General features: G+C 55.3%; 99 protein-coding genes (1 of these 99 running past the window's edge). 65 read left to right on the forward strand and 34 right to left on the reverse strand.

Annotated elements, in window-relative coordinates; translation table 11 throughout:
• From BT114_RS09925 to BT114_RS09950, 6 genes are all read right to left on the reverse strand, one after another.
• On the reverse strand, nucleotides 1–361 hold a 361-nt coding region (locus BT114_RS09925), incomplete at its 3' end, for an acetyl-coenzyme A synthetase N-terminal domain-containing protein (protein ID WP_281249032.1).
• Nucleotides 362–378: 17 nt separating this feature from the next.
• A complete protein-coding gene (locus BT114_RS09930) occupies nucleotides 379–2,223 on the reverse strand; it encodes a methyl-accepting chemotaxis protein (protein ID WP_072326317.1) in 1,845 nt (614 codons plus the stop codon).
• 118 nt (nucleotides 2,224–2,341) lie between these two features.
• On the reverse strand, nucleotides 2,342–3,115 hold the full coding sequence (locus tag BT114_RS09935; RefSeq protein WP_072326479.1) for a 3-hydroxybutyrate dehydrogenase: 774 nt from the start codon (nucleotides 3,113–3,115) through the stop codon (nucleotides 2,342–2,344).
• Nucleotides 3,116–3,150: 35 nt separating this feature from the next.
• Nucleotides 3,151–4,491, reverse strand: a complete 1,341-nt coding sequence (locus tag BT114_RS09940) for a TRAP transporter large permease (protein WP_072326318.1) — start codon at nucleotides 4,489–4,491, stop codon at nucleotides 3,151–3,153.
• Complete coding sequence (locus BT114_RS09945; protein WP_072326319.1) at nucleotides 4,481–5,092, reverse strand: TRAP transporter small permease subunit; 612 nt, start codon at nucleotides 5,090–5,092, stop codon at nucleotides 4,481–4,483. Before BT114_RS09945 ends, BT114_RS09940 begins: the two co-directional genes overlap by 11 nt.
• Nucleotides 5,092–6,144 carry a TRAP transporter substrate-binding protein gene (locus BT114_RS09950; protein ID WP_072326320.1) on the reverse strand — a complete coding sequence of 351 codons (1,053 nt, stop codon included), beginning with the start codon at nucleotides 6,142–6,144 and terminating at the stop codon, nucleotides 5,092–5,094. The genes BT114_RS09945 and BT114_RS09950 overlap by 1 nt, the downstream gene beginning before the upstream one ends.
• A gap of 496 nt (nucleotides 6,145–6,640) precedes the next feature.
• Here BT114_RS09950 and BT114_RS09955 point away from each other — a divergent pair, with 496 nt between their 5' ends.
• Complete coding sequence (locus BT114_RS09955; protein WP_072326321.1) at nucleotides 6,641–7,585, forward strand: chromate resistance protein ChrB domain-containing protein; 945 nt, start codon at nucleotides 6,641–6,643, stop codon at nucleotides 7,583–7,585.
• The gene (gene chrA, locus BT114_RS09960; RefSeq protein ID WP_072326322.1) at nucleotides 7,582–8,922 is read left to right on the forward strand and encodes a chromate efflux transporter; all 1,341 of its coding nucleotides are present in this window, start codon (nucleotides 7,582–7,584) and stop codon (nucleotides 8,920–8,922) included. Before BT114_RS09955 ends, chrA begins: the two co-directional genes overlap by 4 nt.
• A gap of 38 nt (nucleotides 8,923–8,960) precedes the next feature.
• Here chrA and BT114_RS09965 read toward each other — a convergent pair whose 3' ends face one another.
• The 3 genes from BT114_RS09965 to BT114_RS09975 all read right to left on the reverse strand — a co-directional run bounded on the left by BT114_RS09965 (nucleotide 8,961) and on the right by BT114_RS09975 (nucleotide 12,729).
• A complete protein-coding gene (locus BT114_RS09965; protein ID WP_072326323.1) occupies nucleotides 8,961–10,349 on the reverse strand; it encodes a sigma-54 interaction domain-containing protein in 1,389 nt (462 codons plus the stop codon).
• 63 nt (nucleotides 10,350–10,412) lie between these two features.
• Nucleotides 10,413–11,330 (reverse strand): LpxL/LpxP family Kdo(2)-lipid IV(A) lauroyl/palmitoleoyl acyltransferase, encoded by a 918-nt coding sequence (gene lpxL, locus BT114_RS09970; protein ID WP_072326324.1) that lies wholly within the window; start codon nucleotides 11,328–11,330, stop codon nucleotides 10,413–10,415.
• A 100-nt stretch (nucleotides 11,331–11,430) separates the two neighbouring features.
• Entirely contained in the window at nucleotides 11,431–12,729 is a 1,299-nt protein-coding gene (locus BT114_RS09975) for a TolC family outer membrane protein (RefSeq protein WP_072326325.1), read from the reverse strand.
• Between the two features lie 255 nt (nucleotides 12,730–12,984).
• Here BT114_RS09975 and BT114_RS09980 point away from each other — a divergent pair, with 255 nt between their 5' ends.
• The 3 genes from BT114_RS09980 (at nucleotide 12,985) to BT114_RS09990 (ending at nucleotide 19,202) form a co-directional block, all read left to right on the forward strand.
• A complete protein-coding gene (locus BT114_RS09980; RefSeq protein WP_177247078.1) occupies nucleotides 12,985–14,025 on the forward strand; it encodes an efflux RND transporter periplasmic adaptor subunit in 1,041 nt (346 codons plus the stop codon).
• Between the two features lie 11 nt (nucleotides 14,026–14,036).
• Nucleotides 14,037–17,099, forward strand: a complete 3,063-nt coding sequence (locus tag BT114_RS09985; protein ID WP_072326326.1) for an efflux RND transporter permease subunit — start codon at nucleotides 14,037–14,039, stop codon at nucleotides 17,097–17,099.
• A gap of 123 nt (nucleotides 17,100–17,222) precedes the next feature.
• Nucleotides 17,223–19,202 (forward strand): sensor domain-containing diguanylate cyclase, encoded by a 1,980-nt coding sequence (locus tag BT114_RS09990; protein WP_072326327.1) that lies wholly within the window; start codon nucleotides 17,223–17,225, stop codon nucleotides 19,200–19,202.
• Between the two features lie 6 nt (nucleotides 19,203–19,208).
• Here BT114_RS09990 and BT114_RS09995 read toward each other — a convergent pair whose 3' ends face one another.
• Nucleotides 19,209–19,982, reverse strand: a complete 774-nt coding sequence (locus BT114_RS09995; protein WP_072326328.1) for a FadR/GntR family transcriptional regulator — start codon at nucleotides 19,980–19,982, stop codon at nucleotides 19,209–19,211.
• A gap of 151 nt (nucleotides 19,983–20,133) precedes the next feature.
• Between BT114_RS09995 and BT114_RS10000 the strand changes: the two genes are divergently transcribed.
• Entirely contained in the window at nucleotides 20,134–20,679 is a 546-nt protein-coding gene (locus BT114_RS10000; protein WP_072326329.1) for a hypothetical protein, read from the forward strand.
• 31 nt (nucleotides 20,680–20,710) lie between these two features.
• Here the strand turns inward: BT114_RS10000 and BT114_RS10005 are convergent, their stop codons facing one another.
• The 3 genes from BT114_RS10005 to BT114_RS10015 are packed head-to-tail and all read right to left on the reverse strand — an operon-like array spanning nucleotide 20,711 to nucleotide 24,218.
• A complete protein-coding gene (locus BT114_RS10005; protein ID WP_072326330.1) occupies nucleotides 20,711–22,729 on the reverse strand; it encodes a TRAP transporter permease in 2,019 nt (672 codons plus the stop codon).
• Nucleotides 22,730–22,770: 41 nt separating this feature from the next.
• On the reverse strand, nucleotides 22,771–23,241 hold the full coding sequence (locus BT114_RS10010) for a DUF1850 domain-containing protein (RefSeq protein WP_072326331.1): 471 nt from the start codon (nucleotides 23,239–23,241) through the stop codon (nucleotides 22,771–22,773).
• 14 nt (nucleotides 23,242–23,255) lie between these two features.
• The gene (locus BT114_RS10015; protein WP_072326332.1) at nucleotides 23,256–24,218 is read right to left on the reverse strand and encodes a TAXI family TRAP transporter solute-binding subunit; all 963 of its coding nucleotides are present in this window, start codon (nucleotides 24,216–24,218) and stop codon (nucleotides 23,256–23,258) included.
• A gap of 243 nt (nucleotides 24,219–24,461) precedes the next feature.
• Between BT114_RS10015 and BT114_RS10020 the strand changes: the two genes are divergently transcribed.
• Nucleotides 24,462–25,640 (forward strand): acyl-CoA dehydrogenase, encoded by a 1,179-nt coding sequence (locus BT114_RS10020; RefSeq protein WP_072326333.1) that lies wholly within the window; start codon nucleotides 24,462–24,464, stop codon nucleotides 25,638–25,640.
• The gene (locus BT114_RS10025; RefSeq protein ID WP_177247079.1) at nucleotides 25,640–26,854 is read left to right on the forward strand and encodes a CaiB/BaiF CoA transferase family protein; all 1,215 of its coding nucleotides are present in this window, start codon (nucleotides 25,640–25,642) and stop codon (nucleotides 26,852–26,854) included. The genes BT114_RS10020 and BT114_RS10025 overlap by 1 nt, the downstream gene beginning before the upstream one ends.
• A gap of 11 nt (nucleotides 26,855–26,865) precedes the next feature.
• Here BT114_RS10025 and BT114_RS10030 read toward each other — a convergent pair whose 3' ends face one another.
• The 5 genes from BT114_RS10030 to pyp all read right to left on the reverse strand — a co-directional run bounded on the left by BT114_RS10030 (nucleotide 26,866) and on the right by pyp (nucleotide 33,720).
• Nucleotides 26,866–28,602, reverse strand: a complete 1,737-nt coding sequence (locus BT114_RS10030) for a putative bifunctional diguanylate cyclase/phosphodiesterase (RefSeq protein ID WP_072326335.1) — start codon at nucleotides 28,600–28,602, stop codon at nucleotides 26,866–26,868.
• 147 nt (nucleotides 28,603–28,749) lie between these two features.
• The gene (locus tag BT114_RS10035) at nucleotides 28,750–29,724 is read right to left on the reverse strand and encodes a polyprenyl synthetase family protein (protein WP_072326481.1); all 975 of its coding nucleotides are present in this window, start codon (nucleotides 29,722–29,724) and stop codon (nucleotides 28,750–28,752) included.
• 64 nt (nucleotides 29,725–29,788) lie between these two features.
• Nucleotides 29,789–32,038: a sensor domain-containing phosphodiesterase gene (locus tag BT114_RS10040; protein ID WP_177247080.1), complete on the reverse strand. Its 2,250-nt coding sequence runs from the start codon at nucleotides 32,036–32,038 to the stop codon at nucleotides 29,789–29,791.
• Nucleotides 32,039–32,045: 7 nt separating this feature from the next.
• Complete coding sequence (locus tag BT114_RS10045) at nucleotides 32,046–33,311, reverse strand: AMP-binding enzyme (RefSeq protein WP_072326337.1); 1,266 nt, start codon at nucleotides 33,309–33,311, stop codon at nucleotides 32,046–32,048.
• Nucleotides 33,312–33,342: 31 nt separating this feature from the next.
• The gene (pyp, locus tag BT114_RS10050; protein WP_072326338.1) at nucleotides 33,343–33,720 is read right to left on the reverse strand and encodes a photoactive yellow protein; all 378 of its coding nucleotides are present in this window, start codon (nucleotides 33,718–33,720) and stop codon (nucleotides 33,343–33,345) included.
• Between the two features lie 270 nt (nucleotides 33,721–33,990).
• On the opposite strand from pyp, the gene rplU reads away from it, so the two are divergent.
• The 30 genes from rplU (at nucleotide 33,991) to BT114_RS10205 (ending at nucleotide 61,241) form a co-directional block, all read left to right on the forward strand.
• Nucleotides 33,991–34,302, forward strand: coding sequence for a 50S ribosomal protein L21 (gene rplU / locus BT114_RS10055; RefSeq protein ID WP_072326339.1), 312 nt, complete (start codon nucleotides 33,991–33,993; stop codon nucleotides 34,300–34,302).
• A 29-nt stretch (nucleotides 34,303–34,331) separates the two neighbouring features.
• Nucleotides 34,332–34,589, forward strand: a complete 258-nt coding sequence (gene rpmA, locus BT114_RS10060; RefSeq protein WP_072326340.1) for a 50S ribosomal protein L27 — start codon at nucleotides 34,332–34,334, stop codon at nucleotides 34,587–34,589.
• A 118-nt stretch (nucleotides 34,590–34,707) separates the two neighbouring features.
• A complete protein-coding gene (gene cgtA / locus BT114_RS10065; protein ID WP_072326341.1) occupies nucleotides 34,708–35,910 on the forward strand; it encodes an Obg family GTPase CgtA in 1,203 nt (400 codons plus the stop codon).
• Between the two features lie 27 nt (nucleotides 35,911–35,937).
• The gene (gene proB / locus BT114_RS10070) at nucleotides 35,938–37,068 is read left to right on the forward strand and encodes a glutamate 5-kinase (protein ID WP_072326342.1); all 1,131 of its coding nucleotides are present in this window, start codon (nucleotides 35,938–35,940) and stop codon (nucleotides 37,066–37,068) included.
• Nucleotides 37,065–37,283 carry a VF530 family protein gene (locus tag BT114_RS10075; protein ID WP_143142816.1) on the forward strand — a complete coding sequence of 73 codons (219 nt, stop codon included), beginning with the start codon at nucleotides 37,065–37,067 and terminating at the stop codon, nucleotides 37,281–37,283. Before proB ends, BT114_RS10075 begins: the two co-directional genes overlap by 4 nt.
• A gap of 394 nt (nucleotides 37,284–37,677) precedes the next feature.
• Nucleotides 37,678–38,211 carry a hypothetical protein gene (locus tag BT114_RS10080; protein ID WP_072326344.1) on the forward strand — a complete coding sequence of 178 codons (534 nt, stop codon included), beginning with the start codon at nucleotides 37,678–37,680 and terminating at the stop codon, nucleotides 38,209–38,211.
• Nucleotides 38,212–38,242: 31 nt separating this feature from the next.
• Nucleotides 38,243–38,803: a hypothetical protein gene (locus BT114_RS10085; RefSeq protein ID WP_143142817.1), complete on the forward strand. Its 561-nt coding sequence runs from the start codon at nucleotides 38,243–38,245 to the stop codon at nucleotides 38,801–38,803.
• A 119-nt stretch (nucleotides 38,804–38,922) separates the two neighbouring features.
• The gene (locus tag BT114_RS10090; protein WP_072326346.1) at nucleotides 38,923–39,624 is read left to right on the forward strand and encodes an SLATT domain-containing protein; all 702 of its coding nucleotides are present in this window, start codon (nucleotides 38,923–38,925) and stop codon (nucleotides 39,622–39,624) included.
• Nucleotides 39,625–39,942: 318 nt separating this feature from the next.
• Complete coding sequence (locus BT114_RS10095) at nucleotides 39,943–40,482, forward strand: ABC-three component system protein (protein ID WP_072326347.1); 540 nt, start codon at nucleotides 39,943–39,945, stop codon at nucleotides 40,480–40,482.
• The gene (locus BT114_RS10100) at nucleotides 40,482–40,985 is read left to right on the forward strand and encodes an ABC-three component system middle component 5 (RefSeq protein WP_072326348.1); all 504 of its coding nucleotides are present in this window, start codon (nucleotides 40,482–40,484) and stop codon (nucleotides 40,983–40,985) included. Before BT114_RS10095 ends, BT114_RS10100 begins: the two co-directional genes overlap by 1 nt.
• Nucleotides 40,975–42,873, forward strand: coding sequence for a hypothetical protein (locus tag BT114_RS10105; protein WP_072326349.1), 1,899 nt, complete (start codon nucleotides 40,975–40,977; stop codon nucleotides 42,871–42,873). The genes BT114_RS10100 and BT114_RS10105 overlap by 11 nt, the downstream gene beginning before the upstream one ends.
• 370 nt (nucleotides 42,874–43,243) lie before the next feature.
• Entirely contained in the window at nucleotides 43,244–43,432 is a 189-nt protein-coding gene (locus tag BT114_RS10110; RefSeq protein WP_072326350.1) for a type II toxin-antitoxin system HicA family toxin, read from the forward strand.
• A 1-nt stretch (nucleotide 43,433) separates the two neighbouring features.
• On the forward strand, nucleotides 43,434–43,835 hold the full coding sequence (locus tag BT114_RS10115; RefSeq protein ID WP_072326351.1) for a type II toxin-antitoxin system HicB family antitoxin: 402 nt from the start codon (nucleotides 43,434–43,436) through the stop codon (nucleotides 43,833–43,835).
• A 195-nt stretch (nucleotides 43,836–44,030) separates the two neighbouring features.
• Nucleotides 44,031–46,346, forward strand: coding sequence for a methyl-accepting chemotaxis protein (locus BT114_RS10120; protein ID WP_072326352.1), 2,316 nt, complete (start codon nucleotides 44,031–44,033; stop codon nucleotides 46,344–46,346).
• Between the two features lie 180 nt (nucleotides 46,347–46,526).
• The gene (rpsT, locus tag BT114_RS10125) at nucleotides 46,527–46,796 is read left to right on the forward strand and encodes a 30S ribosomal protein S20 (RefSeq protein ID WP_072326353.1); all 270 of its coding nucleotides are present in this window, start codon (nucleotides 46,527–46,529) and stop codon (nucleotides 46,794–46,796) included.
• Between the two features lie 96 nt (nucleotides 46,797–46,892).
• Nucleotides 46,893–48,479, forward strand: coding sequence for a murein biosynthesis integral membrane protein MurJ (murJ, locus tag BT114_RS10130; protein ID WP_072326354.1), 1,587 nt, complete (start codon nucleotides 46,893–46,895; stop codon nucleotides 48,477–48,479).
• Nucleotides 48,480–48,664: 185 nt separating this feature from the next.
• Nucleotides 48,665–49,096 carry a hypothetical protein gene (locus BT114_RS10140; protein WP_072326356.1) on the forward strand — a complete coding sequence of 144 codons (432 nt, stop codon included), beginning with the start codon at nucleotides 48,665–48,667 and terminating at the stop codon, nucleotides 49,094–49,096.
• 10 nt (nucleotides 49,097–49,106) lie between these two features.
• Entirely contained in the window at nucleotides 49,107–49,856 is a 750-nt protein-coding gene (locus BT114_RS10145) for a prepilin-type N-terminal cleavage/methylation domain-containing protein (RefSeq protein WP_072326357.1), read from the forward strand.
• Nucleotides 49,843–50,373 (forward strand): hypothetical protein, encoded by a 531-nt coding sequence (locus tag BT114_RS10150; protein WP_072326358.1) that lies wholly within the window; start codon nucleotides 49,843–49,845, stop codon nucleotides 50,371–50,373. The genes BT114_RS10145 and BT114_RS10150 overlap by 14 nt, the downstream gene beginning before the upstream one ends.
• A complete protein-coding gene (locus BT114_RS10155; RefSeq protein ID WP_072326359.1) occupies nucleotides 50,370–50,867 on the forward strand; it encodes a prepilin-type N-terminal cleavage/methylation domain-containing protein in 498 nt (165 codons plus the stop codon). Before BT114_RS10150 ends, BT114_RS10155 begins: the two co-directional genes overlap by 4 nt.
• A gap of 82 nt (nucleotides 50,868–50,949) precedes the next feature.
• Complete coding sequence (ribF, locus tag BT114_RS10160) at nucleotides 50,950–51,951, forward strand: bifunctional riboflavin kinase/FAD synthetase (RefSeq protein ID WP_072326360.1); 1,002 nt, start codon at nucleotides 50,950–50,952, stop codon at nucleotides 51,949–51,951.
• Between the two features lie 34 nt (nucleotides 51,952–51,985).
• A complete protein-coding gene (gene ileS / locus BT114_RS10165) occupies nucleotides 51,986–54,838 on the forward strand; it encodes an isoleucine--tRNA ligase (RefSeq protein WP_072326361.1) in 2,853 nt (950 codons plus the stop codon).
• Nucleotides 54,816–55,358, forward strand: a complete 543-nt coding sequence (gene lspA / locus BT114_RS10170; protein WP_342715805.1) for a signal peptidase II — start codon at nucleotides 54,816–54,818, stop codon at nucleotides 55,356–55,358. The genes ileS and lspA overlap by 23 nt, the downstream gene beginning before the upstream one ends.
• 108 nt (nucleotides 55,359–55,466) lie before the next feature.
• On the forward strand, nucleotides 55,467–55,916 hold the full coding sequence (gene fkpB, locus BT114_RS10175; protein ID WP_072326363.1) for an FKBP-type peptidyl-prolyl cis-trans isomerase: 450 nt from the start codon (nucleotides 55,467–55,469) through the stop codon (nucleotides 55,914–55,916).
• A gap of 21 nt (nucleotides 55,917–55,937) precedes the next feature.
• Nucleotides 55,938–56,891: a 4-hydroxy-3-methylbut-2-enyl diphosphate reductase gene (gene ispH, locus BT114_RS10180; protein ID WP_072326364.1), complete on the forward strand. Its 954-nt coding sequence runs from the start codon at nucleotides 55,938–55,940 to the stop codon at nucleotides 56,889–56,891.
• Nucleotides 56,892–56,985: 94 nt separating this feature from the next.
• Nucleotides 56,986–57,612: a hypothetical protein gene (locus tag BT114_RS10185; protein ID WP_072326365.1), complete on the forward strand. Its 627-nt coding sequence runs from the start codon at nucleotides 56,986–56,988 to the stop codon at nucleotides 57,610–57,612.
• Between the two features lie 279 nt (nucleotides 57,613–57,891).
• Nucleotides 57,892–58,359 carry a DUF3305 domain-containing protein gene (locus tag BT114_RS10190; RefSeq protein WP_072326366.1) on the forward strand — a complete coding sequence of 156 codons (468 nt, stop codon included), beginning with the start codon at nucleotides 57,892–57,894 and terminating at the stop codon, nucleotides 58,357–58,359.
• Nucleotides 58,356–59,024, forward strand: a complete 669-nt coding sequence (locus tag BT114_RS15180; protein ID WP_072326367.1) for a DUF3306 domain-containing protein — start codon at nucleotides 58,356–58,358, stop codon at nucleotides 59,022–59,024. Before BT114_RS10190 ends, BT114_RS15180 begins: the two co-directional genes overlap by 4 nt.
• Entirely contained in the window at nucleotides 58,966–60,603 is a 1,638-nt protein-coding gene (locus BT114_RS10200; RefSeq protein WP_245770433.1) for a 4Fe-4S binding protein, read from the forward strand. Before BT114_RS15180 ends, BT114_RS10200 begins: the two co-directional genes overlap by 59 nt.
• Nucleotides 60,604–60,614: 11 nt before the next feature.
• Nucleotides 60,615–61,241, forward strand: a complete 627-nt coding sequence (locus BT114_RS10205) for a TorD/DmsD family molecular chaperone (protein WP_072326369.1) — start codon at nucleotides 60,615–60,617, stop codon at nucleotides 61,239–61,241.
• A gap of 155 nt (nucleotides 61,242–61,396) precedes the next feature.
• Here BT114_RS10205 and BT114_RS10210 read toward each other — a convergent pair whose 3' ends face one another.
• Entirely contained in the window at nucleotides 61,397–62,560 is a 1,164-nt protein-coding gene (locus BT114_RS10210) for an HD-GYP domain-containing protein (protein WP_072326370.1), read from the reverse strand.
• 65 nt (nucleotides 62,561–62,625) lie between these two features.
• On the opposite strand from BT114_RS10210, the gene BT114_RS14905 reads away from it, so the two are divergent.
• From BT114_RS14905 to BT114_RS10245, 8 genes are all read left to right on the forward strand, one after another.
• A complete protein-coding gene (locus BT114_RS14905) occupies nucleotides 62,626–62,832 on the forward strand; it encodes a hypothetical protein (protein ID WP_143142819.1) in 207 nt (68 codons plus the stop codon).
• A 3-nt stretch (nucleotides 62,833–62,835) separates the two neighbouring features.
• A complete protein-coding gene (locus BT114_RS10215) occupies nucleotides 62,836–63,048 on the forward strand; it encodes a hypothetical protein (protein WP_072326371.1) in 213 nt (70 codons plus the stop codon).
• A gap of 26 nt (nucleotides 63,049–63,074) precedes the next feature.
• A complete protein-coding gene (locus tag BT114_RS10220; RefSeq protein ID WP_072326372.1) occupies nucleotides 63,075–65,936 on the forward strand; it encodes a molybdopterin-dependent oxidoreductase in 2,862 nt (953 codons plus the stop codon).
• Nucleotides 65,937–65,953: 17 nt separating this feature from the next.
• Nucleotides 65,954–66,592: a formate dehydrogenase FDH3 subunit beta gene (fdh3B, locus tag BT114_RS10225; RefSeq protein ID WP_072326373.1), complete on the forward strand. Its 639-nt coding sequence runs from the start codon at nucleotides 65,954–65,956 to the stop codon at nucleotides 66,590–66,592.
• A gap of 2 nt (nucleotides 66,593–66,594) precedes the next feature.
• Entirely contained in the window at nucleotides 66,595–67,659 is a 1,065-nt protein-coding gene (locus BT114_RS10230; RefSeq protein ID WP_072326374.1) for a formate dehydrogenase subunit gamma, read from the forward strand.
• A gap of 139 nt (nucleotides 67,660–67,798) precedes the next feature.
• Nucleotides 67,799–68,122, forward strand: coding sequence for a DUF1244 domain-containing protein (locus BT114_RS10235; RefSeq protein WP_072326375.1), 324 nt, complete (start codon nucleotides 67,799–67,801; stop codon nucleotides 68,120–68,122).
• Nucleotides 68,122–68,643: a molybdenum cofactor biosynthesis protein B gene (gene moaB, locus BT114_RS10240; protein ID WP_072326376.1), complete on the forward strand. Its 522-nt coding sequence runs from the start codon at nucleotides 68,122–68,124 to the stop codon at nucleotides 68,641–68,643. The genes BT114_RS10235 and moaB overlap by 1 nt, the downstream gene beginning before the upstream one ends.
• A 21-nt stretch (nucleotides 68,644–68,664) precedes the next feature.
• Nucleotides 68,665–69,864: a molybdopterin molybdotransferase MoeA gene (locus BT114_RS10245; RefSeq protein WP_072326377.1), complete on the forward strand. Its 1,200-nt coding sequence runs from the start codon at nucleotides 68,665–68,667 to the stop codon at nucleotides 69,862–69,864.
• A 124-nt stretch (nucleotides 69,865–69,988) separates the two neighbouring features.
• Here BT114_RS10245 and BT114_RS10250 read toward each other — a convergent pair whose 3' ends face one another.
• The 3 genes from BT114_RS10250 to BT114_RS10260 all read right to left on the reverse strand — a co-directional run bounded on the left by BT114_RS10250 (nucleotide 69,989) and on the right by BT114_RS10260 (nucleotide 73,541).
• On the reverse strand, nucleotides 69,989–70,621 hold the full coding sequence (locus BT114_RS10250) for a metallophosphatase domain-containing protein (protein WP_072326378.1): 633 nt from the start codon (nucleotides 70,619–70,621) through the stop codon (nucleotides 69,989–69,991).
• A gap of 51 nt (nucleotides 70,622–70,672) precedes the next feature.
• A complete protein-coding gene (locus BT114_RS10255) occupies nucleotides 70,673–72,538 on the reverse strand; it encodes a methyl-accepting chemotaxis protein (protein WP_072326379.1) in 1,866 nt (621 codons plus the stop codon).
• Between the two features lie 118 nt (nucleotides 72,539–72,656).
• Complete coding sequence (locus BT114_RS10260) at nucleotides 72,657–73,541, reverse strand: LysR family transcriptional regulator ArgP (protein WP_072326380.1); 885 nt, start codon at nucleotides 73,539–73,541, stop codon at nucleotides 72,657–72,659.
• A gap of 113 nt (nucleotides 73,542–73,654) precedes the next feature.
• Between BT114_RS10260 and BT114_RS10265 the strand changes: the two genes are divergently transcribed.
• Nucleotides 73,655–74,263, forward strand: a complete 609-nt coding sequence (locus tag BT114_RS10265; protein ID WP_072326381.1) for a LysE/ArgO family amino acid transporter — start codon at nucleotides 73,655–73,657, stop codon at nucleotides 74,261–74,263.
• A gap of 2 nt (nucleotides 74,264–74,265) precedes the next feature.
• Here the strand turns inward: BT114_RS10265 and amt are convergent, their stop codons facing one another.
• Nucleotides 74,266–77,667, reverse strand: coding sequence for an ammonium transporter (gene amt, locus BT114_RS10270; RefSeq protein ID WP_072326382.1), 3,402 nt, complete (start codon nucleotides 77,665–77,667; stop codon nucleotides 74,266–74,268).
• 478 nt (nucleotides 77,668–78,145) lie between these two features.
• On the opposite strand from amt, the gene BT114_RS10275 reads away from it, so the two are divergent.
• The 3 genes from BT114_RS10275 to BT114_RS10285 all read left to right on the forward strand — a co-directional run bounded on the left by BT114_RS10275 (nucleotide 78,146) and on the right by BT114_RS10285 (nucleotide 82,641).
• On the forward strand, nucleotides 78,146–78,682 hold the full coding sequence (locus BT114_RS10275) for an ATP-binding protein (RefSeq protein ID WP_072326383.1): 537 nt from the start codon (nucleotides 78,146–78,148) through the stop codon (nucleotides 78,680–78,682).
• A 156-nt stretch (nucleotides 78,683–78,838) separates the two neighbouring features.
• Nucleotides 78,839–81,778, forward strand: a complete 2,940-nt coding sequence (gene rapA, locus BT114_RS10280; RefSeq protein ID WP_072326384.1) for an RNA polymerase-associated protein RapA — start codon at nucleotides 78,839–78,841, stop codon at nucleotides 81,776–81,778.
• Complete coding sequence (locus BT114_RS10285) at nucleotides 81,778–82,641, forward strand: phospholipase A (RefSeq protein WP_072326385.1); 864 nt, start codon at nucleotides 81,778–81,780, stop codon at nucleotides 82,639–82,641. The genes rapA and BT114_RS10285 overlap by 1 nt, the downstream gene beginning before the upstream one ends.
• Before the next feature lie 9 nt (nucleotides 82,642–82,650).
• Here the strand turns inward: BT114_RS10285 and BT114_RS10290 are convergent, their stop codons facing one another.
• Nucleotides 82,651–83,538 (reverse strand): TIGR01777 family oxidoreductase, encoded by an 888-nt coding sequence (locus BT114_RS10290; protein ID WP_072326386.1) that lies wholly within the window; start codon nucleotides 83,536–83,538, stop codon nucleotides 82,651–82,653.
• Nucleotides 83,539–83,647: 109 nt separating this feature from the next.
• Between BT114_RS10290 and BT114_RS10295 the strand changes: the two genes are divergently transcribed.
• The 3 genes from BT114_RS10295 (at nucleotide 83,648) to phrB (ending at nucleotide 86,926) form a co-directional block, all read left to right on the forward strand.
• Nucleotides 83,648–84,595, forward strand: a complete 948-nt coding sequence (locus BT114_RS10295) for an NAD(P)/FAD-dependent oxidoreductase (RefSeq protein ID WP_072326387.1) — start codon at nucleotides 83,648–83,650, stop codon at nucleotides 84,593–84,595.
• 82 nt (nucleotides 84,596–84,677) lie between these two features.
• Nucleotides 84,678–85,493, forward strand: a complete 816-nt coding sequence (locus BT114_RS10300) for a MerR family transcriptional regulator (protein WP_072326388.1) — start codon at nucleotides 84,678–84,680, stop codon at nucleotides 85,491–85,493.
• The gene (gene phrB / locus BT114_RS10305; RefSeq protein WP_072326389.1) at nucleotides 85,490–86,926 is read left to right on the forward strand and encodes a deoxyribodipyrimidine photo-lyase; all 1,437 of its coding nucleotides are present in this window, start codon (nucleotides 85,490–85,492) and stop codon (nucleotides 86,924–86,926) included. Before BT114_RS10300 ends, phrB begins: the two co-directional genes overlap by 4 nt.
• Here the strand turns inward: phrB and BT114_RS10310 are convergent.
• The 3 genes from BT114_RS10310 to metK all read right to left on the reverse strand — a co-directional run bounded on the left by BT114_RS10310 (nucleotide 86,923) and on the right by metK (nucleotide 90,827).
• Nucleotides 86,923–87,270 carry a zinc ribbon domain-containing protein YjdM gene (locus BT114_RS10310; RefSeq protein ID WP_072326390.1) on the reverse strand — a complete coding sequence of 116 codons (348 nt, stop codon included), beginning with the start codon at nucleotides 87,268–87,270 and terminating at the stop codon, nucleotides 86,923–86,925. The two genes, phrB and BT114_RS10310, sit on opposite strands and share 4 nt — an antisense overlap.
• A 90-nt stretch (nucleotides 87,271–87,360) precedes the next feature.
• Nucleotides 87,361–89,514, reverse strand: coding sequence for a hypothetical protein (locus BT114_RS10315; RefSeq protein WP_072326391.1), 2,154 nt, complete (start codon nucleotides 89,512–89,514; stop codon nucleotides 87,361–87,363).
• Between the two features lie 122 nt (nucleotides 89,515–89,636).
• Nucleotides 89,637–90,827, reverse strand: coding sequence for a methionine adenosyltransferase (gene metK, locus BT114_RS10320; protein WP_072326392.1), 1,191 nt, complete (start codon nucleotides 90,825–90,827; stop codon nucleotides 89,637–89,639).
• 267 nt (nucleotides 90,828–91,094) lie between these two features.
• Here metK and BT114_RS10325 point away from each other — a divergent pair, with 267 nt between their 5' ends.
• The 4 genes from BT114_RS10325 to tkt all read left to right on the forward strand — a co-directional run bounded on the left by BT114_RS10325 (nucleotide 91,095) and on the right by tkt (nucleotide 96,701).
• On the forward strand, nucleotides 91,095–92,078 hold the full coding sequence (locus tag BT114_RS10325; protein WP_072326393.1) for a TAXI family TRAP transporter solute-binding subunit: 984 nt from the start codon (nucleotides 91,095–91,097) through the stop codon (nucleotides 92,076–92,078).
• A gap of 61 nt (nucleotides 92,079–92,139) precedes the next feature.
• Nucleotides 92,140–92,571 (forward strand): DUF1850 domain-containing protein, encoded by a 432-nt coding sequence (locus BT114_RS10330; protein WP_177247082.1) that lies wholly within the window; start codon nucleotides 92,140–92,142, stop codon nucleotides 92,569–92,571.
• Nucleotides 92,540–94,549: a TRAP transporter permease gene (locus BT114_RS10335; protein ID WP_072326395.1), complete on the forward strand. Its 2,010-nt coding sequence runs from the start codon at nucleotides 92,540–92,542 to the stop codon at nucleotides 94,547–94,549. The genes BT114_RS10330 and BT114_RS10335 overlap by 32 nt, the downstream gene beginning before the upstream one ends.
• Nucleotides 94,550–94,694: 145 nt before the next feature.
• Nucleotides 94,695–96,701: a transketolase gene (tkt, locus tag BT114_RS10340; RefSeq protein WP_072326396.1), complete on the forward strand. Its 2,007-nt coding sequence runs from the start codon at nucleotides 94,695–94,697 to the stop codon at nucleotides 96,699–96,701.
• 96 nt (nucleotides 96,702–96,797) lie between these two features.
• On the opposite strand, the gene BT114_RS10345 is transcribed toward tkt, so the two are convergent.
• Genes BT114_RS10345 through BT114_RS10355 form a run of 3 tightly spaced genes read right to left on the reverse strand, consistent with a single transcriptional unit; the run spans nucleotide 96,798 to nucleotide 98,551 of the window.
• Nucleotides 96,798–97,106 (reverse strand): type II toxin-antitoxin system RelE/ParE family toxin, encoded by a 309-nt coding sequence (locus BT114_RS10345; protein WP_072326397.1) that lies wholly within the window; start codon nucleotides 97,104–97,106, stop codon nucleotides 96,798–96,800.
• Nucleotides 97,103–97,363: a YlcI/YnfO family protein gene (locus BT114_RS10350; RefSeq protein ID WP_072326482.1), complete on the reverse strand. Its 261-nt coding sequence runs from the start codon at nucleotides 97,361–97,363 to the stop codon at nucleotides 97,103–97,105. Before BT114_RS10350 ends, BT114_RS10345 begins: the two co-directional genes overlap by 4 nt.
• A gap of 39 nt (nucleotides 97,364–97,402) precedes the next feature.
• Nucleotides 97,403–98,551 (reverse strand): Fic family protein, encoded by a 1,149-nt coding sequence (locus tag BT114_RS10355; RefSeq protein WP_072326398.1) that lies wholly within the window; start codon nucleotides 98,549–98,551, stop codon nucleotides 97,403–97,405.
• A 155-nt stretch (nucleotides 98,552–98,706) separates the two neighbouring features.
• On the opposite strand from BT114_RS10355, the gene BT114_RS10360 reads away from it, so the two are divergent.
• From BT114_RS10360 to fba, 4 genes are all read left to right on the forward strand, one after another.
• Nucleotides 98,707–100,914, forward strand: a complete 2,208-nt coding sequence (locus BT114_RS10360; protein ID WP_072326399.1) for an OsmC domain/YcaO domain-containing protein — start codon at nucleotides 98,707–98,709, stop codon at nucleotides 100,912–100,914.
• Between the two features lie 79 nt (nucleotides 100,915–100,993).
• Nucleotides 100,994–102,022, forward strand: a complete 1,029-nt coding sequence (locus BT114_RS10365) for a type I glyceraldehyde-3-phosphate dehydrogenase (protein ID WP_072326400.1) — start codon at nucleotides 100,994–100,996, stop codon at nucleotides 102,020–102,022.
• 38 nt (nucleotides 102,023–102,060) lie between these two features.
• Nucleotides 102,061–103,224 (forward strand): phosphoglycerate kinase, encoded by a 1,164-nt coding sequence (locus BT114_RS10370; RefSeq protein WP_072326401.1) that lies wholly within the window; start codon nucleotides 102,061–102,063, stop codon nucleotides 103,222–103,224.
• Nucleotides 103,225–103,401: 177 nt separating this feature from the next.
• A complete protein-coding gene (fba, locus tag BT114_RS10375) occupies nucleotides 103,402–104,466 on the forward strand; it encodes a class II fructose-bisphosphate aldolase (RefSeq protein ID WP_072326402.1) in 1,065 nt (354 codons plus the stop codon).
• Between the two features lie 56 nt (nucleotides 104,467–104,522).
• Here fba and BT114_RS10380 read toward each other — a convergent pair whose 3' ends face one another.
• From BT114_RS10380 to BT114_RS10395, 4 genes are all read right to left on the reverse strand, one after another.
• The gene (locus BT114_RS10380) at nucleotides 104,523–106,073 is read right to left on the reverse strand and encodes a methyl-accepting chemotaxis protein (RefSeq protein WP_072326403.1); all 1,551 of its coding nucleotides are present in this window, start codon (nucleotides 106,071–106,073) and stop codon (nucleotides 104,523–104,525) included.
• Nucleotides 106,074–106,182: 109 nt separating this feature from the next.
• Nucleotides 106,183–106,611: a group II truncated hemoglobin gene (locus BT114_RS10385; protein WP_072326404.1), complete on the reverse strand. Its 429-nt coding sequence runs from the start codon at nucleotides 106,609–106,611 to the stop codon at nucleotides 106,183–106,185.
• Entirely contained in the window at nucleotides 106,589–108,346 is a 1,758-nt protein-coding gene (locus BT114_RS10390) for a putative bifunctional diguanylate cyclase/phosphodiesterase (protein WP_072326405.1), read from the reverse strand. The genes BT114_RS10385 and BT114_RS10390 overlap by 23 nt, the downstream gene beginning before the upstream one ends.
• A gap of 143 nt (nucleotides 108,347–108,489) precedes the next feature.
• A complete protein-coding gene (locus tag BT114_RS10395) occupies nucleotides 108,490–109,389 on the reverse strand; it encodes an acyltransferase (RefSeq protein ID WP_072326406.1) in 900 nt (299 codons plus the stop codon).
• Nucleotides 109,390–109,510: 121 nt separating this feature from the next.
• Between BT114_RS10395 and BT114_RS10400 the strand changes: the two genes are divergently transcribed.
• The 4 genes from BT114_RS10400 to BT114_RS10415 form a co-directional block, all read left to right on the forward strand.
• Entirely contained in the window at nucleotides 109,511–109,885 is a 375-nt protein-coding gene (locus BT114_RS10400; RefSeq protein WP_072326407.1) for a translation initiation factor Sui1, read from the forward strand.
• A 9-nt stretch (nucleotides 109,886–109,894) separates the two neighbouring features.
• The gene (locus tag BT114_RS10405; RefSeq protein WP_084662150.1) at nucleotides 109,895–112,195 is read left to right on the forward strand and encodes a sensor domain-containing protein; all 2,301 of its coding nucleotides are present in this window, start codon (nucleotides 109,895–109,897) and stop codon (nucleotides 112,193–112,195) included.
• A gap of 7 nt (nucleotides 112,196–112,202) precedes the next feature.
• Nucleotides 112,203–114,647: a mechanosensitive ion channel domain-containing protein gene (locus tag BT114_RS10410; protein ID WP_177247083.1), complete on the forward strand. Its 2,445-nt coding sequence runs from the start codon at nucleotides 112,203–112,205 to the stop codon at nucleotides 114,645–114,647.
• A gap of 70 nt (nucleotides 114,648–114,717) precedes the next feature.
• A protein-coding gene (locus tag BT114_RS10415) for an EAL domain-containing protein (protein ID WP_072326410.1) crosses the window boundary here: on the forward strand, nucleotides 114,718–115,343 show its 5' end (the start). Its footprint extends 2,158 nt past the window's final position; 626 of the gene's 2,784 nt are visible here — the first part of the coding sequence; its start codon is at nucleotides 114,718–114,720; its stop codon lies beyond the right edge, outside the window.

The following is a 115,343-nucleotide window of genomic DNA, read 5'->3' on the forward strand; positions in this document are numbered from 1 at the left end:
CAAAGGTCAGTGACACCCGCTGGCCATCTTCACGCAGGGAAACCACCGCAGTGCGATCATCCCGGAAACGCAGCAGGTTTTCCGCAAAGTTCAGCCGGGCTTCCGGAAACCAGCGGGCACCGGGCATCCGGTCAGCATTTTCCAGCACACGACTGCCCTGTTCAGCGGCCACCACTTCACCGAATTCCCACATCATTTCCCAGAATTCCTCCGGGTTGACTACACTCCACTGGTGCAGGTCTTCGTAGTGGCTCAGGGATTGCTGATAACGCTCATTCACCCGCTGCATGAAGGCACGCAGCGGGCTGGATTCGATGGCGGCGGCAGTGGGCTGCCAGAGGGGCTGGTGCTCGTGAATCATGATGCTCTCTCTCCTGTTCATATCTGAAAACGCTGCAGATCACGGGTCAGGTCATCTGCCTGACGATGCAGCTGACGGGTGGCATCCAGCAGGGTTTCCACCCGCGCCTGTTGCTGGCTGACCAGTCCGGCCACCTGGTCCATATCCGAAGTCATGCTGCTGGTGGTTTCAGCCACTTCCGCCACCGAGCTGCGCACCTGGTTCATTTTTTCTGAAGACGCACGGCTGGCCTGCTGGATACCCTGCACAGCCAGTAAAGCCTCGCGGCCCATGCTGCGCCCCAGCCTGACCTGTTCACGCGCAGCCTCAACCGAGTGAATGGTAGTGTCGGTATCACGCCGAATGCCATCTATGCGTCCACCGATGTCATGGGTGGCTTGAGCCGTCTGTTCTGCGAGGGTGCGAATTTCATCAGCGACCACCGCAAAACCTCGCCCCGCCTCACCCACTCTTGCTGCTTCTATCGCAGCGTTTAAAGCCAGCAGGTTGGTCTGTTCAGCAATGCCGTTGATCAACTCCAGCACACCACCGATCTGCTGTGAATGTTCACCCAGATGACTGACCCGCTCATCAATGTCCTGCATGCGTGCAGTGATGGCTTCCAGCGCTTCAATGGCCTGCTGAATCACCTGACCACCCTGATTGGCGGCCTGATCAGTCTGCCCGGCAGCCACCTCCACATCTGTGGCTGCCAGTGCCATCTGATCGGTGGTGGCACTGATTTCTTCCATCGCTGCCGCCAGCACATCACTGCGGCCATGCAACTGCCGACCTTCCTGTTGCAACCCACCGATCTGCTCTTCCATGGCCGTGGCCATCTGCAACAATTGCCGGTTGCTGGCTTGCAAACCACCCACCAGGCCGGTCAGGGATTCCACCGTCTGGTTGACACCCTGTGCCAGTTGATCAAATTCATCTCGCTGATTTCTGATGCTCAGGCGCTGACGCAGATCCCCTTCAGCCACTTGCTGCAGGAAACCCAGCAGCTCTTTTAAGCGCTGATGCAAACGCCGGTTCAGCAGCACCACCGTCAACACCAGCAACAGCGTCACCAGCAAACCACTGACCAGTATCATGCGTTGCTGATTGCCTGCCTGTTGCTCAGCACGCTGTTCAGCCTGCTGCAGTTGTTGTCCGGCGGCTTCACGCGCCTGCTGATGCAGTGCCACCAATAGCTGCTGACGTTGCTCCAGCAGGATGCCTGTCTGTTGCTCCAGATCCAGCCGCAGGCGAATCAGCCTGGCACTGGCATCCCGGTAAACCTGCAGGTGCTCGGCAAAATCCTCATGAAAACCGATCCGCTGCAGGTGTGCGTCAAAAGCATCCATGCCTTCCTGCCAGGCCTGAATGGTACGACTGCCAGGTGTGATGAAAAAGTCCTTCTCCAGATTGCGCACATCAGCAAAGCGTGACACCAGCGCCGCCAGACCGGTCAATTCATCCATCAGGGTTACAGCAGCAGCCCCCAGCTCTCCCTGAGCGCCTTCTGTCGCATTCAGGCCAAAGGCCAGCTGGGTTTTCAGTGTTTGCTGCAACTGCTGCAGGAAAACTTCACTCTGCTGCTGCAGGGCAGGATAACCACCCAACACCTGCTGCAACTGAACCGGCACGGCATCCAGCCCTTGCTGCAGGTCGGCCAGTGCTGACGGTTGCAGGTTTTCACGCTGCAGTTCCAGTTGCAGGATTTTCGCTTCCAGCGCCAGCATGTCCAATGCCCTTGAGGCAGTCTGCGCCACTTCGGAAAAAGCCCGCCCCTGCTGATGCAATCCGAACAGACCACCGGACACCAGCGTCAGCAAACCAGCCATCAACAGCACCAGTAACCCCCACAGGGCCTGGCGAAAAGAGATCTGTAACTTCATGGGTTCACCCCTGTTTTTTTGTTGTTTTCAGGCACAAGCGTCCCCCACCACCCATCGGGCTGAATCCAGCCCGTGGCAGCAATGAAGTCCTTTCAGGGAATATCAGATAAAAAAACGGTTACTGGGTGGTGTATCCACCATCAATCACCACCGCCTGGCCGGTGATGCCACGCCCGCGACCACTGGCCAGGAACAGGCAGTAGTCAGCCACTTCACGAGGCTCCAGCAGGCGCTTTTGCGGCACCAGCGGATAAATGACCTCTTCCAGCACCTTCTCCAGCGGCACTCCGCGTGTGCGCGCCAGATCATTCAACTGCCCCCGCACCATTTCAGTATCCACATAACCGGGGCAGAGGGCATTCACAGTGATGCCGTGAGCCGCACCTTCCAGTGCCGCCACCTTGGTCAGGCCAATGACACCGTGTTTGGCCGAGTTGTAACCGGCCTTGCCGGAAAAACCCACCAGTCCGTTAATGGAAGCCAGGTTGATGATGCGCCCACCCTGCTGACGCTTCATCACCGGGAATACCTGTTGAATGGTCAGGAAAGGGGCCACCAGCATGATATCCAGCAGCTTGCGAAAACGCTCGGACGGGAAATCCTCGATCGGTGCCACATGTTGCAACCCGGCATTATTGATCAGCACATCCAGGCCACCGAACCGATCCACCACTTCCTGCACCGCTGCCTTCAGACCGGCTTCATCCGTTACATCACAGGCCACACCAAGGCGATCCGGCCCGGCACCACCCAGTTGATCCAGCGCCTCTGCCAGGGCATCACGATCCAGATCCAGAATGGCAACCCGTGCGCCTTCTTCCAGAAAAGCCCTGGCAATCTCAAAGCCGATGCCCTTGGCGGCGCCGGTGATCAGTACACGTTTACCCGACATGACTTGTTCCTCTTTCAGCATCTCAGTTCGTCTCTTTACAGCAGTCCCGGCAGCCAGAGCACGATGGCCGGAAACAGGATGCACAGCAGCAGTCCAGTCAACTGCAACAGCACATAAGGAATGATGGATTTATAAATGGTGGTGATTTTCACCTGACCTTCAGTAATGCCTTTCAGATAAAACAAGGCGTAACCAAAGGGGGGTGTGAGAAAGCTGGTCTGCAGGTTGATGGCCATCAGGATGGCAAACCACACCAGTGTGGCCTGAGCACTCATGCCAAAATCCAGCAGGCCTATCACCGGCAACAACAAGGGCAGCACCACATAACTGATTTCAATCCACTCCAGGAAAAAGCCGAGGATGAAAATCATCAGCATGATCGCCAGCAGCAAGCCATAAGGCCCCAGCCCGGTGGCCGAAACCAGATCCATGATCAGGTAATCCCCGCCCAGACGTTTGAACACCAGGCTGAATGCAGTGGCCGCAATCACAATGAATACAATCATTGCCGTACTTTTGGCCGTGTCGTAACAAACATCCCGCAGGGTGATGTAATTCATCTTGCGGCCCACCACAGCCAGCAGGATGGCACCCAATGCACCAATGGCCGCCGCCTCGGTCGGTGTGGCAATACCGGCCATGATGGAACCCAGCACCGCCACCATCAGAAACACCGGTCCGACCAGGTCGCGCAACAGCGCCAGCGGCAAGGGCGTGGTGTCAGTTGAAACATCCTCTTTATCCGCCAGCGGCATCCAGTCAGGTTTCAGGTAACCGGTCACCAGCAGATAAAGGATGTACAGGCCACCCAGCATCAGACCGGGGATCAGTGCTGCCTTGAACAAGGCACCCACGGAAACCTGCATGATGGAACCCATCAGCACCAGCATGATGGAGGGAGGTATCAGAATGCCCAGGGTGCCGGAGGCTGCAATCACACCACAGGCCATTTCTTCCTTGTATTTCTGCTTCAGCATCACCGGCAGCGCCAGCATGCCCAGCATCACCACCGAAGCCCCCACTATGCCGGTGCTGGCGGCCATCACTATGCCCAGCAGTGCCACTGAAATGGCCAGACCACCGCGCACCCGCCCGAACAGGCGTTGCAGGGTCAGCAACAGGCGGCTGGCGACACCGGATTTCTCCAGCATCAGGCCCATGAACACAAACAGGGGAATGGCAATGTACAGCCAGTTTTCAATCACTCCGCCATAAATGCGCGAGCCGACCATACCCATAAAGGGCAGGGGAATGTCACCAATGAAGGCAAACAGAATGGCCAGGCCACCCAGTACAAAAGCCACCGGATAACCGGTGAAAATGCCCAGCAACAGGCACACCACCATCAGAATCGGCAGTGAATATTCAGCGAACATGAAAACTCTCCCGCGCAGCACGTTGAGGATCCAGCACTGCAGCCAGGCTTTGCAGCACCCGACCGAAGGCACCCAACGCCATGAACACCAGTGACACCGACAGGGCGCCTTTAATCAGGAAGCGATCGGTCAGACCACCAAAATTGGACTGCTCACCGGAGTTGTAGCTCATCATCACCTGGGGCCAGTAGAGGTAAGCCACCAGCAGGCAGAAGGGAATCAGCAACACCAGATGCCCGGTCAGATCCACCAGATGCCGCGTCCGCGGGGAGAAGCGGTGATACAGCAGATCCACCCGTACATGAGCGTTGGTGTGCAAGGCATAGGTGGATGCAAACAACACCAGCAGGCCGTAGAGATACCACTGCAACTCGGTGGCTGAATTGATGGTGAAGGCACGTCCGAACAGGAACACCCGCTCATTCCAGCGCAGCAGTTCATTCATGCCCAGTGCATTCATCACAACTGTAAGGAGGACAGCGGCAATGACCGCCAGTATCAGCCAGCTGGTCATGCGTCCGACCCAGATCCCGACCCCTATCAGGGGTCGGGAAGCCAGATCAAGTGCCGCCGCCACACGCAGGTGAACGGCGTCTTTCATTACGGCAGCTCCTGCAGTTCATACCACTCTTCAATCAGCTTGGCATGAGCAATCAACGACTCATAAGCCTCTTTGAAAGCAGGGTTCTGCGCCATTTCTTCAGCAACCACCTCCTGCCAGGCTGCTTCCAGTGCCTTCAGGGTTTCATCATTAAAACGACGAACCTCGATGCCACTTTTTGCCTGCATACGTGCCAGTGCCTTCATCTGCTGGGGCGGAGCTTCAGTCATCGACCAGGCCAGGGTGGAGCGACAGGCGGTTTCAAACTGTGCCTTCTGACGATCGCTGTAGCGATTCCAGACGTTCTTGTTGATGATCAACGAGAACCAGCTTGCAGACTGGTGCCAACCGGGGAAGTAGTAGTATTTGGTGATGTCATCAAAACCCATCACCTCATCCACCTGAGGAACCGAGAACTCGGCACCATCAATGCGGCCACGCTCCAGTGCCAGATAAATTTCGCCACCGGGGATCAACTGGGTAGACGCACCGAACTTGTTGAGTACACGAGCACCCAGGCCGGAAATGCGGAAGCGCAGGCCATCAAAGTCTTTGACCGAGTTGATTTCCTTGTTGTAGAAACCACCGGTTTCCTGCGGAGAAACAAAGCAGGGCAAGACCTTGATGTTGTACTGGTCATAAGCCTTCTGGATGTATTCAGTGCCGCCACCGGACCACATCCAGGACGCAAAGGCCTCCGGTGTCGGGCCAAAGGGCAGGGCACCGTAAAGGTTCAGCAGCGGAATGGTACCAGCCCAGTAACCCATCCAGTCCCAACCGGCATCCACCGCACCGGTGGATACTGCGTTAAACACCTCAAAAGGCGGCACCAGATCACCCGGCTCATAAACCCGGAAACTGATCTTGCCGTCAGAGGCAGTGTTGATTTCCTTTGCCATGTACTGGGCACCGGCACCCAGAAAGTTGTTGGTGGCAAAGACACTGGCCACGTCAATGCGGCGCGGACCATCAGCCATTGCAGAGGAAGAAATCGCCAGTGTGGCAGCGGTTGCCACGGCACCGATCGCCGTGACAAGGGGGTTCTTGATCATGGGTGCTACTCCTGATTTTTTATGTTTGTTCTTGAGAACACTCGACCGCCTCAAAGACGGGTAGCCATCCCTATACAAGACACATGCCAGCCTCAGGAAAACAGCTTTAAAAACAATGAAATAAATCAATAGCTGACGTTTACGTCAAGAGAAAGAGAGGTCAGATCAGTCAATATTTTCCGGATTTTCGGAATTTTTATGGCAAACCACCGCATTCAGCGGCTTTGCAGTCGTCCGGAAAAGCGGAATGATTCCGAAAATCCGGAAAACCTTCAAAATCAAAAACCAAACCCAGCATCAAAAAACAAACATAGTTTCTACCTCAATCATCCTGCGCAAAAACAAACTGACACACCAGGACTCAGGGCATCAAAACCAGTTTTCAGCACCCTGACCACTCAAATTCAAACGCTACCCAATCTTAAATTTTGTTTTACATATAACAAGAAGTAGAGGATCCTACAAAACCACCTGATATCAATCATGGAGCCAGTATTTGAGCTTTTTTGCACTGTTCATCAGCCTGCCCACCAAGGCTTCAACCGGCCGGATGCGCGTATGGCGTTCGGTCAAAGCACTGGGCTGCGCAACACTGCGTGACGGGGTATATCTGCTACCCGAGTCGGCAGACACTGCTGCAAAACTGAACGAAGTGGCCATGCAAGCGGTAGAGGCCGGAGGCAGTGGGGAGGTCTATCAACTCTCGGGCTGTGATGAAGCCCGGAATATCACACTCCGCACACTATTTGACCGCAGTGATGAGTACGCAAACATTGCGGTGGAAATCAAAGAACTGCATCAAAACCTGACCGCGCTTGATGTTACAACCACTACACGCAGACTTCAGTCACTGGTGCGCCGATTCGAACAAGTGGTGCACATCGACTTCTTCCCCGGCGAGGTGCAGCGGCAAACCCTGGGACTGCTTGACGATTTACGCGACACCATCACGCGGCGCATGCATCCCGACGAGCCGACCGCCAGGCTAGTGAATATTCCAGAGCTGGATCCTGCTGCCTATCAGGGTCGAATCTGGGCGACTCGAGCACGGCCATGGGTCGACCGACTTGCTTCAGCCTGGCTCATCAAACGATTCATCGATCAACATGCCCGGATTGTCTGGCTTCCGAATCCCGACCACTGCCGCAGTGGCTGGCTCGGCTTCGATTTTGATGGCGCCACTTTCAGCCACGCAGGAACCAAAGTCACTTTCGAAGTACTGATGACAAGTTTCAGGCTTGATTCTGACCCAGCATTGGTACGCCTGGGCGAGCTCGTGCATTACCTGGACGTGGGAGGACTTCCTGTCGCTGAAGCAGCTGGCATTGAAACTTTGCTGGCCGGCCTTCAAGCCTGCGAGCCCGATGATGACCAGCTGCTTGCTCGTGCGTGCGCAGTTTTTGACTGGCTACTCAAAAGTTATGAGGACAAAACAAGATGAACACCCCGTCACAGCAGCAGCCTGCTCATCCCTCATTCAGGGAAGCCCTTCTCTACTGGCTCAAGCTGGGGTTCATCAGTTTTGGCGGCCCCGCCGGACAAATCGCCATCATGCACCAGGAACTGGTGGAGAAACGCCGCTGGATTTCTGAACAACGTTTCCTGCATGCACTTAACTACTGCATGTTGCTACCCGGCCCGGAAGCACAACAGCTCGCCATTTATATTGGCTGGCTGCTGCATCGCACCTGGGGAGGGATTGTTGCCGGCGTGCTGTTTGTGCTGCCTTCACTGTTCATTCTTGCACTGCTGACCTGGATCTATCTGGCCTACGGTGACATTCCTCTGGTGCAGGGCATCTTCCTTGGCATCAAACCTGCGGTGGTCGCGGTGGTGATTTTTGCTGCCTGGCGCATCGGTTCACGAGCACTCAAAAACAAGGTGATGTGGATCATCGCCGCACTGGCTTTCATCGCCATTTTTGTTCTGGAGGTGCATTTTCCCTTTATTGTCATCGGTGCAGCACTGCTGGGTGCACTCGGTGGCAAGCTGATGCCGGAGCAGTTCCGCATCAGCGGTAACCATGGTGCAGCGGGAAAAGTCTACGGCCCGGCAGTCATTGATGACACCACACGCCTGCCTCACACTCGCCACAGCAACCTACATGTCGCCAAACTGATCTTGATCGGTCTGGCAATGTGGGTAGGTATGTTATGGCTACTGCCATCCGGCACACTGACCGATATGGGTCTGTTTTTCACCAAGGCTGCACTGGTCACCTTTGGTGGCGCTTATGCAGTGCTACCCTATGTCTATCAAGGTGGTGTGGATACTTTTGGTTGGCTCACCGGAACCCAGATGATTGATGGCCTTGCGCTGGGTGAAAGCACACCTGGACCACTGATCATGGTGGTTGCGTTTGTCGGTTTTGTCGGGGCATGGACGCTGCAGATTTTTGGTTCGGACAGCCTCTTTCTGGCAGGTTTTATCGGAGCTTCCGTGGCCACTTTTTTCACTTTTCTGCCATCCTTTCTGTTCATCCTGTGCGGCGCCCCACTGGTTGAATCAACCCACGGCAATCTGAAGTTCACCGCTCCACTTTCAGCAATCACTGCGGCGGTAGTGGGGGTGATTCTGAACCTTGCACTCTTCTTTGGCTGGCATGTGCTGTGGCCGAATGCCAGCGCCGAAGCCCCTTTCACCGGCGGTTTTGAGTGGTTTCAGGCAATTGTTGCAGCGGCGGCATTTCTGGCACTGTGGAAATACAAGCAGAACATTCTGTCTGTGCTGGGTGTGTGTGCCCTGCTTGGCCTCGGCTACACCTTTCTGGCGCTGTAAAAAGGCATGGTCCTGGCCGCTGAAAAAATCCGAGGATCTCAAAGGTCAATATTGAGCAAATGTTTTGCCAGCTTGTCGTACAGACTGGTTTTGCTGATGCCCAGTAACTTTGCAGCCAGCAGGCGATTGCCATCACAGGCCAGCAGTGCTTCTTCCAGAATCTGTTTTTCAGCTGCAGCCAGTCGCTCTTTCAAAGTGCCGCGATAAACCACCGGTTCCGGCACCTCCAACCCTTCCATCAGGGCTGCGGGCAATGCCTGCAAGGAAATCTTATGCCCCTGACTGAGATAAAAGGCGGACTCAATGGCATTTTCCATTTCCCGGACATTACCCGGCCAGGCGTACTCCAGCATCCGCGTCAGTGCCTGAGCCGTCAGTTTGGGGGCACGTCGACCGGTTCGATTCGCCAGGCGATTGAGGAAATGTTCTGCCAGTGCAGGAATGTCTTCACGCCGTTCCCGCAGCGGTGGCAGCTCCACGGAAACCACATTGATGCGGTAATACAGATCTTCTCGGAACTCCCCCAGCTCCACACGCTTTTCCAGCGGCTGGTGGGTGGCGGTGACAAGACGGACATCCACCTTCACCAGGCGGTTGGAACCCACGGCTTCCACTTCACGATCCTGCAACACTCGCAGCAGCTTGGCCTGCATGCTCAGCGGCATGTCACCGATTTCATCCAGAAACAGGGTGCCACCATCCGCCAGCTGAAACTTGCCCTGCTTGCCGCCTTTTTTTGCTCCGGTGAAGGCACCTTCTTCATAACCGAACAGCTCGGCTTCCAGCAGGTTTTCCGGAATGGCCGCACAGTTGATCTTGATGAAAGGCCCACGGGAGCGTTCAGACAACAGGTGCAGGGCATGGGCATAGAGCTCCTTGCCCGTACCGGACTCACCCCGGATCAGTACCGACGCATCACCGGCAGCCACCTTCTTGATCTTTTCGTTGACCTTCTGGATCTGCGGACTGCGACCAATCAGGTCATTAAGATGAAAGCGGGCACCAGTCTGCTCCTTGTCCAGTGCACGTCGATAAAAATCCAGCTCCGACACCAGCGCCTTGATCTGGGTGTTCATCTGACGCCATTCATGGGTATCGTGAAACAACACCGTACCAATGCCACCCACCACCTTGCCGCCCTGGCGAATCGGGTAGCGGTTGGCAATCATGTGACGGCCCCGCACTTCCTGCAGACGTGACAATTCAGGCTGACCGGTTTCCACCACTCGGTGCATCTGGGTGTTTTCAATCACCTCAATGACCGGTTGCCCATAAACCTCATCCCGCTTCAGGCCCAGGAAATGGGCATAAGGCTGGTTCAGGAACACAATGCGGGCCTGAGCATCCACCACCACCAGCCATTCATCCAGTGCATCCAGTGCCTGCACCAGATCCGGCGACACCAGTGCCTGATTATTGTTATTCATGCTTGCTCCACACAACCGCGGGATTTTTATCTGCCCGGATCAAATCCCACTGCTTCCGGGCATTTAATACAGCCCGGGGTCAGTTGAATCAGGGCGGGTCTTGAAACGCCGGTGCATCCACAAGTATTGTTCAGGATGGATACGAATCAACTGCTCAATCACCTGATTCACCTGAGTGGCATCAGCGACATCATCACCCGACGGAAAGTTTTCCAGAGGTGGCAGGTATTCCAGGGTATAGGTACGGTCATCCGGATTACGATGAATGCGCAGTGGTAATACCGGCGCACCAGTCATTCTGGCCATACGTGCGGTCATGGTGATACTGGCTGCCTGAACCCCAAAAAAAGGTGCAAACACACTCACCTTACGTCCGAAATCCTGATCCGGTGAATACCAGGCAGCGTGACCCTGGCGCACGCGGCGCACCAGTCCTTTTAAATCATGATGCGGAATCATCTGGTCAAAATGCCGCTGCCGACCTTTGAGGATAAAACGATCAAACACCGGGTTTTTGTGGGGCTTGTAAATGGCATCCACCTTGTAAAAAAGACCATGCAAAGCCCCGCCCAGATCCATCACCGAAAAATGGATCCCCAGAATGATGGCACCCTTGCCTTCCGCCAGTGCCTTGTCAAGGTGCTCACGCCCGGCAAAGGTAATGCGGTCTTTCAGGAAAGACACGTCACGCACCAGCCCGGTTGCAATTTCAACAACACCCAGACCGCCAGCTCGGAAGATATCGCGCACCAGTTGCTGCTGTTCCTGTGGCGACTGCTCCGGAAAACACAAACGCACATTCACTTCAGTAAAGTGACGCCGCTCACGGGCAAACCAGTATGCCAGTCGACCAAACAGGCGACCTGCAGCCATTTTCAAGGGCCAGGGCAACCAGGCGATTAAATGCAAACTTCCTATCATCAACCAGGTGGGCCAATAACGAGGGTGAAGATGATTTTTCGGATATTTCTTTTTTGCCATGAGACTCATCCGGATAATAACTGCCTGGCATTGTACCCGATTAACCCAATAAAAAACCCCGATGCAGGCACCGGGGTTCAGTGGTTACGAGGCTCTATGATTAGTTGGCAGCAGTAACCAGCCAGCGATTCAACTCACGCAGATCTGTTTCGCTGAGTGTTCCAGCCACACGCTTCAGACGCAACTGGTTGACCACATAATTGTAACGCGCAGCATCATGATCACGACGTGCCGCCCACAAGGTTCGCTCGGCGTTCAACACATCCACAATATTGCGAGTACCCACTTCATAACCCGTACGGGTTGCCTCCAGTGCACTTTCTGCTGAGCGGATAGCCTGGGCTCGCGCCTGAACCGTCAGCACATCCGTGTTCACCTGGGTAAACAGGCTACGGGTCTGCTGCAGCACCTGACGTCGCGCCAGTTCCTCGGAAGACCGGGCTTCATCCAGCGCCGCACTGCCTTCACGGATCTGGGCACTGGTGCGACCACCACCATAAATCTCCAGTGTGCCACGCACACCCACTAGTGTCTGGTTGTCACCACCAGCAGCATTCAATCGATCAGAATCCTTGGAGTACTCACCAAACAATGCCACTGTTGGCAGATGACGCGCCTGACGTGAACGCAGGTTCTGCTGAGAGGCCAGCAAACCGGCACGTGCAGCCTGCAGGGTCAGACTGGAATCCAGAGCCATACTCACCCAGGCATCCCGGTCATTGGGTACCGGTGCACTGACCGGTAACTCCGGATTCAGCAGATTGATCTGCTCATACCGCTGGCCGGTGATCTGTTCCAGATCTTCGTAACTGATCATCAATGCGCCCTCAGCACCAATGCGTGCTGCACGGGCACCATCATGAGCGGCACGAGCTTCCAGCACACCGGTGATGGAAATCAGTCCTACTTCATACTGTTCCTGGGCCTGATCCAACTGACGCTTGATGGCCTGCTCTTCAGCCTGAGATGAACGCAGGTTGTCTTCAGCACGCAACACATTGAAATAGGCTTCGGCAACGCGCAGCAACAGATTCTGTTCAGTATCACGGAAACGAGCCTCAGCGGCACTGAAACTCTGATTGGCTGCCTGACGACCAAACCAGGCCTCAGCATTAAACAGTGCCTGCTGGGCTGAAATGGTCAGATTGGTATTTTCCTGGGTATCTGTTGCACCATCCATATCCACCTGAGACCAGGTGCCGCTTGCTGTTACCTGAGGCAAAAGAAAAGAGTTAGCCTGACTGATCTGGGCCCGCGCCTGTTCCAGACGACTGCGCTCCACTGCCAGCTCGGCATCTTGTTGCACCGCATCCTGGTACACGTCCAGCAGGCTGGCGGCCTGCAACCCTGGAGACAACAGCAGTGCCAGCGCACTGGCCAGAAGTGTTTTACGGCACATAAACTCAAGATCCTCTGAAACAATGGAATGAGGCAAATTCACATTTAATCAGCTCGCGGCTTTTTTAACCAGCCAAGTCTGTTTAGAATGGGCAGTCTAACCGAATTGGACTGAAAGGTCTAAACCCTTTGGTGAGGTCCATCCAAAGCAGCGAGACACAGAACTCCCTTTGGGTCTTTCGGACTAAATTATACAAGAAAGAATATAAGACAAAACTGATATATGCAAACTTTTAAATACAGAGGCCCCAGCACCATGAAATCCTTGAGTCCTTACTGGCTGCTGGCAGCCTTGTTGCTCCTGTTACCCCTGACCGCACTGGCTCAACGCCCCGCCATGCCGGTTGAAGCTGTCAAGGTGGAACCCAGGCAATTGATAGTGGATACCCAATTGGTCGGCACCCTGCTGGCTGACGAGGCCACCCTGATCAGCAGTGAGCTGGCTGGTCGTCTGGCACAGGTGCACTTCACTGATGGCCAGCGCGTGCAGACCGGCACCCGACTGTTCAGCCTGGATGCATCCATTGAACGCGCCCAGCTTGAACGCGCCAAAGCAGCCGCTGAACTGGCCGAGGTGGAATACCAGCGAGCTGAAGACCTGCTGCGCCGCAATGCCGGTAGTGCCAACGTACGTGATGCCGCCCTGGCCACCCTGCGCATCAATCAGGCAGAAGTGAAGCTGGCCGAAGAGCGCCTGGCCAAAATGACACTGACAGCCCCCTTTCATGGTGTACTGGGTATTCGTCAGGTCAGCCCCGGTGATTACCTGACTCCCGGTCAGCCACTGGTGGCCTTGCTGGCCACTGACCCACTGCGGGTTGAATTTCGCATTCCCGAAGTACTGCTGCGTGATGTAAGCCAGGGTCAACAGGTTGAAATGACCTTTGATGCCCTGACCAATCAGCGCTTCAGCGGTGAAGTGATGACCGTCTCCCCACAGGTGGATGCCAGTGGTCGTAGCCTGCTGGTGCAAGCTCGTCTGGCCAATCCCGACAACCTGCTGCGTCCCGGCATGTTTGCCCGGGTTCGACTGATTCTGGATACCCGTGACAATGCCTTGCTGGTGCCGGAAGAAGCGCTGGTGCCGGAAGGCAGGAATCAGTACGTGTTTCGTATTGTTGACGGTGTAGCCGACAAGGTTCAGGTCACACCCGGTCACCGTTTGCGCGGTGAAGTGGAAATCACCTCCGGCATTCAGGCCGGTGATCGGGTGGTCACTGCCGGTCAATTGAAGCTGCGCCCCGGTAGCCCCGCACAAGCCATCAACCTGCCAGCGCCTGCCGCTGACAGCAACTGAGGGCTGGCAGCATGGTGTTATCCGATATTTCCATCAAGCGGCCGGTACTGGCCTGCGTGATGAGCCTGCTGATTGTTCTGGTCGGCCTGATCGCCTTTGATCGCCTGACGGTGCGGGAATACCCCAACATTGATGTCCCCACCGTCAGTGTCACCACCACCTATTCCGGTGCCAATGCCAGCATCATTGAATCCCAGGTCACCAACGTACTGGAGGATTCCCTGTCTGGCATCGAAGGCATCGACTACATGACGTCATCCAGCCGCGCCGGACGCAGCCAGATCACCATCAACTTCAACCTCAACCGGGATGCCGACGCTGCTGCCAGTGATGTCCGCGACCGGGTTGGCCGGGTGCGTGGTCGCCTGCCCAGCGACGTGGATGAACCGGTGATTGCCAAGGTTGAGGCCGATGCCCAGCCGATCATGTACCTGTCCTTCACCAGTGACCGCCATGAACCCATGGACATGACCGATCTGGCAGACCGACTGGTGAAAGACCGGTTGCAAACGCTGGATGGTGTGGCCGAAGTCCGCATTTTTGGTGAGCGGCGTTATTCCATGCGGGTGGCCCTGGATCGCACCCGCATGGCGGCTTATCACATCACACCGGCGGATGTGGAAAACGCCCTGCGCCAGCAGAACCTGGAAGTGCCGGCCGGCACGGTGGAAAGCAGCACCCGTGAGTTCACGGTACTGGCTGAAACCAGCCTGAACCAGCCGCATCAGTTTGAGCAGGTGATCCTGCGTCAGGATGATGGTTATCTGGTGCGTCTGGGTGATGTGGCACGAGTGTTTGTGGCACCACAGCTGGAGCGGGGCAGTGTTCGCTTCCGGGGTGAAACCGCAGTGGCACTGGGGGTAATCAAACAGGCGGTGGCCAATCCGCTGGATGTTTCCTCGGCGGTGCGTGCTGAAATTCCGGCCATTGAAAGCATCCTGCCGGAAGGCATGCGCATTCACATTTCCTATGATTCGTCGGTTTTCATCGACCGCTCCATCAAGGCCGTATTCCAGACCATCATTGAAGCTGTGCTGCTGGTGGTGCTGGTGATTTTCCTGTTCCTGCGTTCTTTCCGCGCCACGCTGATCCCGATGGTCACCATTCCGGTCTCACTGATCGGCGCAATGATCTTCATGTATGCCTTCGGCTTTTCCATCAACACCCTGACCCTGCTGGCACTGGTCATGGCCATCGGTCTGGTGGTGGATGATGCCATTGTGATGCTGGAGAACATCTATCGTCACGTGGAGGAGGGCATGCATCCGATTCAGGCCGCCTTCAAGGGGTCACGCGAGATTGCCTTTGCCATCATTGCCATGACCACCACGCTGGTGGCGGTGTTTGTGCCGCTGGCCTTCACCGAAGGGCGTACCGGCCAGCTGTTTGCCGAATTTGCCCTGGCGCTGGCCGGTGCCGTGGTGATCTCCGGATTTGTGGCCCTGACCCTGTCTCCGATGATGTGTTCGCGCCTGCTGAAACATGAAAACCATGGCAAGTTCTACTATTTCGGTGAGCGCCTGCTGGAAAAGCTGAACGCTGGTTACCGCAAGGTACTGCTGCTGTCCCTGAAAGTACGGCCGCTGATGCTGGCATTGGGGCTGGCTTGCCTGGGCGGCAGTATCTGGGCATTCAGCGCACTTAACGCTGAGCTGGCTCCCACTGAAGACCGCGGTGTACTGGTCGGTTTCGGGGTGGGACCGGAAGGCTCCACCACGGCCTTTCTGGATCGTTACAGCCGCCAGTTGGAGCAGGTTTTTGAAGGTGTGCCGGAGGTGGAGCGTTATTTTGTGATCACCGGTCTGTTCCCGACTGAAAGCAACATCATCTCTTTTGTCGGGTTTGAAGACTGGAATGACCGTCAGCGCTCTGCCCAGCAAATTGCTGCTGAGCTGCAACCCAAGATGTTTGCTGGCATCCCCGGCATCATGGCCTTCCCGGTACTGCCTGCATCCCTGGGCCAGAGCCCGATTGCCCGCCCGATCCAACTGGTGATTCAGAGCACTGGTGACTTTGAGGATCTGGACCGGCTGGCCAATGCGCTGCTGGGCAAAATCATGGCTGATGGCCGCCTGGTCAATCCGGATACCGACCTGAAGCTGAACAAACCCGAACTGCGACTGGATGTGGACCGCGACAAGGCTGCCAGCCTCGGCATCAGCCTCGATGTGATTGCCCGCAGTCTGGAAACTCTGCTGGGTGGACGCACCGTAACCCGTTATTCCATCGGCAGCCGTCAGTACGATGTGGTGGTGAAGGTGGAAGATGCCGACCGTGCCACCCCGCAGGATCTGGCCGCCATTCAGGTGCGCAGTCGTGATGGTGAAATGGTGCCGCTTTCCAACCTGATCACTGTTCGTGAAGAAGTGGCTCCGCGTGAACTGAAACACTTCAACAAACTGCGCTCCGTCACCCTGCAGGCCAACCTTGCGCCAGGTGTCAGTCAGGGTGAAGCCCTGACCTGGGTGCGCCAGCTGGCCGAAGACACGGCTGAAGAAATGGGCATCACCGGCATCCTGTTTGACTACGATGGCCAGGCGCGTGAGTTCATGAGCTCCGGCAACACCCTGGCGATCACCTTCCTGCTGTCGCTGGTGTTCATCTACCTGGTGCTGGCTGCCCAGTTCGAAAGCTTCCGGGCGCCACTGGTAATTCTGCTGACAGTACCGCTGGCCATGCTGGGTGCGCTGCTGACGCTGATGCTGATCGGCGGCACCCTGAATGCCTACAGTCAGATCGGCCTGATCGCCCTGATCGGCATCATCACCAAAAACGGCATCCTGATCACCGAGTTTGCAAACCAGCAACGTGAACAGGGGTTGGCCATGATGGATGCAGTGGTAGAAGCCTCGGTACTGCGCCTGCGACCGATCCTGATGACCTCACTGGCGATGATTCTGGGTTGTCTGCCGCTGGCACTGGCAACCGGGGCTGGAGCTGAAAGTCGTCAACAGATTGGCTGGGTGATCGTGGGTGGCATGACCGTTGGCACCCTGCTGACATTGTTTGTGGTGCCGACTGTTTACAGTTATGTGGTGCGCACCCTGCCGAGAAAGGTGGCAGCAGAGCACTGATTAAAAAGCGGTTAAGCGGGCAACACCGACTTTGGTTGGTGTCGCCCTTTCAAAGCTGCGACACTCCAGCAAAGGCATGCTAGCATCCACTGACAGGATCCCTTTACTAAGGAGTGGCAGCGGATGACGGAAAAGATAAATGACCAAAGCCTTTACACCGGTCATTTTGTCCAGTTTCTGGCTGCCGGCTTCCTGTCCGTGGTGGTGTTGGTTGCCGCTTTCTTCAACTGGCAAGCACTGCACAAAGACTTCACTTATCAACTGGAAACCCGCGCCGATGAACTCAAGGCCGGTGCTGATCTGGCTTTTGCCAGCCAGCGCCAGCAACTACAGGCACTGGCCAGTCTGGTGGTGCTGGATCCGGAACTACAGCGCAGCGTGTTACAAGCCTGGGAAACCTGGCAACAGGAAGGTGAAAACCCTGCCGGACCGCTGACGCTCAAGATGCGTCAACAGTTGCAACTGCAACTTGAACCTCTCTGGGGTGAGTTACAACACAGCCTGGGTGTGGATCAATTGCAACTGCATTTTCCCGACTCCAGACAGCGCTTGCACGCTTACCTGCGCATGCATGCGCCGGATGCCTTTGGTGATGAACTCACCGACATTCGTCCAATGATTGTTGCAGTACTCAACAGCGGCAAACCCACCAGCGGTTTCGAGATTGGACGCCATGCCACGGCTGTTCGCGGTGCTGCCAGCCTACCCCTTCCATCCAGTGGTTATGCCGTTCTGGAGCTGGGCACTGGCTTTACACAGCTGCTGCTGCAACTGGATGAGCGTTTTTCCAGTGGTTTTGCCCTTTTGTTACACCGGCAACAGCTTAGCCACTTGCAAGTGCCTAACCAACTGCCAGAAGCAGGCTGCGACCTCTTTATCAGCGCCAGCTCCCGTACCAACCTTCAACCCCTGCGATCCCTACTGCAGGATTGCAACGCCATCGAGGCTGGCTGGACACTAAAATCCATAGATGGTATCAACCAGCTACTGGTCAGCACCCGTTTTGAACACCCGTCTGCACCCGACCACTCCGCCCTGGGTTTCATCTGGCAGGATGTGGATCACCTATACCAGGCACTCAAAAAATCCCAGTGGCAATTATTAAAAATCACATTGTTTGTCTGGCTGCTGATACAGCTTTCATTATTGCTGATACTGCATATCGCCAGCCGCAGCTTGCGCCAGCGCCTGCTGCTGGCCAGAGATGCATTGAAAGACTCCCACACCCGCCTGACCGCATTAACTGAGCATTTTCAAGCGGCGGTACTGCTGGAAAGCAGCCAACGCAAAGTGTTGCAGGTCAACCGGCTCTTCTGCCAGGAGTTTTCACCCCACTGCACACCGGAACAGATCAACAACAAATCCACCCAGCTATTGTTGCAGCAGGTTGCCCAACACTTCTCTGATCCCGAGGCATTTCTTGACAAGGTGACTGGCTTGCAGCTGCAGCACCGGGAAGTGACCCATGAAGAATTCGCTCGCAAGGATGGCCGAACCCTGGAGCTGGATTATGTGCCCATTCATCAGGATGGGCAGTTTTTTGGCCACCTGTGGGTTTTCAGGGACGTTACCCTCTATAAGCAACAACAAGAGGCCTTAAGCCACCTGGCCCGTACGGACAGTCTCACCAACCTGCCCAATCGCCGCTATTTCATGGAGCGCCTGCACGAAGAGTTGCACCGCTGCCGCCGCCTGAAAGAACCCGCCAGCGTGATCATGTTTGATATTGATCACTTCAAACGGGTCAACGACACCTGGGGACATGCCGTCGGGGATGAAGTGCTGCAGGAGCTGGCGCAGCGCACCCAGGACAGCCTGCGCGTCACTGATCTGGCTGGTCGCCTGGGTGGAGAGGAGTTTGCCCTGCTGTTACCGGGCAGTGATGAACAGGGCGCACAAGTGTTTGCCGAACGCCTGCGACGCAGCATTGCTGACGAACCTTTCAACACTGCTGCAGGGCCACTCGGCATCACCATCAGCCTGGGCATCAGCCGACTGCTGCCCAGCGACCCCATTCCAGACGAACCCTTGCAGCGAGCCGATGTTGCGCTTTACCAAGCCAAGGCAGCAGGACGCAATTGTTTCCGGGTCGCTGAAGAATAGGGCTTGTCAGCCTTCCTTACTGGATAAAAAACTGCCGGACAACTGCCCTTCCAGCTCAACATTAAAGCGTTCCGCTGATGCCATGTGTTCAGCCATCAACTGACGTACTTTCGCTGCATCACCGGCACGAAAAGCCTTGATCAACTCACGGTGATAAAACAGGTTTTCACGTGAAAAATCCACCTGCTCAGGCAACTCCACCTTTTTATAAATCACCAGATCCTTGATCAGGTCATTCAGAAAGCGACCGATAAAAGCCAGCAAGGGATCAGGACAGCGCTCCGCCAGCACCGAATGAAAATCCAGTTCCGCAATACGCTGCGCCAGCCGCTGCTCCAGATCTGCCGGTGGCTGGGCACACTGCTCCGTCAGTTGCTCCAGTTGCTGCAAATCCGCCTCAGTCAGACGATCCACCACCAATGCCGCCAATTCCGGCTCCACCAGTTTGCGCAAACGATAAATATCCGGACCGGTCGGGTGCTGAAAGTGCAGGTAGTTGCGAAGCAGCTGAGAGGCCAGTGGATAGGGCACCTGAGCCAGCATGGCACCGCCACCCGGACCGGTGCGCAGGGTAATCAATCCCTGCACCTCGAGGGATTTCAGCGCTTCGCGCACAGTGCCTTTGGAGCACTGAAACAGCTCCATCAACTCCTTTTCATTGGGCAGGCGATCACCCGGCTGCATGTCGCGTACCACCACCCAGCGCTTGACCGACTCCACAATCTGGTCAGAACGTTTTATCTTGCGTGGAGATATCAACCCATAAAAAGGATTGCTCATGGACTGCCTCTAAGCTGAACATCAAAATTGAATGCAATTATAGGGATAAATCAGGGCACTGGCGACGACCAGCCCCATACATCTACTACTTTTTTAACCTTGCCTGAGTTTACAACTTACTTTAATTTTGACCCTTTACGGAGGACACCGAATGGATCGCCAATACATGACCCTGGGTTACTACTCGGGTTTCGACAAACTCTTCAAACCGACCTTTGAAGTGCTGGACTATCTGAAAACCCCCGTCTGGGGTGATACCAAGCAAGTCCGGGAACTGGCCAGAGAAAAAATCATCAATGATGAAAATGACCTGGAGGGTCTGACTCGTTACCTGATCGAGCAGAACATTCTGCACTCCACCGGTCAGTTGATTGAAGGCATCAAGCTGGATCGTGCCTTGCGTGAACGCACTCATATTGAGTTGCCACTGCGTGATGACGAAAAACGCTTTGGCACTGCCTGGACCACCATCCACAAACTGGATGCTGCCAAAGGCCGTTTACGGCGCAGTGTGAAACTGCCGATCGGCACGTTTGAAGAAGGCACCCCGGTGATGGATATTCTGAAAGCCCTGAAACCTGCCTTTCAGCAGTTCGACATCGATATGGCACTGACTGACGGTGTCAACAAGATGCTGCTGGTACGTCGCGAAACCCTGCTGGAAGCATCCACTGACAATGCTTCACCGGCAGCTTGAAGGCGTTCATCCCTGAACGCCTGATTTCGGATCAGGCAGCGCCAGGCTGCCGCTCCATTCGCTGTTGCAACAGGTTAATCACCACCAGCAACAGGATCACACCAGCACCCACTGCTTCCATCCAGAATACCGGATAAAAAATCACCACCGTTGCGGCCATTAACACGGCTCGCATCCAGGTCTTCACCCAGGTGAACAGATACCCTTCAATGGATGCTGCAAAACCCAGCAGGGCAATGGTCAGCACAGCCCCTTTCCAGATCAGCAGCTGCATCGGACCACCGGTGATCAGCTCCGGGTTGAACACAAAAAACAGCGGGATCAGGTACAGCCCCTTGGCAAATTTCCAGGACTGCACACTGGTTTCCATGGTTTTACTACCGGCAATGGCTGCTGCTGCAAAAGCCGCCAGCGCCACCGGCGGTGTCACATTGGAATCCTGCGAATACCAGAACACCAGCAGGTGAGCCACCAGCAACGGCACACCAAACTCCACGGTCAGTGCCGGACCGACCAATACAATCAGCACGATGTAGCTGGCCGTGACCGGCAGACCCAACCCCAGAATCAGACTGGCCAGCGCCACCAGCAACACCGCCAGCAACAGGTTGCCACCGGAGAAGGCAATCATCATGGAAGAGAACTTCAGGCCCAGGCCTGTCAGCCCCACCACCGCCACCACAATACCGGCCACACCGCAGGCAATACTCACCGCCACCGCATTGCGTGCACCCAGTTCCAGGCCCAGCACCAAACGGTGTGTTCCATCCAGGGTTGCCTGCCACAACTCATGCTGCAGCGCCTTGCTGCCACCCTGAGCACGGCCACGCTGCCAGGCACGCCAGAGGCCATTCATGCCGGCAATCACGATGATACCCACCACCGCATAAAAGCCGACCCGCATCGGGGAATAACCCATCACCAACAGGTACACCAGCATGATCAATGGCACCAGAAAGTACCAGCCGCGCGCCATCACATCTTTCAGTTGCGGCAACTCACTGGCAGCCAGCCCTTTCATGCCCTGTTTCACTGCAATGATGTGCACAAACAGGTAAACGGTCGCAAAATACAGCAGCGCCGGAAACACACTGACCTTGATGATCTCGATGTAAGGCACCCGTGTGTATTCGGCAATCAGGAAGGCCCCGGCACCCATCAAAGGCGGCATGATCTGGCCACCGGTACTGGCTGCTGCTTCAATGCCACCGGCCTGGGCCGGTTTGTAGCCCAGCTTTTTCATCAGCGGAATGGTGAAGGCACCACTGGTCACCACATTGGCAATCGAACTGCCGGAAATCGACCCCATGCTGGCAGAAGCAATGACCGCAGCCTTGGCCGGGCCACCCCGTTGCCGCCCGGTGGCGGAAAACGCCAGATCAATGAAAAACTTGCCGGCACCGGTGACTTCCAGCATTGCGCCAAACAGCACAAAAATGAATACAAAGGTGGCCGCCACCCCCAGAGGAATGCCAAAGATACCTTCCTGCCCCAGATACATCTGGGCCGCCACCCGGTCCAGGGTATAACCCCGGTGGTTCAGCACCCCCGGTAACCACTCACCCAGCCAGGGCAACTCACCTCGTGGTCCGGCAAAGGCATACAGGAGTGCAATGATGCCAATCACTGTCAGCCCCATGCCCACTGCACGACGACTGGCCTCCAGCAACACCAGGGTGGTCATCACACCGACCCAGATATCCTCACGGGTCCAGAAACCGGCACGGGCAAAAATTTCATCCAGGTTATAAACCAGATAAAAACCCGAATAGGCCGCCATCATAAACAGCAGCAGATCAATGCCCCACAAAAACCAGCCGCGCTGCACATTACGAAAGGGTGGAAAAATCAGGAAAGCCAGCATCATCACCGCTGCCAGGTGAATGCTGCGCTGGAAAAACAGACCCAGCGGATTGATGCCTGCCGTGTACAGCTGAAACAGTGACAGACCAATGGCCAGTAAGGCGGTCAGCCCAACCAGCAGTTTTGGACCACTGCGGTCCAGCTTGATCTCAAAAGCCGATGCATCCGGGGTAACTTGCTTGCTCATGAAAAGCCACTCTGTATTAAATCCTGCCAGTCCACCTGTTATTACAGACCTTCCCTGCCCACATGGATAATGACCCGCTGCCCGGCAAACTGCTCACTCAGACTCACTTCACGATCCCGGTGGAGCAGCCGATGATTCACCTGCATGGCCCCCACCCTTAACACCATGCGATTACCGGGTATCGGTTCATCGATGTTGCTGATCAGGTAACCGCCTGCACCATCACTCTGCAGTTCACCATAACCCTGACGATGCCCCAGCCCTGCAGCAAAGTCAGGCTGATGGCTGGATGCCAGTAACCACTGCCCCTCAATCAGCACAAAACAGTCGGTGACTGCAAAACCGGCCACCGAATGATTCCACACCAGGCACCAGGATTCGTTTTCCTGCAGGGGTAAAAAAAAGCCTGGGGGCTGTCCTTCCGGAGTCACTGACAAACGGTAGGCTGCTTGTCCTGCTGATAAAAAAGGCGACAGGCACAGGAAGATTACCAGTGCTGTCGCCCGTTTCATGCTCTCAACACCTGTCAGCGGCTCAGACGATCCGGAATGGTGGCACCGGTTTCACGGTAATAACGCAGCGCACCGGGATGCAGCGGAATCGGCGTGGATGTCAGGCTGAACTCCACCGTGGTGTCATTGGCAGCCGAGTGAATGGCACGCAGTTCATCGACCTTTTCAAACAGCATTTTGGTGATCTGATAAGCCAGCTCGTCCGGCATCGCAGCATTCACCGCCAGTACGTTGGGGATGCCCACCGTCTGCACCGGCTGATTCACACCTTCATACAGACCCGCACGCAGGGTGTAAGGCGCAAATACCGGCTCAACCTTCATGGCATTTTCAATTTCCTGGGGTGTCAGGCTGATGATGCGAATGTTGCGGCTGTTGGCCAGGCTCAGAATCGAGCTGGTGGGCGGACCAACGCTCCAGAAACCGGCGTCAATGTCACCGTCACGCAATGCATCAGCTGTTTCGTTGAAGTTCAGGCGCTGGGCACGGATGTCACGCAGTGTGATGCCATTGGACTCCAGCAGGGTACGGGCATTCACCTCGGTGCCACTGCCCGGCGCCCCCAGCGAAACACGCTTGCCTTTCAGGTCCTGCAGGGAAGTGATGCCCGAGTCAGCCAAGGTCACCAACTGCACGGCATTGGAATAAATCGAACCCAGTGCCCGTACATCACGCACCTGGCGACCCTGGAAGGCACCCTGGCCGTGATAGGCCTGATACACAGAGTCAGCCAGTGCGATGGCCAGATCAGAATCCTGACGATGGATCAGGCCCATGTTTTCCACCGATGCACCGGTGACTTCCGCTACCCCGGTGTAACCACGAATATGGCGACCGATCATTTCACCCAGGCCGCCACCAATCGGGTAATAAACACCGCCGGTGCCGCCTGTGGCGATGGATAGGGTTTGTTGTGCCTGCACCGCTGGAACAGCCAGCAGTAGTGACAGGGATAGTGCTGAGATCAATCGACGCATCGTCTTTCTCCAGTTGTTGTTATTGGTATCGCACTTGGTTGCAGCAAGAAGCTCCGAAAAAACACTAGAGCAAAAATCCTTCCATGACCAGTCTTTTGCACAAGACTTGTATTTCCTGACCCATCATACAACAGCAAACGGAAGCTTTTGCCAGCATCGGCTTGCTTTTTCATATTTATTATAATAAATCTATTGGCAAGCACTTCCGCTGTCAAACTTCTTTGCATTCGAGGACCAGATCCCATGACTCCATTTCAATGGCAAGACCCCTTCCTGCTGGAACAGCAACTGACTGAAGACGAGCGCCAGGTGCGTGATGCCGCTCAGGCCTATTGCCAGGACAAGCTGCAAAGCCGTGTACTCAAAGCCTTCCGGGAAGAGTCCTTTGATCGTGAGATCATGAATGAAATGGGTGAAATGGGCCTGCTGGGCTGCACCGTTGCTGAACAATACGGTGGTGCAGGCATGGGGCACGTGGCTTATGGCCTGATTGCCCGTGAAGTGGAGCGGGTGGATTCCGGTTACCGCTCAGCCATGAGTGTACAGTCCTCACTGGTGATGTATCCGATTGAAGCCTACGGCAGCGAAGCCCAGAAACAGAAATACCTGCCGAAACTGGCCAGCGGTGAAATGGTGGGCTGTTTTGGTCTGACGGAACCGGACCATGGTTCCGACCCGGGTGGAATGCTCACCCGTGCGAAAAAAGCTGACGGCGGTTACCTGCTGACCGGTCAGAAAATGTGGATCACCAACAGCCCGATTGCTGACATTGCGGTGGTCTGGGCCAAATCCGAAGCGCATGACGGCAAGATCATGGGCTTTATTGTGGAGCGTGGCACTGAAGGTTTCAGCACGCCCAAAATTGAAGGCAAGGTCTCCCTGCGCGCTTCCATCACCGGTGAAATTGTGCTGGACAATGCCTTTGTACCGGAAGCAAACCTGCTGCCCAATGTCTCTGGCTTAAAAGGCCCCTTCGGCTGCCTGAACAAGGCCCGTTATGGCATTGCCTGGGGTGTACTGGGAGCTGCCGAATTCTGCTGGCATGCCGCACGCCAGTACACCCTGGATCGTAAACAGTTTGGTCGCCCGCTGGCGGCCAACCAGCTGATCCAGCTGAAGCTGGCCAACATGCAGACAGAAATCACCCTCGGCCTGCAAGCGGCACTGCAAGTCGGCCGCCTGATGGACAGCGGCAACTGGGCACCGGAAATGGTGTCACTGATCAAGCGCAACAACTGCGGCAAATCGCTGGATATTGCCCGTCTGGCGCGCGACATGCACGGTGGTAACGGCATTTCTGATGAGTACGGTGTGATCCGCCACATGGTGAACCTGGAAACGGTTAACACCTATGAAGGTACCCACGATGTGCACGCACTGATCCTGGGTCGTGCCCAGACTGATCTGCAGGCCTTTTTCTGATGACGGCCAAACCCCTGCAAGGCATCCGGGTGCTGGATCTGTCCCGCATCCTGGCAGGTCCCTGGTGCACCCAGCAGCTGGCTGATCTGGGTGCCGAGGTGATCAAGATTGAAAAACCCGGCAGCGGCGATGACACCCGCAGTTGGGGCCCACCCTGGCTGGAAGGTTCACAGGAGGCCGCTTATTACCTGTCGGCCAATCGTGGCAAACAGTCGGTGGCCATCGACCTTGCCCAGCCTGAAGGCCAGAAGCTGATCCATCAACTGGTGCAGCAATGTGATGTACTGGTGGAAAACTTCAAGGTGGGTGGTCTGAAAAAATACGGACTGGACTACGCCAGTCTGAAGCAGAAAAAGCCCGATCTGATTTACTGCTCCATCACCGGTTTTGGTCAGGATGGCCCCTATGCGCACCGCGCCGGTTATGACTTCATGATCCAGGGCATGGGCGGCGTAATGAGTCTGACCGGCGTTCCCGATGGTGAGGCTGGTGCCGGTCCAATGAAAATCGGCGTGGCCTTTGCTGATATTTTCACTGGGCTGTATGCCAGCAACGCCATACTGGCAGCACTCTACCAGCGCCAGCAAACCAGTGTCGGTACTCACATTGATCTGTCTTTACTGGATGTTCAGGTCGGCGTGCTGGCCAATCAGGCGCTGAATTACCTGACCTCCGGTGACGTGCCGCAACGACTGGGCAATGCCCATCCCAACATAGTGCCCTATCAGGCGTTTGCCACGGCTGATGGGCATTTGATTCTGGCGGTGGGTAATGATGGTCAGTTCCAGCGCTTCTGTCAGGTTGCCGGCTGCCCGGAACTGGCTGCAGATGAACGTTTTGCCAGCAACCGCCAGCGGGTGGCAAACCGCAACACCCTGCTGCCACTGCTGGAACCCCTGCTGCAACAACGCAGCACCGATGACTGGCTGAAAGCACTGGAAGCAGTGGGTGTGCCCTGCGGACCGATCAATCGCCTGGACCAGGTGTTTGCTGACCCACAAGTACAACACCGGGGTTTGCAACTGACCCTGCCCCACCCTCAGGCCGGTGAAGTGAAACTGGTCAGCAACCCGGTACGTTTTGATGGCAAGGCGTTGAATGCAGAAACCGCACCGCCACTCTTGGGTGAACACACAACGGATGTCGCCAGTCGGCTGCTGGGCTTAACGGCAGAAGAGCAGGAAGTTCTGAAAAACCAGGGTGTGCTTGGCTGAGATACTGCTGCTTAATACAATCCCATGGGCAGTAAGTGGCGGCTGTAGCTTTTGGGAGCCAGTATCCAGTCTTCCAGTTGTGGTACCGGCATCGGGCGCGCCAGGTAAAAGCCCTGCACTTCCTCACAGCCCAGGCTGATCAGCAAATCCAGTTGATCGGCCTGCTCCACACCTTCTGCCGTGACTTCCAGGCCCATGCGATGCGCCATGTTGATCACCGCCTGCACAATGGCAGCATCAGCCACATCCGTGGCCAGCTCATCAATGAAACCCTTGTCGATTTTCAAGGTGTTCACCGGCAGGTGTTTCAGGTAACCCAGCGAGGAATAACCGGCACCGAAGTCGTCAATGGCAATACTGATGCCCATCTCGCGCAACCGATTCAACATCGTGACACTTTCACCCAGATCCTGAATCATCAGGCTTTCGGTCACTTCCAGCTCCAGCCAGGCAGGGTCCAGGCCGGAATGCTCCAGACACTTGGCCACCACCCGGCACAGGTCCGCCTGTTGAAACTGACGCGCCGAGAGGTTTACGGACACCTTGAAGGGCGGTAAACCAGCTTCCTGCCAATGACTGGCCTGCATACAGGCAGTGTGCAGCACCCATTCACCCACCGAAGTGATCAGCCCCATTTCTTCGAGCTGTGGAATGAACTCGGCCGGTGACACCCGCGTGCCATCGACTTTTTTCCAGCGCAGCAAGGCCTCTACACCCCGCACACTGCCATCCACCAGACTGATTCTTGGTTGGTATTCCAGGAAAAACTCCTTGTGCAGCAAAGCCTGCCGTAACTGGTTTTCCATCTGGAAGCGATTCACTGCATCGCGGGTCAGTTCATCGGTGAAATAACAATAATCCTGACCACCAGCCTGCTTGGCGCGGTGCAGCGCAATGTCGGCATTGTTCAGCAGTTGATCAACACTGTCACCATCATGCGGATAGAGGGTGATACCAATGCTGGCACTGATATAGGTATCCATCTCGCCCAGATCAAAAGGTCGTTCCAGCTCATGAATGATCTTGTGGGCGGTATAAGCCGCAGCGCGGGCATTACGCGTCTGGTGCAGCAAAATCAGGAATTCATCACCACTGGAGCGAGCGATGGTGGCATTTTTGGGCAACAGGTTTGCCAGGCGCTCGGCAGTTTGTTTCAGCAGCTCATCACCCAGCTTGTTACCCAGGCTTTCATTGATGCTTTTAAAGCGGTCCAGCCCCAGGCACAGGAGGGCAAAGCTGTCTTCCGCCACTCGGGCATCCCGCAAACGCTGTTCCAGCCGTTCAGTCAGCAGGGCACGATTGGGCAAGCCGGTGAGAACATCATAGTGGGTGAGATAACTAAGCTGATCCTGCTGATCCAGCTGGCGAGTAATGTCTTTGCCGATACTGACAAAATAGGCGATCTGTCCCTGTTCATTACGTACCGGTGTCAGGGTTTTTTCTTCGTAAAAAAGCTCACCATCACGCTTGGCATTAATCACCAGTTCCTGAGCACTCTGACCGCTGACCAGTTGTTGCCAGATACGGGTAAAAAAAGCCTTTTCATGTCGCCCGGAATTCAACAACGACGGCCGCTGACCCAGCACTTCTTCCCGACCGTAACCGGTGCAGGCTTCCCAGGCCGGGTTAACATAAATGATATATCCCTCTGTATTGGTAACCAGCACCAGATCTGCCGTCTGCTCCACAATGGAAGTGAAAAGACGGTAGCTGTCCTGAAGGTGCAGGTGATAGTCGGGGGCTTTCAAAAATGCGGCGCTCCGGTTTTCACGGCGTTTAAAACGAGGAGAGTGTCACGACTGTTGCGTATAGGAATTGATGTATATCAACTTTATGCATTCTCAGCAATGCAACTTCAGCAGCAGAAGCTCACCCAGCTCAGCGCCATCAGGCCTTCAGCTCTTACGACCTAATGCCAGATCAGTCAGCAGCACCAGGGTTTCCCGGTAGGGTGAGGGAGGCAGCAACTCCAGACATGCCTTGGCTTTTTCCGAGCAAAGACGTGCCTGCTCGCGGGTGTAATCCAGCGCACCGGTTTTGCGTACAATCGCCAGCACCTGATCCAGTTGCTCCAGCCCGCCCTTGCGAATCGCCTGACGAATCAACAAGGCTTCGTCTTCAGTGCCCTGCTGCATGGCATAAATCAATGGCAGTGTCGGCTTGCCTTCGGCCAGATCATCACCAACGTTTTTGCCCATGGTGGCAGCATCACCTTCATAGTCCAGCAGGTCATCAATCAGCTGGAATGCCAGCCCCAGTTGTGCGCCATATTCACGCAAGGCTTCCTGCTGTTCAGGGGTGGCTTCCGCCAGCACCGCGGCGGTCTGGGTGGCACCTTCAAACAGCTTGGCGGTTTTGGCGTAAATCACCTGACGATACTGCTGTTCAGTGATCTTCGGATTGCGCACATTGGTCAGCTGCATCACCTCACCTTCCGCCAACACACAGGTGACCTTGGCAAGGATTTCCATGATGCGCATGGAGCCCACCCGCACCATCATTTCAAAGGAGCGGGAATAAAGAAAATCGCCCACCAGCACACAGGACTGGTTACTCCACTGACTGTTGGCAGTGGGTTTGCCACGGCGCAGGCTGGATTCATCCACCACATCATCATGCAACAGCGTGGAGGTGTGCATGAATTCGATCAAGGCAGCCAGCAACAGGTGTTTGTCACCCTGATAACCCAGCGCCCGTGCACTCAGCAACACCAGCAAAGGCCGCAGGCGTTTGCCGCCGCTATCAATGATGTGATGGGCAATTTTTTCCACCAGCGGAACCTGGGAGCTGCATTCACGGATGATCAGTTGATTAACCGCTTCAAAGTCATCAGCAACAACAGCATGAAGGGCAGAAGGACTGGTGGACATGGCAAGTGGTTCCTGAAAGCGGGTTACAAGGGCAAGCCGCATCCTAGCAGCCAGCCGGGGGGTGTCAAGCCTGGCAAGGCTTGACAATGTGCTGGAAGAGCTCCGCCAGAGGCACCGGCTTACCCACGCCATAACCCTGGGCATGATTCACACCCAGCGTTTTTAAGCGGGCAATCAGGCTTTCACCCTCAACAAACTCGGCAATGGTTTGCAGGCCCAATGAACGAGCCACGGCACAAGTCCCCTGAACCATTGCCTGATCCACAGCACTTTGCTCCAGATTGCGAATAAAGGCGCCATCAATTTTTAAATAATCAAACTCAAAAGCCTTCAGGTATTCAAAGGTTGCCAGGCCTGTACCAAAGTCATCCAGCGCCACGCTGCAACCCAGTGCACGCAAATCATGAATCTGTCGTGCTGCACGCTGAGTGCTTTGGATGCGTTCACTTTCAGTCACTTCAAAACTGATTTTTTCAGCAGGCACACCAGTCGCTTCCAGCACTGAACGAATATAAGGCACCAGCTCCAGGTCTGACAGGGACGCACCGGACAGGTTAATGGCACACTTGCGTGTTTGCGCCAGCCAGCCGGGATGATCGGCCAGGGTCTGCAGCGTATGCTGAACCACCCAGCGATCAATGTCCTGCATGTAACCAAAACGTTCTGCTGCCGGCAGGAATTCCACAGGGGGCAACAACTGCCCATCCACCGACATCATGCGCAGCAGAATTTCATAAGACTGCCCCGAGGCCTTGCCGCTCAGATCCAGAATCGGCTGGGCAAAAAGCCTCAGGCGCTTGTCCGGCAAGGCTTGTTTCAAAGCTTCAAACCGCTGACTCAATTGCTGGCGTTCAGCCATCAATCCCTGACTGGTATCTGCCACCAGTATCCGGCGTGATCGCTGCCTGGCTTGCAGGGTGGCCTGATGACAAGCGGCCAGATAACCCGCCGGTGTTGTGATGCTGCCATCCAGGGGCACCGCACCCAGACTGACACGAATGCGGGTTGATTGCCCGGCACTGACAAACACCTGGTCATTCAGGCGCGCATAGAGTTGATCCAGCAAATCATGCACCGCCAGACGATCAGCCAGACTCAGCACCAGCAGATAACGCCCCGGCCCCAGACGGGCCTGCTGCATGTCCGGGCGACGCAACTCACGCAACTGACTGGCTAACTGACGTTCCAGTCCATGTGCGCCCTCAAAACCCATCTGATCCGCCAGCTCTTCAAAGTCCAGCAAATCCACATCCACCAGCCACAGCTGTTTTGGCAGATCCGGTGCCTTTTTTTGCAGCAGGCCACTCAGATGCCGGACCAGCTCACGCTCATTATCCAGCCCGGTCAGGTAATCTTCCCGTGCCTGACGGCGAAACAACTGCAATAGCTGACTGCGCTCGGTATTCACCGCAGCAATCAACTGCGCCATGATCACCATACCCGCCACCTGGGTCAGCATTCGCACCAGACCCTGGAAGTCTTCAATCTGGGTCACACCGCCCCAGCCGCGCAGGGCAAAGGCCACAAACAGCGCCACAAACACCGGCAAGGCCAGCACCAGGGTTTCCGAGCGCGCCACCATCACCAGCCAGCACAGGAGCGGAAAAAAGGTATAAGCCAGCGCGGTGGCATAAAGCCGCTGCCCCTGACTTTCCAGCAGCAGGGTTAAACCAGCCGCCAGCAGTGAAAACACCAGCCACAACAGCAAACGGGGCTGCCGCAGGTCGGCCAGCAGACGCGAAACATAACGATGACGACTGCTCATCAACAGCAGCGCCAGCGGCGTGAACAGGATCACCCCCAGCGCCTCGAAACCCCAGTAGAGCAACCAGATGTCATGCAGGGCAAAAAGGTTATCCGGGTGGGTCAGCCAATAGCCCAGCGCACCGAACAGAGACACCAGACCACTGCCCACCAGTGCGCCACGCAGGTAAAGATTCAGTACAAAACGCAGTGTCAGGCCACGACTGCGCAGCGGTGTGCCCAACTGGATCAATCGCGCAGCAAACACTGAACCCAGCAACATGCCCGTACAAAACAGCAGTGCAAACAGCCAGGGCGCCTGCTGCAGGAACAACGACCAGATCAGCAGCGCCGGTGCAGCCGCCAGTAAGGAACGCCAGCCATACACCAGCAAGGCACCCAGCAGAATGCCCGCCGGCGGCCAGATCACCGACAGGGTCTGCTCGGGCAGGGTAAAAAAGCGTGAGGACTCGGCACTGACCAACAGCAACAACGCCAGGGTCAGCAACACCCACAGACTGGCATGACGCCGGGGCCGCAAACGGACTCTGGACACCAGTCGAAGCATCATCCCTGAATCAGGCATAGCGTTCTCTGTTCTGAGGTTGAATGGGCCAGTCTGCCGCCTTGCCATAAGCACCCGCCGGCAACACATCACCAAAGGAAAAATGCCGTGGGCGCTCGACTGCTGCCAGGTGCTGTTCGCACCGCTGCTGCAGCAATTCACTTAATTCGTCCAGAGGCTGCAAAGGGTTCTCGGGAACAATAAATGCCTTCAGGCGCTGGCCTTCTGCCGGTGTCATCAACCGAACCCTGGCACTGGCAACTTCCGGCAAGCTTTCCAGCCACTGTTCAATCTGCCGGGGAAACACATTGATGCCTCCCACCTGCACGGCATGATCCTTACGCCCGATCGGGCAAAAATGCCGCTCATCAAACCATTGCAGATGATCCGGCAAACACACTGCCGGTGCGTTTTGCATGGAAGCATCCAGCAGCGAAGCCGGATGATGAGCATCACGTTGCCAGCGCGGCAACAGGGTAAAAGGTTGCTGGTGGTGCAAGCGGTAACCAACGCCTGCCGTTTCCGTGGCACCGTAAATTTCAGTGATGTTGCCCAACTGCTGCGCCAGCAAAGCCTCCAGCACCGCAGGATCAGCAGGACCAGTGGAAGTCAGCCCCATCACTCCGGCCGGGAACACCTTGCCACTGCGACTGATCTGAGCCCAGATAAAAGGATGGCCCACCAGCAGATCACCCGGCTGCAATTGCCTTTGCATCACCAGCTGCAAGGCCTGATGCCCCCGCACCACCGGTAGTTGATGGATATCCGGCAGCAACAAGGTAAACAGAAAGCCATAGATGTGGTGACAGGGCACCAGTGCAATCACACGCCGCACCGGTTGCTGCAACACATCCGTGAACACCGCATGAAAATGACCGACTTCATTTAACAGCGTCAGCCAGCGATGATCACACTGACTGGGAATGCCACTGCTGCCAGAAGTCTGGAAAGTCAGGTCACGGCTGCCCCGGGCACGAGACAGACGGATCAACTCAACCCACTCACCCAGGCTATCCTTGCGTAACAGATAATCTTCCACGCCGGTTTCGCGTAACTGGAAAAAATCAGTCACCCGGGTTGCCAAGGCCAGGCGCTCCAGTGAATCAGCACCCAGCGAAAGCGCAGCGGCGGACTGGCTGCGGCTGATACAAGTGGCATGATTCCACTGCTCGGCATGAACTTCATGCGCAGGCAAGCAACGCAGATGACCCAGCTCATCGGCCAGCAACGAACGCAAGACGTCCAGCAAGGCAGCAGCAGAAAGCTCTATCCGACTCATCAATCACTCCACTTGTTCAGCACTTGATCGGTCACAGGCGTTTTACAAACACCCAGTAGCTGTCACCGGTCAGGGCTTTTTTCATGTGCACCTTCACCTTGGTGGGCTGCATCTGATAGTCAAAAACATACTCAAACATCACGTTCAGGTTGCCCGCTTTCACACCTTGATCAAAGCGCCCCTTGAATTCAGGGCGATTGGTGCAGGGCGCCACATCACGAAAAAAGCTTTTGCCGATCACATCCTGCGGCTTGCGCCCGGTGATATCACCCTCGGCTGCGTTGTATTGCAGAATCTTGCCTGCACCATCCAACTGAATGGCACCAAAGGCCAGGTCATCCAGCTGCTTATCTGACATTTTTGCCAGCAGGTTTTCGATGTTGTCTGAACCAAACGTCATGACTTCCATAACTCACCTCTACGCTGTGATTAACATTTGCCACATTCACATCATTGAACACCGAAAACGTCTTGTCAAATATTTGTATAGGTTTTTGTACAAAAACAAATCCTCATCTCGCTGCCGCGCGGCACTTGATTCTGTATAGGTTATCCCATAGAATCACGCGTCCTTTCGTCTGGATGGCTCCCTGCACGAGGGTTACCGGAGCGTTTCCCTTCATACCAGGTTCAAGCAGCCCTTCTATCAACCAGACGAAATTGCTCAGTGGAGATCAACATGTACGCAGTAATCAAAACCGGCGGTAAGCAGTACCGTGTTCAGGAAGGCCAAACCCTGAAACTGGAAAAACTGGAAGTAGCCACTGGCGAACCCGTTGAATTCAACGAAGTTCTGCTGGTATCCGATGGCGAGAACATCAAAGTTGGCGCTCCGGTTGTAGCCGGTGCCAAAGTGACTGCCGAAGTGGTGGATCACGGTCGTGGCGACAAGATCCGCATCATCAAGTTCCGTCGTCGCAAGCATCACATGAAGCGTCAGGGCCACCGTCAGTGGTACACTGAAGTCAAGATCACCGGTATTGCCGGTTAATTGTTCACCTGAATTCGAGGTAAAGAGTCATGGCACACAAGAAAGCCGGTGGTAGTACACGTAACGGTCGCGATTCCGAAAGCAAACGCCTTGGCGTCAAGCTGTTTGGCGGTCAGGCTGTACAGGGTGGCAACATCATCATCCGTCAGCGCGGCACCAAGTTCCACGCCGGCACCAACGTTGGCATGGGCAAGGATCACACCCTGTTCGCCAAAGCCGAAGGCGTAGTCAAGTTTGAAGTGAAAGGCCCCAAGAACCGTCGCTACGTCAGCGTCGTTCCTGCCTGATCTTCACCCTGCAAGATCCGGCCTGAAGCGGAGCCCCGGCTCCGCTCAGTGCAACAAGGCTCCGCCCTCCCGGTGGAGCCTTTTTACATGGGAGCCTCTGAAACGGAGGTAACACCAGATGCAATTTGTAGATGAAGCAAGAATTGTTGTAGTGGCTGGCAAAGGCGGCAACGGCTGCATGAGTTTTCGCCGCGAAAAGTACGTGCCCAAAGGCGGCCCGGACGGTGGTGACGGCGGCCATGGCGGCAGCGTTTACCTGATCGGTGATGACAGCCTCAACACCCTGATCGACTTCCGCTTTCAGAAACGCTACCAGGCCCAGAGCGGTGAGCCGGGGCGCGGCAGCCAGTGTTCCGGCAAGGCCGGTGACGACCTGTATGTCAAAGTACCGGTGGGCACCTCCATCGTGGATGAAGACACCCTGGAAATCATCGGTGACATCACCGCCGTTGGACAAACCCTGCTGGTTGCCCAGGGCGGCCAGCGCGGTCTTGGCAACATCCACTTCAAATCCTCCACCAACCGTGCGCCCCGCCAGACCACCAAGGGCACACCCGGTGAAGAACGCAATCTGCATCTGGAACTCAAGGTGATGGCCGACGTCGGCCTGCTGGGTCTGCCCAATGCCGGCAAATCCACCCTGATCCGTGCCGTTTCCGCAGCCAAACCCAAGGTTGCCAACTATCCCTTCACCACCCTGGTACCCAACCTGGGCGTGGTCAAGGTGGGCACCCACCAGCATTTTGTCATGGCCGATATTCCCGGCCTGATCGAAGGCGCCTCCGAAGGCAGTGGCCTGGGCTTTAAATTCCTGCGCCACCTGACCCGCTGCCGCCTGCTGCTGCATGTGGTGGATGTCGCCCCGATGGATGAAAGTGATCCGGTTGAATCGGTACGCATCATTGCCCGCGAACTGCAGACCTACAGCCAGACCCTGTCCGAGCGTCCACGCTGGCTGGTGCTGAACAAGCTGGACCTGCTGCCGGATGAAGAAGCCGAAGCCGCCTGTCAGGCCATCCTGCAGGAACTGGACTGGCAAGGCCCGGTATTCCGCATTTCTGCCATCAGCGGCAAGGGCACCGAGCGTTTGAGCCAGGCCATCATGCAATGGCTGCTGGAACGTCGTGCCGAAGAAGCCGCCAACCCGGATGCCGCCGAAGCAGAACAACAGATGCGTGAACGCATGGAAGCTGAAGCCGTGGCCCGTGTTGAAGCCTGGCTGAACCGTCGCCACAAGCGCAAACCCGGCGAAGTGGAAGACGAGGATGATGATGATTTTGACGACGACGATTATGACGTCGAAGTGGAATATGTCCGCTGATTTTTGACTCGCATTCAGGAATGCACCATGCCGCTGACCAGTGAACGCCAACACCTGACCCAAAGCCGCCGCATTGTCGTGAAAATCGGCAGCGCCCTGCTCACCAACGACGGCCAGGGGCTGGACGTTAATGCCATCAATGGCTGGGTGGAGCAGATGGTGGCCTTGAAGCGTGAAGGCCGCGAACTGCTGCTGGTCACCTCCGGCTCCGTGGCCGAAGGCATGGTCAGGCTGGGCTGGAAACAGCGCCCGAAAAGCATTCATGAACTGCAGGCCGCGGCTGCAGTCGGCCAGATGGGCCTGATTCAGACCTGGGAAAGCGCCTTTAAACAACACGGCATCAAAAGCGCCCAGATCCTGCTGACCCACGATGACCTGTCCAACCGCAAACGCTACCTGAACGCCCGCAGCGCCCTGCGCACACTGGTCGATCTGGATGTGGTGCCGATCATCAATGAAAACGACACCGTGGTCACTGATGAAATCCGCTTTGGTGACAACGACACCCTCGGCGCTCTGGTGGCCAACCTGCTGGAAGCCGACACCCTGATCCTGCTCACCGACCAGCCCGGTCTGTTTGATGCCGACCCCCGCAAGAAGGCTGATGCCCGCCTGATTCCACAGGGCCGCGCTGAAGACCCGGAGTTGCTGGCTGTCGCCGGTGATGGCGGCGCACTGGGACGCGGCGGCATGTTCACCAAGGTACGTGCTGCACGACTGGCTGCCCGCTCCGGTGCTCGCACCGTCATTCTCGGTGGCCGCACCGAGCAGGCGCTCAGCCGACTGTTTGCCGGTGAAACCCTCGGCACCCTGCTGCTGCCGGAAGATGAACCCATCACCGCCCGCAAACGCTGGCTGGCCGGCCACCTGCAGGAACGCGGTGTACTGGTGCTGGATGCCGGTGCCGTGAAAGCCCTGCAACAAGGCGGCAGAAGCCTGCTGCCGGTTGGCGTCAAAGAAGTGCGCGGCAAATTCCTGCGTGGTGAACTGGTGGTCTGCGTTGATGAAAGTGAACGCACCCTTGCCAAGGGGCTGGTCAACTACTCCGCTGAAGAAGCCCGCCTGCTGGCCGGACAACCCAGCAACCAGATTGAAAAAATCCTCGGCTACATCGAAACCCCCGAACTCATCCACCGCGACAACCTGGTGGTAGTCTGATGCATCACCAGCCCAACAACCCCCTGCACGGCATCACGCTGGAGCAACTGCTGACCGAACTGCAACAGCAACTGGGGTGGGAAGGGCTGGCCGCCGAAATCAACATCAACTGCTTCAAAAGCGACCCCTCCATCAAATCCAGCCTCAAATTCCTGCGCCGCACCCCCTGGGCCAGAGAACAGGTAGAACAACTCTACATTCGCCTCAAACACTGACAACTGCTGCAAACCTACTGACAAACCAGCGATAGCCAACCGGCTGCAGCCTTCTGCTGCCAGAAAATCAGGTGTTGCCATTAAAAGGCATGTTTGATAAAAGGGAATCAGAAAGGACACACCCACACGCAGGATGCGAAACAGAACACCTCACATCCAGCACTGAACGTCCTTGAAAAGCCTAGCATCGCTCAGAAGTTTTTGTGTGCCTGCTTTGCATCGAAAACAAAAAAATTAAGACGCAAAAATAGATAGATAGATAGATAGATAGATAGGGCGATACAAGCAGAAAAACAGGCGCGTGTCTAAGAATTGATTCGAGCATGCGTGGCTGCACCCGCGAACTGCAAAGTGTGCAAGCTTAAGAAAAACCCCAGCAGCGAGGCCAGAGCTGGTGAGTGATCCAGTAGCAATCATTTCCGCTATCGCAGCAATTCTTAGCGCTATTGGCGGAGGTATAGCTTGTATTGCTGCCTTTCGCTCAGCGAAGCATGCAAAAGATACTTTTGATGCCGGTGAGCTATCTGAAAAGAGATTGCTGCTGCGCCAACTGTCTATCACAGCTCATGAAGTGGCTGTCGAAGTCGATCGCATAAAGTGGGTTGCTCAGGGTTTGCATATCTCTTACAAGACGTTGTTCACCTTTGCAGGGCAGTTCAATAGCTCGAGGCAACAGATGTATGAACGAGATATAGACGCCAAAATGCGAGAAGCTGATAACCTTCTTGAGAAGGCAAAGCCATTTACAAATTTTCAGGATTCGCTACTGAATGGTCCGTTAGAGGAAATCGCATCGCGAGAGGTGAAAATTGCGCAAGCCTTACTGAGGGCGAGGATCATAAGAGAGAAATTGGAGGGAGAACAGCGTTCAGTGGAAGTTCAGAACCAAGCTAATCAAGAGCGCACACCAAGTAGTCGTGGCAAGTAACCGCATAACAAGCCGATCCTGAGAGAGCCCAGTGGAAACTTTAGGAATAGTACTTTCGAGCGCTTTCATCGCAACTATACTTTCATCAGCAGTAACGGTTTATGTCTCTCGCTTGGGGTACAAGGATGCGTACTACGAGAAGCTCATTGATAAGCGCCTGCTGGCACACGACGAAATTGGTGCCCTGATTTCGGTGTTGAAAACGTCCATTCAAGACCCGCAGAGCACGGATCGCCGGACCTATCACCAGATTTTCGCACTTGGATATGACAACTTTTGCAAAGTCAGCGCCATGTTCGGCTCCGATACTCACTCCCAGTGGGTTACTAATCGAACAAGGGAAGCTCTACTGAAAATAAATCGTGAGTTCTTTCGCTGTAGCCTTTTGTACGACCAATTTAACGAAGACCTGGTCAAGGTCGGGAAGACTGAGTATAAGGAAATTGCGAGGCTCCGCGACGAACTTGAAGAATCGCTTTTGGCAGAGTTGCCAGAGCTGCACCTGATTGACAAGTTCCTCGCCGGGAAGGTTGTTGAGAAAGAGATTAGTGAGATTGATCTGATGAAGAGGCCATCTGGTGACGAGGCATAACAATCTATTCCTGGGCGACCAAGGGCCCAGTCACGGCATTTGCAGGAGCAACCGCCACCCCAATTCACTTTGATGCCAGAAAAAAGGCATTAGTTACTTAAGATTATGAGGGAAAGCTCTTGAGTGAACACCGAAATTTCTTTAACTGGCTATTTTCTTTAGGTTTTTTGGAAAGGGAAGAAAAGAATGCTATTCAAAAGCTAAAAATGAGTATGAGGGCGACTGCAAAATGTCGTTACTATGCGGCTTCACGCCTTCAAAGGCAGGGTAGATTTTCATTCTTTACTACCACAGTTTTGTCTTTAGGGCTAATTTTTATTCCATTGATGCAGAACTCGGGTGTTACACTTGCATACAACTCGAGTGTGTTAGGCATGATGCAAATATTCTTAGCAGTATCTGTATTAGTTTATTCTGTTGTTATTGCAACGGCCCGTTATGATGTTAGGGCTGAAAAGTTAACAGAATGTGGTGACAAACTAAAGGAACTTATTAGGGCTATTGACAGGGAGGCTGAGAGAGAAGATTCAATTTCTGATTCAGAGTTGAAGGTTTACCAAGATAGATACTCTGATATCACTACCGATACAGAAAATCATATATTTTCTGATTACAAGTTTGCAATGTTGGAGATGAGTAGAGACTATAGGATTACTGGTCTTAAGAGGCTTCAGATATGGGTAGTGGCAATGGTTCAGTCTTATATTCCACTGGCATTACCTGCTTTGTTATTGATTATTGAGACTGCCTTTATAACCGATATGGTCGGTGCAACACAAGTATTTACGGAATATCTAAACGGTGATCAAGTAAATCGCTAAAAACTTCTGAACACAGAAAAATCTCTCGCTTCACTCATAATCTTACGGCGAAAAACATTATAAGCAAGGGTTAATAATCAGCAGCACTGTCGAAAAAATAAAAAACCGAAATTAGCTGACTTTAAAATTAAACCACCAAACTCAAAAGGCAATGAAATGGATAACTTAATCATAACCGGCTTAATGGCCGTGGCAATTCTGGCCATATTAGGGCTTGGAATTAAAGTTATAATCAACTTCAAATCTGGAAGCAAAAGCAACTTTAAAAATGTACAAGCTGGCGGCGACATCGTGGGTCGAGACAAGGTTCAAAAGTAGATGATTAGTTGGCTCAGAAATATTACAGCGGGCGGAGATGTTATTGGAAGGGACAAGATAATAAATATCTTACCAGTTCCCACACAGATGGATCTATTGTCTCAAAAATATGTTGAAGAAAAAACAAATCAAGAAGTTACTTATTTAATTATTGATGAGCTAAATCACTATAATAATAAAAAGTACGATATTCGAGATCTGGCTGAAAAGCTTGAAGATGCTGGATTCGGTTATTTAATTGAAGTCGGAGAGGAACTAAAGGAAGAAGTTAGTAAGTTAATTATCCGCAATCAGCATTACAAGTCCGCCCAGAAGATCATTACTTACTTACTGGCCGAAGTTGAGTCGATTTTTAACGCAAATATTAAGAGCAAGCTACTTGGTGTACGGGAAGAAGCTGTAGTGAGGCTCCTTTTCAGAACACACCTTGAGAAAGAAATTCAAGCTCACCTAGGTGATAATGTTTTGGAGATTTTTAATCGTCAAATCAATGGAATGGTTTATTTCCTTACAGGTAATTGCCACTTGGAGTGGAAGTGATGCTTTTATACAACAAAGCCTTGGATGCAAACCACACACTGCTGCGCATGACAGCATTACTAATTTCTTGGAAGGAGAAAAGTTTAGACGGTGATGCATTGCGATTGTTTGACTTCTTAATCGCAAACCCTGCACATATTCAAAAACTGTCTGTGCCAAGAGATGAGCTTACCGATAAAAATGAGTTTAAAAATTACAAAAACCGATATCAGAACTTTGATCCAAAAAGCCTTTTCAATGCGATGAAAGAGATACATTGTCTTGCTATTGAACGTTTTGTTGACCTTGGAGTTTTACAAATAGATAAAAATTCTTCGGAATACAATGTATTTATTGAAAATATTCCAGAGGGACTAAAGAGCTTAGCTGAATCAAAAGAAAACAGCATATCTAGCCAGACAATTGATTTCATCGTAGATAATTTAGCATCAATTTCAGTTACAGGCTCCAATGGTTTGAAAAAAATAACAAGTTTAATGGATTACAAACACGATGTTAATTAAACCCACCTTGAAGATCGAGAGGCTTCACGTAAAAAGAGGCTCTATAATTGCTTTTGACGAACCTTTTCATAATGGTGTTAATGTATTATGCGGGAAGAATGGTTCAGGAAAAACCTCTGTTATTCAACTTTTAATGTATGGACTAGGCTATGAAGTACCAAACTGGAAAGAGGAAGCGGGCCTTTGTGACAATATCTATGTGGAGTTAAAAGTCAATGGAAGCCCCGTTACCATTAGACGTAAAAACAATGGCTCAGATAAACAATCAATGGATTTTTGTTTTTCGGAAATGGATGCAGCATTAGCCTCCCCTCACAAAAATTGGTTTAATTATCCGTATGCAATAGGAAGCAAACCTAGTTTTTCTCAACAATTATTTGATATGCTTGGCTTACCCGAAGCAAAAGCAGACGCAAACAATAACAATGTAACCTTGCATCAAATATATCGACTCATTTATTCGGATCAATCAAACACATCCAGCGCCATATTTAACAACGAACCATTCGATTCTGCATTTAAAAGGGAGTCTGTAGGAAAATACCTATTAGGATTATATGACAATGAGCTTTATGACGCAAAGATAAAACTTGCAGAAGAAGATAAAAAACTACAAAAGATAATTGCAAAACTTCAGGCAATTTATTCGGTTCTTGGAAAAACTTCTTTTGCTGAAGACATCGGAACCATTGAAGAACAGAAGAAAAATATACTAAACAAAATAGCCTCTATCAATATTGCAATTATAGAGGCTAAAGAGGAGTCTTTGATTTCATACAGTTCCGATAAAAAAGAAACAGAATCCTCAGCAAAAGATAGCGTAGCAATCCGCAACAAACTGCTGGAAGTAGAAACCGAAATTCAACAATTGAATTACAACATACTGGATTCTGAAGAATTCGTATCTGAACTTATTGACAAACAGAGTGCATTAAGGGACTCAATTAAAGTTGGAAGCTTGATCGATGGTTTCGAATTTTCATCGTGCCCAAGTTGTCATAAGCCACTCAAAGAAAAAGTCAAGGATCGCTGTGGCTTGTGTGGCGAACCGAGAGAATCAATAGGCAGTTCGAATGGCCTCCTAAGAATGAAGAATGAAATAGAAATCCAGCTTCGTGAGTCTGAAAAGTTATTGGAGAAGAAAAAGCAGAAACTAACGGAGCTAACAACTAAGCGAAAGGAACTAAGAACCTCATTCAGAAAACAAGTCAGCAAAGTTACTGCAACTATGAGCTCTGTTGACGCCAGTAAAGAAAAGCAGATTTTTGATCTTTACCGACAAACAGGTGAGCTTGAAGAGAAACTTCAAACATTAGATAAGATTGCTGAGCTTCATCAGTCTTTACTCGAATTGCGAGATGAAAGATACGTTGTTCAGTCTGAAGTTAACCGGCTTAATGACAAAATCGAATTGATTGGAAAACAAAGATTACATCGTGAACCTGAAGTTCAGGCGCTTATATCAAAGAGGCTGTGTGAGTTGCTTCGAAAAGATAATGGTTCAGAAAAAGAATTCAAAAATGCAGAGTATGCAGAGTTTGATTTTGCTGCCAACAGTGTGTCAGTGAACGGAAAAACAGCCTTCTCAGAAAGTGGAATAGTCTTGTTAAATAACGCGTTTCATGTCGCTCTATTGATGGCCTCACTTGAAAAAAATTATGTACGTCTCCCCAGATTATTGGTTCTCGATGGCATTGAAAATGGCGGAATGGAAGATGACCGCTCGAAGAACTTTCAAAAAGTCGTAGTCGAGGCTCTATCCAGTTACGAAGTAGATTATCAATTGGTCTTTGCGACAAAAAACATTGATGAAAGCTTAAAATCAAAGGATTATATGATTGGTGAGGAATACAGTGAGCCTAACAAAAGCTTAAAATCTTTCAGTTAATTTTTCTATATATGACTGTAGAGGAAAATGAACTTATAACACCTATGAGCCTTCTGGCTGTCAATAGAACGTAGGGGGTTTTTATTGGCCGCGTCAGCGGCCAACATCAAGACCCTGAGCCAGTGATCCTACTTCATCTGTCATCGTTGGCTGTTGGTGGGTTACAGCAAACACCTATTGAGGCTCTCTTAACGTGGTGGTTCACCACTGCCAGACCAGGTTGCTCCTTACAGGTTTTCACTGGGTCATTACATTTCCGCCATTGCCGCGGCAGCCCCCGGTAATCCCCCCCCTTTACTTTGCCCCTCTTTAGTTGCACATCCCGCGCGCCCGCCTTTGCATGGCACCTCTGATGTGTATAATGTGTACAATGAACAGTAAAGACATCATCAAAAAACTGAAAGCAGAAGGCTGGGTGCTTCACCATGTGAAAGGTGATCATCATCAGTTCAAGCACCCTGCTCGCACGACCAAGGTTACTGTTCCTCATCCTGAAAAAGACCTGCCAATAGGGACTGTGCGCAGCATCTATCGCCAAGCGGGCTGGGAGTGGAAATAGCATGAAATACCCCATTGTGATTCACAAAGACAACGACACTGACTTTGGTGTGACTGTCCCTGATGTGCCAGGCTGCTTTTCGGCAGGCACTACATTAGAAGAAACCATTGAAATGGCTCACGAGGCCATCGAGTGCCATTTGGAAGGAATGCTGATGGATGGCGAAGCAATTCCGCTTCCTTCTGCAATCGAAACACACCATCAGAACCAGGATTATGCCGGGGGCATCTGGGCTTTGGTTGATATCGATCTTTCAAAGCTTTCGGTGAAGTCCAGGCGTGTGAACATCACCATTCCTGAGCGCCTGTTAAACGCGGTTGATCATTATGCCAAAAAGCATGGTGAGTCACGCTCTGGTTTGTTAGCCCAGGCAGTGACTGAGTACATGGCAACCCATCGGTAAAACAGACCTCCATAACGCTCCTTTTAAGCATCCCTCATATCCAGGGTGACCGACAGGTCACCCTGCTTTGCGACGCACCCGCACAAAGCAGCTTAGAATGCTGCTATACACCTGCATGACAGGTGACTTACAAAAACAACAAAACGGGTCGGTTTTTATGCCTGAAACAGGGCCGATCCAGGGGAAATGCCAGTCATGAACATCAAAAGCAAATTGATTCTGCTGTCCTGTGCCATGGCACTCTTGCCCTTGTTGGTGGCCATCAGCATTTTTGGCACCATGGCCACCAACATTGCCGGTGGTGCTCTGGAAAACGCCGCCCGCAATAATCTGGTGTCGCTGCGCGATGCTCAGAAAAGCCGCTTGGAAGACTACTTCGGGCAGATGGGTGAGCAGTTGCTGACCATGGCGGACAACCCCACCACCATTAACGCCCTGAAGGTATTCAACACCTTTTACAATCCGGTGGTGACCGGTGCGGATGTGAATGCCCTGCGTGAAGCGGTGAGCCACTACTATCAACAGCAGTTGCCGGGGCGCTGGCAGCCACTGAACCCCGGTCGTTCATTAAACACCGACAGCCTGCTGGAAGCACTGGATAACCCCGGCATTGTGCTGCAGCATCACTACCTGACCAACAACCCCAGCCCGGATGCCCGCCAGAAGATGGATGTGGCGGATGACGGCTCTTTTTACAGCCGCAACCACCAGCGTTTTCATCCGTTTTTCCGTCGTTATGCAGAAGCCTTCCACTACGATGACATTCTGCTGATCAACCCTGAAGGCCAGGTGATTTATTCGGTGTTCAAGCACCTGGATTTTGCCACCAACCTGACTCAGGCCGCCCACGCCGAAAGCGGTCTGGCGCAGGTGTTTAACAAGGCCACCAGCCTGCAGGCCGGGCAGCTGGCATTTGTAGATTTTCAGTCCTACACCCCGGCTTATGGGCTGGCAGCGGCTTTTGTGGCCACGCCGGTGATTGAAAATGATCAGTTACTGGGTGTGCTGGTGTTTCGCATGCCGGTGGCCCAGATCAATACCATGCTGACCCATCAGCGCCGCTGGCGTGATGCCGGTATGGGGCAGAGCGGCGAAACCTATCTGGTCGGCAGTGACCTCACCGCACGCAGCCTCAGCCGTTCGTTGCTGGAAAACACCCCGGCTTACCTGCGTCGACTGCAGGCCACCGGCCAGCCTGAAGCGCTGATTCGCACCATTGAGGCACGCAGCAGCAACCTGGCGCTGCAACGCATTGACACCCCGGCGGTCCAGCAGGCGCTCAGAGGGCAGAGCGGCCTGGAGGCTTTCACCGGTTATCAGGGGCGCGAGGTGTTGTCTGCCTTCACTCCGGTGGATGTGTTTGGCAGCCGCTGGGTGTTGCTGAGTGAAATGGATCGCAGTGAAGCCCTGCAGGGGGATGGTGAACAACAGATCGGCAGCCGCATTCTGATGACTGCGGTGGTGATGTTCATGGTGATTGCGGCGGTGGCCGTGGCGCTGGGTTTGTACTTCTCCCAGGCCCTGACTCGCCCGATCATTGCACTGAGCAAAACCCTGCAGGCGGTGGAATCCGGCAGTGATCTGACCCTGCGCGCCAGCGTCAGCTCGAAAGATGAGATTGGTGGCATGGCGCAGGCATTCAACGCCATGATGGAAAAAATCAGCAGCCTGATCCGTGAAGTGGCCAGCTCTGCCGGGCAACTGGATGTCACCGCATCCCGCACCTCATCACTGGCCAGCCACAATGCCGACAATGTGGAACAGCAAAAGGCAGAGACCGATCAGGTGGCCACGGCCATGAACCAGATGACTGCCACCGTCACCGAGGTGGCCAACCATGCCGCCAGCGCTGCCGGTGCTGCCAATGCGGCCGCGCAGGAAGTGCAGAATGGCCGCGAAGTGGTGCAGCAGAACTCTGATTCCACCAGCCGCCTGGCCGAACAGATCGAAGCCGCCGCCCAGGTCATCAACAACCTTGGCAAGGACTCGGAAAACATCGGTGGTGTGCTGGAGGTCATCAAGACCATTGCCGAGCAGACCAATCTGCTGGCATTGAATGCGGCCATTGAGGCAGCCCGTGCCGGTGAACATGGTCGTGGTTTTGCGGTGGTGGCCGATGAAGTCCGCACCCTGGCGTCACGCACGCAGCAGTCGACGCTGGAAATTGAAGAGACCATCCTGAAACTCCAGACCGCTGCCCGTGAAGCAGTGGCCATGATTGAAACCAATCGTGAGCGCGCCCAGCGCGGGGTGGATCGTGCGGCACAGGTGATGGCTTCGCTGGATGCCATCACCCAGTCGGTGAATACCATCAATGAAATGAACACCCAGATTGCCAGCGCTGCAGAGCAGCAGTCTGCCGTGTCTGATGAGATCAATCGCAACATCCTGAGCATCAGCAGCATTTCCGAGCAGACCGCATCCGGCACGGAGGAAACCACTCAGGCTGCACGCGAGCTGGCACAACTGGCATCCGGCCTGAAAAAACTGGTCGGCCAGTTCCGGGTTTAACGCCCGGTTGATGTAACATCGGGGGGCTGTTCCAGCGGCGGTGGATTATGCTAGAATCCGCCTCCCTTTGATTTGATCCCAGTGCGCAAGCTCGTTTCTTCGCCCAGGGTACAGGTTTTCGGGACATCCAGCCGGATCAACCGGTTATTACGATCATCAGAAAGACTCCAAGGAGTTATCGTGGCCAACATCAAGTCTGCCAAGAAGCGTGCGCTTCAGTCCGAAAAACGTCGCCTGCACAACGCCAGCCAGCGTTCCATGGTTCGTACCCACATCAAGCGTGTACTGAAAGCAGTTCACACCGGTGACTGGGAAAAAGCCATGGCTGAATTCCGCACTGCTCAGCCGGTTATTGACCGCATTGCTGACAAGGGTGTATTCACCAAGAACTGGGCTGCCCGTACCAAGAGCCGCCTGAACGCTCGTGTGAAAGCACTGAAAGCAGCCTGATCCAACTGGGCTGTTTGTAGAAAAACCGGCATAATGCCGGTTTTTTTATGGGCATTTTTCCGGCTGATGGCCTGACGGCCATGACTGGGCGAGATCATGGACAGCACACCCGAAACCACACCAGAACACAATACACCACCGCCTGTCCGGCGACGTGGGCTGCTGGGCTCGGGTCTGATTGTCAGTGCCATGACCTTCATTTCGCGCATCCTCGGGCTGGCCCGCGACATTGTGATTGCTTCGCTGGTGGGTGCCGGTGGTGCAGCCGATGCTTTTTTTGTTGCCTTCAAGATCCCCAATTTCTTACGCCGCCTGTTTGCCGAAGGGGCGTTTAACCAGGCATTCATTCCGGTGCTGGCGGAATACGCGGAAAAGAAAACCCGTGCCGAAATCCGCCGCCTGATTGATGCCGTTGCCGGTTGCCTGGGGCTGTCACTGATTGCCCTGACCAGCCTGGCGATGCTGGCTTCACCGCTGCTGGTCTGGCTGTTTGCTCCCGGTTTTGCCAGCGACCCGGACAAACAGGCATTAACCGCTGACCTGCTGCGCATCACCTTTCCTTACCTGCTGCTGATTTCGCTGACGGCTTTTTCCGGCAGCATTCTGAACACCTGGGGGCGTTTTGCCATTCCCGCCATCACCCCGGTGTTTCTGAACCTGAGCCTGATCGGTTGCGCCCTGTTCCTGACACCGCTGATTGGTTCTGCGGCTGAAGCCCTGGCCTGGGGGGTGTTGATTGCCGGCATGGTGCAACTGGCGTTTCAGTTACCCTTTCTGGCTCATGCCGGGCTGTTGCCACTGCCCCGCCCGCAATGGAAACATGAAGGGGTTCGGCGCATCCTCAAACTGATGACCCCGGCACTGTTTGGGGTGTCAGTCAGCCAGATCAACCTGCTGCTGGATACCATCCTTGCTTCCTTCCTGACCGATGGCAGTGTCGGCTGGTTGTATTACGCTGATCGACTGGTGGAGTTGCCGCTGGGGGTATTCGGCATTGCCATTGCCACGGTGATTCTGCCCACCTTGTCGCGCCAGCACGCCACCGCTGATGCCGAAAAGTTTTCTCGACTGCTGGACTGGGCAGTGCGCATGGTGCTGCTGATTGGCCTGCCTGCTGCTGCAGCGCTGGTGATTCTGGCAGAGCCGCTGCTGATCACCCTGTTCCAGTACGGTGCCATGACTGCCCATGATGTGCGCATGGCAGCGCTGGCCTTACAGGCGTATGCACTGGGCCTGCTGGCCTTCATGCTGATCAAGGTGCTGGCACCGGGTTATTTTGCCCGCCAGGACACCCGCACACCGGTCCGAATCGGCATCAAGGCCATGGTGGCCAACATGGTGTTCAACCTGCTGCTGATCATCCCGCTGGCCCATGCCGGTCTGGCACTGGCCACGGCGGCATCCGCCTTTCTGAATGCCTACTGGCTGGCACGCGGGCTGCGCAAGGAAGGGGTGCTGCACTGGTCATCCGGCTGGGGGCGTTATGCCCTGCAACTGCTGGCTGCACTGCTGATGATGGTGGCACTGCTCTGGTGGTTATCTCCCGAGAGCCAGACCTGGCTGGACTGGAGCCTGAGTGAGCGGCTGCTGCGCATGACCCTGCTGGTGATCGGTGGTGCCGGTCTTTATGCCATCGCCCTGCTGGCTGTGGGCATTCGCTTGCGGCATCTTCGACACGGTTAAGCAGCCGTCAGGTCTGTGACATGATTAAGCCTGGCATTGCGTCACGGCTGTTTGCGTTAACCCCCAACACACGACCCAGATCAATAAAGCTGCTGCCCCTGCCACCCTGACGCCGCTGGAAACACCCGCCAAGAACAAACTGCTGCTGCACAGGAGTGTTTTGTTTCTTGCAGGGAGGCGTCCGCATGCAGCAACCCACTACTTTTTGTATTCCTGACACCAGCAGTGCCGAAACCGGTTATACCCTGATGGAGCTGCTGGTCAGTCTGTTGCTGGTCGCCTTGATGACCCTGGCGATCAGTCAGTATCTGTTAGCCAGCCAGCAACTCCAGCAGCAACTGCAACAGCAGGCACTGGCCGGTCGACTGGCGCTGGATCTGGCGGCACAACTGCAATCTCCAACCCTGAACAGCACCCAGCTGGCAGCAGCCTTGAGTCCATCACGCTGCCCTGCAACTGCACAAGGGTCACCGGATTTAACCCTCTGGTGTGAAGCCAGCGCTCGCCTGCCAGACCTTCGGGCATCCATCAGTGGCAGTGGTTCAGCCCGCCAGTTGACGCTGCAGTGGCAAGGACCGCACCGGCAGCAGCAATTGCAACGCTGGCTGCAGTTGTGAGTGACCCGCCATGTTGATGACTCACCTCACCCCCCGCCCCAGGCACTCTCAACACGGTTTCAACCTGGTGGAGCTGTTGCTGGTCAGTCTGCTGGGTGGATTGATACTGGTCGCGGCCAGCCAGGTTTATGCGGCGCTGGCCCAGCAGCAGTTGCGCCAACAGCTGTCATTGCAACTGGATCATCAGGCACGTCTGGCCGAGCTGGCATTAATACGTGATCTGGCAGCCGCCAGTGGGGTGGTGGCAGCAGGTGCTGCCAGTGCCGGTTACCCGTCCGGCAATCAGCACAGTCGGCAGGTCAACACCAGTAACGGCAACGGTCAGAGTGTGAGTTTTCACTTTCAATCCGCCACGGACTCTGACTGGTTGCTGGTGCAACAACCGGACACCGAAACACACCGATTGCTGAGCCTCTGGCATCGGGATCAAAAGAGCCAGGGCTGGGGACTGTCACATCAACCGGCAGCCGCAGGCAGCACCATTCCTTCCCAGACCATGATTCCCGAAGTGGAGCTGTTTCGGGTGCGCCTGCAGCACACTTCCGGTCAGTGGCAACGGCCGGGGCAGGTGAATGACTGGTCATCCATTCGCGGCATCCAGTTTGCCCTGCTGCTGAAATCCAGCCAGCCCTTGCCGGGGCATCAATCCACTCCTTTCACTTTATGGCAGGAAACCCTGCAACCCCCGCAGGATCAGTATCTGCGGATATTGCTGGTGCGCAGTGTTCACCTGCAGGAGGTGCAGCATGCTGCACCCTAAACCCGATCTGCCCTGCCACGAGCAGGGATTTTTGCTGGTGCCCCTGCTGGCACTGATGGCTGCTGCACTGCTGCTGATTCAGATGGCCACCACCAGCCTGAGCCAGAGCGCGCGCATTCATGCCAGCCAGATGGAGGGTGAACGCCTGCACAAACAGGCACTGCTGATCATCCGCAGGGTTGAACAGGATCTGCGCAACAACAGCGCCAATGCTTACACCCAGGCGCACCAGAGCCTTAACAATCCCGGTCAGCACGGGGTGATGCAAACGGGCTGTACTGCATCACGTTCCCTGCAGCAGCTTCCGGCTTTTTCACGCCTGAATCGTGAAGGCTGTCTGCAGCTTTATCGCCTGCAGCCCGGCAGCAACCCGGACCATCTGTTAACCCTTGAACTCAGGGGCGAACAGGGCACTCGCGCTCGCTGGCAGGTGGTGTTTCAGGCCAACAGTGAAGGCCAGCAAACCGCACGTCTGATGCGTGATTGCCTGGGTGCCCAGCGGAGCAGTTGCCAGTGAAACAACAGCAGGGCGGCATCAACCTGCTGGAGCTGCTGCTGGCACTGGCTATTCTGGCCATACTACTGGGTGTGGCCGTGCCTGCGGCCACCCGACAATTTGAAGCCCATCATCAGACAGCGGAACTGAACCGGCTGCTGGCAGTGATCCATCATGGTCGGCAGCTTGCCAGTTTACGCGGTGAAAGCCTGTTGCTCTGTCCCAGTCATCGTGGCCAGTCCTGCCAGAGCAGCGCTGCAGCCACCGGCAATCTGTTGTTGATCACTGAATCCGGCGAGCCATTGGCTTTTTTTAACGGTCAGGGGCACGGCATCAGTTTTCCGGCACATGAGGTTGTATTGCGTCCTTTGCCCCGCCGTGGCACCGGTGCCACCCTGCTGCCCTGTACCGGATTCCGGCAACAGGCACCCCGCGCCATCACCCTGTCGGCCACCGGTCGCACCCGCATCAATGACACACCCCCAACCAGCCTGATCAACCGTTGCAACGACTGAGGCCCGCCGCTGTTCGTGGCGGTCGCTTTTCTATATAATCCCGTGGTTATTTTTCCATCACTGTTATTCAACCCGGACCTTCATGGAACTGATTCGCGGCATCCACAATCTGCGCGCCTGGCATCGCGGCTGCGTGGCCACCATCGGCAACTTTGATGGGGTGCACCTTGGGCATCAGCAGATCCTTCAGCAGGTGAGGGAAATTGCTGCACGCCTGCGCCAACCGGCCACGGTGATGGTGTTTGAACCCCAGCCACGGGAGTTTTTTGCCGGAGACCAGGCACCACCACGCCTCAACCGCTTCCGCGAAAAGGTTGAACGCCTGACCGAATACGGTGCCGAACGCATTGTCTGCCTGCAGTTCACCAATCGCCTGCGCCGGTTGACCGGTGAGGCCTTTGTGAATGAAGTGCTGGTGAATGGTCTGGGCGTGCGCCATCTGGTGGTGGGTGATGACTTCCGCTTTGGCTGTGACCGTGCCGGTGATTTCCATCTGCTGGAAAAAATGGGACCAAAACACGGCTTCCATGTTGAGCACACTCACACCTTCCTGCTGGATGAAGAACGGGTGTCCAGCACCCGCGTACGCACCACGCTGGCCAGTGCCAATCTGGCCGGTGCTGCCCGTCTGCTGGGCCGCCCTTACAAGATTGCCAGCCGCGTGGTGCATGGCCAGAAACTCGGCCGCACCCTGGGGGTACCCACTGCCAACCTGCTGCTGGGTGATCGTAAACCGGCACTGAATGGTGTGTTCACCGTGATGGTGCGCCTGAGCAATGGCCTGTTGTGGCCGGGTGTTGCCAACATCGGTCTGCGCCCGACGGTGGATGGTGTGTTACCGGCCCTGGAAGTGCACCTGCCAGGATTCAATGCCGATCTTTACGGCAAACGGCTGGAAGTGTTTTTTCTGGCCAAGCTGCGCAACGAACAGAAATTTGATGGATTGGATGCCCTGAAAGCCGGTATCTCCAAAGATATTCAGCAGGCCATTCACTTTTTCCAGCGCCATGATGCCAACTGGCAACCCGGACAGGCCTGGCTGGCCACCGGTGTACCGCCTTTGCTGGCCACGGCACCCCTGTGACCTTTTTTGATTTCAGACCCCAGACGACTCGATCATGACCGACAAGAATGCAGACCAGTACAAACACACCCTGAACCTGCCGGAAACGGATTTCCCGATGCGCGGCAATCTGCCGAGCCGCGAGCCGGAGCGCCTGAAACAGTGGGAAGCGATGGATCTTTATGCCCGCATCCGCGAAATCAGCGCCGGTCGTTCAAAGTTCATCCTGCACGATGGCCCTCCCTACGCCAACGGCAGCATCCACATCGGTCATGCGGTCAACAAGATCATCAAGGACATCATTGTCAAATCCCGCACGCTGGCCGGTTTTGATGCCGCTTATGTGCCCGGCTGGGACTGCCACGGCCTGCCGATTGAACACAAGGTTGAAACCGTGCACGGCAAAAATCAGCCGGCTGACCTGACCCGTGAGCGCTGCCGCAGTTACGCCACTGAACAGGTGGCCGAACAGATGTCCGGTTTCAAGCGTCTGGGTGTACTGGGCGACTGGAAAGCCCCCTACCTGACCATGAACTTTGCCAACGAAGCCGGTGAAATCCGTGCGCTGGCAGAAATGGTCAAGGGCGGTTATGTCTTTAAAGGCCTGAAGCCGGTCAACTTCTGTTTTGACTGCGGCTCCGCGCTGGCTGAAGCCGAAGTGGAGTATCAGGACAAAAAGTCCGATGCCATTGATGTGGCTTTCACGGTTGAAGATGCTGACAAACTGGCGGCCGCCTTTGGTCTGGACAGCCTGCCCAAACCCGCCAGCCTTGTGATCTGGACCACCACCCCCTGGACCATTCCGGCCAACCAGGCGCTCAACGTTCATCCCGAGTTCACCTATGCACTGGTGGATACCGGTGAACGCCTGCTGCTGCTGGCTGAAGAACTGGTGGAAAGCTGCCTGCAGCGCTACGGCCTGCAAGGCAAGACTCTGGCCACCGCTCCCGGCCAGGCACTGGAGCTGATCCGTTTCCGTCATCCTTTTTATGATCGCCTGTCGCCGGTTTATCTGGCTGACTACGTTGAGCTGGGCGCGGGCACCGGTATTGTTCACTCGGCCCCGGCTTATGGTGAGGACGACTTCCGCAGCTGCAAACACTACGGCATGAGCAACGATGACATCCTCAATCCGGTGCAGAGCAACGGTGTGTATGTGGCTGACCTGCCGTTTTTTGGCGGCCAGTTCATCTGGAAGGCCAACCCCAATATTGTGGCCAAGCTGGAAGAAGTCGGCGCGCTGCTGAAACACGAAAGCATCACTCACAGCTACATGCACTGCTGGCGTCACAAAACCCCGCTGGTTTACCGCGCCACTGCCCAGTGGTTTGTGGGCATGGACATTCAGGGCACGGATGGCAAAACCCTGCGTGAAAAAGCCCTGGCGGGTATTGAACAAACCCATTTTGTACCCAACTGGGGCCAGGCACGCCTGCATGCCATGATTGCCAACCGCCCGGACTGGTGTATCTCACGCCAGCGCAACTGGGGTGTACCGATTCCCTTCTTCCTGCACAAGGCCACCGGTGAACTGCATCCACGCACCGTGGAGCTGATGGAACAGGTCGCACAGCGGGTTGAAAAAGAAGGTCTGGAAGGCTGGTTCAAACTGGATGCCAGTGAACTGCTGGGCAATGAAGCCGCTGACTACGAAAAAATCACCGACACCCTGGATGTGTGGTTTGATTCCGGCACCACCCACTGGCACGTGCTGCGTGGTTCTCACCCGTTGGGGCACGAAAGTGGCCCGGTCGCCGACCTGTATCTGGAAGGCTCGGATCAGCACCGTGGCTGGTTCCACTCTTCACTGCTGACCGGTTGTGCCATTGACGGTCATCCGCCTTACCGCCAGCTGCTGACTCACGGCTTCACCGTGGACGAGCATGGCCGCAAGATGTCCAAATCCATGGGCAACGTGGTGGCCCCTCAGGAAGTGATGGATAAAATGGGTGCTGACATCCTGCGCCTGTGGGTGGCCTCCACTGACTACTCCGGTGAAATGGCGGTATCCGATCAGATCCTGCAGCGCAGCGCAGACTCCTATCGCCGTATCCGCAACACTGCTCGCTTCCTGCTGGCCAACCTGAATGGTTTTAATCCAGCCACCGACCTGCTGCCTGCCGAAAACCTGCTGGCACTGGATCGCTGGGTGGTGGATGCTGCCCTGCAACTGCAGGAGCGCATCACCGATGCCTATGAAAACTACCGCTTCCTGGATGTTTACCAGCAGGTGCACCACTTCTGTGTGCGCGAGCTGGGCGGCTTTTATCTGGACATCATCAAGGATCGCCAGTACACCATGCAGGCCGACTCTCAGGGTCGCCGCTCCTGCCAGACCGCGCTGTACCACATTGCCGAGGCACTGCTGCGCTGGGTGGCTCCGATCCTCAGCTTCACTGCTGAAGAAATCAACGAAGCCCTGCCGGGTGAGCGTCCTGAATCCGTGTTTTTCACCACCTGGTACCAGGGCCTGTTTGCCCTGCCGCAAAAAGCTGCCGGTGGTTTTGACCGCGACTACTGGGAACGCCTGGTGGCCGTGAAGGATGGCGTCAACAAGTGCCTGGAAGATGCCCGTAATGAAAAAATCATCAAGGGTTCACTGGCGGCAGAAGTGACACTCTATGTCGGTGATGCGCTGCTGGCAGACCTGCAGCAACTGGGCGAGGAACTGCGCTTTGTGCTGCTGACTTCCGACGTCACCCTGCGCCCGCTGGCGGAAGGTGTGGATGCCCGCACCACCGAGCTGGACGAACTGCGTGTGGCTGTAGCTGCCAGCAACAAAGCCAAGTGTGTACGCTGCTGGCACCATCGTGACGATGTTGGCAGCCATGCCGATCATCCGGAGCTGTGCGGTCGCTGCGTAACCAATCTGCCAGATGGTGAAGGTGAGCAACGCCGTTATGCCTGATGCTTTGCGTGAAGCACTGCACAGCCTGAAGCTGCGCCGCAGCAGCCTGCCCTGGCTGTTGCTGGCCGGTGTGCTGCTGGCACTGGACCTCATCAGCAAGGCCTGGGTCAGCAACAGCCTGTTTTATGGTCAGCGCATCGAAGTGCTGCCGGTGTTTGATCTGGTGCTGCTGCACAACAGCGGTGCCGCCTTCAGCTTTCTGGCTGATGCCGGTGGCTGGCAGCGCTGGTTTTTTGTGCTGCTGGCAGTGGTCGCCAGCCTGTTCATTTATGGCTGGCTGAACCGCCTGCAACCCGGCGAAAAACTCACTGCACTGGCGCTGGCACTGATTCTGGGTGGCGCCATCGGCAACCTGCATGACCGCTTCTTTTACGGTTATGTGGTCGATTTCCTGGCATTTCACTGGAATCAACGTTATTTCCCGGCTTTTAACATTGCTGACGCTGGCATTACCGTGGGCGCAGTGCTGCTGATCTGGCAGTCTTTTTTCGGACAGCAGCCACCGGCTGACAAGGCTTGATGACCGCGGGTGCTGCTTCCGTGTTGAGCATGTTAAAATACCCGACTATTTTACTCATAATAACGCCACACCTCTGCCGAGGGTGGCCTGACTCACTGGAATAACCCCATGAAAGATTTAAAAATCGGTGAAGGCACCCAGGTCACCCTGCACTTTGCCCTGCTGCTGGAAGATGGTCAGCCGGTTGATTCCACTTTTGAGCGCGACCCCGCCAGACTGGTGATCGGTGATGGCAATCTGCCGGAAGGTTTTGAAGCCTGCATTCACGGCCTGCAAGCCGGTGAACGCAAGACCTTTACTGTACCGCCGGAAAAAGCCTTTGGTCAGCACAACCCCAGCAACATCCAGATGTTGTCACGCTCAGATTTTGCCAACATTGATGAACTGCAGGTCGGCATGATTCTGGGCTTCACGGACAAGGCCGGTGGCGAGCTGCCGGGTGTGATTGCCGAGGTGGATGAGCGCCAGGTGAAGGTGGACTTTAACCATCCGCTGGCCGGTCGCACCCTGACCTTTGAAGTCGAGATCCTCGACGTTGCTCCCGTATCCGTTCAATAACCCTCTGCAGGAGACACCGGCATGACTCCCAGCATCCAGCTTGCCAATCCCCGTGGTTTTTGTGCCGGGGTAGACCGCGCCATTGAAATTGTTAACCGTGCGCTGGATGTGTTCGGCCCGCCCATCTATGTGCGCCATGAAGTGGTGCACAACCGTTTTGTAGTGGATGCCCTGCGTGAGCGTGGCGCAGTGTTTGTGGATGAACTGGACGAAGTGCCGGATGACGTGATCGTGATTTTTTCTGCTCACGGGGTATCCCATGCCGTGCAGCGGGAAGCTGAACGCCGCAACCTGAAAGTTTTTGATGCCACCTGCCCACTGGTCACCAAGGTGCACATGGAAGTGTTGCGTTACGCCCGTGACGGTCAGGAGTGTGTGCTGATCGGCCACGCCGGACACCCGGAAGTGGAAGGCACCATGGGGCGTTATGACAACCGCCATGGCGGCCACATCCATCTGGTGGAAAACGAATCCGATGTGCAGCAGTTGCAGGTCAGCAATCCCGATCATCTGGCCTACGTCACCCAGACCACCCTGTCGATGGATGACACAGCGCGGGTGATTGATGCCCTGCGCCAGCGTTTCCCCAACATCAGCGGCCCGCGCAAGGATGACATCTGTTACGCCACCCAGAACCGCCAGGATGCAGTGAAAACCCTCGCCAATACCTCTGATCTGGTGCTGGTGGTTGGCAGTCCCAACAGCTCCAACTCCAACCGCCTGCGTGAACTGGCCGAGCGCATGGGTGCCAGAGCTTACCTGATTGATGGCGCGGATGACCTGCAACCCGAGTGGCTGGAAGGTGTGAAACAAATCGGCATCACTGCCGGTGCATCAGCCCCTGAAGTGCTGGTGAAAGACGTGATCCAGCGCCTGACCGAATGGGGTGCCACAGCCCCGGTGGAACTGCCCGGCCGCCCGGAAAACATCACCTTCTCCATGCCGAAAGAACTGCGCCTGACACCCGTCGACTGAGCTTATGTAACATTGCGTTGCAGACATATCTCTAAATAGCTAATATTCATCGCGCCAAGTGCAACTTATTATTTTTCAAGGACATGGACACAAGATGAATAAAGCTATTTATTGCGGTTTGCTAAGTGCCACGCTGCTTTTTACCAGTGGCATAACAAATGCCATGCAGCGTGATTTCTCATACCTCCAAGTTGGGTTAAGCGTCCTCAAATTTGATGACCCTATTGCAGTGCCCAATTCGCAAGGCTATGTAGTCTACAAAGGGTTGTCTGGCCTTAATCTATCTGCCTCGTGGCAGCCAGATGACCATTTCTTTGTTTTCATTGATACGGATACCGTCACTAACTCTGGCTACCAGACTGAACTGACAATCTTCGACCTTTCCATGGGGGCAGGTTTTGTTGCTCCAGTAGATACAGACCAATCAACACTATTGGTTGGCCGTTTTTTTCTAGTCGGCCAAACCTATGAAGTATGCATTGAGGGTTTCTGCGGAGAAGTTGATAATGACGGCTATGGTATCGAAGTAGGGTTGCGCCACCGATTCACAGAAAGCGGGGCAATTGAACTTGCCTGGCAGCGCCAATCTCTAGACTATTCGTCAGGATCATTTCTGAGGCTTGGCCTTCATTTTGGGGGCAAAGGTCACGGCCTTTATGGCAACATTAAGCTCTATGACGATGCCACCCTGAGCACTTTAGCCTATCGCTACACCTTCTGATCAGTACCTGCGTGCTGCACTTCATTTAATCAACAGGGCCGGTGATCACCGGCTTTTTTATTGCCGCCCATTATTGCAGCCAGGCGTTGCCGCTGGGACAAAATGACCCATCCCGCTACTTTGATCTGATGAGGCTTCTGATTTTTCACCCCTTTTTGCAGCCTTGAACGGCCTGAAACAACGGATTTTCTGTTCTTATTCTCCTGCAGTCTGCGGCACATGGCTTGCTGTTTAACAGCATCAATTGCAAATCAGCCATACCACAGTAAAGGACGTCTCATGACTGCATCGGTTGCTCCTTCACTTTATCAGTTGCCACTATGGGTGCTGCTGGAAAAGCAGGTAGGCCTGTCGCGCGGCTGGGAAAGCATTCACTGGCAGGTGGCCGAACTCAGCGCCCAGCCGATTGATCATCCCGAAGCGCGCGCCATGACACTGCAGCTCTACAAGGGTGACCGTGCCGCTTACCGTTTTAATCTGTCATCTCAGGCCCCCAAGCTGTTTGTGATCTGTGAAGCCCGTGAAGAAAACCAGGTGCCTCATCTGCTGACGGTTTGTCAGGATGAAGCTGCCGACTACATGGATGCCGGTCAACCGGTGCTGGACATTCCGCTGCCGGAAGCCATTCAGGCCTGGGTGGAGGCCTTCATGGCCCACCACGGTGAATGGGTGGACCCGCGTGAAGCCAATCGCCGCCTGCGTGAAGCTGACCCTCAGCCGCGTCAGCAACCCGGGGGCTGCGGATGAGCCAATCAGAAACACCGGCAAGCGGTTTCCTGAGCCGCTGGTCCAACCGCAAGCAGGCCACCCGCACGGAAACCGATGCGACCACTGAGCCTACCTTAACCGTTGCCAGAACACTGGAGCATGGCCCGCTTTCGGCGGGCGCGGCGTCAGCGGTAGATGCTGAGCACGCAACCCCGAGCGAAAGTCTTTCAGACACCCAGTCCGAGGCGCTTTCCAACACCGAGCCTGAAGCGCTTGCCGACACCCCACCCGAGCTGACTGATGCAGATATGCCATCACTGGACAGCTTGCACGCCGGCAGTGATGTTTCGATGTTTTTTTCCAAAGGTGTCAGCCAGGCATTGCGTCAGCAGGCTTTGCGCCGCCTGTTTCACCAGCCGGAATTCAACGTGCGCTGCCCGCTGGATGAATATGCCGAAGACTACAGCCAGATGGCCACCCTGAGCAGTGAAGCCGCCGGGCAATTACGCAGCTGGGCCAAAGATCGCATCAACAATCTTCTGGATACCACACAACAACCTGATGAGCAGAACCTCCATGAACCAGAACACCACCAATCGGCTGGCACAACGTCAGGCGATCAACAGCCTGCCACCGCTGCTGGCGATGCAGAGCAGCAGCATCAGTTACCAGAGCAACGGCCACCTGCTGATCATCGGACCTGAGGATCTGGCCCATCTGACCGCCGGTCAGATTCGTGGCACCCGCAGCATCACCCTGTTGGCTCATGGTGCCATCAGCAATCAGGATGAAAGCCACCTGGAGCAGGCTCTTGCCAGCGCCCAGACCAGTGCTGGTAACCTGCAGGTGATTCACACACCACTGGTCAGCCTGAAAGGCTGGCTGGGACAGTTTGAGTTGCTGGTACGTGATCAGCAGCAAAACACACCCTTTAACCCAGCGAAGGCATTAATCGGTCAGTTGCATTTTGATCTGGTGCTGGATCTGAGTGATGAGCCGGTGATACCCAGTGAACTGGCACCTGCTGGTTATTTCCATGTGGCTGCCGGTTCACATGAGCTTCAGGCCGTGATCCCGCAACTGGGTGAACTTCAGGGTGAGTTTGAAAAACCTGCCTACATTGCCGTCAACAGCAGCATCTGTGCGCATGCGGACCGAGGGCAGACCGGCTGTACCCGCTGCCTGGATGTTTGCCCGGCAGATGCCATCAGCAGCCACAACAACACCCCGACCCATGATTTCGCCATTGCCGTGAACACCGCGCTTTGCCACGGTGCAGGCAGCTGCACCACCGCCTGCCCGACCGGTGCGCTGGCATTTGTCACCCCCCAGCCGCAAAGCCAACTCAGCCAGTTGCGCCAGTTGGTGGACACCTACCGCCAGCAGGGTGGAGAACGCCCGGCACTGCTGATCCATGCACACCAGAGCCCACCAGAGCTGGAACAACTGCCGGATTTCATCCTGCCGCTGGCACTGGAAGAAGCCGCCGGTGTGGGCATTGAAATCTGGATGTCGCTGCTGGCTGCTGGTTGCACCTTTGTAGCCATTCAGTTGACCGATGAAATGCCCAACAGCCTGCGTCAGTTGCTGCAGAAAGAAGTGGCTCTGGCCGGGCAACTGTTGACCGCGCTGGGTCATCCGGCACAGCGCATTCAAACCGTGGAAGACCAACAACTGGCCAGCCGCCTGCCGGAACTGGATCAACACTTGTCGAACTGGCACAACCTGCCCGCCAGCGATCCGTTTGAGTGGGAAGGCAAACGTGGCACATTGAATGCCGCGCTGGAGCGACTGTTTGAACAGGGTGAAGCGCTGGAAGCTGCCATTGCGCTACCCAGCGGTGCGCCCTACGGCCAGGTGCTGCTGAATACCGATGCCTGCACCCTGTGCATGAGCTGTGTGGCCCTCTGTCCCACCGGTGCCCTGCGTGGCAACAGCAACGAACAGCCCCGGCTGGCCTTTCTGGAAGCCGATTGCGTGCAGTGTGGCCTGTGTGAACGCAGTTGCCCGGAACGTGCCATCAGTCTGGAAGCCCGCTTTACACCAGCACCCGGCGAGCGCCTGCATGAGCGGGTGTTGAAGGAAGAACAGCCCTTTCATTGCATCAGTTGCGGCAAGCCTTTTGGCAGCCACAGCACCATCACCGGCATCATGAAAAAACTGCAGCACCACAGTTACTTCCAGGGTGAAGCAGCCAAACGCCTGCAAATGTGTGAAGACTGCCGGGTGCGCGACAGCTACCGCGAACTGGCTGCCGATCCCGAAGCCCAGTTGCGCCTGTAAGGAGAAAGATCATGCATCAGGAACACCAGGCACTGCGTGCCGATATTTATGCCCTGCTGGCCAGCCTGTTCCGGTCGGCACCGTCTGCAGAACTGCTGGATTTTCTGCAGCAGATGGAGATCGACACCAGCCGTTCAAACCCCATGACCCGTGGCTGGCAATTGCTGCAACTGGCCGCTCGTCAGGCCAACCCGGAGATGCTGGAAGATGAATACCTGCCGCTGTTCATTGGCATCGGGCAGGGGGATGTCACCCCCTTTGCTTCCTGGTATCTGACCGGTTCCATCATGGAGGCCCCGCTGATTGAGCTGCGCAAGGATTTAAAAATCCTGGGCTTCGAGCGGGAAGAAAGCAGCAAGGAGCCGGAAGACCATGTCGCCGCTTTGTGTGAAGTGATGAGCCTGCTGATTCAGCAGGGTGCCAGTGCTGAACGCCAGGCCACGTTTTTTAATCGCCACCTGGCCGGTTGGGTTGAAGCCCTGTGCAAGGATGTACAACAGGCTCCCAGTGCGGTGTTTTATCAGGCGGTGGCAGAACTGGCAGAAGCCTTTTTTCAGCAGGAAAAACTCTACCAGCCTGCCACTGAAACACAGCACAGCCAGGTGCAGGCGGTACAGCTTTTCAGCCCGGCAGGTTAGGAAGCCTACTGATTAACTATTACGCTTGCCTATACTGCGTTGAAATTGATCTCAAAATGCTCATTTACTTCGTGTAAACTCCGCTTATTCAATCAATTTCGCCTTGTCTTGCCTGCGCTCATCACGTTAATCAGAGGCTTCCAGAGTAGAAGCCTTTAACGCAAGGCTCTGGCTGCAGCAATATTCCAGAACAGGAAGGGTTGCAGTTTGCTCAGCAGCTCCTGCCCGAGCAGTTTGTTAATGGCCAGTGAGGGATCACTGGTATCGCGTCTGGGTGGAGGAATATAGGTTTGTCCGCTGGAGGCACGAATCGCTGCACAAACCGGCTCGGCCAGATGCTGGCCCCGAGCGGTCACCACAGCCGTATCACCATTGGCCAGCAACACCACACTGCCGGGTGGGTAAATGCCAAGCTGAGCCAGAAACTGACTGCCCAGCTCCGCATCCATCTGGCGGTTTTCACCGCCCAGCAACTCCTTTAATGCCTGGCGCGGTGTCAGCAGTGAACGGTACTGACGCACCTGGGTCATGGCGGCATAACTGTCTGCCAGCCCCAGCAGCCGACCGCCCACACCAATGGCGCGGCCCTTCAGGTGTCGCGGATAACCCGTGCCATCCAGCCGTTCATGATGCTGCAGCACGGCTTCCAACCAGACCTCATCCTCAACACCCAGACTCTGCAATAAAAAGGCTGATTTTTCAGGATGCCCCAGAATGCGACTTTTCTGGATCGGGTTCAGCCCTTCCTGCTGCTGACTCAGCAAATCCTGCAGTTCCAGCACACTCAAATTAGCTGTTAAAGCTGCACATAACAGGGATACCGGCTCCTCTACCTGCTGCATGCGCTGCACCACTACGGCCAGCAATACGGCTGAACGCAGTGATTGCATTAAGCTGACAGACTGCCGGGCTACCGGCCAATGTGCAGCACCCAGCAGTGCATCAGGCATGCGTGCCGCCAATAACAACAGGCGCTCAGCCATGTCACGGATGCCACGCGGCAAACCACCGGGTTTGCGGCCTTCATTCAGGGTGTGGTGCAATTTCAGCAGTTGCTGGTAAAAACCCTCCAGCTCCAGAAAAGGGTTTAAATCACTGGTATAACGCTGGCTCTGAACTTCGGTGGTATCACCACCGCGGTTGATGCGTTTTTCATCAGGGTCCAGATAACCCTGCATCAGCAGGGAAGCCACCTGCTGCTCATGTTCAACCTCAGCACCACGCGCCAACAGCAGCACCCGGCTGTGGGTATAAACATTAAAGGGTGCCTTGTCTCCGACAATCAGTTCACCCTGCACCAGTTTTTTCAGCTTACCCATTCTGCAACGCCCTCACCGGCAACCCATCTGACAGCAGCTTACCCCATAACACACCAGGTCGCTGCATGACTCTGATGATCCAGCGTAGCCTGCATGCGACAAAAAGCCATGCCTCTCCAGAACACCGGGTCAAAATGACCCATCCACTCTTTTTCCATACCAGTCATACGGATTTCGGGCGGATTTTTCTTCCTCTTCCGCCTTCGATTTCTGGCTCCCGGATTGCAAAAGAAAGAAGGTTAAATGACAACTCAGAAGAAAGATGGGGATGAATCATGCAAAACAATAACACCAGCGCAACGGTTCAGGCTGAACGCCGCCGTTTCCTGAAAGGCCTGGCCAGTGCCTCGGCGGCTGCCGGTCTGGCTGCTGCTGCAGGCACCGCCATGGCCAGCAGCGAACCGGTTGAAACGCCTGTGATGGATGATCAGGTACAGGGTTACCGCGAATCCGATCACATCCGCGCTTATTACGCCAGTTGCCGCTGAGCAGACCAGAACAAAGGGGAAACAAGATGCGTTTAACCAGAAAAAAAACGGCTGCCGAAACCGAAGCAGCTCAGAGTGAAGGACTCGGCGTCTCGCGTCGCGGCTTTCTGAAAGGAACCGGTGTCGCTGCCGGTGGTCTGGCTGCCACCGGCCTGCTGGGTCAGGGCATGATTCGCAAGGCCGATGCACAGACAGCCAAATCCAGCGCTCCGGTGGAAGTGAAGCGCACCATCTGTACTCACTGCTCGGTAGGTTGTGGTGTTTATGCCCACGTGCAGGAAGGTGTCTGGACTTACCAGGAGGCCGCCTTTGACCACCCGATCAACAAGGGTGCCCACTGCGCCAAGGGTGCTGCACTGCGTTACCACGGTCACTCCACCCGTCGCCTGAAATACCCGATGAAGCTGGAAGGCGGCAAGTGGAAAAAACTCTCCTGGGAACAGGCCATCAACGAAATCGGCGACAAGATGCTGCAGGTTCGCCAGGAATCCGGTCCTGATTCCATTTTCTGGCTGGGTTCTGCCAAGTTCAACAATGAACAGGCCTACATGTTCCGTAAAATGGGCTCCCTTTGGGGCACCAACAACGTGGAGCACCAGGCCCGTATCTGTCACTCCACCACAGTGGCCGGTGTAGCCAACACCTGGGGCTACGGTGCAATGACCAACAGCTACAACGACATGCAGAACAGCAAGTCGATCCTGTTCATTGGTTCCAACGCCGCTGAAGCCCACCCGGTTTCCATGCAGCACACCCTGCTTGCCAAAGAGCGCAACAACTGCAAGGTGGTGGTGGTTGATCCGCGTTATACCCGTACTGCAGCCAAGGCTGATGAGTATGTACGCATTCGCTCCGGTTCTGACGTGGCCTTTATCTGGGGTCTGCTGTGGCACATTTTTGCCAACGGCTGGGAAGACAAGGAGTTCATCAAACAGCGTGTTTACGGCATGGATGAAATCCGCCGTGAAGTGCAGCAATTCCCACCATCGGTCGTGGAAGACATCACCGGTGTGGGTGAAGCCCAGATGTATAAAGTGGCCAAGATGCTGGCCGACAACCGCCCCGGCTGTATTGTCTGGTGTATGGGTGGTACTCAGCACACCACCGGTAACAACAACACCCGCGCTTACTGCATTCTGGAGCTGGCACTGGGTAACGTGGGTAAATCCGGTGCCGGTGCCAACATCTACCGTGGTCACGACAACGTACAGGGTGCCACCGACTTTGGTGTACTGTCCGACTCGCTGCCCGGTTATTACGGTCTGGCCGAAGGTTCCTGGCGTCACTGGGCCGGTGTCTGGGGTCTGGATTACGAGTGGATTCAAAACCGTTTTGACCAGAACACCTACCGTGGTGGCAAACCCATGCACACCAGTGGTATCACTGTGTCTCGCTGGGTCGACGGGGTACTGGAAGACAAGGAAAAGATCTCCCAGAAAGACAACCTGCGTGTTGCCCTCTACTGGGGTCATGCAGTGAACTCCCAGACCCGTGGCCCGGAAATGCGCGAAGCCATGAAAAAGCTGGACATGATGGTGATTGTCGACCCCTATCCGACGGTTGCCGCTGTCATGAACGACCGCACCGATGGTGTGTACCTGCTGCCGGCTTGTACCCAGTTTGAAACCTACGGCTCGGTGACTGCTTCCAACCGCTCCATTCAATGGCGCGACAAGGTGATTGAGCCTCACTTTGAGTCCAAAACCGACCACGAGATCATGTATCTGCTGTCGAAAAAACTGGGCTACGAAAAAGAGCTGTTCAAGAACATCACCATCAATGGCAACGAGCCGCTGATTGAAGACATCGTGCGTGAATACAACCGTGGCATGTGGACCATCGGTTACACCGGTCAGAGCCCGGAGCGTCTGAAGTACCATCAGCAGAACTGGCATGCCTTTGACTTCACCAGCCTGCGTGCCGTTGGCACTGAAGCAGATGGTGATTTTTACGGTCTGCCGTGGCCTTGCTGGGGTACGCCAGAAATGAAACACCCTGGCACCCACATCCTGTATGACACCAGCCTGGCCGTTAAGGACGGTGGCCTGGGCTTCCGTGCCAACTTCGGTGTGGAGCGTAACGGTGTCACCCTGCTGGCCGAAGGCTCCGCTCCGGTGGGTAACGAAATCGGTGACGGTCACCCGGAAATTTCTGCCAACCTGCTGAAACAGCTCGGCTGGTGGAATGATCTGACCGCCGAGGAAAAAGCAGCTGCTGAAGGCAAGGACTGGAAAACCGACCTCTCCGGTGGTATCCAGCGTGTCTCCATCAAGCATGGTGTGGCGCCCTTTGGTAACGGCAAGGCCCGGACCATTGTGTGGACCTTCCCGGATGCCATTCCAAAACACCGCGAGCCGCTCTACACCACCCGTCGTGATCTGGTTGCCAAATACCCAACCTGGGATGACTTTGAAGCCCTGTACCGTCTGCCGACCCTCTACAAGTCGATTCAGCAGCGTGACACTTCAGCCGAATTCCCGATCATTCTGACCTCCGGTCGTCTGGTTGAGTATGAAGGTGGTGGTGATGAAACCCGCTCCAACCCCTGGCTGGCAGAACTGCAGCAGGACATGTTTGTGGAGATCAACCCCTTCAATGCCAACAGCCTGCGCATTCGTGATGGTCAGGATGTCTGGGTTTATGGGCCGGAAGGCGGCAAGGCCAGGGTCAAGGCACTGGTCACCAATCGGGTGGACCGCAACGTGGCCTTTATGCCTTTCCACTTTGGTGGTTTCTTCCAGGGCGAGAACCTGCGTAACCGCTATCCGGAAGGCAGTGCACCCTATGTATCCGGTGAAGCCGTGAATACCGTAACCACCTACGGTTACGACCCGGTCACCCTGATGCAGGAAACCAAAACCACTGTCTGCCGTATTGAAGCAGCCTGATCCCTGAGGAGAACACCATGGCTCGTATGAAATTTTTGTGTGACTCAGAGCGCTGCATCGACTGCAACGGTTGTGTCACGGCCTGTAAAAACGCCAACGAAACCGAATGGGGCATTCAGCGCCGCCGCGTGGTTACCCTGGATGACGGTGAAATCGGCAAGGAAGTTTCCATCTCCGTGGCCTGCATGCATTGTTCTGATGCACCCTGCATGGCCGTTTGCCCGACCAACTGTTTCTACCCCACTGAAGACGGTCTGATCCTGCACAACAAGGACACCTGCATCGGTTGCGGTTACTGCCTCTACGCCTGCCCCTTCGGCGCTCCACAGTTCCCGAAACAGGGTGCCTTTGGTGCCCGCGGCAAGATGGACAAGTGCACCTTCTGTGCCGGTGGCCCGGAAGCCGATCCGGCACTGGAAGCCCAGAAGTACGGCGCCAACCGTCTGAAAGACGGCAAGTTGCCCCTCTGTGCCGAAATGTGCTCCACCAAGGCACTGCTGGCGGGTGATGCACAGGAAGTTTCAGACATCTTCCGTGAGCGGGTCGTTTACCGTGGTCACAGAAATGGTGCCTGGGGTGCCACCCAGCAGGAACCCGGCCTGAGCGAGCTGGCTCGTCAGGCTGCCGAACTGGCCACTGATGCAGCGAGAAGCTAATCATGAAATACCGCAAGCGTAACCGCGGCTGGTTCAGCCTGGTTGCGCTGCTGCTGGCAGGCTGTTTATTCAGCTTGCCTTCAGTGGCCCAACCTCAGGGCGGCCCACCCGCAGATGCCCGCAAGGAGCTGATGCAAACCTTGCCGGGTACCACATCCGACTACTGGCGGAATGTGCAGGGCGGCGTTACCGGTACCACCAGCTCCCGCAGCCCGGGTGCCGAAACGCTGATCATGGTTCAGGGTGAACAGTGGCGCAACTGGCGCAACCACTGGGTATCCCCCGGTGGCCTGATTGCGCTGGGTGGCAGTGCTGCCGGCATCCTGCTGTTCTGGCTGCTGGTCGGCCCGGTCAAGCTGGAGCATCCGCGCACCGGTCGCAAGATCGAGCGCTGGACCCGGATGGATCGCACCATTCACTGGTATGTGGCCAGCCTGTTCATCATCCTGGGTTTCACCGGGCTGATGCTCTTGTATGCCAAGTGGTTTCTGCAGCCGATCCTGCCCGGTGGAGTCTGGGCGGCCTTCATGACCGCAGCCAAGAACATCCACAACTACCTTGGGCCCCTGTTTGCACTGGGACTGCTGGCCATGATCCTGAAATGGATTCGCCACAATGCCTTTAACCGGGTGGACCTGAAGTGGTTTGCCAAGGGTGGCGGTATTGTCGGTAAAGGTCATCCCCAGGCTGGCTACCTGAATGGTGGTGAAAAGGTCTGGTTCTGGATTGTCACCTTTGTCGGCCTGACGGTGGTGATTTCCGGCTTGATTGCCGATTTCCCCAACTTCGGCCAGAGCCGTGAAACCATGCAGATCACCCTGCTGGTGCATGGCATCGGCGCGCTGATTCTGATGGCTGCCTCTTTTGGCCACATCTACATCGGCACCGCCGGAACCGAGGGTGCTTTTGAAGGCATGAAAACCGGTTACGTGGATGAAAGCTGGGCCAAACAGCATCATGACCTCTGGTATCACGCTGTGAAGGATCAGGCCATCGACGAAGCCGAGCTGGAAGCCCGCAAAGCGGGTAACAGTCAGACAGCAGCCAATCCAACTCAGGCCTCCTGAACACTGCTGTTCCTCCAGGCTTCAGCCATTGATGAAATGGCTGAAGCCTTTTTACTGGCTGTCATGGTCAGGCCTTTATGGCTATCATCCCGCAGATGGCTTTGCCTTTTCTTTTGATTGAGTACAGGAGTCCTGACTGATGAAAGCCCTTGATCCCCAGATCCAGACTGAAATTGAAGCAGCAGCCTTCCGCCGCCTGCTGCAACACCTGGATAACAACAAAGACGTGCAGAACATCGATCTGATGATTCTGGCGGACTTCTGCCGCAATTGCCTGGCCAAATGGCTGATGGCCGCCGCCGAAGATCAGGACGTGGAGCTCAACTACGATGAAGCCCGCGAAATGGTCTATGGCATGCCTTATGAAGAGTGGAAGGACTTGTATCAGCAACCGGCCACCGAAGCTCAGTTAAAGGCTTTTGCCGAGCGTGAAGCCGCCCGCAAGGCACGGGGTGATCACTGATGGCACAGGACTTCATTCCGTTGCAGATTGCTGTACTGACCCTGTCCGACACCCGCACCCTGGCCGAAGACAAATCCGGTGACACCCTGATCAAGTTATTGCAGGAAGCCGGGCACCAACTGGCCGAGCGCCAGCTGATCCCGGATGATGTGTATCAGATGCGCGCCGTGGTCAGCCAGTGGATTGCTGATCCCGCCATTCAGGTGATCCTGACCACCGGCGGCACCGGTTTTACCGGTCGGGACTCCACCCCGGAAGCACTGCGCCCGCTGTTTGATACCGAAATTGAAGGTTTTGGTGAGCTGTTCCGTCAGGTGTCTTATGACGAAATCGGTTCATCCACCATCCAGTCTCGCTGCCTGGCCGGACTCGCTAATCGCACCGCCATCTTCTGCCTGCCCGGCTCCACCGGCGCCTGCAAAACCGGCTGGAACAACATCCTGCAGGAACAACTGGATGCCCGCCACAAACCCTGTAACTTTGTTGGTATCCTGCTGCATGGCAAACAACTGCACAGCTGATTCACACTCAAGAGCCTCAACATGACCCAGACACCTGCCCTGATCCCCGTTGCCACTGCACTTGAACACATGCTGGAAACCCTGCACCCCTTGCAGGAAGTCGAGTGGTTGCCGCTGAGGCAGGTTGCCGGTCGGGTCACGGCGCAGTCCATCAACGCCACGGTGAATGTGCCACCGGCTGACAACTCCGGCATGGATGGTTATGCCCTGCATCACCGGGATGCCGGTCAGCCACTGCAGGTTTCACAGCGCATCACCGCTGGCACTGCACCTCAGCCTTTGCAAGCGGGCACCTGTGCACGGATTTTCACCGGTGCGGAGATTCCGCCTGGAGCTGACTGTGTGGTGATGCAGGAAGTGGTCGAGATCAGTGCCGATGGCAAGGCAGTGATTCCGGCAGATATCCGTGCAGGGCAGAATGTTCGCCCTTGCGGGCAGGACATCAAAACCGGTGAAGAACTGCTGCCGGCAGGCACCCGGCTGGATTATCGGCACCTGGGGCTGCTGGCCAGCAGTGGTTTAAACAAGATTCTGGTATTCCGGCGTCCGAAAGTGGCATTGCTGGCCACCGGTGATGAACTGGTGGAACCCGGCCAGCCGCTGTTGCCGGGGCAGATTTACAACTCCAATCGCCCATTGCTGACCGGCCTGCTGCATGCGCTGGGCGCTGAAGTGCTGGATCTGGGACCGATTGCGGATACCCGCGCAGCAACCGAGCAGGCATTACGCCTGGCCGCTGAACAGGCAGACCTTATTTTATCCACAGGGGGTGTTTCGGTCGGCGAAGAGGATCACATCAAACCGGCGGTGGAAGCACTCGGGCAACTGAGGCTGTGGAAACTGGCCATGAAACCCGGTAAACCTGTGGCCTTCGGCCAGATCGGCAAGGCGGCCTTTCTGGGCTTGCCGGGTAATCCGGTGTCGGTGTTTGTCGGAGCCCAGGTGTTTTTACGCCCGCTGCTGGCTCGATTGGCCGGGCAAACTGCATCAGGAGCCCTGCCACTGGAGCAGGGAGTGGCCGGTTTCAGCGCCAGCACCCAGATCCGTCAGGAATACCTGCGAGTGCGTGCTGAACTGCATCAGGGCCAGTGGCAACTGCAGGCCTTCAGCAATCAGAACTCCGGTGTGCTCAGCTCAGTAGTCTGGGCCAATGCACTGGCCATTTTGCCACCGGGCAGCAACATCCAGCCCGGTGATCCAATAGCGTTCATGCGCTACTGAGAAACCTCAGAAGGTTAGGCAAGGCGAAATTGGCTGAAAAAGCGGAGTTTACACAGAGTAAATGAGCATTTTGAGGCCAATTTCAACACAGCATAAGCCAGCAAAGTAGTTAATCAGGGGTTTCTTAGAAGTCCAGCACCAATGGCGGGTTAAGTCCCGGATCGGCCCAGCGGCAGCTGCTGGCATTCACGGTGGTGTGTCGACCTGAACGGTCTGGGTAGATGCCGTAACCCTCATGGATGTGGCCACAGACATGCAATCTGAGTTGCGGCAGCTGTTGCAGGCGCTGTTTTAAATCCTCACAACCGACATGTTCACCGGTGCTGGTCTGATCAGCCAGCCCATGGGGCGGGCCGTGAGTGATCAATAACTCCACATCATCAGGAATCCGCCGCCAGCGCTCAGCCAGGGGTTCACCACGTGACAACATGAAGGAAAAGTCAAAAAAACGCGGTGTCCAGGGGCTGCCCCAGACCCTTATGCCTTCCAGCTCACAAGCGGAATCCTGCAGATAGATCACTCCCTCGGGTATCAGCTGCAGCATCTGCTCCGGCAGGGCTTCAAAGCACCGATCATGGTTACCCGCAATCAGCAGTTTGTGGCGATGCGGCTGCCCGGCAAACCACTGCAAAAAAGCCGCCACATCCTCCAACTGCCAGCCGGAAGAAAAATCCCCGGCATGAATCAGGCAATCCCCTTCCGGCAACACCAGCTCTTCATGTCGTCCATGGGTATCACTCACCAGTACCAATCGCATGCAACCTTCCTCAGCAACCTTCCTATGCACTCACTGCTTCCCTGCATGGCATCATACCTTGAAGCTGTCGGTCAAGTTCCTTAAACCGGTCACTGCAGCACGCAGTTGCTCAGACCGGCGGCGCCCGGCCTCTGCCTGTTCGGCCAACTGGTCAGATGCAGTACGGATTTTTTCAGTATTGCCGGAAATTTCCGAAGTCACTGCATTCTGCTCTTCCACAGCGCTGGCAATCTGAACCGCCATGTCACTGATGTGGGTGTTGGCCTGATCAATCATCTTCAAGCGCTCGGCAGCACGAACACTGTCTTCAACACTGCTGCCTGCCTGTTGATGGCAGGCCTGCATGCGCGCCACTGCTTCATCCGTTGATTTCTGCAGGGCATCAATCATCTGGCGAATTTCTTCCGTGGCACCCTGGGTGCGTTGTGACAAGGCCCGCACCTCGTCAGCCACCACCGCAAAACCGCGACCATGATCACCGGCGCGAGCTGCTTCAATGGCTGCATTCAGTGCCAACAGGTTGGTTTGTTCTGCCACCCCCTGGATGGTGACCAGAATACCGGTGATCTGCTGCACCTGATCATCCACCTGCTGCAGTGTCTGCATGCCCTGGGTCAACTGACCAGCCAGATCGGATACCCCCTGACGATTGGCTTCCACCAGCTTTAACCCTTCACGAGTGGAGGAGGCTGCATCTTGTGCCTGACTGGCGGTGCTTTCTGCATTACCGGCTATTTCTTCAGTGGCGACCGACATCTGGTGTGCGGCGCTGGCAAGCTGGGTGATTTCCATCTGCTGGCCTTCGAGTTGCTGCAGATTTTCTGCGGCGGCCCGACGTCCGGCTTCAGCGTCCTGATCCAGCTGGTGTGTCAGTTGGGTTACCTGCTGCATGATGTGCTGCAGGCGCTCCACAAAGCGGTTAAACGCCTGACTCATGCGCCCGAATTCATCATCCCGATCCGCTTCCAGACGACGGGTTAAATCAGCCTCACCTTCGGAAATCTGCTCCAGTGCCACTGCCAGCCGCTTGACCGGCTGAATCAACAGATTCACCAGCAGGAACAGCAAGCCACAACTGATCAGAATGATCACCACCGAAAAAACCACCACACGCCAGGCCAGGGCCACCAGACCGGCTCGCGCCTCCGCTTCATCAACCAGCAGCAGAAACGTCCAGCCGGCCTCCGGCACACTGATGCTGGCTGCCATCCAGTCTCGCCCTTCGTAACGCACTTCCAACTGCTGCCCTTGTGCTGGCGGAGCCACGCCACCCAATAACTCCGTGGCATTGCGGCTCAGATAAACCGCATCAGGATGGGCCAGTACCTGCTGCTGTCGATCCAGCATCCACACCTGTGAAGTCCAGCGCAGATCGGTTGCCAGCAGCTCCTGTACCACCGCCGTGATGGCCAGGTCACTGCCGATCACATCCCGGTCATTGGCTCGACGTGGCATGGCCATGGAAATCACCAGATCCCCGGTACCAGCATCCAGATAGGGAGGGGTCACCACCAGACCACGCCGCTCTCGCGCCTGTTGATACCAGGGTCTGACACGCGGATCAAAACCTGCTGGTAAGGAAACACTGGGGCGGGACTGAATCATTTCACCCTGTTCCGTGCCTACATACACCAGACCAAACCCTCCGGCTTCACGTGCCAGCGTCAGGGCTGTGGGCCATTGTGACTGGTCATCAGGCAGGTGGGCAGCAAGGGATTCAATCAGGGCTGACTTGCCTTCCAGCCAGGCCGAGGCGCGACTGTGGATCAGGCGCAGGTTGTTGTTGATTTCACTGCGCAGCCCCTGGTTCAGTTCACTGCGCAGCAGGTGCCCCGCCAGCCCGCCGAGCAGCAATAACGCCAGCAATAACAGCGCTGCAACGGAAAGCAGTAACTTGTTCTGAAAGGAGAGTTTCATTTTGTTTGTCCTGAAAGTAGTGCCTTCCATGACGTATCAAACAAACTTCTGTCCTGTTTCTTTAAAAGGAATAGTTCAAAAACCACAAAAGCACGAAGTATTTTTTGCCAGAAGCATTTCAGGCTGATGAAAGCGAAGTGGCCGCCTGCCGGATGACAGCCTGACGCAACAAGGCCAGCAGCGGACTTTCCGTCTGCCAGCAATGCCAGTACAAGGGAATATCCAGCCAGCGACCGGGTATCAGATCCACCAGCGCACCACTGGCCAGCAGGGCTTGCACCTGCAGCTCCGGCACCATGCCAAACCCCAGCCCGGCCCGGGCCATCTGCACAAAACCTTCAGAGGAAGGGCAAAGATGGATCTGCTGGGGTTCCTGCTCCAGACCCAGTTGCTCTTTCAGAAATCGATGTTGCAGACGGTCATCCCGGTTGAACACCAGACAGGGAATCTGATGCACCGCATCCGGGATGAGGGCCGCCGAAGCCTGCCTTAATCCAGGGCTCAGCAAGGCGCGATAACGCATGCTGCCCAATGCTGCAACCTTGCCACCATTCACCGGCTGGGCGCTGCTGCACAGGCAAGCCATCACTTCGCCACGTTTCATGCGCCGCAACCCAACATCCTGATCTTCCACCACCAGTTCATACTGCACCTGGATACCACTTTCAGACTCAACCTCAGCCAGGGCCGCAGGCAACCAGGTGGCCAGCGAGTCTGCATTGGTGGTTAAACGGATCACCTGCTGTGCAGAGGCTTCTGCATCCAGCCCCAGACCGGCTTCAAGCTGGCGTACCTGTTGGAAGTGGTTGCACAGCCGTAATCCTAAAGCGGTTGGTTCCGGTGGTGTGCTGCGCAACAGAACCGGCTGACCCAGTTGCTCTTCCAGCTGACGAATCCGCTGACTGATGGCCGATTGGGTTAAGTGCAACTGCCGGGCAGCACGCTCAAAACCACCCTGTTGGACCACTGCCACCAGCGCCTGCAACAACCGATAGTCAATCATTAGCAACTCTTATGAATCAGTAAATTTATTCGTTAGACGAATAGATTAACCCACTGGACAATCTTCAACCAGCCAATCGCTTGCACACTGCATTACCACTGAGGAGTTTCAGCATGTCCCCCGTCATCACTGCCTTGCTCACCGGTTATCTGGTCACCATCAGCCTGATAGTGGCAATTGGTGCACAGAACGCCTGGGTGATGGGTAAAAGCATGCGCGGTGAACATCCTGCGGTGATTGCAGCGGTTTGCATCACCCTGGACACCCTGTTGATTGCCCTTGGTGTATTCGGTCTGGCACAGGTTCAATCCTTACTGCCGGAACTGGTGCCGGTGCTGACCTGGCTGGGTGTGTTGTTATTATTGTGGCTGGCCAGCCAGTCCTTGCTGCGTGCCTGGCAAGGGTCTGGTGGGCTGGTGGCCAGCAGCGGTCCTTCCGGTGCCAGCGCATTGCAGCTGGCCGGCCAGGCGGCTTTGATTTCGCTGATCAATCCTCATGTGTATCTGGATACACTGGTATTGATTGGCAGTGTGGGTGCCCAGCAGGCTGATCCCTTTGCTTTTGTGGTGGGTGCTGCAGCCGCTTCCGCCAGCTGGTTCACCTTGCTGACCCGTGGCTCACGCCATCTGGCGAGCTGGCTGAAATCACCCGCCCATTGGCGAGTGTTTGATCTGGTGATGGGGCTGTTGCTGGTTGTGATAGCACTGTCTTTAGTGCTCTGACATCAGCGCGGCATCACCCGAACATTGCCCAGTTGCTCCAGCGGTTGCGGCTGCCCCAGATAAAAACCCTGGGCAAAGTCCACATCCAGTTGCTGCAGCACCTCCAGGGTTGCTGCATTTTCAACAAACTCGGCAATGGTTTTCAGCCCCATGATGTGACCGATGTTGTTGATGGATGCCACCATCGCCTGGTCAATGGGGTTATCGGCCAGCTCCCGGATGAAAATGCCGTCAATTTTCAAATAGTCCACCGGCAGCTGTTTCAGATAGCCAAAAGAAGACAGACCACTGCCGAAGTCATCCAGCGCAAAACGACAGCCGAGTTTTTTTAATTCGGTAATAAAATCCCGCGCCAGCATCAGATCAGCCATGGCGGTGGTTTCAGTGATTTCAAAGCAGATGTAATGGGCGGGCACCCGATGCCGCTCAATCTGCTCACGAATGACCTGCAGGCAATGGGGATCACCGATGGAGGCACCGGACAGGTTGATGGCACACAACAGCGGTCGATTGCTGGAGCGCAACTGATCGCCCATCCAGGCCAGGGTATTACGAATCACCCAGGCGTCAATTTGTGGCATCAGGTTAAAGCGCTCTGCCGAGGGTATGAAGGCACCCGGTGGCACCACCTGCCCCTGTGGGTCTTGCAAGCGCAACAGGATTTCGTAGTGGGGCAACAGTGGTTCTGTCGTATTTAATGGCAACACTGGCTGACAATAAAGGCGAAACAGATCCTGATCCAGGGCTTGCTGGATGCGATTCACCCATTGCACCTGCTGGGTCTGCTGTTGTACTTCACTGCTATCCGGGGTGTACAGGTGCACCCGGTTGCGCCCCAGATTTTTAGCCGCATAACAGGCTGTGTCTGCCCAGGTCAGCACTTCATCCAGATCACCACAGGGTGACTGCAAGGGCACCAGCCCGATACTGACTCCGACACTGAACACTCGCCCTTCCCAGCTGAAGCGGAAATCACACACCACCTGACGCAGTTTCTCGGCTATATCCTGGCCGCGCTGCAGTGGGCAATGACTCAGCAGCACACCAAACTCATCGCCCCCCAGCCGAGCCAGCGTATCGCTCTGGCGCAGCAGTGGTTTCAGCGTGTCCGCCAGTTGCCGCAACAACAGATCACCGGCGCGGTGACCACAGGTGTCGTTCACAATCTTGAACTGATCCAGATCCATGTAACACAGGATGTGCTCACTCTGGTTTTGACCAACATCCTGAATCATCGCCTGTAACCGATGCTCAAATTCACGGCGATTGACCAGACCCGTCAAGGTGTCATGGATCGCCTGAAAACTCAGTTGCTGCTGCAGATGGTTGCTGTGGGTAACATCCTGCAGCACCAGCACCCAACCGATTGGATGCCCCTGATGGTCATGCAAGGGAGCAGGAGTCACTTCCACATCCGCACGTGCGCCTTTACTGGATAGCAACTGCAAACACTGTTTGCGACGACTCTGACACAGTGACTCCAGATTCAGCGGCTCTTGATCGCCTCCCTGCAGTGACAACACCTGCTGCAGGGGCTTGCCATAAGCCTGGCGTGATGGCCATCCGGTCAACTGGGCTGCCACCGGGTTCAGGTAGATGGTTTGAAACAGCGCATCACAGGTGATGACGCCTTCGGTAATGGCCTCCAGTGTCACCTGAGCCAGCTCAGAATGGCGATGTAACTGTGCCTCCATGCGCTTGCGTTCACTGATATCACGAATCACAGCGCTGTATTGCACCCCGCCTTCGGTCGGGCTGGCGGCAGTGGTGATTTCAACATAAAAAGCTGAACCATCTTGCCTGCGCACCACCAACTCATGAGGCCCTTCGCTGGCACCGGCAGCCAGTGCCGGGAACAGCTGGTCCGGCTGAATGCGCGGGTAAAGATGCTGGCAATCCTGATGCAACAACATACGGGTCGGCTGACCAACCAGCTCATGCCGGGCTTTACCGAACAGATGTTCTGCCCCGGGATTGATACTGGTGATGATGCCCTGCCCGGTGAAGGTGATCACCCCGTCACGGATATCCCGCACAATCAGACGGGTACGACTCACCATGCGATTAAGCTTGTCCATCACCCGGTTGTACTGGGCGGCAATCTGACCCACTTCGGTAAAAGGCTCCACCGGCACCCGCTGCTGCAGGTCCTCACTTTTTTCCTGCCTGGCCATGGCCATCAGCAGTTCATTCAGCTCGGTACGCGCCCCGTGTTCAGACACATTCAGGCCTTCCTGTTCACCGGTTGCACTGACGCGCAAAGGAATCCAGCGGCGCAGCACCAGCAGAAACACCAGCGCCAGGGTGAAAGAGTAAAGGCCGATGGCCAGCACACCCAGTAACTGCACTTGCAACTGGGCAAACCACCCCAGCCCCGTATCCAGTTGTTCGGCCCGGCCAAACAAGGCTACGGCCAGTGTTCCCCAGATGCCTGCCGCCAGATGCACCGGCACCGCAGAAATGGCGTCGTCCAGTCGCCAGCGTAATAACAATCGCTCTGCCAGCAGCATACAAAGGCTGCCAATCACACCAATCAATAAAGCCGCAGGCGTTGAAACGGCATGTGCAGAAGCCGTGACTGCCACCAGTCCTGCCAGGGTGCCGTTAATGGTCAAGGGGGTAACACGCTGCCCTTCCTGCCATCGCTGACTCACCAGCAACGCCACGATGCCACCGGCAGCACCGGCCAGCAGGGTGTTGATGATGATACCGGGGACGGCAGCAGTGAAGGCCAGGGTGCTGCCACCATTAAAACCCAGCCAACCAAAGATGAAGAACAGCATCCCCAGCATCGCCAACGGCAGATTGCTGCCTGGAATCTCCTGCACGCGACCTTCGGCATCAAAACGCCCTTGCCTGGGACCAATCACCAGCACCGCAGCCAGGGCCACCCAACCACCCACACTGTGCACCACGGTACTGCCCGCAAAATCCACAAACCCCAGGCGCTCCAACCAGCCTTCATGGCCATTGAATGCGCTGCTCCAGGCCCAGTGCCCAACCACTGGGTAGACCAGCACCGTAATTAATACGGTTAACATCACGTAGGTGAAAAAACGGCTGCGCTCAGCAATGGCACCTGAAACAATGGTTGCCGCCGTGGCACAGAAGGTCAGTTGAAAAAAGAAAAACCCGGCTTCATGCCAACCCAGCTGACTGAAGTCGGCCGCAATCCAGCGTGCTTCCGGCCACCAGCCGGAAGGATTACCAAACATCAAAGCAAAACCAACCAGCCAGTAGAGCACCACAACCACCAGCAGATCGAAGGCATTTTTCAAGGCAACATTGATGGCGTTCTTGCTACGAGTCAGCCCCGACTCCAGACACAAAAACCCACCCTGCATCAGCAAAACCAGTATCGCCGCCAACAACAACCACAGCGCATCAATTGCTTCCTTTTCCATTCTGTTACGCTCCCGTTGCCACTGCCTGGTTCATATCACAGACCTGCAACACTGACTCACAACAACCAGAATTCATGTCCTTTGAAGCAATCTTTATGCCATACATGATTTTATATACTGCACATGCAGTGAAGCAACGAATCAAAAATATGGAGCAACAGTCATATTAAGATAAACAAATGAACAGCTTGCATTAAATCAGAATAAGATCACCATCCACCTTACAAAAGGTTCATCCACCACCATCCTCTGCAACCACCGAATAACCACAAGATGAAAGGGTTTAATTCAGGTGCATACCGCTCATCACGCACCACAAATGAACATTCGGTCAGAAAAAATTAATGAAAAATCATAAAAAAGTAATATCCGCCAGACCAACATATTAAAGGCATTGATAAAAGCCTTTAATTGAATTATAAACTCCACTTTGCTTTAAGAAGCCTTGGATCAACACGGAAGATTAAAGGACCTATCCATGAATGCGGTGTTCAGCCCCATTGCAACCAATAAGGCGCTCTCACCCTGCGGCGCAGGCAGTCTGCTGCGTGTCTGCTCAGGTCAATCCCTGACACAGCAGCAAATCCACCATCATTTTGCTGACACCCTGCAGCAACAAGGCTTCCCACTGCCCATCTGCCAGAAAGTCTTTACCCTGGCCTCAGAAATGATCAACAACGCCATTGATCATGGTTTACTGGAGTTACCTTCTTCACTCAAGGATCAGGAAGACGGTTTTTCTCGCTTTTACCACCTGCGGCAGCAACGCCTGCAACAGCTGGAGCAACACCGTCAGATCACCACCAGTCTGTGCTGGACAGCTCCGCACATGCCCGGATTTCTGCAATTGCAGGTCAGTCACAATGGCCGTGGCTGGCACGCATACAACAATACCGCTGCAACCAACAACAACTTACAGGCCAGTGGTCGTGGGCTATTACTGATCAAAGCCCTGTCCAGTCACTTTGAAAGCCTTGAAGGTGGACGGCTGACACGTATCCGACTGGACTATTGATCTGAGGTATCTGATCCGAAGCACCTGATCTGACGCATTTGATTCCGGGCTTCTGAAGCAACTCCTCCCTGTGTGGCTTTTTTATCCCTTGGGCTGATCGGCCTGATCCGCTAAGATAGCGCCCTTTTTCCCCGCAAGCCCCGCTGGAGTGTATTGATGTCCGTCCGTTCTGCTGCCCGCCCTTCCTATATTCCCGGTCAACGCTGGATCAGTGATGCCGAGGTGGAGCTGGGACTAGGCACCATCCTGCAGTGTGATCGTCGCAGCGTGACGTTATTGTTCCCAGGCAAGGGCGAAACCCGTGTCTACTCCACCAGCAGCGCACCACTGACTCGTGTGGCTTTCAGTGAAGGTGACACCCTCAGCCATCAGGACGGCTGGACAATGCGGGTGGAAGACAGCAAGGAAGTGGACGGACTACTGGTGTATCTGGGTGAAAACCCGGAGGGTGCGTGGGTCGAAGTACAGGAAACCCAGTTGGATGCCAGCATCAGCTTTCAGGGACCGCGTGAGCGACTGCTTACCGGCCAGTTGGATCGCAACAATGAATACCTGCTGCGTGCCCTCAGCCGTCAGGCCCAGACACGGCTGGCCGGTGACCCGTTACGCGGGCTGCGCGGCCCCCGTGTGGGTCTGATTCCTCACCAGCTTTATATTGCCCATGAAGTGGGGCAGCGTCTGGCACCCCGCGTATTGCTGGCCGATGAGGTGGGACTGGGTAAAACCATTGAAGCCGGTATGATCCTGCACCAGCAACTGATCACCGGACGCGCCCGTCGTGCGCTGATTCTGGTGCCCGGCAGCCTCTGCCACCAGTGGCTGGTTGAGCTGCTGCGCCGCTTCGGATTACCGGTCACACTGGTGGATGCTGACCGGGTGGCAGCCACTGAAGCCGCCTTTGCTGATGCACCCATTGCCCTCGCCAGCCTGACCTGGCTGGAACAGGACCCAACCGCCTTTGCTCAGGTGTTGAACGAATCCTGGGATCTGCTGATTGTTGATGAAGCTCACCACCTGAACTGGTCCCCGGATGAGGCCAGCCCGGCTTATGAGTGTGTTCGGCAACTGGCTGAGCAGGTTCCCGGCCTGTTGTTGCTGACCGCCACCCCGGAACAATCCGGTGAAGCGGGCTTTTTTGCCCAATTACACCTGCTGGACCCGGCACGCTACCCTGAACTGGATCGTTTTCTGGCCGAAGAGGCTGGTTACCGCAGCTGCGCTGAAGCCATCACCCGACTGGAGCGCAAGGAGCCTCTGACAGACCAGGAACGTCAACTGCTGCTTGAGCGCCTGAGTCAGGACAGCCAGGCCTTGCTGAGCCTGCTGGAGCACCCCCAAAGCAGTGATGAACAACGCGATCAGGCACGTCAGCAGTTGATTGAACAACTGCTGGATCGTTACGGCACCGGGCGGGTACTGTTCCGCAACCGCCGCGCCAGTGTCCCTGGCTTTCCTGAACGCCAACTGCATGCCTCACCTCTGGAGTGCCCGGAAGTCTACCGGGAAGTACTGAACCAGTTTGACCAGCCTCACAAACAATTGATGGCCGCAGCCCTGACCGGCCATCCCTGGCCCTATGCCGGTCTTTATCCCGAGCGCCTTTATGCCACCCAACAGCGGGAAGAAGGCCAGTGGTGGCAATTTGATCCGCGTGTTGACTGGCTACTGGAAAAGCTGGATACCCTGCGCGATGAAAAAGTGCTGCTGATCTGCGCCCACGCCGACACCGCACTGGAGCTGAGTGAAGCGCTGCGACGTCGTAGTGGTCTGCTGGCGGCCGTGTTCCATGAAGACATGCCACTGATTGAGCGGGATCGTGCTGCTGCCTGGTTTGCGGATGAAGACGATGGTGCACCGCTGTTGATCTGCTCGGAAATCGGCAGTGAAGGGCGCAACTTCCAGTTTGCCTGCCACTTGATCCTGTTTGACCTGCCAGCCCACCCCGACCTGCTGGAACAACGCATTGGTCGCCTGGACCGCATCGGCCAGACCCGCAGCGTGCAGATTTACCTACCCTACCTGCTGGATACCCCCCAGGCAGCCTGGCTGGCCTGGTGTGATCGTGGACTGGACCAGTTTACCGGCCCACGTCCGGTCGGTGCAGCACTGTGGCAGACATTCCGCGAACCCTTGCACAACCTGCTGGAAGGTGTGATGGATACCGAAGATCTGATTCCAGAAGTGCAGGCTGCCCGCCAGGCCGCTGAAATTGAGCTGGAAGCAGGGCGTCACCGTCTGCTTGAGCTGGCTTCCCATCGCCCCGAAATCAGTGCACAGCTGATCGAGCAACTGGCAGATGCCAGCTTTGACAAGGAATTACGCCAGTATCTGGAAGTAGCGCTGGATGTTTACCGCATCCAGAACGAGGATCTAGACGAACATACCTGGTACCTGAAACCGGGACAAGAATCCGACACAGCAGTATTCAATGATGTGCACTTTGATATGGAAGAAGGCAGCTCCGGCACCTTCCTGCGTGACAAGGCACTGGCCCGTGATGACCTGCACTTCCTGACCTGGGAACACCCGCTCACCCGCAACTGCCTGGAAGCTGCCACCACCACAGTACAGGGCAATGCCACCGTGGCACTGCTGAAAAATCAGGCACTGCCGCCAGGCACCCTGCTGATGGAGGTGTTTTTCTGCCTGGATACACCTCAACAGCACGGCCTGAATGTTGAGCGCCACCTGCCCCCACAAAGCCTGCGGCTGCTGCTTGATGCCAGTGGCAACGACCTGAGCGGCAAGGTGGGCTTTAAAGGCCTGTCAAAACAGCTGCTGAAAATGAAAAAGAGCCTGGCGCGTGAAGTGGTTAAACAACGCCAGGAAAAACTGCGCCAGTTGCTGGACAAGGCTGATAACCTGGCGCAAGATCACCTGCCATCCCTGCTGGAAAGTGCCCAGCAACAAATGCGTGCCCTGCTGGACCCTGAAATTGCCCGTCTGAAGGCTCTGACTGAAAAGAATCCAGCCCTGCGCCCGGAAGAAATCACCCGACTGGAACAACTGCGCCAACAGTTGGATCAGGCACTCAACTGCGCCACCCTGCGTATGGACGCCGTACGAGTGATTGTCACCACTACTGGACAGGAATGATGAAAAAACATGCTCACCTGTTGCTGGCGCTGCATGCCTTCACGGTACTTGCATCCACAGCTCAAGCAACAGGTGACGCCTTACCGGCAGCTGTAACCTTGCCGAGCCATATTGATCGGCAACAGGCCAGTGTGCTGGATACATTTAACAGTGACGAGGTCCCGGCACTGAGTGTCTTTGAGCCCATGTACCTGATTGCCGGCGGCGAGTACGGGGAAGACATCAAAGCCCAATTTCAGTTCAGCTTCAAATACCGTATTTTTGACCTGCAATCACCCATGGTGGCAGGCAGACCCTGGCTGGAAAACTTCTACCTCAGCTACACCCAGACCAGCCTGTGGAACTGGTCAGCGGATTCCCTGCCATTTGAAGACACCAGCTACAAACCCTCTTTCTTCTGGGCACTTACAGATACAGCCTTTACCGACTTGGTCGCTTTTGGTTACGCCCATGAATCCAATGGTCAGGATGCTGAACTTTCGCGTAGCACCGATGCCCTCTTTCTGCAGCCCGCCTGGAGCTGGACCCTGGCCGATCGTGAACTGGTCGCCTTTCCACGTTTATTACTTTATCTGCGTAAAGGCCTCGAAAACCCAGACATCACCGACTACCGAGGTTATGGTGAGTTAAATCTGCGTTATGGTAGTGAAGACGGCTGGGTGATGCATAGCCAGTATCGCTACGGCAAGGCTGGACATCACAGCCTGCAACTGGACTTTACTTATCCCATCCGCACCCCGATTGCACTCCGCACAGGTGGTTTTTTGTTCATCCGGTATTTTCATGGCTACGGTGAAAGCCTGCTGACTTACGATGAGAAAACCGGGCCAATCCTTCGTATTGGACTGGCCATCGTTCGCTGATCAGCAGGCTTAACGCAGGATGGCTCGCAAAGCCTGATTCAGTTCGGGATACTGAAAGCGATAACCCTCCTGCAGCAACCTTTGAGGCAACATCCGGTCACTGACCAGCAGCAACTCGGCCAGCTCACCGAACAGCAGCCGCAGCATTTTTTCCGGCATGGGGAAAAGGGTTGGCCGGTGCAATGCCTTACCCAGTGCCCGGGTGAATGCTTCATTGGTCACTGGCTGAGGTGCACTGGCATTGTAAGCTCCCCGCGCCTCATCCTGCTTCAGCAACCAGGCATAAATCGCTGCAATATCCTGACGATGAATCCAGGGAAACCAGTGCTGCCCGTTACCCAGTCGTCCTCCCAGACCCAGTCGGAAGGGCAACAACATCCTTCCCAGAGAGCCGCCCCCTTGATCCAGGACCACCCCGGTGCGCACCAGACACACGCGTATACCTGCTGCTTCAGCCTGCAAAGCTTCCTGCTCCCAGGCCCGGCATAAATCATGGGTGAAGCCGGGTATTGGCGGTGTTGCTTCGGTGATTTCTGCATCACCCTGCTCACCGTAATAACCCACTGCTGAAGCGGAAATCAGTACCTTGGGTGGCAGAGACTGCTCCTTCATCCAGTCAACCAGTTGCCGGGTGGTGTTCACGCGGGAATCCACCAGCTCCTGCTTGCGCTCAGGTGTCCAGCGCTGATCGGCAATACCTGCACCGGCCAGATTAATCACGGCCTGGACCGAATCCCGCTCCAGTGCATCCAGTTTCTGCACATGATCGGTCACCCCTCGTGGCAAACGAGGTTTTTGCTGACGTGACAACAGCACCAACTGATGTCCCTGCCCAGCCAACAGGGGACAAAGAGCCTGCCCAATAAAACCTGTACCACCGGTGATGAGTATGCGCATAACTGCCTCCAACGCGAACAAGACGTACAATAACTATACAATACTTGAACAAAAAGCACATTCATTCTAAGCTTACAGCAGACACTCTTACTTCGGAAGCCAGTTTAAGATGCATTTATCCACTCCCCATCACGCCATTATTGGTGCTGGCCTGGCCGGCCTGAGCTGTGCACTGAAACTGCAGGGGCAGGGGCATCGGGTCACCCTGTTTGAAAAGGCTCGCGGCCCCGGTGGTCGCCTGTCCAGTCGGCGACGCCTGGAAACCACCTTTGATCTGGGGTGTCAGTCGCTTGGCGCTGAATCAGAAACCTTCCAGCTTCAACTTGAGGTATGGCAGAAACAAGGCTGGCTGACAAGTGAAGACCAGTTGCACTTTTACCCACCCGGGCGGATGAGCCATCTGACACGCCAACTGGCGGAATCCCTTGCCACCCCTGATGCACTTCAGTGCCAGACACGCATTGTACAACTGCAGCAACACCCAGATGGCTGGTGGCTGACGGATGATCAAGGTCAGCAGCATGGCCCCTTTGATCAGGTGACACTGGCAATTCCAGCCACTCAGGCACTGGCGCTGCTGGAAACCTGCGGCAGCAGTCTTGCGACCGCGCTGCAGCAGGCACAACAACAAGCGGTGTGGGTTGCTTATTTTGTTTTACCAGCAGGGCTCCACACCCGGAAAACCCAGTCGCCTGCTGTGCCACTGAGGCGTTGCACCCTGTTGAATGACAAACCAGGACAAGCACATCACCTGCAGCGCTGGGTGATCGAAGCAGACTGTCAGTGGAGTGAAGCACACCAGCACTTGCCTGCCGAGCAGGTGGCCAGACAGCTTTTTGAGCTTTGGGCGGCATGCCAGCAAACCCCTGAGCCGCTGCTGCTGGAAGCACATCGCTGGCTGTATGGCTTCACCACTCAGGCGCTGAAACAACCTTTTCTGCTTGATAACCAGACAGGCTTGGCCCTCTGCGGCGACTTCTGTCTGGGTGACCAGGCTGAACATGCCTGGTTATCCGGCAACTTGTTGGCCCGGGCCTTAAGCAGACCTGTACAATAGCTGTACCCACACTGCAGTAGTGACCTTTTTAATGTAAACTGCGCAACAACCCAAAATCACCGGTACCCAAATGGAGGCAAACATGGCACACGAAAACCAGGAGGAGCAGGGTAACAGCCCCCTGTACCCAATTCGTGAAGTGTCACGCCTGACCGGTGTTAATACCGTCACCCTGCGTGCCTGGGAAAGGCGTTACGGCCTGGTCATTCCGCAGCGCACCCCCAAGGGGCACCGGCTTTATTCCGCAGAGGACATTGAAAACGTACGCCGCATCCTGCAATGGCTGGACAAAGGCGTCAGTGTCAGCCAGGTCGGTGACCTGCTTGATCAGCCACCGGAAATGCCCATGCCGGTGCAACCAGCGGGCGACTGGGAGACCTTGCAACAACAACTGCGCAACAGCCTTGAGCAGCTTGACGAGGAACGCCTCGACCTGTTGTTTTGTGATGCTTACCTGCGCTGGCCCGGTCACCAACTGGTCAGCGAGCTGTTACGCCCACTGATCAACACCCTGCCCGCAGCATCGGCTGCATTCAGTTTATTGCTGCGTTACCTGCGCAGCCGTATCGGTGAACGCCTGCAGCACCGCTGCCGCACCCTGTCAGGCCCCAGAGTACTGCTGTTGAGCCAGGACAATCCTGCCGAACAACTCTTTGCACTGCTGGCACTGTCTGACACGGACTTTCAGGTATTCTGGCTGGATCAACCGGTGAACTTTGAAGCCATGTGCCACTGCGCCGAAAAATACCGCCCGCAATTGATCCTGCTGGCAGATCAGCAGTTATCAGCATCACAGCAGCAACAGCTGCAACAAGTTGGCCGCGGCCCACTGGTGCTGCTAAGTCCTGAACAACCACTGGATGCCACCAGCCTCTACAACCTGCTGCGCAACCCATGACCAATGCACGCCAGTTGGTGTGGTTCCGTTCGGATTTACGCACCCTCGATCACCCGGCACTTTATCAGGCACGCCAGCAGGGTGAAGTGCTGGCGGCATTTGTCATTACCCCAGCACAGTGGCAACAACATGGCTGGGGGGCATTAAAAACGGCCTTTGTGCTGCACAATCTGGCGGCCCTGCAGCAGCAACTGCAAACACTGAACATTCCGCTGAAGATCCTGCAGCTGCAAACCTTTGCAGAAACACCTGCTGCCTTGCTGCAACTGGCACAACAGCATCAGGTCAGTAACCTGCTGTTTAATGATGAATACGAGTGGAACGAGCAACAGCGGGATCAACAGGTTGAACAGGTCTTTCTTTCTTCAGGCATTGCTGTGCAACGCTTCACCGATCAACTGCTGTTGCCGCCGGGTAGCCTGCTGACCGGCAAGGGTGAAGCCTACAGTGTGTTCACCCCCTTCTGGCGTCGCTGGTTGCAGGCCTTACCCACGGCAAAGCTGCATCCCCTGCCGGAACCCCAGCCGCAGCATCCAGGCCAACTGACAACAGATCCGCTGCCGGTTTTACCGCAACATCCTGCCCTGCACCTCTGGCCTGCCGGACAGGCAGCAGCCCTGCAACGCCTGCAGGATTTCTCCGGTCAGCGCCTGATGGCTTATCAGCAACAAAGGGATTTCCCGGCGCTGGATGGCACCAGCAGCCTGTCACCCTGGCTGGCGGTGGGTGCTCTGTCGGTCCGCCAGTGTCTGGCTGCGGCACTCCATGTCAGCCACGGTCAGATCAGTGATAAAAACACTGGTCCGGGCTGCTGGGTTTCTGAACTGGTGTGGCGAGAGTTTTATCGCAATCTGCTGCTGGCTTTTCCGCGTCTCAGCAGAGGCCGCACTTTCAAGCCGGAAACCGAACGCCTGCCCTGGCGATCACTGAACAACAGCAAGGTACAGCGTGACCTGCAAGCCTGGCAAAGCGGCCAGACCGGCTTCCCGCTGGTGGATGCAGCCATGCGCCAGTTACTTGCCACCGGCTGGATGCACAACCGCCTGCGGATGCTGACCGCCATGTTCCTGAGCAAACACCTGTTGATCGACTGGCGGGTGGGTGAGGCTTTTTTCATGCAGCACCTGGTGGATGGTGACCTGGCTTCCAACAACGGCGGCTGGCAATGGGCAGCGTCCACCGGCACCGATGCCGTGCCCTACTTCCGGCTGTTCAACCCCTACAGCCAGTCGCAGAAGTTTGATCCTCAGGGTGATTTCATCCGGAACTGGTTACCGGAACTGGCTCACCTGGATCACAAGGCCATTCATCAACCCCCTGTGGATAAAATGGACCTGTTTGGCAGTTCAAACTACCCACAACCCATCGTTGATTTAAAAATGGCCAGAGACCGTGTCATGGCTGCTTTTGAATCCCTTCGAAGCAGCCCTTAACCGGCTGATGCCTTTTTGACAAACTCAGATTTCAGTTTCATGGCACCGATACCATCAATCTTGCAGTCGATGTCATGATCACCATCCACCAGACGGATGTTCTTGACCTTGGTGCCCACCTTGACCACCAATGAGCTGCCTTTGACTTTCAGGTCCTTGATCACGGTGACGGTATCGCCATCAGCCAGTGGATTGCCATTGGCATCCTTGATGACTTTTTCTGCTTCATCGCTGGCACCCTCACCAGCAGTCCACTCATGAGCACATTCCGGGCAGACGTATTGCACGCCATCTTCATAGGTGTATTCAGAGCCGCAGGCAGGGCAGGGGGGCAGGGTACTCATGGCATCAACCTTGTGTTGTGGGTGAAAAGCGGACCATGATGCCAGAGCAGGACGGCATCACCAAGTCCGCTATCCGATCAACCGCTGCCTTCAGGCTGGCAAGTCCGGATGGTTGTGCTGGAACAACGAGCGCCAGTACTGGTTTTCGTTCGACAGGATGGTGGAAGCCGCTTCCACCAACTCCCGCAGTTGCTGGGTGCGCTGCCAACTGGTGGCACGCCCGGCCAGATGCTCATGCAGCTCAAAGGCCTCTTTTAATGTGGTGAGTTCACGCCACACCTGTGCAGCCATTGAAGACACCCGCACCACTTCGTTCTGACTGAGGATGCCATGAATGGCTGCACCCCAAGCCGGGAAAAAAGCGGTGAAAATCAGGATCGCCGGCAAGGTGAAAAAGAAGTGAATGGTCACCGCAAAAAAGGTCAGGGTGAACAGGCCAAACGCCAGCCGGTGCAGGTAGGTGTGTTCACGGTGCAAGTGATGGTAGCTGCTGAGGTAATAATGCCGGTGCTCTTCCAGCACCGCCCGGATGTACTGCAGGGTTTCAGTGTTGTGTTCTGTCATGGCATACACCGGTTGACCCGATGCACAACGCGGCAGGCCTTCAGCAATCAACAGGCGTTGCAACATCCAGGCTTCTGCCGATTTCAGCCGCAACTCCATGCGCCCCCGCTCCACCACCGGCTCCCATACCGGTACCGAGTAACTGTTCGGCAGTACCAGCAGTGGGTATCCCAATCGCAGATAACGCACCTGCTCGGCAATGAAACGGAAACTCATCCAACGGCCATGATAATTGCGGAAACGCGATTGCAGCACCCGCCGCACAATGAAGTGCAGCAACACAAACTCCAGAAATACCCAGATGAAGGGAATACCCTGACTGGGTGCTGGCCACAGGTGAATAGCACCGGCCACAGCACAGAACACGGCAAAAGCCGCTGCGTAATAAATCAGCCAGGTATCATCCCGATAACGGGTGGCAAACACCCGAGCCTGGGTATCCGACCAGTTGAACACCTGCTCCAGCTTTGGCTCCTGAATCGGGTTGGGCACGCCGGCCATGGCGTCGGCACTGATGTTGCCATAGCCCTGATAACAGGGCGGCCGGATCAGTGCCTGCAAGGCAGAACCCAGATCCAGTTTGGCCAGCCCGGAAAAAAAGCCATGGGCACGACTGATCATCCGTTCCTGACGGGTGTACTGGCGCACCTCGGTATGCAGGATTTCCATCAGGCGCACCGACTGACTCTTCTGGGGTGGGTTCAACATGATGTTCAGCCACAACCAGCTGCCACGAATCCATTCTACTAAAGGCAGCGGCCGTTCGACCGGCGTTTTGCGCCAGCCACGCTGCAACAACCACCAGAACAACCACTGCAGCAGGTAACGGCTCACTGAGCGCTGCTGCTCAATGCGCTTTAACAAGGCCAGCTCAGGGTTGTCCGGTTGTAATGCCGGACGGAAGGGTATCAACAGAATATCCATCCACTGCTGCAACCGCTGAGCCGTCACCCCTGCATCCAACGGCAACTCATCAAACACCTGCAGCAACAGATCGGTGGTGCAGCCCAATACCTGCACCTCGGTCAACCAGGCATCGGTGAGTTTCTGCAAGTCCAGCCACAACAGCTGCGGGGCTTCAGCGTCCGGCGGTAACAGCAGAATGCAGGTAGGTGTACGGCGCAGCAGGGCTTCACGGATCATCAGTGAAGTGCCACTACCCAGATGCTGTGGTTCACGGCCATCCCACACCGCCACCAGCAGATCACTGAAACTCAGTGCCAGGCGGTCTCGCAGCCGATACTCACTTTCCGGCAGGTCATTGGCACCCTCCTGTGGCTGCATCTGCATCGCCACACCTCGGGCAGCATCAGGTGCATCAATCGCTGTCTGACTGGCCCTTGGTAATAGATAGTCCAGCTCATAACCACATTCTTGCGCCAAACGAGCACCCAGGGCATCAGCACCCGTTGCTGATCCGGTAATCAGGCGTGTCAGCGGCGGCACCTCAGCATAAACCTCCTGCACTCGATCGAAGGTTTCTGTCGCCACCGCTTTAAGGCGGCTCAACAAGTCTCGCATCAAGTGCTCAAGTGCCTGCTGCCGTTGTGCCAACAACTCAAGTGCCAGCTCTGGTGGCTGCAAACGCTGCTGACGATGCCCACTAACCAGCACACTAAACACTGGCTGCAGTCGCGGCGCATGATCCTGCGGCTCTGGAATATCGCTGACCTGTGACATGACTCACTCCCTGACCTTCAAAACAACACACAAAACCGCAGCGGACAGTGCAAAAAAATACCCTGAGGCCTTGGCTTCAGGGTATCAAGCATAACAAATAGCTGAAAGGATTTTACAGTCTATTACAAACCGGCATCAGCCTTTAATGCTGCAGCCTTGTCGGTTTTTTCCCAGGGGAAGGTTGTGAACGTGTCATTACCCACGGTCATTTCAACCGGCTCACGTCCAAAGTGACCATAAGCCGCAGTCAAACGGTACATGGGGTGCAGCAGATCAAGCATCCGAGTGATGGCATAAGGGCGCAGATCAAAATGCTGACGCACCAGTTGGATGATCTTGTCGTCTGAGATTTTACCCGTACCAAAGGTGTTGATGGACACCGAAGTCGGTTCGGCCACACCAATCGCATAAGACACCTGGATTTCACAACGATCAGCCAGACCGGCTGCGACCAGGTTTTTGGCCACATAACGACCGGCGTAAGCGGCTGAGCGATCCACCTTGGATGGATCCTTGCCGGAGAAGGCACCACCACCGTGACGCGCCATGCCACCGTAGGTATCCACAATGATCTTGCGTCCGGTCAGACCACAGTCACCCACCGGGCCACCAATCACAAACTTGCCGGTTGGATTGATGTGGTACTGAGTATTCTTGTGCAGCAGCTCAGCAGGCAGCACCTGATTGATGATCAGCTCACGCACCGCTTCCTGCAGATCCTTCTGAGATACCTCGGGATTATGCTGGGTGGACAACACCACTGCATCAATACCCACCACCTTGCCGTGCTCATAACGGCAGGTGACCTGGCTTTTGGCATCCGGACGCAGCCAGTTCAGCAGACCACTTTTACGAATCTCGGCCTGACGCTCCACCAGACGGTGAGCAAAAGTAATGGGGGCAGGCATCAGCACATCGGTTTCATTGGAAGCATAACCAAACATCAGACCCTGATCACCAGCGCCCTGATCTTCTGGCTTCTGACGATCCACACCCTGAGCAATATCCACCGACTGTTTGCCGATGATGTTGATCACACCACAGGTATCACCATCAAACCCCACTTCGGATGAGGTGTAACCAATATCCTTGATGACACCGCGTACCAGATCCTCAAGATCCACCCAGGCTGATGTGGTGATCTCGCCACCCACAATCGCCACCCCGGTTTTCACCATGGTTTCACAGGCGACACGGGCATGCTTGTCTTCAGCAATGATGGCATCCAATACAGCATCGGAAATCTGATCTGCCAGCTTGTCCGGATGACCTTCGGAAACGGATTCGGAAGTGAAAAGGGAATATTCGCTCATGGACGAGCTGCTCCTGTTGCTTGTCTTTGATGTGCAGGGATTCTAACCCCGATGTGCTGCTGATGCACCCGAATTCAATACCCATGCGCCAATTCAGGAACGCACTGGAACAAGGCATCATGCGCCACAACAAAACAAAGCATATTCCCACTTTTTGCATGGATTTTTGCATAAAAAAATGGCGTGACAGCCTCTTTGCGGTTGTTTAATCTACCGAACCGAAAAACAACAGGCTATTTTCTGATCAAACAAACCAGAGGTTCAGGCATGCTGAAATCATCCGTTTTTGCAAAAGCAACGACAGCCCTGCTGCTGGCAGGTCTTCTGGCAGGATGCTCAAAAAGTGACGACGCGGCAGAAGCCGACAACCGTGAGCGTCTTGATACCCGCATGGTGACCATTGCCACCGGCGGTGCTTCCGGCCCCTACAACATCATCGCCACCACCCTGGCCGAGGTTTACAACCGTACCCATGGCGTGAACTCCCGCACCCAGACCACCGGTGCCTCGGTTGAGAACATGAACCTGCTGGCTCAGGAAAAAGTGGAAATGGCCTTTGTCATGAGTGATGTGCTCAGCGATGCCCTGGCTGGCAGTAACAGCTTCCGCGCTCCCATTGAGAATGTGCAGCAGGTGGCCGCACTCTATCCGAACTACGTTCAGGTCGTGACATCCAAGCGCACCGGCATCAAGACACTGGATGACCTGCGTGGCAAGCGTGTTGCCGTTGGCGCCCAGAACTCAGGCGTGGAAGTGAATGCCCGCAACCTGCTGAATGGCCATGGCATCACTTACAACGACATCCGCGTGGATTACCTGGGTTACGCTGAAGCAGCCGATGCACTGCGCGCCGGTCGTCTGGATGCAGCCTTCCTGACCAGTGGTATGCCCAACGCCTCACTGATGGAACTGGCACAGAGCTTCGATCTGCAACTGGTTGCCATCCAGCGTGAAAAGGTGGAGGCCATTGCCCAGGATCAAAGCTACTTTGTTTCCCTGGAAATCCCAGCCGGCACTTACGGCAACGAAGAAGCCATTCCCACTGCAGCCATCATGAATGCACTGGTGGTACGTGCAGACCTGAGTGAAAGTGATGTTTATCAACTCACCAAAACCTTCTTTGACAGCCTGCCGCAGCTGCTGACCGCTCACCAGGCGGTTCGCGATGTTTCCCTGGAAAACGCCCAGCAAGGGCTGGTGGCACCGCTGCATCCGGGTGCACAGCGTTATTACGATGAGGTTGCCCAGTAAGCGCCTGCGCTACGGGAGTGCAGCTGCAGGTTTGCTGCTGACAGCAATCCTGCACTGGCCCGTGAAAGGAACTGCACTGATCCTCGAAGAGGGTCAGTGCTTTTTCAATCCGGGGCATTTCACCCTCCACTGGCTGCACTCGGTGGAACATGAGGTCTGGCAGGAAGACTATCAGCGCAAAGATTCAGGTTTTCTACTGACCACAACGCGCTTTCGAACGTTTGGAGCGGGTGTGCCTCATGATGGTGACCTGGAACTGGATGCGCAGGGTTACATCAACCGTAGCGTCCATATTCATTTACCTGAAATCAACCGAACCGTCTCCCGATTGACCGAAACAACCCTGCTGGTCGGTGAACAACCCTGGCCGCTTTTCAGATGGACCGGGGACTACACCAACCTGCAACTGCACCCGGCTCGCCAGGTGCTGTGGCGCCACCTATTCATCAAGGACTACTGTCATGAACAGCTCGGTAACAACGCCAGCCGCTGAAGGTGCAACGTCACCGGAACAGCAACAGCTGCTGGAAAAATTTGACCGCCAGTCAGTGACCCGCAACCTGACCAACCGCCCGCTGGCACTGCTGGTGACCGGACTGGCCATTGCCTATTCCCTGTTTCACCTTTACATCACCTATTACCCACTGCCTGAACTGCTGCAGCGTGCCACTCACGTGGGCATCGGTCTGGCACTGATTTTTCTGCTTTATCCGGCACGCAAGGGTTCACGACGCGACAGTGTTCCGCTGACTGACTGGCTGTGGGTGCTGGCATCAATCGGCTCACTCGGTTATCTGTTTGTCGAATACCAGGCCATCATGACCACTCGCGGCGGCATTCCAGATACAGCCGACGTTGTCATGGCTGGCGTGACACTGGTACTGGTGATTGAAGCTGCACGTCGCACCATGGGACTGGCCCTGCCAATCCTGGCGCTGGTGTTCCTGATCTATCCCTTTGTCAGTCACATGGATTTCATGCCGGACCGACTGCTGACCCGCCCCTTTGATCTGGGCGACATCCTCGGGCACATGTACCTGAAAACCGAAGGCCTCTACTCTTCAGCCATTGGCGCTTCAGTCAACTTCATTTTCCTGTTCATCCTGTTCGGTGCCTTTCTGGCCAAATCCGGCATGGGTCAGCTGTTCAATGATCTGGCCATGGCACTCGCCGGTCACAAACAGGGTGGCCCGGCCAAGGTGGCGGTGATTTCCAGCGGTTTCATGGGCAGCATCAACGGTACCGCCGTTGCCAACGTGGTGGGTACCGGCGCTTTCACCATTCCACTGATGAAACGCATCGGTTATCACAGGAATTTTGCCGGAGCCGTGGAAGCCAGTGCCTCGGTCGGTGGCCAGATCCTGCCCCCGATCATGGGAGCCAGTGCCTTCATCATGGCTGAAACCACCGGTGTCAGTTACGGCACCATTGTACTGGCCGCCATTCTGCCGGCCTTCCTTTATTACCTGGGCGTGATCACTCAGGTGCACCTGCGTGCCGGCAAGGAAAACCTGAAAGGCATTCCCCGTGCCGACCTGCCCCGTGCCTGGGAAGTCCTGAAGGAACGCGGCCATCTGCTGCTGCCGATCTTTGCACTGATTTATTTCCTGTATCAGTCGGTTCCGGTCAGTTATGCCGCCTTTTACACCATCCTGCTGACTGTTGTTGTCAGCTCCCTGCGCAAGAGCACCCGCATGTCCATCAGGAACATCCTGGATGCCCTGGCCGATGGTGCCCGCCAGTCCCTGTCGGTGATGGCTGCCTGTGCCGTGGTGGGTGTCATCATTGGCGTGGTGGGGCTGACCAGCTTCGGCACCGTGATGACCTCCTCGATCATGAGCATCGGTGCAGGCTCCCTGTTTCTGACCCTGTTCTTCACCATGATTGCCTCCATGATTCTGGGCATGGGCCTGCCGTCCATTCCGGCTTACATCATCACTGCCACCATGGCCGCACCGGCACTGGCTCACTTTGACATTCCGGTGCTGGTGGCACACATGTTCGTCTTCTACTTCGGGTTGTTTGCCAACATCACACCTCCGGTTGCCCTGGCAGCCTTTGCCGGTGCTGGCATTGCCGGAGGTGATCCGATGAAAACCGGTTTCCAGTCACTGAAGCTGGCACTGGCCGGATTCATCATTCCCTTCATGTTTGTCTACAACCCGGCCATGCTGATGATTGATGTAACCGGGCTGGATGTGACCGCACGCAGCTTCCCGCTGCCGCACTGGACAGTGATCCTGTCGATCACACTCACTTCGATTCTCGGTATCGTGGCACTCAGTGCAGCCGTGGAGGGTTATCTGAAAACCTGGATGAACCCACTGCTGCGTGTTCTGATGGCAGCAGGCGCCATGATGCTGATCGTGCCGGAAGCTCAGACCGATGTGTACGGCATGGTACTGGTGGGCAGTCTGATGACCTGGAACTGGTTCCAGGCACGCCGACAAGCCGGCGCACTGGTCAGCTGAACGCCGCAAAACTGAAAAAACCCCGCTGAATCTTTCGGCGGGGTTTTTCTTTGGGTTTGCTACCAACTCAAAGATGCGGGAAAATAGCGCCCAATTTTATTTCCTTGATGACCAACACCCTCACCGGGGCAGGAGAGCACCACCCATGACTTCACGTTTCGATCGCGCCAATGCCATTCGTGCACTGGCCATGGATGCCGTACAGAAAGCAAAATCCGGCCATCCGGGCGCGCCGATGGGCATGGCGGACATCGCCGAAGTACTGTGGAACGACTACCTGAAACACAGCCCGCAGAACCCTGAGTGGGCCGATCGTGACCGCTTTGTGCTCTCCAACGGCCACGGCTCCATGCTGATTTATGCCCTGTTGCACCTGTCCGGTTACGATCTCTCAATCGAAGATCTGAAAAACTTCCGTCAGCTGCACAGCAAAACCCCTGGTCACCCGGAATACGGCTACACCCCCGGCGTGGAAACCACCACTGGCCCACTGGGTCAGGGCATTGCCAATGCCGTGGGCATGGCGCTGGCTGAGAAAACCCTGGCTGCCCAGTTCAACCGCCCCGGCCATGACATCGTGAATCACTACACCTACACCTTCCTGGGTGATGGCTGCATGATGGAAGGCATTTCCCATGAAGTCTGCTCACTGGCCGGCACCCTGGGTCTGGGTAAACTGATTGCCTTTTATGATGACAACGGCATCTCCATTGATGGCGAAGTGGAAGGCTGGTTCACCGACAACACCGCCCAGCGTTTTGAAGCCTACAACTGGCAGGTACTGAAGGTTGATGGCCACAAGCCGGATGAAATCAAGGCCGCGATTGAAACCGCCCGTCAGGAAGAAGAACGCCCGACCCTGATCATCTGCAAAACCATCATCGGTTTTGGTTCACCCAACAAGGGTGGCAAGGAAGACTGCCACGGTGCCCCGCTGGGTGATGATGAAATTGCCCTGACCCGTCAGCAACTGGGCTGGAACCACGCACCCTTTGAAATTCCTGCGGATATCGCCGCGGAATGGAATGCACAGGAAAAAGGCCAGCAGGCTGAAAGCGCCTGGAACAAGGCTTTTGCCGCTTACCAGCAGGCCCATCCTGAGCTGGCTGCCGAGTTCACCCGCCGCATGAAAGGGGATCTGCCCGCCGATTTCACTGCCACCGTGGATGCCTACATCCAGCAACTGCAACAGGCCGGTGAAACCGTGGCCAGCCGCAAGGCCAGCCAGAACGTACTCAACACCCTGGCACCGAAACTGCCGGAACTGCTGGGTGGTTCTGCCGACCTGGCACCGTCCAACCTGACCTTCTGGAAGGGCGCCAAAGCCATCAGCCGCGAAGATGCATCCGGCAATTATGTGCACTACGGTGTGCGTGAATTCGGCATGGCCGCCATCATCAACGGTGTGGCGCTGCACGGTGGTTTCATTCCCTACGGTGCCACCTTCCTGATTTTCATGGAATACGCCCGCAATGCCCTGCGCATGGCGGCACTGATGAAACAGCAGCACATTGAAGTGTTCACTCACGACTCCATCGGTCTGGGTGAAGACGGCCCCACCCACCAACCGATTGAACAGCTGGCCAGCCTGCGCGGCACCCCCAACATGAGCGTCTGGCGTCCGGCGGATGCAGTGGAAACCGCAGTGGCGTGGAAGTCTGCGCTGCAACGCAAGGACGGCCCAACTGCACTGATTCTGTCCCGTCAGAACCTGCCGCACCAGCAGCGCAGCGCCGAACAACTGGCCAACATCGCCCGTGGTGGTTACATCCTCAAAGACTGCAGCGGCGAACCGGAAGCCATCCTGATCGCCACCGGCTCGGAAATCGGTCTGGTGATGCAGGCCGCAGAACAACTGGCAGCACAGGGCAAACAGGTGCGTGTGGTCAGCCTGCCCTCCACCGATGTGTTTGAGCAACAGGACGCCGCCTACCGTCAGTCAGTACTGCCTGCCGAAGTGGCTGCCCGCGTGGTGGTGGAAGCCTCCCACAAAGACTGGTGGTACAAGTATGCCGGTCTGGAAGGCGCCATCATCGGCATGGAAAGCTTTGGTGAATCCGCCCCGGCAGAACAACTCTTTGCCGAATTCGGCTTCACCGTGGAAAACGTGGTGGCCACCGTTGAAGAACTGCTGGAAAGCCTCGACGACTGAGGCTTGAATTAAAGCCGGTCGTTAAATAAAAAGCGGAGCCTCTGGATAACCTGGGGCTTCGTTTTGCTTTAGAAGGACTAAAAGGTTTCCGATACTCTAGTGGTAATCGGACTCCCGCTGATGACGGATAGCCAGGATAGTCACCAACTCATCTGGCTCTATTTCATATAAAGCCACATAGCCAGCTGAGCCAAAACTGATGATCAGCTCCCGAAGGTAGGGATTATCCGGCAAGGCTTTACGACAGGTATAAGGAAAAGTCTGCAATAACTCAACAGCCTGTCTAACCGCAGCCAGAGCACGGCCAGCAAGATCTCCTTGAGGATCTTGTTCAAGAAGGTAATCATAAAGCCGCAGCAAGTCTGTCTCAGCCTCTTCAGTGAAGCGAACAGAATAGGTGCTCATGCCTTCCTGGCCTCTAACTTGGCGTTTAGTTTTTTCAGTACATCTTCAGCCTGAATATAGCGCCCCGTTTGCCGTGCCTTATCTCGCGATGCCAACCCTCGCGCAAGGAACTCCGCATTGGCTTTACGAAGTGCAATCTGACTGCGCAGCGCTGTTTCAATAAACTGAGACAGGCTCTCTCCCGCTTCCAGTAATTTCTCTGCATCCTGCCGCAGCTCAGGCTCAACTCTCAAAGAAGGAAAGGTTGCTGTTTTCATAAACACCTCGATCGCATCGCTTTTGCAATACATTATAACCTATTCGAACTCACAAGTATTTCTTGTGAGCTGACTTCCTGAGTTGCAAACCACATACCGCGTACTCCGCCCGCCGCCGGGCAATTGCTGCAAACAGCCTTTTTCCACCAGGTCGGCCAGATCACGGGTTGCGGTGGCTTTACTGACGCTGGCCAGCGACTGGTATTTGCGGGCATTAATGCCTTCCTTGAACTCTTCACCGGCTGTATCCAGCAGTCGGTTCAGCACTTTGATCTGGCGTTCATTCAGCAGGGTCTGGGCATGGGTTTGCCAGAAACGGGCTTTTTCCAGCACCTTGTCTACGCGTGTGAGCGCCTGCTCTAAAGCCAGTTGCAGGGTTTCCAGAAACCAGACCAGCCAGTGGGTGATATCCAGATCACCCTTCTGGGTCTGCTCCAGCAGTTCGTAATAGCTGCTGCGCCTGGCCATGATGGCGGCACTGAGGGAGTAAAAACGCACGGTCTGACCTTCGGCCTGTGCCAGCGCTCGATCCGTGACTGCGCGGGTGACCCGCCCATTACCATCATCAAAGGAGTGCAGGGTGATCAACCAGAGGTGGGCAATGCCTGCCCGTAACAAGGCATCCAGTTCTTCAGGGGGTTGGTTGAACCAGTCAATGAAGCGGTTTAACTCTGCTTCAAGGTGGCTGCGTGGCGGTGCTTCAAAATGCACGGCGGGGCGGTCCAACTGCCCGGATACCACCTGCATCGGGTGATCACCCCGCAACTGGCCCACCAACACTTTGGACACCAGTCCTGCCCCCGCAGGAAACAACAGCGCCTGCCAGTGACAAAGAAGCTGGGCGGAAAGAGACTGTTGTGGTTGATGAGTGGCTTCCAGCAAAAGCTTCACCAGCGATTCGGATTCCGGGGTGGCTCTGCCGGAAAGACCGACTTTTTCCAGGCCAAGTTGCCGTGCAACAGCGGAACGCACCGAGCCAACATCCAGATGCTCACCTTCAATCTCACTGGTGCGAATGGCATTCTGGATCAAGGCATCCATTTCCACCGCAAGGTCTGTGTGTTCCGGTGCCACCTCCGTTCGGCCCAATAATCGCCCTTGCAGCAGGCGTACAGCATCCAGATAAGGCTTGATGCGTGCCTCATTCCAGTAAAATCTCGGCCAATCCTGTTGCTGCCAGATGTACATGAGCCGAATACCTCGATCAATCGGATCAGTTATTGAGCCGATTATGCTTTATATTCGGCTCAACGGCCAACACCCAAGACGCCTGCCACCAAAATCAGGATAATGGCGGCCATTTCTTCCTGATCATCCACACCCTTTCACTCGGTACCCACTGCATGGAAATCAAGGTTAATTTTCTCGACAATCTGCGTCTGGAAGCAAAGTTTGACGACTTCACCGTCATTGCTGACCAGCCCATCCGTTACAAGGGTGATGGTTCAGCACCCAGCCCCTTTGATTATTTTCTGGCCTCTTCGGCGCTGTGTGCGGCCTATTTTGTGAAGGTCTACTGCAACACCCGCAACCTGCCAACAGACAATATCCGGCTGTCGCAGAACAACCTGGTGGACCCGGAAGATCGTTACAACCAGATCTTCAAGATTCAGGTGGAGTTGCCGGAGCATTTTTCCGACAAGGACAAACAGGGCATCCTGCGCTCGATTGAACGATGCACGGTGAAAAAGGTGGTGCAGACCGGCCCGGAGTTTCGCATCGAACAGGTGGACAATCTGGATGAGGACGCCCAGGCCCTGCTGATGGCCATGCCGGAAGGTGAAAACCGCACCTGGATTGAAGGCAAGGATGCACCACTGGAAGACACCATCGCCCGCATGACCGGCATTCTGTCCGACCTTGGCATGAAAATTGAAATTGCCTCCTGGCGCAATATCGTGCCACACGTCTGGTCACTGCACATTCGTGACGCCGCTTCCCCCATGTGTTTCACCAACGGCAAGGGTGCCACCAAGGAAGCGGCCCTGTGTTCAGCGCTGGGTGAGTTCATTGAGCGCCTGAGCTGCAATTTCTTTTACAACGATCAGTTCTTTGGCACCGAAATCGCCAACAGTGCCTTTGTGCACTACCCGAATGAACAATGGTTCAAGCCGGGACCCAGGGATCAGTTGCCCAAAGGGTTGCTGGACGCCCACTGCCTGAGCATTTACAACCCGGAAGGCGAGCTGCGCGCATCGCACCTGATTGACACCAATTCCGGTCGTGCTGATCGAGGCATCTGTGCATTGCCTTTTGTGCGCCATTCCGATGGTGAAACGGTTTATTTTCCTTCCAACCTGATTGAAAACCTGTTTCTCAGCAATGGCATGAGTGCCGGTAACACCCTGGCGGAAGCGCAGGTACAGTGCCTGTCGGAAATTTTTGAGCGCGCAGTGAAAAAGGCTGTGATCGAAAACGAGCTGGCCTTGCCGGATGTGCCCGAGTCGGTGTTGCAGCAATACCCCGGTATCGTGGAAGGGGTTCGTGCACTGGAGCAGCAGGGCTTCCCGGTACTGATCAAGGATGCCTCACTGGGCGGCCAGTTCCCGGTGGCCTGTGTCACCCTGATGAACCCGCGCACCGGCGGTGTATTTGCTTCTTTTGGCGCCCATCCCAGCATGCACATCGCCATTGAACGCAGCCTCACCGAGCTGTTGCAGGGACGCAGTTTTGAAGGGTTGAACGACCTGCCACCACCCACCTTCAACTCGATGGAGGTGACGGAACCCAACAACTTTGTGGAACACTTCATCGATTCATCCGGGCTGGTGTCCTGGCGCTTTTTCAGCAGCCGTTCCGAATATGACTTCTGCCACTGGGATTTTTCCGGTGATGGAGAGGCGGGTAGCAATGAAGCAGAAGCAACGACCCTGTTTGGCATTCTCGAGGAGCTGGAGCTGGAAAGCTACATGGCCGTTCACCAGGATCTCGGTGCACCGGTCTGCCGCATTCTGGTGCCGGGTTATTCGGAAATCTATCCGGTTGAAGACCTGATCTGGGACAACACCAACAAGGCGCTGATGTTCCGTGAGGACATTCTCAACCTGCACCAGTTGGATGATCAACAGCTGCAGGATCTGCTTGAGCGACTGGAAGAAAGTCAGCTTGATCCCTACATGGATATCATCACCCTGATCGGTATCGAGTTTGATGAAAACACGGCCTGGGGACAACTCACCATCCTGGAACTGAAACTGCTGATCCAACTGGCCTTGCAAGACCATGAAGGTGCGCTGGAAGGCGTGGAAAGCTTCCTGCAATACAACACCAACACGGTGGAGCGCGGCCTTTTTTATCGGGCAGTCCAGGCGGTGCTGGAAATCACCCTGGATGAAGAGCTGGCGCTGGACGACTTTTTACCCAACCTGCAACGCATGTTTGGTGAAGCCGTGATGGCAGCAGTGGTGGGCTCGGTGGCCGGTGAAGTGCGTTTTCATGGTTTAACGCCAACCAGCCTGCAACTGGAAGGCCTGGACAGGCACCAGCGCCTGATCGCCAGCTACCAGAAACTCCATGCGGCACGGGCAGCACGCGCGGGCATTAATGGCTGAGCAAAAACAGGTTTGCGACTTGCCGCCGGATACGGGAAAATAGCGCCTTTCTTTGGGTATCCGGCGGAGTTTTTCCCAGTTGAGCCAGCCACGTCTTGCCATCAATGGTTACGGTCGTATCGGTCAGTGCATCCTGCGCGCCTGGGCCGAGCGTGAAGACTGCCGTGGCCTGCAACTGGTGGCCCTGAATGAATTGTCAGATCTGGATACCCTGGCTTACCTGACCCGTTACGACACCATTCATGGCCGTTTTCCCGGTCAGGTTGACGCCAGAGACGGTTGTTTGTGGATCAACGGCCAGCCGATTCAGGTGTTGTGCAGCGAAACCCCGGAAGGCCTGCCTTGGGGTGAACTGGGCATCGACCTGCTGCTGGAATGCACCGGCAGCTTCCGGGATCGCGCCACTGCCGAGCGCCATCTGGCCGCCGGAGCCAAACGCCTGCTGTTTTCTCATCCGGCTGAAGCCGATGTCGATGCCACCTTGGTCAAGGGTGTGAATCTGGAGCAACTGACGGCGGAGATGCAGATTGTATCGGCTGCCTCCTGCACCACCAATTGCGTGGTTCCGGTGCTGAAACTGCTGGATGAAACCTTTGGCATCGAACACGGCACCACCACTACCATCCATTCCGCCATGAATGACCAGCCGGTGAGTGATGCCTACCACAAACACAACCTGCGCCTGACCCGCTCAGCCATGGCCTCGATCATTCCAGTGGAAACCGGGCTGGCACGCGGTATCAATCGTCTGTTGCCGCATCTTGAAGGCCGCATTGAGTGCCTGCATCTGCGGGTACCCACCCTGAATGTCTCGGCCATGGATCTGACCCTGTGCCTGCAACAGGACACCTCCGTTGAAGCCATCAACCGATTGTTGCGCGACGCCAGCGAAGGTGCATTAAAAGGCATCCTGGGTTACACCGAAGAGCCCCATGCCTCAGTGGATTTTAACCATGACCCACGCTCCGGCATTGTTGATGCCACCCAGACACGGGTGTCCGGCAAGCGTCTGGTGAAGCTGCTGTGCTGGTTTGATAACGAGTGGGGCTTTGCCAACCGCATGCTGGATGTGGCCAGTCACTGGCTGAGCCTGACCAACAAACACTGAACAATCCTGATAAAACTTTGAACCCGCGAGGAGCCACCATGCAAGTGATCAAGATGACCGACCTGGACCTGGCCGGAAAACGCGTACTGATTCGTGAAGACCTGAACGTGCCGGTGAAAGATGGCAAGGTCACCTCCGATGCCCGCATCCGTGCCAGTCTGCCCACCATTCAGGCAGCCGTGAAGGCCGGTGGCAAGGTGATGCTGATGTCCCACCTGGGACGCCCGGAAGAAGGGATTTATGACGAAGCCAGCTCACTGGCACCGGTGGCGGCCCACCTGTCCGGCTTGCTGGGTCAACCGGTACGCCTGGTGAAAGATTACCTGACCGGTGTTGAAGTGGCCGAAGGTGAAGTGGTGCTGCTGGAAAACGTGCGCTTCAACAGCGGCGAAAAGAAAGACAAGGACGAGCTGTCCAAAGCCTATGCCGCCCTGTGTGACGTGTTTGTGATGGATGCCTTTGGAACAGCTCACCGCGCCCAGGCCTCTACCCACGGCGTGGCTCGCTTTGCTCCTGTGGCCTGCGCCGGTCCGCTGCTGGCTGCCGAACTGGATGCCCTGCAAAAGGCACTGGCCCAACCGGCTCGCCCGATGCTGGCGATTGTGGGTGGCTCCAAAGTTTCCACCAAGCTGGAAGTACTGACCTCCCTGTCAGAAAAATGCGACCAGATCATTGTTGGTGGCGGCATTGCCAACACCTTCCTGGCAGCAGCTGGCAAGCCGGTGGGCAAGTCCCTGTATGAAGCAGACCTGCTGGATCAGGCTCGTTCCCTGATGGATAAGGTCAACATCCCGCTGCCTTCTGATGTGGTGGTTGCCAAGGAGTTTTCCGAAAATGCCGAAGCCACCATCAAGTCGGTGGATGATGTGGCTGAAGACGACATGATTCTGGACATTGGCCCTGACTCCGCTGCCGCGCTGGCCCTGCTGCTGAAAGATGCCCAGACCATCCTGTGGAATGGCCCGGTGGGGGTGTTTGAAATCCAGCAGTTCAGCAGTGGTACAGAGGTTCTTTCCAAGGCAATTGCTGCCAGCCCGGCCTTCTCCATTGCCGGTGGTGGTGATACCCTTGCTGCCATCGACAAATATGGCATTGCTGAGCAGGTTTCCTATATTTCCACTGGTGGTGGCGCTTTCCTTGAGTATGTGGAAGGCAAGGTACTGCCTGCTGTGGCAGCTCTGGAAGCGGCAGCAAAGAAATAACAGGTCATCTGGCGGCTCAGGGGTTGCCGGATCAGGACGCGTGAATACATCCATGTAAGCTCTGGCCGCAACGTCCTGTTGCGGACAGCCTGATCCCGACAACCCACTGCGCCTCCATGCAATACCTGCGGCAGCATCCAAAACAGTTTTCAAGCACTCAATCAAAAGGTAAACACCATGGCTCTGATCACCATGCGCCAGTTGCTGGACCACGCCGCCGAATACGGTTACGGCGTTCCAGCCTTTAACGTTAACAATCTGGAGCAGATGCGCGCCATCATGGAAGCCGCCAATCGCACCGATTCTCCGGTGATTGTGCAGGCTTCTGCCGGTGCCCGTAAGTATGCCGGTGCGCCTTTCCTGCGCCACCTGATTCTGGCTGCCATTGAAGAGTTTCCGCACATTCCGGTCTGCATGCACCAGGATCATGGCACCAGCCCCGGCGTTTGTCAGCGCTCCATCCAGTTGGGTTTCAGCTCGGTGATGATGGATGGTTCACTGCGTGAAGATGGCAAAACCCCGGCTGACTACGCCTACAACGTGGACGTGACGCGTCGCACCGTGGACATGGCCCATGCCTGTGGTGTGTCCGTTGAAGGTGAGCTGGGCTGTCTCGGCAGCCTGGAAACCGGTCAGGCCGGTGAAGAAGATGGTGTCGGTGCTGAAGGTATCCTGTCGCATGACCAGATGCTGACCGACCCGGAAGAAGCGGCTGATTTTGTCAAAAAGACTCAGGTGGATGCACTGGCGATTGCCATCGGCACCAGCCACGGTGCTTACAAGTTCACCAAACCACCAACCGGCGACATTCTGGCGATTGATCGCATCAAGGCCATTCATGCCCGTATCCCCAACACCCACCTGGTGATGCACGGATCTTCTTCGGTGCCGCAGGAGTGGCTGGAAGTCATCAATGAATACGGTGGCAAGATTCCGGAAACCTACGGTGTGCCAGTGGAAGAAATTGTGGAAGGCATCAAGTACGGTGTGCGCAAGGTCAACATCGACACCGATCTGCGCCTGGCCTCAACCGGCGCCATTCGCCGCTTTCTGGCGAAAAACCCGGCTGAATTTGATCCGCGCAAATACCTGAAGGAATCACAGCATGCCATGGCAGAAGTGTGCATCGCCCGTTATGAGGCCTTTGGTACAGCCGGTCATGCCAGCAAGATCCGCGCAATCAGCCTGGACGACATGGCTGAGCGCTACCTGAAAGGTGAGCTGCTGCCACAGGTGAAATAATCACTCGTCATACAGCAAAACAATAAACCGGCCCGCTTTGATGCGGGCCGGTTTATTTATTGGCGAAAACGCACAACCAACTCATGTAATTCATCCGAAACATCACGACTCTGCTGAATACGATTTGCAGCCTGACAGGTCTTTTCCAGGCTGGAGCTGGCCAACCCGGCAATCTGGTCGATTTGTTCATTTACGCTATCAGCCACATGGCTCTGTTCTTCCACTGCTGTCGCCATTTGAGCTGCCATAGCGGTAATTTGCTCTACCTGGTCAGCAATGTGTCCCAGCATTTTTTCCGCCTCAGTGACACACTGCACACTTTCTTCAGCAGTAGCAGCCCCCTGGCTGGCCACCCGCACCGAGGTTTCTGCCTCAGCTGCCAGGCGGCTTACCACATCACGGATAGTCTCTGTTGAGTCACGGGTACTGCTGGCAAGACTGCGCACCTCATCAGCCACCACTGAAAAGCCTCTCCCCTGATCACCCGCTCGCGCTGCTTCAATCGAGGCATTCAAAGCCAGAAGATTGGTCTGCTCAGCTATCTTTTCAATGATTTCGGCTGTTGCCGTAATTGCCTGGGTCTGATCCGCCAGATTCACCACCGCCTGACTGATACCTGCCACGGTGTCTCGCAACCGGGTAATCGCCTGCTGGGTGTTTAACGCCACAGTCCGACCCTGCAATGACAGCTGGCGGGTCTGCTCTGCAGTTGCAGCCGTTGCCTGAACATTCTGTGAGATATCATTAATCGCAACAGTCATCTGGTGCATGGCGGTAGCAGCCAGACGTGTCTGCTCATGCTGCTGGCTGATTTGTTGCTGAGCCGTTTCAGCCAACTCCAGTCCGGTCAGACACTGGCGAGCCACAGCCGCGGAGGCATCCTCCATGCGTGTCAACACCGTATCCAGATGAGCCTTCATGCTCATCACTCCCGTTTGCAAGCGGGCTACCTGCCCGCTGGCATCGGTATAGCTGGCCACCGCCAGGGGATGCATAAAACTCCCGGCCAGCTCGCGTTCCAGCTGCCCCAGTTGCCTGCGTTGTTGCAGATAAGCAAAAAAGGCTAATAGCGGCAAAGCCAACAACAGCGCTATCTGCCCGATCAATGGTGCCATCCAGCCCATCAGTTGAACTGCTATCAGCAAGATCAAAGCAAGGCCGAATAATGGCAGATAATCCGGCAAAACAACCTTGCGTTTACCCGCCCGCAGCCGTTGGTAAAGGCGCTCGGCACGCTCCACATCTACCCGAGCCGGGCAGGATCTGACCGATTCATAACCCACAACCTTGCCGTTTTCAGTCACTGGGGTGACATAAGCACTAACCCAGTAGTGGTCACCATTTTTACAACGATTTTTCACCAGGCCCATCCAGGGTCGGCCAGCTTGCAAATGCTGCCACAACACAGCAAAGGCTTCCGGGGGCATGTCTGGGTGACGAACAAGATTATGGTTCTGGCCAATCAGCTCTTCGCGGCTGAATCCACTGATGCACACAAAATCATCATTACAATGACGAATGATGCCGCGCAAATCAGTAGTGGAAATCAGTTTCTGGTGGGGTTTCAGCAGGCGCTCCTGCTGGGTAACGGGTCCGTTGTTTCTCATGTTGATTCTGCCTTATCTTCCCATGATCCAGTTGGAAGTTAGAGCAGGATATCGATACCAGCCAATAGAGGTTATTAATGGTCAGAACAAGTCTGACCAACTGGATATATCAATCACGGGTACGACAAAGCTCCGCAGGCATCCACAGGCTCTGCATCAGGTAAGTCTTGAACGCATCACTATAGGGCTGCTGTTCCAGTGCAACTTCCATGCATTTCATCCAGGCATCCCGCTCTGCCGGACCGATATCCAGATGGGCATGGGCCTGGGGAATGATGATCGGTCCATAACGATCCCGATAGCGCATCGGACCACCCAACCAGCCGCATAAAAATAATGTCAGCTTTTCTGTCAGTTCACTCAGGTCAGCCTTGTGCATGGCGCGGATGGTGGCTGCTTCTGGCAGGCTATCCATCGCTTCATAAAAAGCTTCCACCAGGCGTCGAATACCCTCCTGACCACCAGCCGCCTGATAAGAGGTGTCTTCGTCCCCGAAATAACGGCCAGACACAGGATCAAGAATTTTTGGCTTTTGCATGTTTAAGCAACTCAATCAGTTCATTCAGCGGTACAGGATAGCCAATATAATAACCCTGGCCGACATGGCAACCCGCCTGCTCCAGCAGACGACGCTGCAGCGCGGTTTCCACACCCTCAGCAACCACCTGCATACCCAGGCCACGGCCCAGACCAATCACCGCTTCAATGATACTGGCATTGCTGTCTTCTGATACCAGATCCCGGACAAAGGTCTGATCAATTTTCAGGGTATTGACCGGAAAGTTGCGCAGATAAGCCATGGAGGAATAACCCGTACCAAAGTCATCAATGGCCAGCTGCACACCCAGTTCACGCAAGCTGCGCATTGTGCTGATGGCTTCATCCACCCGTTCCACTACCATGCTTTCGGTGATTTCCAGCTCGACCAGGGATGGATCGATACCACTGCGCTCAATGGCCTGTTGCACCAGTTCACTGAGACCCGGCCGCTGAAACTGTCGCATCGAGAGGTTCACAGCAATTTGCAGCGGATAACCCACTGCCCTGGCAACCTGCACTGCATCACTGAGTGCACGATTCAGGATCCAGCGACCCAGAGGGTTAATCAATCCGGTATCTTCCGCCAGCGGGATAAATTCACCAGGAGCAATCATGCCTTCTTCCGTTGGCCAGCGTACCAGCGCTTCCATACCGGTGATGCGTCCGGTGGACAACTCCTGCTTGGGCTGGTAATGCAGCATAAAACCTTCATTAGCCAGGGCATTCCGCATCCAGGCTTCCATACGCACCCGGCGGGCACTACTGATGTTCAGCTCCTCGGAAAAAAAACGATAACCGCCACGCCCTTCCCGCTTGACCCTTTTTAAAGCCGACTCGGCACACTGCAAGAGGGCATCCTCATCTGCAGCATTATCCGGGTAAACCGCCAGCCCCAGACTGGCGGAAACATAAATTTCTTCGCCATTCACTTCAAAAGGATCGTCCAGGCATTTCAGCAGGCGTTCTGCCACTATGCCCGCATCATCCGGTCGCCTTAATTCACTGAGAATAAAAGAAAAATCATCGCCGCCGATGCGGGACAGCAGATCCGCATCCCGTTCCTGACGCTGTTCCTGACGCGCCAGCAGATCAGTACGGCGAATACCGCCCTGCAAACGCTGGGCAATTTCCACCAGAAGCCGGTCACCCGCTGCAAAACCAAAGGCATCATTAATCAGCTTGAAGCGGTCAATGTTCAGCAACACCAGACCGGTGCGGGAATTGTGGCGGTTGGAGATATTAAATTCATGGCCCAGACGGTTACGGAACAACACGCGATTAGGTAGGGCGGTCAAGGGGTCATAGTGGGTCAGACGCTCCAGCTCGGCCTCGCTGCGGTGCTGATCAGACAGGTCGCTGAAAATGGCAAAATAATTTTCTATTCTGCCCGCATCATCACGCACCACTTCAATGCTCAGGTGTTTGAGGTAGGCAGTGCCATCCGCACGATAGTCCCATACCTCTCCCTCCCAGATATCCTGCTGCTCCAACTTTTTCCAGAGTGACTGATGCAGCTCGACCTGCCGACGGCCAGCACGTTTTACTGCCGGTGTGTGGCCAATCGCATCGGCCAGAGAAACACCGGTCATCTGTTCATAAGCAGCGTTCACATAAATAATGCGCTGCTGACTGTCTGTGACAACCAAGGCATGCTTAACCTTGCTGATCACCGCAGCCAATAGCCTGACCTGCAAAGCAGCAGGTAGGTGTCTGGTCGGTGGCATGAATTCCATCAGTCTCTCCCTGAAATAACAACTGCTGCGCGCCCTGAAATAACAACTGCTGCACGCCCTGAGGTAACAACAGCTGTGCGATGTGACAGCATGCAGACTTGTGCGGCAGTTTATACGCTAAAAGAGCATCTAAGCCACTGTTTTCAGGCCTGCCCCTTTAACTCCTTGCGCAACCGGTCAATCTTTTCATCCTTCTGTTGCCAGAGCTGGTTGATCCACTGCTGGAACATCTCACGGAAGGCTTCATCCTCCTGATAATCACCCTGCTTCATGATTTCAGGGATGGGATGTTTCTCAACATCAATAATGACATGCCCCACCTTGCCCGTCAGTAACTCAACAAAGGTTGGTGGCCGTTCACCCGCATAAACCACGGTGACATCCAGCAACTGATGCAACTGATCACCCATCGCGGAAAGGGTAAAAGCCACCCCGCCGGATTTGGGCTTTAACAAATAGCGGTAGGGTGACTGCTGGGCCTGGTGTTTGGCTAGAGTAAAACGTGTGCCTTCCAGATAATTGACCAGTGACACCGGGCGACCTTGCAAGCGATCACAGGCCTTGCGGGTAATCTCCAGATCCTTGCCACGCAGCGCGGGATTTTTTTCCAGCTGCTGGCGAGAATAACGCCGCATAAAAGGGTATTCCAATGCCCACCAGGCCAACCCCAGAAAAGGCACCCAAATCAGTTCGCGCTTCAGGAAAAAGGTAAAAAAGGGTGCCTTGCCATGAATCGCTGCCATCAACGCCGGAATATCCACCCAGCTCTGATGATTACTGATCACCAGCAAGGACTCCTTGCGACTTAATGCCTGCTGGCCACGAACATCCCAGCGAGTGGGGGTAAGCAAACGAAAAATGTGCGCATTGATACTGGCCCAGGTTGATGCAATCCAGCGTACCGCCTCAAAGCAGCCACTTTGTACCGGGCGCCAGGGTATGAGCAATTTAATCAGTGACAACACCAGCATCGGCAGAATACCTGCCAGGGTATTCAGAAACAGCAGGGTTGAGGTTGCCACTCCAGTCAGCAAGGCACGCATCATCCGATCCTGATGTGTTTTCTGCAAATTTGGTTAAAGATTTGTTGAGCCATGGGTTTAACCCTACCTCAAATATGTTATTTTAGTTTACCTTGTTTGAAACACTGATGGTGAAGTTCACATGGCATCCCTGCAGCAACAGTTGAGTCGTCTGGTCTATTCTACTGAGCAAGGCCAGCTCTGTCCTGCCTGTCGCGAAGCATTGGACGCCTGTCGCTGTGACGATTTGGCTGACGAAGCCCGCCTGGCAACCCTTGATGGTGTCGTGCGCATCCGCAGGGAAACTGCTGGTCGCAAAGGTAAAGGGGTCACCACCATCAGTGGCATTCCATTAAAACGGGAAGCATTAAAACAGCTGGCCGCCGAACTGAAAAAACGCTGCGGCACCGGCGGTGCCCTCAAGGACGATGTTATTGAAATACAGGGAGATCAGCGCGAAACCCTGAAAGCACTGCTGGAAAGCAAAGGCTTTCGAGTCAAACTCAGTGGCGGATAACAGCCCTTTATGACCCTGAAAAAACTGTCCAGAACAACAAAAACACTACTCGTTGGACTCATGTTATCCGGCCTGGGTTTTATTCTCACTCAGGCCGCCGGCCAATCCCTGGCATCCCAGCTGCCCGCCCGTTTTTTTGAAGAATACGGTGCCGTGATGCTGGTTATAGAACCCTCCAGCGGTCGCATCCGCGAAGCCAATCGTGCTGCTGCCAACTTCTATGGCTACAGTATTCAGCAGTTACAACGCATGTCGATTCAGGATATCAATGCACTGGACCCTGCAGATGTAGCGCTTGAGCGGGAGCTGGCCAGACGGGAAAACCGCAACTATTTTGTGTTTCCACACCGGCTGGCCAATGGCGAAATCCGTACTGTTGAGGTTTACTCCTGGCCACTGGTAACGGATGACGGCGAGACCCTGCTGTTTTCAGTGATTCTGGATATCACCGGTAAAAAAATTGCTGAAGCTTCGGTACTGGAGTACAAGGACAGGCTGGAACGCCTGGCAGAAAGCCGTTATCAACAACTCCTGACAACCCAGAAACTGATCAATCGCATCATGTGGGCCACCCTGCTGATCCAGCTGGTGGTGATTACCCTGCTGATCTGGAACATTCTGATTCGCCGCAAAACCCAGCGCTCACTGCTGGAAAAAACCACCATGCTGGAAGGTCTGCTCAACTCTATTCCGGACCTGATTTTTTTCAAGAACAAGGCGGGGGTGTACCTGGGATGTAATGCCCAGTTTGCCCGTTATGTCGGCAAAAAACCGCAAGACATCACCGGACAAACCGATTACCAGTTGTTTGATAATCGTCAGGCTGGCTACTTCCATAAAACTGACTTGCAAGTACTGGCCGGACAACAGCAGGTTCACACCGAAGAGTGGACCCAGTTTCCGGACGGCTCCGAACGTCTGTTGGATAAAATCAAGGCACCGCTGGTCAGCAGTAATAATGAGCTGATCGGAGTACTGGGTGTAAGTCGTGATATCACTGAACGCTATCAGACCGAGCAGCGCATCAAGTTTCTGGCTTATTTTGATCCGCTGACCAACCTGCCCAACCGCTATTTGTTTCAGGAGCGTTTTGTAGAAACCTGCAACTCTCTGGTTCGTGGCCAGGCTCTGGCAGCACTGGCCATTCTCGACCTGGATCACTTCAAAAACATCAATGATGCCCTGGGCCACAACAAGGGTGACGAGTTGTTGGTTGCCATTGCCCGCCGGTTGAACAATCTGTTGCGGGATAACGAGGCCCTGGCTCGTTTTGGTGGTGATGAGTTTGTATTGTTGCTGGTTGAACAGGGTGGAGATGCGGACAGCTGTGCAACCCTGATGGACGCCCGCATTCAACAGTTCCAGAACACGCTGGCCCAGCCACTGCGACTGGGCGAAAGTGAATTCCTGTTGGGCAGCAGCCTGGGTGCCAGCTTTACCACCAGCTTTGATCGCTCGTTTGATGAGCTGTTAAAAGAAGCGGACATTGCCTTGTATGCTGCCAAAGAAGCGGGACGCAGCACTTGGCGACGCTTTGTACCAAGCATGCAGGCACGGGTGGAAAGCCGTTTTGAGCTGGAAGGTGAACTACGTAAAGCGCTGGATCTGCAACAACTGCGACTTTACCTGCAGCCCAAAACCAACCGTGAAGGGCAGGTTTACGGCACTGAATCCCTGGTGCGCTGGGAACACCCGGAAAAGGGGCTGATACCACCGGACCGCTTTATCCCGCTGGCCGAAGACACCGGCATGATTCTGCCACTGGGCGAGTGGGTGTTAAAAGAAACCCTGCAACTGATGACTGAATACCCGCAGCTGAGTTTTGCGGTGAATATCAGTCCGCGCCAGTTCCGTAACCCCGATTTTGTGGCCAGGATCAAAACCCTGATTCAAGAAACCGGTGCCAATCCACAAAGGTTAACGCTGGAAGTGACCGAGGGGCTGCTGATCACCGATTTCAATCAGTCTTCACGCCGCATGCTTGAACTGCAACAACTGGGTATCAGCTTTTCCATTGATGACTTTGGTACCGGTTATTCTTCCTTGTCCTACCTGAAAAAACTGCCGATCAACGAGCTGAAGATTGATCGTTCGTTTGTGAAGGACTTACCGGAAGATTCCAGCGACGCCCTGCTGGTTGAAACCATGATGGCAGTGGCCAAACACTTGCAACTTTCTGTGGTTGCCGAGGGTGTGGAGACACAGGCCCAGCGCGACTATCTCTATTCAGTTGATTGCAACCTGCATCAGGGGTATTTTTACGGCAAACCAGAGCCAGCACGGCAACTTCTTGAGCGCCTAAAACCCTGAGGGCATGATGCCTCGATTTCTTCTGATTCTTCTGCTGCTGTTGATCACAACCCTGCATGCCACAGCAGGCACAACGTCTTATGATTCTGCCTACCAGCAATTCAGCCAGCACTTGCAGGATGTCCGGCGTCAGCATGAGCAGCTACGCAGCAATGAAGCTGAGCTGCATGAACAACTACAAGCACTGGAAGGCAGCCCGCTGCTTTATCGGGTGCTGCAACAGCAGCGTTTATCTCTGCCGCAGATAGAAAATGATCCCTTCCTGCCGGATGTGATTGCCCAGATTCGCCTGCAACAATTTGAAGTGAATCAGGCGTTACGCCAGGCCAGGCGCGAACACCGCCAAGAGCCACAGCTGGAAGCGGATCAACAGCGACTGCAGTTATTGCTGAATCTGCTGGTGGAGCTGCAGCAGGAACAGCGTGAACTGTTAAACACCAGCAACCGGTTGAACCAGGTACTGGATGAACGCCTGTTCTGGGTTAACAGCAGCCCACCCGTCAATAGCCAGTGGTTTTTGCTGCTACCACAACGCCTTACTCAACAGTTCCAGTCATTCAGTACTGGGGCGTTATTACCAACACCCGAACAATTATCTTCCAGCTTCTGGCGAACCCTGTTGTTGATGCTGCTGGCCGTAGTGCTCTGGTGGTTGCGTCAACACATCGAAAGACACCTGGCGACTTGCAACCAGCAGTTGGAAGGTTTCCAGGCCGCGCATCAAGCATGCAACCTGGAAGGCAACTGTGCACCACCGCCACCTGCACCCTGGTTAACACCAGTCAGCCTGTTGTTAACAGGCTTGTTGTGTCTGCCTCGCCCCCTGTTGTTATTAAGTGCTGCCAGCTTGTTAAGCAACCCGGACAGTGATCTGATCAATCCTGCGGCAGGCTTGGCTGCTCTGGCTCTGAGTGGCTTTATGCTGCTATTCATGCACCGGGTACTCACGTCTGCCCGAATTGCTGAACTCCACTTCGCCTGGCCGGAAACCACGCGCCAGCGCCTTTTGAGTTTTGTGCGTCATCTGGCCTGGGTGTTGCTGCCCGCCAGCTTTATCCTGGCACTGGCAGAACAACAAACGCTTTCCTTGCCTGCCGACGTGCTGGGTGTGCTGGTGTTGTTATGCAGTGGCCTGGCGCTCTGCTGGCTGTTTGCCCGACTCATGTGGCAAACCCCACCCTTGTATAACTCGCTGTTACTGCACTGGACCATTACCGGACTCCTGATTCTGATGCCACTGTTGCTGGTGGTGATCACAGCCATGGGTTATTACTTTGCCGGTCTGAAATTGACCAGTCGTTTGTTGATCAGCCTCTATGTGGTGGTTGGCTGGGTGGTCACTGAAACCAGTGTGTACCGCATGATTCTGTTGGCCACTGAACGCATTCGCCACCAACGCGAACAAGAACATCAATTACTGGTGGTTGAAGCTTCCGGAGAAGAGCTGGCTGATGTAAAACCCCTGCCACGACTGGAAGTTGAACAGATTTACCAGCAATCCATGCGTCTGGCGCGCTTCCTGCTGCTGCTCGGGTTTGGTGGTCTCTTGTGGTGGGTCTGGTCCGATTTGCTGACCGCCTTCCGTTATCTGGATACCCTGGTCCTGTGGCAATACTCCAGCGGGGATAGCCTGCAACCGATTAGCCTGGCAGATTTTCTGGCAGCAACCTTTATTCTCGGTTTTGCACTGTTTCTTGCCGCCAACCTGCCTGGTCTGCTGGAAATTCTGGTGTTGTCCCGCCTGCAGTTACAGCAAGGTAGTGCTTACGCCATCACCACCCTGTTGAATTACGCCATCACCGCCACAGGTCTGGTGATGATGCTGTCCGCCCTGGGGGTCAGTTGGGACAAGCTGCAATGGCTGGTTGCCGCGCTAACCGTCGGACTGGGGTTTGGTCTACAGGAGATTTTTGCCAACTTTGTGTCTGGCCTGATCCTGTTGTTTGAACGTCCGGTGCGTATTGGTGACGTGGTCACCCTGGGCAACCTGTCTGGACGGGTACGCCAAATCCGCATCCGCGCCACCACCATTACCGATTTTGATCGCAAAGACATCATTGTTCCCAACAAGAACTTTATCACCGGGCAGTTGATCAACTGGTCACTGACCGATACCGTCACCCGTGTGATCGTGAAAGTAGGTGTGGCTTATGGCTCGGATCTGGATAAAACCCGTGAAATCCTGCTGGCCGCCGCCGAAGCCAACCCTCGAGTGCTTGAAGATCCCAAACCCCAGGTGCTCTTCCTGAACTTCGGTGACAGCACCCTGGATCATGAACTGCGCATTCACGTCAAAGAGCTGAGTGACCGTAACCCATCAATCGATGAGATCAACCGCTACATTGATCAGCGCTTCCGTGAAGAAGGCATTGAAATTGCCTTCCGCCAACTGGATATCCATCTGCGTAATAGTGAAGGGGTGGAAAAGCTGGTGCAGACCCGAATGGGATAAATCCTGTTAAGGTAGCTATACTGGTAATCCACAGTAAGATCAGGGTCATTACACAAGGAGCAGAGGCAGCATGAACAAACTGCTGTGTATTGGATTACTGTTGCTCAGCAGTACGCTGGCCATGGGTAATACCATCAACACCCCGCCCTTGCCAGCCAGTGAGCCACCACTGCATCTGGGCGTACTGGCCTTCCGTCCACTGCCGGAAACCTTGCATCGCTGGCAACCCCTGCAACAGGAGCTCAGTCGAGCGCTGGGTGGGCGCGAAGTTCGCCTACTGCCTGCCAGCTATGAAGACCTCGAAATGCTGCTGGCAGGTGACCAGCTCGACTTTGTACTCACCAATCCCAGTCACTACATTCAACTGCGTAACCGCAATCCTCTTTCCGGTGCACTGGCAACCCTGGTTGTGGAAGAGCAGGGGTATGCATTAACGGGTTTTGGTGGTGTCATCCTGACCCGTGCTGACCGTAACGACCTGCAACATCTCAGTGATTTGCGCGGCAAGCGCCTGGCGGCAGTGTCCACCAGTTCGCTGGGTGGTTATCAGGCACAGGCTCTGGAGCTGATGAATGCCGGGTTGCGACTGCCCTATGATGTGGAACTGACCCTGACCGGCATGCCACATGATGCAGCCATTCACGCACTGTTGGCAGACAAGGCAGACGTTGCACTGGTGCGCAGTGGCGTTTATGA

Source organism: Marinospirillum alkaliphilum DSM 21637, assembly GCF_900119735.1.
Lineage (GTDB): Bacteria > Pseudomonadota > Gammaproteobacteria > Pseudomonadales > Halomonadaceae > Marinospirillum > Marinospirillum alkaliphilum.

Bases quoted from the DNA above. Each gene is read 5' to 3' on its own strand.
- BT114_RS09930 (WP_072326317.1), bottom strand. From the start codon at position 2,223: ATGAAGTTACAGATCTCTTTTCGCCAGGCCCTGTGGGGGTTACTGGTG.
- BT114_RS09935 (WP_072326479.1), bottom strand. From the start codon at position 3,115: ATGTCGGGTAAACGTGTACTGATCACCGGCGCCGCCAAGGGCATCGGC.
- BT114_RS09940 (WP_072326318.1), bottom strand. From the start codon at position 4,491: ATGTTCGCTGAATATTCACTGCCGATTCTGATGGTGGTGTGCCTGTTG.
- BT114_RS09945 (WP_072326319.1), bottom strand. From the start codon at position 5,092: ATGAAAGACGCCGTTCACCTGCGTGTGGCGGCGGCACTTGATCTGGCT.
- BT114_RS09950 (WP_072326320.1), bottom strand. From the start codon at position 6,144: ATGATCAAGAACCCCCTTGTCACGGCGATCGGTGCCGTGGCAACCGCT.
- chrA (WP_072326322.1), top strand. From the start codon at position 7,582: ATGAACACCCCGTCACAGCAGCAGCCTGCTCATCCCTCATTCAGGGAA.
- BT114_RS09965 (WP_072326323.1), bottom strand. From the start codon at position 10,349: ATGAATAACAATAATCAGGCACTGGTGTCGCCGGATCTGGTGCAGGCA.
- lpxL (WP_072326324.1), bottom strand. From the start codon at position 11,330: ATGGCAAAAAAGAAATATCCGAAAAATCATCTTCACCCTCGTTATTGG.
- BT114_RS09975 (WP_072326325.1), bottom strand. From the start codon at position 12,729: ATGTGCCGTAAAACACTTCTGGCCAGTGCGCTGGCACTGCTGTTGTCT.
- BT114_RS09980 (WP_177247078.1), top strand. From the start codon at position 12,985: ATGAAATCCTTGAGTCCTTACTGGCTGCTGGCAGCCTTGTTGCTCCTG.
- BT114_RS09985 (WP_072326326.1), top strand. From the start codon at position 14,037: ATGGTGTTATCCGATATTTCCATCAAGCGGCCGGTACTGGCCTGCGTG.
- BT114_RS09990 (WP_072326327.1), top strand. From the start codon at position 17,223: ATGACGGAAAAGATAAATGACCAAAGCCTTTACACCGGTCATTTTGTC.
- BT114_RS09995 (WP_072326328.1), bottom strand. From the start codon at position 19,982: ATGAGCAATCCTTTTTATGGGTTGATATCTCCACGCAAGATAAAACGT.
- BT114_RS10000 (WP_072326329.1), top strand. From the start codon at position 20,134: ATGGATCGCCAATACATGACCCTGGGTTACTACTCGGGTTTCGACAAA.
- BT114_RS10005 (WP_072326330.1), bottom strand. From the start codon at position 22,729: ATGAGCAAGCAAGTTACCCCGGATGCATCGGCTTTTGAGATCAAGCTG.
- BT114_RS10010 (WP_072326331.1), bottom strand. From the start codon at position 23,241: ATGAAACGGGCGACAGCACTGGTAATCTTCCTGTGCCTGTCGCCTTTT.
- BT114_RS10015 (WP_072326332.1), bottom strand. From the start codon at position 24,218: ATGCGTCGATTGATCTCAGCACTATCCCTGTCACTACTGCTGGCTGTT.
- BT114_RS10020 (WP_072326333.1), top strand. From the start codon at position 24,462: ATGACTCCATTTCAATGGCAAGACCCCTTCCTGCTGGAACAGCAACTG.
- BT114_RS10025 (WP_177247079.1), top strand. From the start codon at position 25,640: ATGACGGCCAAACCCCTGCAAGGCATCCGGGTGCTGGATCTGTCCCGC.
- BT114_RS10035 (WP_072326481.1), bottom strand. From the start codon at position 29,724: ATGTCCACCAGTCCTTCTGCCCTTCATGCTGTTGTTGCTGATGACTTT.
- BT114_RS10040 (WP_177247080.1), bottom strand. From the start codon at position 32,038: ATGATGCTTCGACTGGTGTCCAGAGTCCGTTTGCGGCCCCGGCGTCAT.
- BT114_RS10045 (WP_072326337.1), bottom strand. From the start codon at position 33,311: ATGAGTCGGATAGAGCTTTCTGCTGCTGCCTTGCTGGACGTCTTGCGT.
- pyp (WP_072326338.1), bottom strand. From the start codon at position 33,720: ATGGAAGTCATGACGTTTGGTTCAGACAACATCGAAAACCTGCTGGCA.
- rplU (WP_072326339.1), top strand. From the start codon at position 33,991: ATGTACGCAGTAATCAAAACCGGCGGTAAGCAGTACCGTGTTCAGGAA.
- rpmA (WP_072326340.1), top strand. From the start codon at position 34,332: ATGGCACACAAGAAAGCCGGTGGTAGTACACGTAACGGTCGCGATTCC.
- cgtA (WP_072326341.1), top strand. From the start codon at position 34,708: ATGCAATTTGTAGATGAAGCAAGAATTGTTGTAGTGGCTGGCAAAGGC.
- proB (WP_072326342.1), top strand. From the start codon at position 35,938: ATGCCGCTGACCAGTGAACGCCAACACCTGACCCAAAGCCGCCGCATT.
- BT114_RS10095 (WP_072326347.1), top strand. From the start codon at position 39,943: ATGATTAGTTGGCTCAGAAATATTACAGCGGGCGGAGATGTTATTGGA.
- BT114_RS10100 (WP_072326348.1), top strand. From the start codon at position 40,482: ATGCTTTTATACAACAAAGCCTTGGATGCAAACCACACACTGCTGCGC.
- BT114_RS10105 (WP_072326349.1), top strand. From the start codon at position 40,975: ATGTTAATTAAACCCACCTTGAAGATCGAGAGGCTTCACGTAAAAAGA.
- BT114_RS10110 (WP_072326350.1), top strand. From the start codon at position 43,244: ATGAACAGTAAAGACATCATCAAAAAACTGAAAGCAGAAGGCTGGGTG.
- BT114_RS10115 (WP_072326351.1), top strand. From the start codon at position 43,434: ATGAAATACCCCATTGTGATTCACAAAGACAACGACACTGACTTTGGT.
- BT114_RS10120 (WP_072326352.1), top strand. From the start codon at position 44,031: ATGAACATCAAAAGCAAATTGATTCTGCTGTCCTGTGCCATGGCACTC.
- murJ (WP_072326354.1), top strand. From the start codon at position 46,893: ATGGACAGCACACCCGAAACCACACCAGAACACAATACACCACCGCCT.
- BT114_RS10140 (WP_072326356.1), top strand. From the start codon at position 48,665: ATGCAGCAACCCACTACTTTTTGTATTCCTGACACCAGCAGTGCCGAA.
- BT114_RS10145 (WP_072326357.1), top strand. From the start codon at position 49,107: ATGTTGATGACTCACCTCACCCCCCGCCCCAGGCACTCTCAACACGGT.
- BT114_RS10150 (WP_072326358.1), top strand. From the start codon at position 49,843: ATGCTGCACCCTAAACCCGATCTGCCCTGCCACGAGCAGGGATTTTTG.
- ribF (WP_072326360.1), top strand. From the start codon at position 50,950: ATGGAACTGATTCGCGGCATCCACAATCTGCGCGCCTGGCATCGCGGC.
- ileS (WP_072326361.1), top strand. From the start codon at position 51,986: ATGACCGACAAGAATGCAGACCAGTACAAACACACCCTGAACCTGCCG.
- fkpB (WP_072326363.1), top strand. From the start codon at position 55,467: ATGAAAGATTTAAAAATCGGTGAAGGCACCCAGGTCACCCTGCACTTT.
- ispH (WP_072326364.1), top strand. From the start codon at position 55,938: ATGACTCCCAGCATCCAGCTTGCCAATCCCCGTGGTTTTTGTGCCGGG.
- BT114_RS10185 (WP_072326365.1), top strand. From the start codon at position 56,986: ATGAATAAAGCTATTTATTGCGGTTTGCTAAGTGCCACGCTGCTTTTT.
- BT114_RS10190 (WP_072326366.1), top strand. From the start codon at position 57,892: ATGACTGCATCGGTTGCTCCTTCACTTTATCAGTTGCCACTATGGGTG.
- BT114_RS15180 (WP_072326367.1), top strand. From the start codon at position 58,356: ATGAGCCAATCAGAAACACCGGCAAGCGGTTTCCTGAGCCGCTGGTCC.
- BT114_RS10200 (WP_245770433.1), top strand. From the start codon at position 58,966: ATGCAGAGCAGCAGCATCAGTTACCAGAGCAACGGCCACCTGCTGATC.
- BT114_RS10205 (WP_072326369.1), top strand. From the start codon at position 60,615: ATGCATCAGGAACACCAGGCACTGCGTGCCGATATTTATGCCCTGCTG.
- BT114_RS10210 (WP_072326370.1), bottom strand. From the start codon at position 62,560: ATGGGTAAGCTGAAAAAACTGGTGCAGGGTGAACTGATTGTCGGAGAC.
- BT114_RS14905 (WP_143142819.1), top strand. From the start codon at position 62,626: ATGACTCTGATGATCCAGCGTAGCCTGCATGCGACAAAAAGCCATGCC.
- BT114_RS10215 (WP_072326371.1), top strand. From the start codon at position 62,836: ATGCAAAACAATAACACCAGCGCAACGGTTCAGGCTGAACGCCGCCGT.
- BT114_RS10220 (WP_072326372.1), top strand. From the start codon at position 63,075: ATGCGTTTAACCAGAAAAAAAACGGCTGCCGAAACCGAAGCAGCTCAG.
- fdh3B (WP_072326373.1), top strand. From the start codon at position 65,954: ATGGCTCGTATGAAATTTTTGTGTGACTCAGAGCGCTGCATCGACTGC.
- BT114_RS10230 (WP_072326374.1), top strand. From the start codon at position 66,595: ATGAAATACCGCAAGCGTAACCGCGGCTGGTTCAGCCTGGTTGCGCTG.
- BT114_RS10235 (WP_072326375.1), top strand. From the start codon at position 67,799: ATGAAAGCCCTTGATCCCCAGATCCAGACTGAAATTGAAGCAGCAGCC.
- moaB (WP_072326376.1), top strand. From the start codon at position 68,122: ATGGCACAGGACTTCATTCCGTTGCAGATTGCTGTACTGACCCTGTCC.
- BT114_RS10245 (WP_072326377.1), top strand. From the start codon at position 68,665: ATGACCCAGACACCTGCCCTGATCCCCGTTGCCACTGCACTTGAACAC.
- BT114_RS10250 (WP_072326378.1), bottom strand. From the start codon at position 70,621: ATGCGATTGGTACTGGTGAGTGATACCCATGGACGACATGAAGAGCTG.
- BT114_RS10255 (WP_072326379.1), bottom strand. From the start codon at position 72,538: ATGAAACTCTCCTTTCAGAACAAGTTACTGCTTTCCGTTGCAGCGCTG.
- BT114_RS10260 (WP_072326380.1), bottom strand. From the start codon at position 73,541: ATGATTGACTATCGGTTGTTGCAGGCGCTGGTGGCAGTGGTCCAACAG.
- BT114_RS10265 (WP_072326381.1), top strand. From the start codon at position 73,655: ATGTCCCCCGTCATCACTGCCTTGCTCACCGGTTATCTGGTCACCATC.
- amt (WP_072326382.1), bottom strand. From the start codon at position 77,667: ATGGAAAAGGAAGCAATTGATGCGCTGTGGTTGTTGTTGGCGGCGATA.
- BT114_RS10275 (WP_072326383.1), top strand. From the start codon at position 78,146: ATGAATGCGGTGTTCAGCCCCATTGCAACCAATAAGGCGCTCTCACCC.
- rapA (WP_072326384.1), top strand. From the start codon at position 78,839: ATGTCCGTCCGTTCTGCTGCCCGCCCTTCCTATATTCCCGGTCAACGC.
- BT114_RS10285 (WP_072326385.1), top strand. From the start codon at position 81,778: ATGAAAAAACATGCTCACCTGTTGCTGGCGCTGCATGCCTTCACGGTA.
- BT114_RS10290 (WP_072326386.1), bottom strand. From the start codon at position 83,538: ATGCGCATACTCATCACCGGTGGTACAGGTTTTATTGGGCAGGCTCTT.
- BT114_RS10295 (WP_072326387.1), top strand. From the start codon at position 83,648: ATGCATTTATCCACTCCCCATCACGCCATTATTGGTGCTGGCCTGGCC.
- BT114_RS10300 (WP_072326388.1), top strand. From the start codon at position 84,678: ATGGCACACGAAAACCAGGAGGAGCAGGGTAACAGCCCCCTGTACCCA.
- phrB (WP_072326389.1), top strand. From the start codon at position 85,490: ATGACCAATGCACGCCAGTTGGTGTGGTTCCGTTCGGATTTACGCACC.
- BT114_RS10310 (WP_072326390.1), bottom strand. From the start codon at position 87,270: ATGAGTACCCTGCCCCCCTGCCCTGCCTGCGGCTCTGAATACACCTAT.
- BT114_RS10315 (WP_072326391.1), bottom strand. From the start codon at position 89,514: ATGTCACAGGTCAGCGATATTCCAGAGCCGCAGGATCATGCGCCGCGA.
- metK (WP_072326392.1), bottom strand. From the start codon at position 90,827: ATGAGCGAATATTCCCTTTTCACTTCCGAATCCGTTTCCGAAGGTCAT.
- BT114_RS10325 (WP_072326393.1), top strand. From the start codon at position 91,095: ATGCTGAAATCATCCGTTTTTGCAAAAGCAACGACAGCCCTGCTGCTG.
- BT114_RS10335 (WP_072326395.1), top strand. From the start codon at position 92,540: ATGAACAGCTCGGTAACAACGCCAGCCGCTGAAGGTGCAACGTCACCG.
- tkt (WP_072326396.1), top strand. From the start codon at position 94,695: ATGACTTCACGTTTCGATCGCGCCAATGCCATTCGTGCACTGGCCATG.
- BT114_RS10345 (WP_072326397.1), bottom strand. From the start codon at position 97,106: ATGAGCACCTATTCTGTTCGCTTCACTGAAGAGGCTGAGACAGACTTG.
- BT114_RS10350 (WP_072326482.1), bottom strand. From the start codon at position 97,363: ATGAAAACAGCAACCTTTCCTTCTTTGAGAGTTGAGCCTGAGCTGCGG.
- BT114_RS10355 (WP_072326398.1), bottom strand. From the start codon at position 98,551: ATGTACATCTGGCAGCAACAGGATTGGCCGAGATTTTACTGGAATGAG.
- BT114_RS10360 (WP_072326399.1), top strand. From the start codon at position 98,707: ATGGAAATCAAGGTTAATTTTCTCGACAATCTGCGTCTGGAAGCAAAG.
- BT114_RS10370 (WP_072326401.1), top strand. From the start codon at position 102,061: ATGCAAGTGATCAAGATGACCGACCTGGACCTGGCCGGAAAACGCGTA.
- fba (WP_072326402.1), top strand. From the start codon at position 103,402: ATGGCTCTGATCACCATGCGCCAGTTGCTGGACCACGCCGCCGAATAC.
- BT114_RS10380 (WP_072326403.1), bottom strand. From the start codon at position 106,073: ATGAGAAACAACGGACCCGTTACCCAGCAGGAGCGCCTGCTGAAACCC.
- BT114_RS10385 (WP_072326404.1), bottom strand. From the start codon at position 106,611: ATGCAAAAGCCAAAAATTCTTGATCCTGTGTCTGGCCGTTATTTCGGG.
- BT114_RS10390 (WP_072326405.1), bottom strand. From the start codon at position 108,346: ATGGAATTCATGCCACCGACCAGACACCTACCTGCTGCTTTGCAGGTC.
- BT114_RS10395 (WP_072326406.1), bottom strand. From the start codon at position 109,389: ATGCGTGCCTTGCTGACTGGAGTGGCAACCTCAACCCTGCTGTTTCTG.
- BT114_RS10400 (WP_072326407.1), top strand. From the start codon at position 109,511: ATGGCATCCCTGCAGCAACAGTTGAGTCGTCTGGTCTATTCTACTGAG.
- BT114_RS10405 (WP_084662150.1), top strand. From the start codon at position 109,895: ATGACCCTGAAAAAACTGTCCAGAACAACAAAAACACTACTCGTTGGA.
- BT114_RS10410 (WP_177247083.1), top strand. From the start codon at position 112,203: ATGCCTCGATTTCTTCTGATTCTTCTGCTGCTGTTGATCACAACCCTG.